The following is a 115,343-nucleotide window of genomic DNA, read 5'->3' on the forward strand; positions in this document are numbered from 1 at the left end:
ATATTCTACCTGTTCGAAAGCATTAAAAGCCATCCTTTTCCTTCTCTCTTTTCTCTAGGTAATTCCTCTCGCATGTAAAATCCTTCTGGCGGTTTCATGGGAAACAGGAACTTAGAAATCTCTAACCAATACCTTTATTGACATTTTACCCTTCTCTTTGCGTTTTTCTAAAGATCCTCTATGTGTTTGGGTGTCTTATTATGGACTCCCTGATGAGCTCTGGAAGGGTTATATAAGCCTTCTATGCCATATTTATCAAATTTTAAGCCATTTGTAAACGGTAGGTCTTCCTGTATTAAAAATACGGGCTACATCTCTATAGAGTCTTCTTTCGCATTTTTACCATCTCAAAACGAATTTTTACCTTATCAAAGGGTTGCATATTTTTATAACCTCGTCCTTATTGATAATAAGAACGTGTTTCCTCCTTTTTTTGTTTGTCTTTAAAAGGAAGAGATTTATTTTAACAATCATTGCAACTCCTTAATTCTTCTAACCAACAATTTTTAGGTTTATATTTAAATCTACCCTCTTTATTCCCAGAACCTCCACAAAGTGTCCCCCTGCTTTGGATTTAACAAGAGAGGAGAAAAAGCAACTTGACATAGAAAGTTTTTGATGTAGATTTTTTTACTTCATTACAAAATATTAGGAGGTGGAAAAATGATTGAGAAGAGTATGAGGTTTTTAATGCTTGTCGGATTCTTTTTTTGGGCATGCTCCTCTAATATAAGGCAGGATGAAGCGAAAGAAGAATTTTCAATCAGAGCCGGGGTTAATGTCAGCCACTGGCTATCGCAAAGTGATAAAAGAGGTGAAGAGAGAAAAAGTTATATTACAAAAGCTGATTTCGAGAAAATTGCATCTTTAGGATTTGACCATGTAAGGATCCCTATAGACGAGGTTCAGCTTTGGGATGAAGAAGGAAATAAGGAAAAAGAAGCTTTTGAATTACTTCATAGTGCAATTAAATGGGCGATTGAAAATAATTTGAGAGTCATTGTAGATTTACACATTATTCGTTCCCATCATTTCATTACAGAAAGAAACCTTTTATGGACCGAACCAAAGGAGCAGGAAAAATTAGTAGGTTTGTGGAGAGAGCTTTCAGAAGAACTCTCGGGATACCCAACAAGTATGGTGGCTTATGAAATTTTAAATGAAGCTGTGGCAGAAGACCCTGGGGATTGGAACAATCTCCTTAGAAAGGTGATATCAGCAATTAGAGTCAAAGAGCCAGAAAGAAAAATAGTGGTGGGGTCAAATAAATGGCAGATCCCTTCAACTTTTCCTGACTTAGAAATTCCTGAGAACGATAAAAATATTATTTTAAGCTTCCATTTCTACACTCCAATGGCTCTTACCCATCACTTAGCTCCATGGTCCCCTATTGCCGAATATAAGGGGGAGGTAAATTATCCAGGACAAATTGTAGATACATTACATTATAAAGATCTTTCTGAACCTACAGTTAAGGCAATGAGAGAATATGCAAATGGATATTTCACAAAAGACTCTTTGGAAAAAGAAATGGCTCCTGCGATAAAGGTGGCAAAAGATAAAAATTTGCCTTTATACTGTGGAGAATTTGGAATTTATCCAACAATTCCCGAGGAGATTGCTCTTCGCTGGTATAAGGATATTTGTGATATTTTTAAAGCAAATGGCATTGCATATTCCCACTGGTGCTATAAAGGAGATTTCCCAATCTTCGAGAAAGATGGTTCTCCTAAGAAAAGGCTTATTTCAATTTTAACGGCTAAATGATGGAGAAATTTTTAAAAAATGAAGAGGAGGTAGAGGATATGAAAAGATTTATTTTTTTATCCGTGGTGCTCTTCCTTAGCGTTTTTGCATCAATAGGTTGTGGGAAGAAAAAAGAAAAAACAAAGGGAACCGAAGAAACACGGATATACGAGAAAAAAGGACAAAAAGCTGAGACTAAAGACTTGCTATTAACCGAAAAGGAAGTGGAGTTATTTATTAAAGCTTGTCCAACCTTTATTGAGATTTGTAAAAGGCATGGAAAAAAGATTGAGAATTGGGCAGAAGCAGGAGATAAAAACTTATTTGCTGATATGAGAATTCTTGAAGAATGGAGGGAATATAAGGATGAGATTGATAGAGAGTTAAAAGGATATGGTTTCACTTTTGAGAGTTTCTTTGAAACTTATTCTAAAATTATAAGTTCCTTCTTTTATGGACAGATGGGGCAGTCTATGGGAATGGTAAGAGAAGAGATGAAGAAAATGCTTGAAAATCCTAATATACCGGAAGAACAGAAACAAGAGATAAGAGAAAGCCTAAAAAATTTGGAAAAAGAGGAAGAGACAGAGGAAACAAAAGCCTTAAGAAAGAACTGGGAAGTGGTGAAGAAATATGAGAAAGAGATAAAGAAGATATTTGAGCAAGAATAAAAGAGGTGATATTTGAAAGTTTTTCTATATCAAAATATACTTCCTGATAAATTTTGGTAAACTCAGCAAACATTACAATATAGGATCCATGAGGAATAATCTCCAAAAATTTATAAGGTAAAGGCTAAAAAAAAACAAGTTTTTTATCAAGATTTAAAATCCCGCCATTAAACCTTTGATGTATTTTTTACTAAGTTCATTAAGAGGATTATTAAAAAACTTTTCGCTAGGAGAAGCTTCTATTACTTCTCCAAGATACATAAAAACAACGTAATCTGCCAATCTCTTCGCTTGCCTTAAAACATGGGTTACCATAATAACTGTATATCTTTCTTTCAAAGAAAGCAACAAATTTTCTACTTTTTCAGAAGATATTGGGTCAAGAGCAGAGGTAATTTCGTCACAAAGGATAATTTCTGGCTCAACCGAAAGTGTCCTTGCGAGACATAAACGTTGCTGCTGGCCTATCGAAAGACTAGCTGCAGGAAAATCAAGTCTATCTTTTACTTCTTCCCATAGATGAACAACTCTTAAATATTTTTCTACAATTCGATCAAGTTCTGCTTTTTTTAACCTCCGATGAAGCCTAGGCCCATAAGCTACATTATCATAAATAGAAGCAGGAAGAGGGAAGGGTTTCTGATCTACCAATCCTATATTTTTCCTTATTTCATAAACTGGCTTTTTGCTATCATATATGTTTTCTCCTCCGATATAAACCGCACCTTTTATCTCTATATCAGCTCTTTCTTCAAGAAGTCTATTAAGGGCTTTTAAAAGAGTGCTTTTACCACATCCTGAAGGACCTATTATTGCTGTTAACTCATTCTCAGGAATATCAAGATTTATATTTTTTAATGCAACAATTCCTTTATCTAAACCAAGATTCATTGTGTCTTTATAAGATATACTCAAATTTCTTACCTTAATACCAATTTTAGATTTTTGCATCTTACTTTCCTTTTGGAATATATTTAGAGAAATGTTTTGTAAGAAAACGAGAGGTTAGATTTAATATTCCCACAATAACCACAAGAATGAAAGCTGCAGCATAAGCGTGCTCTCTCACAGAAGGATAGCAGGAGCTAGCTTGTTGAAAAATTATTATTGGTAAAGCTGTTACAGAATCAAAAAGTCCTTTAGGTATTGTATTGCTTGTTCCTGAAGTAAATATAATAGAAGCAGCATCTCCTATTCCTCTTCCCATCCCAATTAAAATTCCTGCGACAATCCCAGAGAGAGCATACTTACTTACCATTAGCAAAGTTTCAAACTTATTGGCACCTATTGAATAAGTAGCGTTTTTCAACTCTACAGGAACTGCTATTAGAGCCTCATCTATATATCTTGTTATAATGGGTAATTCAAGTAAAGTAAGGGCTGGAATTCCGGCAAAAAGACAACCTTTACCTTGGATGAATATTAAAATTGTCAAGACAAACACCCCATATACAATAGAAGGAATTCCCCACAAAATATCTAAAATCATTCTTATGAGTTCCGAGATTTTAGGAGTTGAGTAATCAGGCTGTAGAAAAACTGCAATCCCAAGCCCAATTACGCTTGCAATTAAGGTGGCAGGTATAACAAGATATAGACTCCCAAGGATTGCATGAACGAAGCCTCCTTTTCCCCCTAATAAATATTTTGGACCTGGAGTTGTTATTAAAATCTTAGGGTCACTAATTAGAACCTTTCCTCCTTTTAATAGAACAATGCTTATTATACTTAAAAGAGGGAAAATAACTAATAAAACGGAAGCCCTAATTAGAATCTTAAAGAAAAGTTCTTCTAATTTTCTTAACTTCATACCCCCCACCTTTTCTTCAGTTTTATTTTTATCCATCTTGCAAGAAAGTTGAAAATAGTGACAACAAAGAAAAGTTGTAATGCAGCAAAAGCAAGAGCTGATTGCTCTATTGGGATTGACATCATCTCACCAAAACTGCTTACAATAAGACTTGGCAGTGTCTGTCCTGCAGAAAAAGGAGAAGAAGGAATTTGATTTTTACCTCCAATCACCATTGCCACAGCCATTGTTTCGCCAAAAGCTCTTCCAAACCCTAAAAGAATTGCAGAAAATATTCCAGGAGCAGCCCCTTTTAAAAGGACTTTTTTTATCGTCTCCCACTTTGTTGCTCCTAAAGAGAGAGAAGCTTCTCTTAACTCCACAGGCAAAGATTTAAGACTTTCAGTGGATAGAGAAATGATCACAGGTAAAACCATTACAGAAAGAACTAAACTTGCCGTAAAAATACACATTCCTGTGGTTTCAACACCTATTAAAGGTCCAATATAATTAGAAACCAAAGGAACAAGAACTAAAAGAGCACAAACACCAAAAACAACAGAAGGAATACCTGCAAGGATATCTATAAAGGAAGAGATAAGAATTCTCTTCTGAGAAGAAGCAAATTCAGAGATGTATATTGCAGATAAAACCGCTATAGGGGTAGCTAAAACCATTGAAAGAATAGTTACATAAATGGTCCCAATAATGGCAGGCAAAAATCCAAAAGAGTATTTTTCGGGATTCCATTTAGAAGAAAAAAGAAGCTCTTTTAAGGAATATTTAGAAAGTAATAAAGTTGACTCAACTAGCAAACTTAAAAATATTAAGAGAAACAAGATACATACAAGGAAAGTAAAGGTAGACATCCATCTTCTTGTTGTTTTTTCTTTTAATAGCCTTAAAATTATTCTTCTTTTTTCTAAATTCATTATTTTCTTCTTCCACGATTTAAAGTCTCGATCTCTTCTTGAAGTTTTTCTGGAGAAAGCTTAATATAACCACTTTCTTCAATAAATTTCTGCCCTTCATTTAATATCCACTCCACAAATTTTTTCGCCTCCCCCTTAAAAGGGCCCTTAGAGACCAGATATTCGAATCTGGCTGGAGGAGAAGGATACTTTCCAATTGACACGTTATAAACGAATTTTTCTCTATTACTATAAAAATCTTCATCGGGGTCTAAAGTTCCGTTTTCGTTCAGGTCTATTGGCACAGGGCGAATTCCTTCTGCAAAAGAGCCAGTCTCTATATTGTATGCATAATTCAAATTGTTAAAACCTATAGAGTTTTTCTCTCTACTCACTGCAAGTGCAACAGCTTGATCTCCATCAAAATTTGCATGAGCTTTCTCTTTACAATCTCCCTGAGTATAATTCCCTAAAAATTCTGCCCACACCTGAGCCGCGCCTGAAGCATCAGATCTTCCATAAATAATTATTTTATCATCCTTAAGTTCCTTTCCCACAATTTCTCCCCATTCTTTGATCTCTCCCATAAATATTTTTCTTAATTCTTCTTTAGTTAAACCCCTTTTATATATCTCTTTTATAATTGGATTTTTCGAATTTATTGTCGCAACAACAGCATCTTTTGTCACGGCTACATAAAAAGCTCCTTCTTTTATTTCTTCTTCTCTTATAGGCCTTGATACCATACCTATATCCACCTGCCCACTCAAAACATCCGAAACTCCTTTTCCTGCTCCTCCTCCCGCGACTTCGACTTTAACACCGGAAACTTTCCCGTATTCTTCTGCCCAAACAAGCATCATTGGATATAAAGCCCAAGCCCCAGAAACCCTAATTTCTCTTCTTTCTTCTCTACCACTTTTACAACCACTTAAGAAAAGCAAAATAAGAATAAATCTAACCCACTTGTTGTTCATAAAACCTCCCTTTATACTACAATTTTACTATAATTATAGTAAAATTTAATTTTTGTCAAGGGTAAAATTTTTAATCTTTTCGAATTTAGGATCAAAATTCCTTCCTTTTTACAGGTATCCCAGTTTTTCTAATCGTTTCCTTATAATTTTAATTTCTTCACTTGAAAGTTCTTCTTTATTCCCTTCTGTAGAGGCCAGATCTCGGAGGACATATACCACAAACTCATTAACGCTACTAAATCCGGATTTCTGGATTATTTTCTTCAGCTTATTATATAAAGGTCTCGGTATCTTTAAGGTAACCTTATCTGTTTTCATAAGATATTTTAGCCATAAATAGCTTCAAAGTCAAGTTTTCTTCTTTTTGTCCTTGACTTTTTCTTCTATTTTATGATTATAAAAATAATGAATGTTGCAATATTGAGTAATTCCTATGGAGAAGATAGAAGTGGAGCCTTAATTGGAAGGAACTTAAAGAAATTCAATAAAAATATAAACATTATAGGTTTTCCGCTAATCTCTCTTGGAGAAGAATACAAAAAGAGAAATATTAAAGTGATTGGAGGACATCCACCTCCTCCTTCAGGAGGGTTTTTTTTAAAAAGTTTAAAAGGACTTTTGTTGGATTTAATAAGAAACTTTTATATTCCTATCTCTTATATTACCAAGCTCCATAAATTAAAAAAAGATATCAATGTTGTGGTTGTAGTGGGAGATACCCCTCTACTTTTTCTCGGATATATAGCACTCCATAAGAAAGCTTACTTTCTTGACCAGTGTAAGTCCAATCTTAAAGCTCCTCATCTTCCGATTGAGAGGTTCTTTATAAAGAGGTTAACAAAAGCTATTTTTGTTCACGACCAAATTACCTCAGAGTTCCTGAAAAAATTTGGAATCAATGCTCAATTTTTAGGCAATCCAATGATGGATGAGCTCTTAGAAGAAAGGAAATATAACCCCCCAAGAGGAAAAATTTTAATAGGGTTACTTCCGGGTTCAAGAAAAGAAGCGTATAAAAATATGGAGTTGATTTTGAAAGTTGTGTTGGAGCTCTTAAAAGAAGATGAAAAACTCCACTTCGCTGTTGCGCTATCTGAAACTATAGAGAAGGAGAAACTCCCAAAACTTTCAAAAGAACTAAAAGGGAAAATAGACTTTTGTTATGGAAGTTTTGTTGATATTGTAAAAAAGTCAAAAATTGTTATAAGTCTTGCAGGAACAGCAAGTGAACAAGCTCTTTATCTCGGAACCCCTGTGGTTTCATTCAAAGGAGGGGGGGCACAAAATTCAAGAAGAAGGATTAAAGCGCAGAAGAAATTACTTGGAGAGGCTTTTTTGGTTTTTAAATATAACCCCAAAAAAATTGCTAAGAAAATTTTAGAAATAATTCAAGACAAAGAGTTATTAGATAGCCTGATTTTAAAAGGAAGAAAGAGAGCTGGTCCAGAAGGAGGAGCAAGAAATATAGCCAAATTTATATATTTAATGGAATCAGCTTAAGACTTTATCTTGACTTAATCTTTCTTTAAGTTAAATTTAGATTTATGAAAAGGTTAGTGTTAATTGATGGTTCCTCTCTTTCGTATCGTTCTTACTATGCTTTCATTAACAATCCCCTAAAAACTTCTAAAGGAGAACCGACCTCAGCCATTTTCGGTTTTGCAAGAGCTATAAAAAAAATATCAAGGGAATTAAAGCCAGACTATGCTGCAGTTTGTTTTGATCTTCCTCATCCAACATTTAGAAAAGAAGAATTTAGTGCTTATAAGGCTCATAGAAAGAAAACCCCAGAAGATCTTGTTGTTCAACTTCCTTATATAAAAGAACTCTGCGAAGCGGCTGGTTTTCCAGTAATAACTAAAGAAGGATATGAAGCAGATGACATAATAGCAACCCTTGTAGAACAGGTTAAAGGGGAAGACTTAGAAACAATTATATTTACTTTAGATAAAGATTTAACACAACTTGTTTCAGATAAAGTTAAAGTTCTTAATATGCATAAGTCAGAAGAAGAACTTTATGATAGGAATAAGGTAGAAGAAAAATTTGGGGTTCCTCCAGAGAAAATAAAGGACCTCCTTGCCCTTTCTGGGGATTCTTCCGACAATATTCCTGGCATAAAAGGAATTGGAGAAAAAACAGCAGCTTCTTTATTGAAAAAATTTGGAAGTCTTGAGAATATTTTTTTAAATATAGAAGAGATAGAAAACTCTGCCATCCGGAATAAATTAAAAGGAAAAGAGGAAGAGGCAAAAAAATGGAAGAGTTTAATAGAACTTAATAAAAATGTGCCAATACAGAAGGAGATTTCAGAACTTAAATATAGAGGAGAAAATGTAGAAAAGCTTAGAAGTCTTTTACAGTCTCTTGAATTTTATTCTTTGATAAAAGAATGGGTTGGAGAAATAAAAGGAAGAACAAATTATCAGATAGTGAGCTCTCTAAAAATAAAGAAGGAATATCCTTTATGCGTTTACTTAGAGCCTATTAAAAATCAAATTTTTGTTTCCTCAGGTGAAGAAGTAGAAATTATGAATAAAAATAGATTAAGAGAATCCATTAAAGAAGGAAAGGAAACAATCCTTGTTACTGAAGATGTGAAAAGGCTTGCGCATTTAATTGGTTTTTACCCTAAAAATGAAGTTTTTGATCTCTCCATAGCTCATTATTTACTTTATCCTAATAGAAGAGACCACTCTCTTCCAAGAATTATGATTGAGGAAGGATTAAATATTGGACCTTCTGAAGAGATTTCTGTTTCAATTTATGAAGTTTACGTAAAGCTAAAAAACAGATTGGAAGAAAATGAACTTTTAGAAATCTACAAAGAAATAGAAAAACCTCTAATACCCGTCCTTTTTAAGATGGAAGAAAATGGAATTCTTGTTGACAAAAATTTATTAGAAGAACTTAAAGAATCTATGGAGAAAGAATTAAAAGAAATTGAACAATCTATTTACAGGCTTGCTGGAGTTGAATTTAACATCCGTTCTCCAAAACAACTTAGAGAAATATTATTTGGAAGGCTTGGGTTGCCTCCTTTAAAGAAAATAAAAACAGGTTTTTCTACAGATTTAGAGGTTCTTTCCCTTCTCTCTTCTTACCATTCAATAGTTCCCGAATTGATAAATTTTAGAGAACTTGATAAGCTTATAACGGCTTACATAATTCCTCTTATAAATTCAATAAACAAGGAAAATGGGCGAATTCATCCTGAATTTCAACAGACAGTTGCTGCAACCGGAAGGCTGACAACAATAAATCCAAATCTCCAAACCTTACCTATAAGAACAGAAAAAGGTAAGAAAATAAGGGAAGCGGTTATAGCACCGAAGGAATGTCAAATCCTTTCCTGTGATTATTCCCAGATTGAACTTAGAATTCTTGCTTATCTTTCAAAAGACGAAAAATTAATAGAAGATTTTGAAAATAATCTTGACATCCATCTACAAACCGCATCAAGAATATTTGGAATAGAAGGAGAGAAAGTTTCAGAAGAACTAAGAAGAAGGGCAAAAGCGGTAAATTTTGGAATCATTTATGGTATAAGCCCATTTGGTCTTTCAAAGCAGCTTGGGATTACGAATCTTGAGGCAAGTGCGATAATAGAGAAATACTATGCTTCCCATCCTGGAGTTGCAAAATGGCAAAAGGAAATTGTAGAGAAAGCAATGGAAAGAGGTTTTGTTAAGACAATTTTTGGTAGAAAGAGACTAATTCCTGAACTTAAAAATCCAAAAGAGGTAGAGTACGGAAAGAGGATAGCAATAAACACTCCGATTCAAGGAAGCGCGGCTGACATAATAAAAAAAGCAATGATAGAGATAAACAAAGAATTAGAAAAAAGAGAATTAAAAACAAAAATGATTCTTCAGATCCATGATGAACTCCTTTTTGAAGTCCCAAGCTTTGAGAAGGAAGAGGTGAAAGAACTTGTAATATCCGCAATGGAAAATGCAGGTAAAGTTGTTGGAATTCCTCTAAAAGTAGATTATTCTTTTGGAAAGAATTGGAATGAGGCGCATTGAGAGTAATTAAAAAGAAAAAAAGGTTTCTATACCCCAGAACTGTTTATTATAATTCCCATCATATTTAAGTCCGGTAAGTTCATAAAAAAATCTTACTTCGAGAATCTTTAACCCTATTTTAAGATCAAGATCTTCTTTACAAAAAGTTATCTGAGCTTCAGGGGTAATTCTTCTATTATATAAAGGATATCTAAGATTCAGAAGTAAAGCACCCTCAAATGAATAATCTTTAAACGAATAATTAATAAATGCTTTTAGGAAATCGTTATTTATCGCCAAAAGACAGTTATTCTTACTAAATTCAAAATCTCCATACTTTGACTTAAAACCTATTGCAGGGTCTCTTTGAAAAAGGAAATAAATTGAATTATTAAGAGAAAAAATGTAAATAGGAGCAATGGAGAAACTTTTCACTTTAACCCTCCCCTCTTTAAAAAAGCCTTCTCCTACAAAATTAATCATGACTAAAAATATTGGGTCTTTTACTCGAACCAAATAAGAAAAGAACGCCCTATCGTCATAGGTTAATCCTAATCTTCCATCTCCAATTTTCAAATATCCCCACCAATTTTCTTTAGTTGTTTCAAAATACAGATAATCAGAGGAAAGAGAGAAATTTAACACATCCCCATATATAGAAGTAACTATTTGAGTTTTACATAAAAAGGGAAATGAAATAGAGCCAAAACCTCTAAGAATTTCTCCAGAACCAAATATTCCTCCAGAATATCCTATCTTGGTTAATTTTCTCTCAAAATAAAACTGAAGCAATTTATAATCACCATTTACAATTCTAAGACAGGAATAAGGAATTGTATCATATTCTTCTTTAAGAGAAATTAGGAAAATATCATCTTCTCCAAGGATTGTTCGATTAATGTATCTTTGAACAGGAAACTGAGATATAAAATCACTTTTGTAAGAATATAAACCAATGGAAGGGGTGTTGTTAACCCAACTAAATTCTCTTAAATCTTTTTGAGGAAATTCAAAAATAATTAAAGGGATCTGAACATATAAAAGATGATAAGCTAAAAATCCCATCCTTTTAACAAAATTGTAAGATTTTGGGGATCAGAGTGTTCTTTCATTATTAATAGATTTTTTATAAGAAGACTCAATTAATACAAAATAAATAATGAGTAAAATTAAACCAATAGTTACAAAAGAATCCGCAACATTAAAGGTCGGCCAGCGCCAATTTCCAACCCCTACATCTATAAAATCTATCACCTCCATATAAAGGAATCTATCAGTAAGGTTACCAAGGGCCCCTCCTATTATAAAAGATAAACTGGTAAGAGAAAATTTTGAATCGCTTTTCCAGAAGAGGAATAATACAAATATAAATGCAATTATAGTAAGTGTTGTAGAGACAACAGCTCCTCCAAAATTAAGACCAAAAACAGAATTTGGATTTCTTATATAGGTAAATTTAACCACATTTCCAATTACCATCTTTGAATCTCCATATAACATAGATTTAATAATCAATTTCTTTGTAACCTGATCTAATAGAAGAACAGAAATAAAAATTGGTGAAAAAAACAATTTGTGCTTAAAACTTATAGAATTTCTTCCTCTTTCCAACTTATTCTTTCCTTATTTTCTGCGCAGGTTTTACAATATCTTGTGTAAGGGATGGCTTTTAATCTTTCCTTTTTTATTTGAATCCCACAATTTTCACAAAATCCATATTCTTTATCTGCAATTTTTTGTAAGGCAATATCAATGTCTTTCAATTTCTGTGTTAGTTGACTCATTATGTAAGAATCTCTATCAATCCTGCTTTCTACATCAGCAATATCTGCTATATGGGTAGGGAAAGGAGTATTTTCTTCTCCGTCCTCCAAGGGATTAATTTCTACCTTAGCTTCTAAGGCTTTAATCTCTTCAATAACCTCTTTTCTCTCTTTTCTCAACTTTCTCTCAAAATATTCATAATCAATCTTCCAGCTCAAAATTTCCTCCTTTTATTATATTGACACATCTTTCACAAAGGTTCTCAAATTCTTTATCTCTACCTACACTTGTAGAGAACATCCAACATCTTGCACATTTTTTTCCTTCTGCTTTATCTATCCCATATACTCCAAGTTTTCCTTCATATATATATTTTGAATTCACCAGAGTTGTAAGCTCCACATCGGAAACAATAAAAATCTCCTTTAAATATTCCTTCATCTCTTCAAGCTCATTTATATTACTTTTTATAAAAACTTTTGCTTCAAGAGAATTTCCAATAAAACCATCTTCTTGAGTCTTCTCTAAAATTTTGTGAAATTCTTCTCTTACTTCCAGAATCTTCTCAAACTTCTCTAAGAGTTCTTTATCTTCTTCTGTCTCTTCTCCGGGTTCTGGAAAATCAGCGAGGAATATTGAATCTTCTCCATATAAATTCTGCCAGACTTCCTCTGCGGTAAAAGATAAAATAGGGGCAATAATTATAGCAAGGTCTTTAGCTAATTTAAATAGAACAGTCTGAGCACTTCTTCTTTTTTTACTATCCTTTGCTTCTACATACAATCGATCTTTAATAATGTCCATATAAAAAGAAGAAAGAGTTGTAACCACAAAATCGTAAAATTTCCTATAAACTTTATAGTAATGAAGAGATTCGTAATTCTTTGTGACTTCTTTTATCAATCTATTTAGTTTTATTAAAATAAAACGGTCTACAGGTAACAAATCTTCTTTCTTAAGGGAATAAGATTCCTTAAAATCATAAGTATTACCCAACATAAATCTAAAAGTATTTCTTATCTTCCTATAAGCGTCAACAGTTCTCTGTATTATTTCTCTTCCATATCTAACATCTAACGTCCAGTTGACAGAGGCAATCCATAATCTTAAGACATCCGCTCCAAATTCCTCTATGATTTCAGAGGGAGTTGTAACATTCCCAAGAGACTTATGCATAGATTGTCCTTCACTATCCAACATCCAGCCATGCGTCACTACTTTTCTGTAAGGAGGAGCGTCTTTTATAGCAAGAGAAAGAACTAAGGAAGAATTAAACCAACCTCTATGTTGATCCGGCCCTTCAAGATACACATCGGCTGGCCAAAATTCTTCCTCTAAAGCCCCAAAAGAAGAAATTCCCGAATCAAACCAAACGTCCAAAATGTCCGTTCCTTTCTCCCATTCCAATCCCCCACATTTCTCGCATTTATAACCCTTACCCAAAATCTCCTCAGGTGTTAATTGGAACCAGAAGTCTGCGGAATTCTTTTTGAATAGTTCGGCAACTTTTAAGATAAAGTCTTTTTTAAGAAGTGCTTCTTTACACTTCTTACAAAAGAAAGCAGGAATATTCACCCCCCATTTTCTTTGTCTTGAAATACACCAATCAGGTCTATCACTAACTGCAGCAAACATTCGCTCTTCACTTTGAGGAGGATACCATTCTGTGTTTCTCACAACTTCTAATGCTTTTTTTCTTAGGTCTCTGTGTTCAATTGAAATGAACCATTGTTCTGTGGCACGAAAAATGAGTGGAGTTTTACATCTCCAACAAATTGGATAATTATGTTCTATTTTATTAAAGTGAATTAAACTTCCTTTTTCTTTTAATATATCTAAAACTTTAATTGAAGCTTCTTCCGTTGATAACCCCTTGAATATTCCAGCTTCTTCTGTAAATCGCCCTTTTTCATCTAAAGGAGAATAAATAGGAAGGCCGACTTCTCTTCCGAGGACATAATCTTCTCTTCCATGCCCTGGAGCTATATGAACTATTCCTGTCCCTTCGTTCATCGTGACAAATTTTGCAGGATGAATAGAAGATTTTCTATCAAGAAAAGGATGTTTAAAAGCAATTCCTTTTAATTCTTCCCCTTTAAACTCTTTAATAATTTCATAATTACTCCATATTCCCTTTTCAACATTTTCTTTAAGAAGTTCTTTGGCAAGCAGAAACTTTTTCTTATTAACCTCAATGACAACATAGGAGTATTCAGGATGAACAGCCAAAGCAAGATTGGAAATAATGGTCCAAGGTGTTGTAGTCCATATTAGAGCATCAAACTCCTCTCCTTCCATTTTAAAAGTTAAAGAAGGAGACTCCATCATTTTATATTCAATCTCAGAGATCGCCAAAGCTGTTTCACAGATTGGACACCAATGAACTGGCATATAACCACGATAGACATAACCCTTTTCTACAACCTTTGCTAAAAGTTCTAATTCAAGTCCTTCATATTCTTTACTCATAGTTATATAGGGATTCTCCCAATCTCCTAAAACCCCAAGACGCTTAAAATCTTTCTTCTGTTCTTCAATCCACTTTGAGGCGAATTCCCTACAAGCCTTTCTTATAGTAAGAATATCTTCATCTTCTTTGAAGTCTTTTATAACAATGTTTTCAATAGGCATCCCATGAGCATCCCAACCTGGCCTAAAGGGAGTGTAGAAACCCTTTAGCATTTTGTATTTAACAGTAATATCTTTAACAATTTTATTCATTGCTTGCCCAAGATGAATGTGTCCATTAGCATAAGGAGGCCCATCATGGAGAATGAAAAATTTCCCATTCTTTCTCTTTTGGATTGCTCTTTCGTAGACCTTCCTTTCTTCCCAAAATTGAACAAATAAAGGTTCTCTTTTGGGAAGATCCCCTTTCATTGAAAAATTTGTTTCTGGTAGATTTATGGTGTCTTTAAGCTTCACTGTCTCTTAAAAATTCCTAAGGCAAGTCAAGATACATCTTAAGGCTCTTGTTATCAGGGTCTAATTCTAAGGCCTTTGCCCATATCTCTCTTGCCATTTCTTTATCGTTTTCTTTATAATAGCAAAAACCAAGCTTTACAGCGGCAGGGACAAAATCTCCACTCCTTCTTAAGACTTCTTTTAACTCTTTTTTTGCATTTTCATAATCTTTTTTCTTTATATAAATATCTCCCAACATTGTTCTTATATCGTGAAAATTAGGTGCAAACCGAAGGGCTTTTTTTAGTTCCTCTATCGCCTCATCATATCTTTCTATGCTCGCATACAAAACAGCAGCTTCTTTGTGGACATTTGCGATTCTCGCTCTAATTGAAAATTCAACCTTTTCCTCTTCTAAGTCTCGTTCTTTTTCCAGCCTTTCAGCTATTTCAAATTCTTTATTTGCTTCTTCAATTTCTCCTAATTGATTAAGAGTTAACGCATAATTTATATGTCCTTCAATATATTCAGGGTTACTTTCAACTGCTCTTTTAAAATATGTCACTGCATCTTTATATCTGCCTGAAAGAGATAGGGCCACCCCCATTAGGTTATTTATATCAGGGTAATCTGGGTTTTTCTCAAGAGCCTTTTGTAGAAAAAATGTGGCTTTTTGATAACTCCCTATTTCTATTAATCTCTTGCCTTCTTCCAAAAAATCTTTTTCTTCAGACATAATATCTCCTATTTTTAATTTTAATATATATAAACTTCTCATATGTCAAGGGCAAAAAGTAAAAATATTTAGAGAGTTTATTCATCCATAATATGAAAGTTTAATCTTCCTCCCCTTGCAAGTGGATTTTTTTTTAGTATATTCAAGTATACCGGGGCGTAGCGCAGCCTGGTTAGCGCGCCAGCTTGGGGTGCTGGAGGTCGGTGGTTCAAATCCACTCGCCCCGAATAAAATATGTTCTTTAATTTTTGAATGAATTTCTTTTTTCTGCTTTTTAAGTTTTTGGCATTTTCTTTACCTAAGGGGTTAGGAGACCTTCTTGCGAGAGGGTTCGCTCGTTTTTCTTATACTTTTATATATAGAAAAGGTATAAAAAATCACCTTTCTAATCTTAAGGAGATTTTTAAGGATAAAACCGAAAAAGAATTACTATATATATCAAAGAAAGCAGGAATTAACCTCTCTCTCTGTTTATATGAACAACTTTTAATGGGAGGTTTTTTAAACAAAAGAAATTTCAGAAAATTTTTGAAAGGAGAAAATATTTACAACCTTTATAAAGCATTTAAAGAAAGGAAAGGAGTGGTAATATTAACAGGCCATTTGGGAAACTACGAATGGGGTGCGGCTCTTATGTGTTATCTTGGCTTTCCTGTTGCAGGGATTTCCATAGAATATAGAACAGAACTTATAAAAAATATTTATGAAAAAAATAGAAAAAAAGTTGGGATGAAGGTTTTCTATGTAAAAAAAAGTTTTGCTAATCTCGTTAGATTTTTAAAAGAAGGAGGTGTTCTCGCCTTAGCAGGTGATAGAAGATTTAATGGTTCTCCTATTAAGGTTAAAATGTTTGGTAAAGAAATTGAGATTCCAAAAGGAGCTTTCTTCTTAGCTTCAAAATTAGGATCCCCAATAATACCTGCTTTCTCTGTAAGAGAAAAGGACAAGCTTTATCATGTTTATTTTGAAGAACCTTATAAAATTAAGGAAGGAGAAATCGAAGAGGGGGCAAAAAGATATGTTGAGATTTTTGAAAAGTATATAAGAAAATATCCAGACCAATGGTTTCTTTTTGAAAAATTATGAGCCAAAAAATACTAATAGTTATTCCGGCTTATAATGAAGAAAAAAATATTGGAAATTTACTAAAGAAAATAAAAAAAATTTCCCCCTTAAAAGATGTGTTAGTCGTAGATGATGGTTCAAAAGATAATACGAGTCTTATTGCAAAAAAAATAGGATGTAAAGTTTTAAGTTTTGAAAGAAATCAAGGTAAAGGAGCCGCTCTTAAAAGAGGCTTTGATTTTGCTATCCGTAATGGGTATGATTTGGTTATTACAATGGATGGAGATGGACAACACGATCCTTCTGAGATACCAAAATTCCTTAAAACGTATGAGTTAACAAGAGCTGATTTAATCATTGGAACAAGAGAACACAATCTTGCTGAAATGCCTTTTTTACGTTTTATGGTTAATAACCTTACTTCTTTTATAACTTCTATTCTGTGTAGAATTAGGGTACACGATAGCCAGTCAGGGTTTCGTCTTATAAGTAAAAAAGTCCTTACAACGGTTACTTTAAAAACAGGTAAATTTCAGATGGAAACTGAAATAATAATTGAAGCTGCGAGAAGAGGGTTTTTAATAAAAGAAATCCCAATTAAAATTATATATTTTGAAAAGTTTAAAAGTCATATAAATCCTTTAATTGATACATTGAGATTTATTAAACTTGCTATAGGAATGTTATGGCGTTAATACTTATTTCTAATGATGATGGAATAGATGCATTGGGATTGAAAATTCTAAGGGCAGCAGTGAAAGATTTAGGGAGGACGATTGTCTTTGCTCCTATTGGAGAAAGAAGCGGAGCAAGTCATTCCTTAACTATTCATAAAAGTATAAAAGTAAAAAAAATTGAAGAAGACACTTATGTTACTGATGGAACTCCTACGGATTGCATTCTTTATAGTGTTCGAGGGATTTTGGAGGAGAAACCCGCTCTTGTTCTTGGGGGAATTAATCATGGTGCTAATCTTGGCTGTGATGTTTCTTACTCAGGAACTGTGGCAATAGCGATGGAAGGAACACTCCTTGGGATTCCTTCAATTGCTTTTTCTCAAGTGGACTTTCAAAACTCATTTAATCCACAGTTTGCGGAAAAAGTGGTCCGTTGGATAGCAAGAAAAATACTTAAAAATAAATTGCCTGAGGGGGTTTTTTTAAATATTAACCTCCCTCCAAAACCGAATGGAAAGATAAAGATTACGAGTTTAGGCAATAGAGTTTATAGAGATAAGGTTATAAAATGTATGGAGAATGAAAATGAATTTGTCTATTCTCTTAAAGGAGAAGAACCAACCTGGATTCCAAGTTCAAACTCTGATTTTGATGCAATAGAAAATGGATTTGTATCTATAACACCTATTCATATGGAATATACTGATTTTGATATGATAAAAAAACTTAAGGATTGGGAAGATGAGTGTCAATTATAAACATCAAAGAGAAAGAATGGTGGAAGAACAAATAATAAGTAGAGGAATTAGTGACGAAAGGGTTCTTAAGGCAATGAGAGAAGTTCCAAGACATAAATTTGTAGAGGAAGGATTAAGAAGCGCAGCTTATCAAGATAATCCCCTTCCTATTGGATGGGAACAGACTATCTCTCAACCTTATATTGTAGCTCTTATGACAGAGCTTCTTGATGTGGATAAAACTCATAAGGTTCTTGAAGTAGGAACAGGAAGTGGTTATCAGGCTGCTATTCTTTCTTTACTTGCAATGAGCGTTATAACAATTGAAAGGATACCAGAACTTTATAAAAGAGCAAAAGAGACCTTGCGTAAATTAGGTTACAATAATATAACTGTTGTGTTAGGAGACGGAAGTATCGGCTATAAAGAATATGCTCCTTATGACAGAATTATGGTAACTGCTGCTGCTCCTTCAGTGCCTGAAGAATTAATTCAACAGTTAAAAGAGAATGGAAAGATTGTTATCCCTGTAGGTAATATTATTACTCAGGAACTTATTGTTTTAAGAAAAGAAAAAGATAAAATAGTTACAACTAAAAGTATAGGAGTAAGATTCGTTCCTCTTAAAGGGAAAGGAGGTTGGCAAAACGGGGCGTAGCGCAGCCTGGTTAGCGCGCCTGCTTCGGGAGCAGGAGGTCGGTGGTTCAAATCCACTCGCCCCGAGATTATAAGAAGGATAATTTTCTATAGGAAGAGGAGGACATTATGTCTGAGTTTTCTCTAAATCTTTCTACTAAAATTTTTTTTGGGAAAGGCAAGGTAAAAGAACTTGGAGAAGCAATCAAGCCATTTGGGAAAAAGGTGATGGTTGTGACTGGAGGCGGTTCGATTAAGAAATATGGAATTTTTAATGAGGTTGCTAATGAACTCAATAGATCCGGATTTGAATGGTTTGAGTATTCGGGAGTTGTTCCAAATCCTAGACTTAGCCATTGTATCTCTGGTGCGAAAATAGCAATTGAGGAAAAGGTAGATTTCCTTCTTGCTGTTGGTGGTGGTTCTGTTTTAGACGCAACCAAAGCTATATCTTTTCTTGGTTTTACAAAAGGAAATGTTTGGGAAGATTATTTTGTAAATAATAAGGATATAGAAAAAGCTTTACCAATCGGAGTCGTTCTTACACTATCTGCCACAGGCTCAGAGATGAATGGAAATGCTGTGATAACCAATGAAGAGAAAAAACAAAAAATAGCTGCTCGTTCTGAAAATCTCAAACCAAAATTTGCCATTCTTGATCCGACTTATACCTTTTCTGTTCCAAAGGAACATACTGCAAATGGTATTGCAGATATCTTCTCCCATCTCTTCGAGCAATATTTTTCTCCAGAAGAAATAGATTGGTGGGTTCCTGATAGAATGGCGGAAGGTGTAATGAAAACGTTGATTAAATGGGGCCCTGTGGCTTGTGAAGAAGGAAATAATTATTTTGCAAGGGCAAACATAATGTGGGCATCTACAGTAGGGCTAAATGGACTTCTTGGGGTAGGAAAATCTGGGGATTGGGCAACCCATAAGATAGAACACGAGCTTTCAGCTTATTATGACATTCCTCATGGGGCCGGTCTTGCTGTTTTACATCCTACTTGGATGGAGTATGTTCTGGATGAAAACACAAAGGAAAGATTTGCGAATTATGGAAGAAATGTTTGGGGAATAGAAGGGAAAAGCGAAATGGAAGTGGCTAAAAAAGCAATTGAGAAAACAAGGTTTTTTTTCAAATCCTTAGGATTACCCTCAAAACTGAGAGAGCTTAAAATAGATGATAAATATTTCTCTAATATGGCGGAAGAGGTAATAAGTATATATAAAGGAGAAGTTGGAAGATTGAAAAAGCTAACAAAAGAAGATATTGAGAATATTCTTAAATTGGCAGAATGAAGTTAAAAAAGATTGGTGGATTTAGCATAGGGACTTTAATCTCAAGAGTCACCGGAATGGGTAGAGAAATTGTGTATGCTTATCTTTTCGGCTCCTCTTTATGGATGGATGCTTTCCAAGTGGCTTTCAATATTCCAAATCTCCTTAGAGATTTCTTCGGTGAAGGTGGAATGAATGCTGCGTTTGTTCCTGTGTTTTCAGAGTTTTATACAAAGGAAGGTAAAGAAGGTGCTAACAAATATTTATCTTCTTTCTTCCTTCCTTTAATTTTAGTTCTTTTTTTTATAGTCTTCTTAGGGATCATTTTTTCCCCTCATATAATTTCTATTCTTGCAAAAGGTTTTACTAAAAATCCCTTACAATTTGAAGTTGCAGTTAAACTTACAAGAATGATGTTTCCTTTTTTAATTCTAATTTCTCTTGCCTCTGTAGTTATGGGAATTTTGATTTATTTTGATCTTTTTTTTGTAACGGGTTTTTATACAGTCTTTTTTAATATTTCAGTTGTTATGTGTTCCTTTTTGCTTTACAAATCTTTGGGTATTTTTGGTGTAGCGGTTGGCGTTTTAATTGGAGGAATTCTTCAACTTCTTTTTCTTCTTTTTTTTCTACCAAAGGTTGGAGTAAAATTAAGGAAACCAGAATGGGGTCATCCTGGGGTAAAGCAGTCTTTTAAACTATTAATCCCTGTCTTCTTTTCTTTTGCCGCGGGTAAGATAAATGTAAGTGTAACTCTTTTTCTCGCTTCTCTACTCCCAACAGGAAACATTTCTCATCTTACCTATGCTTATAGAATAATGCAACTACCTTTAGGAATGTTTGGTGTTGCTGTTGCAGCAGTATCTCTTCCCGAGTTTTCAAGAAAAGCAGCTGAGAATGTTGAGCAATATCCTTATATATTATCCGCTCTAAGAGCAGTTTTCTTCCTTTCTGTCCCTGCTGTTTTTCTATCGATTTCTCTTCGTGTCCCTATTGTCCGTATTTTATATGAACGTGGCGCTTTTCTTTTCGAAGACTCCCTTAAAACCGCCTCTCTTCTATTATCTTATCTTCTTGGTATGCCTTTTCTTGCAGGAAGTAAAGTTATAGGAAATGTATATTTTTCAAAAAAGGATACAAAAACCCCTATGGTAATGAGTTATATTTCAATGATATTTAATGTAATTTTATCAATAATTATGATGGGAGCCTTTGGAGCTATGGGATTGGCCCTTGCGGTTTCTATATCAGCTTTGATTCAATTCTTTCTTCTAATGAAACCTTATTTGAAAATATTTAAAGATTTAAAATCATTCTTTATAAAGATAATTATTGCCTCTTGTTTAGGAGGAGTTCCTTCAATATTCCTAGGGAGAGATTTTAACTATCTTTTTGCTTTCTTTTTTGGTCTTATCTCTTTCACCTTGATTTTTATATTAATAGGTTATATATTAAAAATTGAGGAAATATGGAAATTGATAAAAGTATTAAAAAGGCAATAGAGGCCTTATTATTTGCTTCGGCAGAACCTTTAAGCACGAAAAGAATTGCAGGTGTTTTAGGATGTTCAAATAGTGTTGTAGAGCAAGCCCTTGTTCTTTTAGAGAGAGAATATGAAGAAACAGAAAGAGCTTTTACTGTAAAAAAAGTAAATAAGGGTTATAAACTTTTCACAAGACCAGAATTTTCTGAAATTATAAAGGAGGTTACGGGAAGAAAGGAATTATATCTCTCAAGGGCAGCTCTTACCACTCTTGCAATAATTGCATATGAGCAACCCATAACAAGAAGAGAGATAGATAGAATAAGAGGGGTTGATAGCTCAGGGGTTATAAACACTCTAATGGATGCAGGTCTTGTGAAAGTTGTTGGGAAAGAAGAAAGTTTTGGGCATCCATTTTTATATGGAACTACCAATAAATTTCTGGAAACTTTTCATCTAAATTCTATTAAGGATCTTCCTCCATTAGAAGATGAGGATTCAGCTTTTTCTATCAAGAGCGGGAGTGAGTTCTAGAAGAAAAGCAGCTGAACTCATTAAAAAGGGTCTTGTAAAAGTTAACGGTAAAACAATTTATGAACCTTTTTATAATGTTCAGGAAAATAAAGACGTTGTTGAGGTTAAAGGGAAGGAGGTTAAGTTACCAGAGGAATTTACTTATATAATTTTGTATAAACCTAAAGGTGTTATTACAACTGTTTCTGACGAGTTGGGGAGAAAGACGGTTATGGATCTTATTTCTATAAAGAAAAGGGGACTATTCCCTATTGGAAGACTGGATGCAAACTCAGAGGGTCTTCTTATTATCACAAATGATGGAATTTTGGCAAACAGATTAACACATCCATCCTTCCAAATAGAAAAGGAATATGAGGTAATTCTCTCGAATGAAATAAGAGAGGATATTAAAAAATTAGAAGAAGGGATAAGAGTAGGGAAAGATTTCCTCAAGGTGAGTAAACTCGCTATTAAAAGCAAAAAGAGCATTTTTGTGGTTCTAAAAGAAGGGAAAAATAGAGAGATAAGAAGAATGCTTGGAGCTTTAGGATATGGAATAGAAAAACTTAAGAGAATAAGAATTGGGAGTCTTAAACTTTCTGGTCTTTCTCCTGGAGAATGGAGAGAGCTTAAAGAGGAAGAAATTCGTAAATTGAAAGAGGATGCCTTTGGAGCAATTTGAATCTTTTGTGAGTTTGGATCTTGAAACAACGGGGTTAGATTTTAATCATGAAAAAATAATGGAGATCGGATTGGTTCTCTTTGAGAAAGGGGATATTTCTTATAAGTTTTCCAAAACAATAAATCCCGGAAAAACAGTTTCTGATAATGTTTTAATTCTTACCGGGATAACTCAAGAAGAACTTAATGGAAGCGAGCCCTTGGAAGAGTTAATCCCTACAATAAAAGATTTTATTAAAGATAAGCCTATAGTTGGCCATAATATAGATTTTGATATTAATTTTCTGAGAAAACATATACCAATAGAAAATCCAATTTACGATACGCTTGTCTTAAGCAAAATTTACCTACCTTTTGCTCCTAGCCATAAGCTATTAAATCTTGCCGAATATCTAAATATTCCCTATGAAGAAGGGCACAGAGCTTTGGCAGATGCAGAAATTGCAGGAAATGTTTTCTTGAGAATTTTTGAGTTAATGACAGAACTTGATCCATATCTTTTAAAAACTCAATTGGATTTACTGAGCTATAAATATCCTGAATCAGAAATTATAAAAAAGGCTCTCGAGATTTCTTTACATAAAGGGTTAAATAGAAAGCCCTATCCTTATAACATTCCTGTTAATTTTCGTGAGAATAGAAAAAAAGGGGAGGTGAAAAAACTTCCTTCCGTTAAAGATTATTTTAATTATGAAGGTTTAGAAACAAGACCTTCACAAGTTAAAATGGCTGAGTTGGTAGATGCTACCCTCAGGGGAAACGAATTTCTCTTAATTGAATCATCCTCAGGAACGGGTAAATCTTTGGCTTATTTAATACCTAGCATATTAATTTCCAGAATGGAAAAGAAGCCTATCTATATTTCAAGTTATACAAAGACTCTTCAAGATCAGCTCTTTACTAAAGACATCCCTTTTGCGGAAAAAATCACAGGTTGTGGAGTCAACACTGTTTTAAGAAAGGGACGTTCAAATTATCTTTGTTTAAAGAAACTAAAAGAATTACCTAAGAATCTTGACCCTGTATCTCTTTGTTCTCTTTTTTTCTGGAGTTCTATCACAAAAACTGGGGATCTATCAGAAATCTCATACCTTTTTAGAGATATAAATAAGGCTTTAATCTCGATGGATGAGAGTTGTAATAAAGAGTCTTGTCCTTACTATGATGTTTGTTTTTACTATAAAATGAAAAATAGGTTGGGTAATGCTGATCTTATTCTTGTTAATCATGCATTGTTTTTTACCGGAAAACCAGATGCAAAAAAAGTAATTTTTGATGAAGCTCATGAACTTGAAAGTGCTGCTACCTCGGGTTTCTCTACAACAATAAGTTTTGGAGAAATTCAAGGAGTTTTGAGTAATATAATAAGAGGAACAAAAGACAGAAAAATTTCTAAAAAGATTGTTGAGATAATTGATAAGACAAAAGAAATCTTTCAGAGCATATCTGCGAAAGTCCCAGATAGAGATTCTCAAGAGGGCTTCTATAATAGAGAACAAATTTCCTCGTTATTGTTTATATGCGAAGAGCTTGAAGAAGTTTATAAACTGTTTGAAGCTATAGAAGAGGAGGAAAAATATCTGGGTGACCAATTACAGGAAATCATTCGGAAACTTAAGATTATAATTGAACAAGATGAAGAAGATAGGGTCTTTTATTATAGACTTCCAAATAAAGATCGACCATTATCTATAGAATTGATAGCAGCTCCTCTTGATATTTCTTCTTATCTTAGAGAAGCTCTTTATCCGGAATTGGATTCTTTTGTTATGACTTCAGCTACCCTTACAGTGGGAGAGTCTTTTGATTTTATAAAAGAAGTTTTGGGGCTTAGAAATCTCGGAGAACGACTTAAGGAAATCTCGCTTCCCGAAACTTATAGATATAAAGAACAAGCTCTAACAATTATTCCTACCTATCTCTCGGACCCAGGAGAAGAGATTTTCATAGAAGAAGTGGGACAATTTTTAGTGGATGTCATTCTTCCTTCAGAGAGAGGAACTTTAGTTTTATTTACTTCTTATAAACATATGAAAGGAGTTTATCAAAAAGTTTTAGGAGAATTTGACAAAGCTGGAAGAGAGCTTCTAATCCAAACCCCTGGAAAGTCAAGGAAAAAATTACTTAAACTTTTTGAAGAAAATCGTTCTTCTGTTCTTTTGGGGACAGGTTCCTTCTGGCAAGGTATTGATGTGCCGGGAGAGTCTCTTGAAATAGTAATTATAGAGAAACTCCCCTTTCCTAATCCTTCCGAGCCAATTATTGGTGCCAGAGCAGAATATTTTGAAAAAAGAGGTTTGGGAGGTTTTTCTTCTTATATCTTACCTCTTTCGGTTTTAAGACTTAAACAGGGATTTGGTAGACTGATTCGTTCTACGAAAGACACAGGCGTTGTTTTTATTCTTGATAAAAGAGTGCTTGATAAATTTTATGGTTCAATTTTTTTGGAGTCACTCCCAACAGAAATTTCCATTGTTCATTCAAGTCTTGAAGCTAAAAATGCTCTTAGATTATGGTTTGAGGAAGGAAAGATTTATAGAAATTTTTCTGAGGAATTTGGATGGGAGTCTTTTTAAGAAAAAAAATTAAAAATATACTTTTTGTTACTGTGGGCTATACCTTTGGCGGAACAGAAAAGATGATCGCAAGAATTTCTCCAATTTTAAGAGATAGAGGTTATGAAATTAAGGTTCTTGCTTTTAAAGGATGGGGGCCTATGGTAGAAGAATTAAAAAAAGAAAAGATTAAATGTATATCTCTTTTTGGAAAAGGTAAGTTTGACTTAAGAGTTCTGTGGAGATATTTTTTTTATTTATTAGAATTCCGGCCTGATCTAGTAATTGCGTTTCTTTATAGAGCTTATATCCCAACAAGGATTTTCTGTTTTCTCTTAGGAATTCCAAACATTTCTTCTGTTCAAGGAGTTCCAGGAAGGGTAAGCCTAATTCAGAAAGTCATTGAGAGAATAACAGCTCCTTTAAGTTGCGGTTTATATTCTTGTTCTAATGCTGTTACAGAATTTTTAATCAAAGTTATTGGTATCAGAAAAGAATTTATTACAACCATCAATAACGGAGTTGACATAAAATTCTTTTCCCGGAAAATTAATAGAGAGAAGAAGATTAAAGAACTGGGGTTAAACCCTGATTCTAAAGTTGTAGGGACTATTAGCAGATTAGAGGAACCGACTAAAGGAATAAAGATTTTGTTAGAAGCATTTAGAGTAGTCCAAGAGAAAATAAATTCTCAACTGCTTATTGTCGGTAGCGGAAAGGATGAATTTTGGCTTAAAGAAATGGCTAAAGATTTAAAAATTAAAGCTATATTTTTAGGAGAACGAAGTGACGTTCCTGAAATCCTTCAAGTAATGGATGTTTTTGTCCTTTCTTCTTTTTACGAAGGATTACCCATTGCTATTCTAGAAGCAATGGCCTCTCAACTTCCTATCGTTACTACAAGTGCAGGAAGTTGTGGAGAAGTAGTTTTAGATGGAAAAACAGGCTTTGTTGTAGAACCGGGAAATCCTTCGGAGTTAGCTAAAAGAATTGAAATGCTTCTTAAAGATGATAAAAAACGGAGGAAATTTGGAGAGGAAGGATTTAAAAGAGTGAGAGAGAATTTTACAATAGATAAAACCGTAAGTGGAATTGAAGGTTTATGGAAAAAACATTTGGGATCAAGTCTTCTTTTTTGAAGTTTATCAAATTTTACCATTTCTAGCCTTAAACCTACTTAATAGAGAAAGTACCCTTTTCTTTAATTCAATTTAAAAACCAAAAATTCAAAGAAGCCCTGCCCCCAATTTTTAACTTATCTTGTGGAGCTACCTAAACAGAAATCACAATTATCGTATCCAACATATGCGCATGGGAAAGAGTGGGGAACCCCACCATATTGGCTTTAGACATTTTGTTTATCCATTTGCATCCTTTTTTATGAACCTCTTTAGATTTTGAAGGTATTTTCAGGTAAAGAACTATTTCTGACTTATCTTGATTCTGAAAAGGTATCCCTCTCATATAACAAACTCTTCCAGGAGTTAGTTTGTAGTAAGAATATCGAGTATTCACTTTTTCAAATTGCATTTCAATTAATTCTGCTCCTTCGGCAAGACGGCGAAGAATTCTAACATATACTTCAGTATCTTTAGGGAGTTTTTCTAGTTCAAATCTCACTTCTGAATATTCGTTGGCATTACCTCCAATAAAAAATTCCATATCTATTAACCCTTCTGGTAGGACATCAACAACATTGATATTCTTCCAGGCAAAGTTATTGCTTTCCGAAATGAATTTACTATAAAGAGTGCCTGAGGTAATTAAGGTTTTGTCAGGAGCAGGATCTATTGGATGATCGCGTTCACAAACCGGGCAAAAATGTCCAAGAGGTGGAAGAGCATCTTCGGGCCAGATAATCTCTCCAAAAGAAACAGAACCAGGCTGAACGTTATAAACCATTTTTGTTCTTACTAAATGCCAAGAAGAAGGATTTGCAAAAGTGCTTGGTTCTGCCCAATAAACACTCACTTTTACATCACCTGGGACTGCTCCTCTATTCTGAAGACGCACATAAATATAATTATCTTATCCCAACTCCACATTCTCTGAGAGATTCTCATCATTCATATCTCCTAAAGTTAAAGGAGGATTAGTGACCTTTCCCGTGCGAGTTATAATATCAGGACTCATCCAAAGATGACCAATTGAAGGGATCGTTCCAACATCTGTCAAACTATCCCGCACATAGATATCCGGTCCAATACCCACAGCCGTAAATGCATTTTTTACAGAATCTAAAATTAGGAGATAGTTTGGATCTGTCTTAAAAAGAGCATTTACTGCATTTAGAGCTGCCTCACGGCATTCAAGAAATGGGGCGTTAGAGTTTCCAAGTAATCCGATAGACTGAATGTGCCAGAATATCTCCTATGTTTTGGTGTAACCGATACCAGTTACAGAAATACCACTGTTTGGATGGATGCCGCCCATTAACATAAAATATGCGGCATAAATAACCGGACCACAGTTTACATGAGGGGCTCCTTCTTTTATTGTTCCGTCAAGATTACAGGTTGTGTCCTTATAACCAATACTCATAGTATCTAAAAGCTGCAGCAACATGGTTTGGAATTCTGAAATTTGCACCAAGAGCAGGATCCAAAGGATTGTTCATTCTTCTTAGACAATCTCCCGGAATAGATGGTTGGTCATCAGGATACCCAAGATTTGAAGTATGGTCAGTAACCGCATGGGTGAATTCGTGGGCCACTACATCCCTTGTTGTAAGGTAACTAAAGAGAACATTATTTCCATCACCAAAGTAAAATTTTTTTGAGATGGAGAATAAAAGACATTATTTTAGTCAGTGCCTCTGTGTGCTCCTGCATAAATGGTCGCTCCTCCACCGTCAAAACTATTCCACCCAAACCTGGTTCTGTAATAATCTACAATTTCTCCAAAATACCGATGAATATCAACTTCTGCTTCTTGATTGTCTTTCCTTGGGGTTGTTGTGCTATTAATTCCAGTTATTGTCACTGTCTTCGCTGATATTGGCATCACTGCAATTATTAGTGGTGCCGTCTAAATCACAAGTTCTTATTTCTGGTCCTCCAGAAGACATTCGGATATTGTGAATTAACTTATAGATAGTCCCATCTAGAACAGTACTTAGAGAACCACTTCCTGAATATACACCGACCCCACTTCCAATGTTTCTCAACGCATTTTTATGGATAATTTTACCATTGTGAGTATCTATATAGTAGTGAAGCTCTCTTTCATGCTCTAAGTCATCAATATGAACATTATAAGCGAGATAAGTTTTATCTTTTCGTTGATAAATACAAAGTTTTGGAGAGTACCCTTCTTCGGGCTTCCCATCCTTAGCATCTTTTAGAGCAATTTGAATTGCATCTTCAACTTCGATCTTGGGTTTGGTATCTATCTCAATCTCAGGCTGATACTTATTGGTAAGTAAATTGATTGCACGGTTAGGATCAAATTGGACTCGAGCTATGCCTCCTTCTACTGGTATTCCATTATGCATCTGTTGCATAACAACGCAGGTATTTCCTTTAGAGTCTCTCACCTTTTTTATAAGCTTGAGCTCTTCTTTGGGATCTTTCATTCTTAAGAGCGATTTGTTTTCATCAAGGAATTCAAGGGCTGCTCCTATAATCATTCGTTCGGGCTTTCCTTCAAAAGGCTCGGCAATTTTCCTAGAGATAAAAGCAGATGCTTTTAACTTGTGATCCCATCTCATTCGCAATTTAGAATCCAACTGTCTAAACTTCTTCATAATAAACTCTTACCTTGGGGTCATAACTTTCTCTTTTTCTTCTTTTTTCATTTTTCCCTCCTTTTGTTTTTAATTAAAATAACCTTATACCCACTTAGAGAGATTAAATACACAACACTTATTCACTTAGAGGCAAACCAACATTGGTTATATTCCTAAAAAGCTCCAGTGTTTTTCCATGTCAATTTTTTAAGCCTAAAATCACTTTTTACCCCCTTATTAAACAAAACCCCCTCCCAAAATGAACAATTTCTGGAGCCCATTTCTTAAACATCAAAAAAATCCTACTTCACAGAAAATTCAGAGATGAATGTTAAAAATTGAACATCTTAAAGATAACCTCCAAGAAGTATTGATGTAGCATAAATAACAAGTTGTATTTGCCAAGTTTTTTATTTAATATTTAAAAAATATTGAATTATAAGAATTTTTATCGAATTTTTAAATAATAAAATTTTTAATTTTGATAAATTCTATTAAATTTGGAATAGGGATTAGGTATAGAGATTAATTGTCAAGGGTTTAGGAGTTCTTTAATAAAGAAAAATTTACCTCTTGACATTTATCTTATGATTTTTATTTTGGTTAAGGATGACTGATAAGCAGTGGGAAATATTATTAAGGGTTATAGAAGGAGAAGAGATAAGGCCTTTACCTATTGGATTTATAATAGATAGTCCTTGGTTGCCAAATTGGTATGGAATCTCTATCCTTGATTATTACTCTTCGCCTGAACTCTGGTTTAAAGCGAATATGAAGGCAATAAATGATTTCCCCTCTGTGATTTTTTTTCCTGGTTTTTGGGCAGAATATGGAATGTGTAGTGAACCCTCGGCTTTTGGAGCAAAATGCTCTTTTCCTGAAAATGCTTTTCCAAATCCTAAAAAAATTATTCTTTCTTCTTCTGAAATTGAAGATTTAGAAATACCTGATCCAAAGGAAGATGGATTTCTTCCCTTTATACTAAATCGTTTAAAACTTTTCCAAACGAAGATAGAGAAAGAGGGTCATAAGATAAAATTTTCTGTTTCAAGAGGCCCTTTGAATATAGCAAGCTTCCTAATGGGAATTACGGAGTTTTTAATCCTTATAAAAACAGAGCCTGAGAAAGCTCATTCTTTGCTGAGAAAAGTGACAGATTTCTTAAAGAAATGGCATTACATTCAAAAGGAGACTTTTCCGACAATTGAAGGGATATTCATTTTGGACGATATTATAGGTTTTATGGGGGAAGAAGATTTTAAAACTTTCGGGTTACCTTACTTTAAAGAATTATATGATATTGAAGCAAAGGTGAAATTCCTTCATAATGATGCCTCTTGTAAGGCTTCAATTAAATTCTTGCCCGAGTTGGGGGTTAATCTTTTCAATATGGGTTTTGATACAGACATTAACGAGTTGAAAAACCAAACAAGTAACCAAGTAGTAATGCTTGGGAATATTCCTCCAAGGGATGTTCTTGCAAAAGGAACTCCTTGTGATGTAAAAAATGCTGTTATAGAATTAATAGATTCACTTCAAGATAAGAAAAGAGTGATTCTTTCCTGTGGTGGTGGTATGCCTCCCGGTGTTTCTTCGGAAAATATTAAAGCTTTTATTGATACTGTTAATTATTATTAAATTTTTTTAAATGAAAATATAAACTGTTTTTAAGAAGACTTGACTTAATATTTTGTTTTGGTATTATAAAAGTATGAACTTGATCTTATGGTTGTTGGGAAGCTTTGTCATTTTAGGAAAGGTGGAAGGGGTTATTGGTCCGGCCACAGCAAGTTATGTTCATAGGGTAATAGAACTTTCGGAGAAAGAAGAAGCAGAGGCTCTTATCCTTTTACTTGATACCCCGGGTGGTTTAGATGAAGCCATGAGAGAAATAGTCAAAGATGAGTTAAATTCCAAAATTCCAATTGTGGTTTACGTGCATCCCTCAGGGGCAAGAGATGCTTCAGCTGGAGTCTTCATTACTCTTGCTGCCCATATAGCAGCGATGACTCCAGGAACAAATATAGGAGCCGCTCATCCTGTAGCTATTTCTCCTGGAAGGGAGGATAGAGAAGGGAAAACAGAAGAAACAATGATAAAAAAAGCACGAGAAGATGCAGCAGCTTATATTCGCTCAATAGCAGAGAAGAGAAATAGAAATGCAAGATGGGCAGAGAAAGCCGTAAGAGAATCCGCTTCTGTTACCGCAGAAGAAGCCTTAAGACTAAAAATAATTGATCTTGTAGTTCCAACGGTAGATGAATTATTAGAGAAAATCCATGGCAAAGAGGTAAGTTTACCTATGGGAACAAAAAAATTAAACACAAAAAATGCAGAGAAGAAAAACGTTCCGATGAGCCCAAGAGAAGAATTCTTAAAAATAATTTCAAATCCAAATGTTGCTTATATTCTATTCATCGTTGGTTTATATGGACTTATTTTTGAAATAAGGAGTCCTGGAGGTATATTTCCGGGACTTTTAGGAGCTCTTTGTCTTATTCTTGCTTTTTATTCTTTTCAAACTCTTCCAATAAATTATGCGGGTGTTGCTCTTATAATCCTTGGAATTGCCATGTTTGTAATGGAGGTTTTAACCCCAACGTATGGACCTTTAACAATAGGAGGTATAGTTTCAATGTCATTAGGATCAATGATGTTAATAAAATCAGAAGCAAATTTTCTTCAGATCTCAAAACCAATAATCTTTGCGGTTGTTGGAACAACAGCTTTATTTCTTCTTTTCGCTCTGGGAGCGGTTGCTAAGGTAATGAGGAAGAAACCAACAACAGGAAAAGAAGGACTTATTGGAGGAATAGGAAAAGCTTTAAGTGACATAACCCAAGAAGAAGGGAAAGTTTTTATAAGGGGAGAATATTGGAATGCTGTTGCAGAAGAGAAAATAAAGAAAGGAAGTTTAGTAGAGGTTATAGAAGTGAAAGGTCTTACCCTAAAAGTCAAAAAAAAGGAGGTATAAATGCCAATTGGTGTTATTATAGCAATATTTGTTGTTCTTCTAATTCTTCTCGCGAATGCAATAAACATCCTTCAGGAATATGAGAGAGCTGTTACTTTTCGTCTTGGAAGGTTCGTTGGAGTTAGAGGTCCGGGGCTTGTTCTTATAATCCCATTTTTCGAGAAAATCATTAGAGTAAGCCTACGAGTTGTGACCTTAGATGTTCCGGCACAAGATGTGATTACTAAGGACAACGTCTCCGTTAAAGTTAATGCTGTGGTTTATTTCAGAGTTATGGAGCCAGAAAAAGCTATAATTGAGGTGGAGGATTACAAATTTGCAACTTCACAAATTTCTCAAACAACTTTAAGAAGTGTGGTTGGAAGCGCCGAATTGGATGAACTTTTGTCCCAAAGAGAAAAACTAAATAAAGAACTCCAAACCGTTATTGACAAAGAGACTGATCCTTGGGGGATAAAAGTTACAACCGTGGAGATAAAGCACGTAGACCTTCCTCAGGAAATGCAAAGAGCAATGGCTCGTCAGGCTGAATCAGAAAGAGATAGAAGGGCAAAGATAATAAACGCAATGGGTGAATATCAAGCTGCAGAAAAACTTGTCTCGGCAGCAAAATTAATGGAACAATCCCCAATTACAATACAACTTAGGTATTTACAGACCTTAAGAGAAATTGCTACAGAAAACAACTCTACAACCATATTCCCTCTTCCAATAGAATTATTTAAACCCTTCTTAGAATTAGCGAAAGTTATAGGAGAGAAAGGTAAAGTTACTCCGGAAGATTTTATGGAGTAAAAAAATAGAATAGGAGTTGTAAAGTAAAGCGAAGAGTTTCGTGGATCACTTATTACTTTCCCCCGATGGGAATGGGGGGAATAGGAAGAGTATATAATATCCCGAAAGTTTTAAAAGAACTTGGGTGGGAAGTAGATATTTATACACCTTATCCTCCAAGAAATTACCCAAAGGATGAAGAAAGCTTTAATACAAAAAACTTAAACATTATAAGAACCCCTTCCTTAGATCCATTTCACATTTTACCAAGCAAAATACTTAAGTCTGGGAGTGGGAAAAGAGATTATCTATCTTTCCCAGATAATAAAGTTTTGTGGTTGCCTTTTCTTTTAAAAAAGATAAAAAAAACAAATGTTATAGTAATCTCCTGTCCTCCTTTTTCCCTAATGTTATTGCTTTTTTTTGTTAAAAATACTCCTTGTGTAATTGATTATAGGGACTTATGGGTAGGAAGTTACCTTGGAGAATATCTGTTTAAGTGGGAAGAAGCCCTTGCAAAGAGAATAGAAAAATATTGCATTCAAAAAGCCTCTCTTATTATCACTGTAACAGATGGAATCCGAAAAATTCTAATTTCAGAGTATCCTGAGGCTAAAAATAAAATTCACTTAATAAGAAACGGCTTTGATAAGAACTATCCATTTACAACTAAAAAGAAAAAAAAAGAGAAACTCATTTTTACTTATATGGGTTCATTTAGTGATATCTTTAATCCGGAAATTGTTTTTGAGGGATTTGAGGAGCTATTTGCCTTAAACCCTGAATTGAAAGAAAGAATTGCTTTTAAATATATAGGACCCTCTATGAGAGAGGGTTTAGTAAAAAGGGCAAGAGAAATTGGCTTAAGCCTTATTTCCAAAGGATACTTGCCTTACAAAAGGGCTTTTTATGAACTAAGAAATTCAGATATACTCATTTTAATAGGAGGAGGGAAAGAAGATTCTTGGCTAATTCCTTCAAAACTATACCAATATATTGCGGCTGGACAGCCAATTATTGCAATAACCAGAAATGAAGAAATAAAAGATTTAATAGGCTCTTCTGGTGTAATTTGTGAGCCAACACCTCTTAGTATTGCAACCTCTATTGTTGAGGTTCTTAAGAATTTGAGTAAATTTAAACCTACTTCTAATTACTTAAAATACTCTTGGGAAAATCTTGGAAAGGAATATTCTGAGCTTCTTATGAAGATTTTATAGAAGAAATGGAACATATAACAAAACCCTAACGTCTTTAAAGATGGATAACATAAATATAGAACAGATATTTTTGGATTATAATGAGTATATTTATAAATATATATATGGGATGGTTCAAAATCGAGCGGAAGCCGAAGATCTATTGCAAGATACTTTTATAAAAGTGATAAAGGCTCAGAATACGGATGTAAAAAATTGGAAAAATTATTTACTTACGATTGCGAGAAACACAGTTTATGATCATTGGAGAAAAAAGAAAAATAAAATAAGCTTGGATTTTCTAAAATTAAAGGAGAGGAAAAAAGATATTGAATTACGGCTTGATATTGAGAAGGGAATAAGAAAATTATCTCCAAAATTAAAGGAGGTCCTTGTTTTAAGAGAAATAAACCAATTAGAGTATAAAGAAATTGCAGAGATTTTAGGAATTGAAAAGGGTACTGTAAAATCACGCTTAAATAGGGCAAGAGAAGAATTAAAAAACTTTTTGGAGGGCAAATGAGTTGTGAATCTATTAAAGAGTTAATCTCAGCTTATATTGATGCAGAGTTAGAGAGAATTGATATAACTAAAGTAGAGAATCACATTAAGAAATGTGATGAATGTAATAAACTACTCCACAGTTATCAAAGTATAAGATATAGCATTCGTAGTATTGAAATTCCAAAGCCTTCTGATGAAATTCTTAAACGAATTGTGAGATTTCCAAGAAGAAATCTATACAGACTTAGAAAAGTTGCTTTGAGTTTTTCTTTTTTAAGCTTACTGGCTATCTCTCTTTTACCGTTCCTTAAAAATGAGGAAAGATATATCTCCGAAGAAGTGAGAGAGGAATATAAAAATTATTATATTATTAGAGAAGAAAAAAATCCATATGTAGAAGTTTATTATGAAAAAGAAGGTAATTTTCTTCTCACAAATTATTCTGGAGGGAGTTTTTAAGGTTAAATGATTTCCTTATTTATTTTGCTTTCTTCTTATCTTTCTCAAATAGAAAAAGAAGTGATGCAACTTGAGAACAGTATTTCTTCTTTTGTCGTTTCTATTGGAGTCGAAAAGAGTGAACTTTCTATGACCGGAACAGTGGTAGGAAAGAATCACATTGTAACTGTAGGTTTCATTGAAGTGGGAGAGAAAGTAAGTATAGAAGATAGATTTGGAAATATAACAAAAGGGGAAGTTATTGGAAGAGATCCAAGCACAGGAATTCACTTAATAAAAACGGAAAAAGATTTCTCTCCCCCCTCCTTTCAAACAAAAATAAATAAAGGGCAACTCTGTTATATTTATGGAAACTCATTTGGATGTTTGGGAATGATTGGTATGGGTTTCCTTCAGAGCCCAGAAGGAATTTCTTTTAACGTGTCCGTTCCCCTCTCTCCGGGCAATAATGGGTCTGGAGTTTTTGATTCTGAAGGCAAACTTTTGGGCATCTTAGGAGGGAAAGTTCATTCTCCAATTTCTCTTCTATATTCTCTAAGAACCAGCAATAATTTTGCAGAGGTAATTAAAGTTAATTATATTTTAAATACGGTTGAACAAATAAAGAAAACAGGGGTTGTAAAAAAAGCATGGCTTGGGGTTAAAATAGAAAAGAATGTTCCCTTAGACAGAATGGGAGTAATTGTGAAGGAAGTAATAAAAGGGTCTCCAGCAGCTTCGGTTGGTATAAAGGAAGGAGATATTATCCTGGCCCTTAATGGTAATAATATATCTAATATAGAAAGACTTAAAGAATTAATCCTCATTGAAGAGCCTGGAAATACAGTTGTTCTTACTATTATAAGAGGAGAAAAAAGAATGGAAGTTCCTGTAAAACTTGGAGAAGAGAAAGAGAAAAGGTTGGAGATTCCTTTAGATTTAAAAATAGAAAAAATTATTCCAAAAGAACTTATTGAAGAAAATAAAGAAGATTTAAAAGAAATCTTGAATGAAAAAATCTTACGACTTTCTGAAGAATTAGAAGAGTTGAAAAAAGAATTAGAAGAATTAAAATAAATTTAATTTTTATAAATCTTACTAAAAAACTAACCAAAATTTCTCCTATTCTATAAAATAGTCTTGACTATTTTATCTTTTGACTCTATGTTTTTTTTATGCATAAAAAACGAAAAGAGAGAAACATTAAATATGAGGGGAGATGGGGTTTTAGTTTATTTTTCCTCAGTTTGATGTTTTTATTCTTTGGGCTCTGGTTCTCTAACTTTCTTCCAAAAAATTTAAATCCAGAGAATTTAGGAAGGATATTTTTTTATATTGGGATTTTAGAAGGGATAGGGGTTCTTTCTATTGGTTATTTTTCTTATCCAAGATTTCACAATTCAAAAGTGTTTCTCTGCTCTCATCTTACAGGTATCTCTGTTTTAGCCTTTTCTTTTTCAGGGCTAGGCCTTTTTTCTTTTAAGGACTCCCAATTTTTCATTTCAGGACTTTATTTATTAGCCCTTTTCGGAATTTTTATAAGCACTTTAACCCCAACATTTTTAAAATATCGTTTGGCAAAGAGAATCACAATCACTGCTGTTATTCTTGAATTATTTCTTCTTTCTCTTTTTTTGGAGAAATCTCACAAAATTCTTTATATATTCGAAGGGAAATATGACATTATATTTTGGGTAAACTTTATCCCAGGCTTAATTACGCTTCTCAATTTAGTTTTTTCTCTCCTAATGTTAAAACACCAGTTCTTTTTAGGAGGAATTTTTGGAGGCATGGGATTACTTTTGGGAGGAGGATGGTATCTCAATAGGTTAGAAGTAAATACATTTCTTCTAAACTCTTATATATTCACTGTAGCTCCTTTTTTCTTCTTAATTGGAATTTTTATTCATTGGGTGGCAAGATTAGAACATCGCTCTTTTTATGATCCTCTGCTTTTGGTGTATAACCGAAGTTATTGTGAGCAAATCCTTAAAGAACAAACAAAAATTGATACCTCTCCCCCTTTTGTAATCGCAATTGTTGATGTTGACCGATTCAAAGATATTAATGATAAATATGGGCATAGAATAGGAGACCAGGTCCTAATTCACACAATTAGAATCTTAAGAAACGAAGTCGGAGGAGGTGTTGTTTGCCGTTATGGAGGAGAAGAATTCGTGGTGTTATTCCCCCAAAACACTCTGAAAAAGGTAAAGGCAATTATGGAAGCTGCACGAAGAGCAATTCAAAAATCTAAAATAAAAATAGGAAATAAGGAGATAAAAGTGACAGTATCTATTGGTATTTCACAAAGAGAAGAGATAAAACAAGATCTTTATAAGGTTTTAAGTTTTGCAGATAAAGCCCTTTATAGAGCGAAAAAAAGCGGTAGGAATCAAATAAGGTTTTCTAAGACAGAATAATTATTCTATATATTTTCTAAGCTCTTTTACAATCCGATTGGTAAAATTTTTGTTTTTTACAACAGCAAAAATTGTGTCATCTCCCGCTATAGTTCCTACAATTCCTTCAATTCTTGCCTTATCTAAAGCTGTGCATACAGCTGGGGCATTACCAGATTTTGTCTTAATTACAATAATATTGTTTACAGGGGTGATCTCAACAAGACCAAGTTTAAAAAGCAAGTCAAGCCTCTCCTCCCCACTTTCTTCTATCTTTATAAGTCTGTAAGAACCATCTCCGATTGGAGCCCTAATATATCCAAGTTCTTTGAGATCCCTTGAAAGTGTTGATTGAGAAGTTTTTATTCCCCTTTGTTTTAGTTTTTCTTTAAGTTCAATTTGTGTGTGTATTTTTTCTTCTTCCAGAATCTTTTTAATAAACTCTATCCGGCGGGTTTTATTTTTAGACATATTTAAATATTAAAAACAAAAGTTATTTGTCAACCACATTTCATAAATTTATGTGAGAGCTTCTTATGATTTTTTCTGCTTGCTTTATTTGTTCTTTTACCGAACTCTTAGCTGTTCCTCCTTTTATACTTCTACGCTGAATAGCTCTTTCAAAATCAAGCCATTTATATATATCCTTCTCAAAAAATGGAGAAAATTCTTTAAGTTTATCTAAGGGGATTTCTTTTATAGAAAGATTATTTTTGTTTGACCATTTTAGGATTTCTCCTGTAATTTCATGAGCTTCCCTGAAAGGCACTCCTTTAATCGTTAGATAATCTGCAATCTCTGTGGCAAGTAAATCTGGTAAAAGAGCTTTTTTTATCCTATCGGAATTAAGAATCAGAGTTTTTAGAATCCCTGTGAATATATCAAGAGATCCATCTACTATCTCAATAATCTGGAAGAGGTGTTTTTTATCCTCCTGGAGGTCTCTATTGTATCCATGGGGGAGACCATGACAAAGAGAAAAAAGAGCGGTAAGGTGTCCAATAGCAGAAGCTGACTTACCTCTTATAAGCTCTAACCCATCAGGATTCCTCTTTTGAGGCATAATACTGCTACCAGTTGCATATTCCTCGTCTATTTCAACGAATCCAAATTCACTCGTTGCCCAATTTATAAAATCTGAAGCGTAACGACCCAGATGTAATGCAATCATTGTAAGACCAAAAGCGAAAGAAATTGGTATATCCCTATGAGATGTAATATCAAGGCTATTCCAACTAATTTCTTTAAAACCCAAATCCTGAGCGAGAGACTTTCTTTCAATTTTAAAACCACTTCCTCCCAAAGCTCCAGAACCTAACGGCATTATATCACAATTTTTTAGACACAAAAGCAAGAGATTTTTATCTCTTTCTATAACCCAGAATAGAGATAATAAATAATGGGAGAAAAGAATTGGCTGAGCTTGCTGGAGATGAGTGTAACCAGGGATTATCAAATCTAACTCCTCTTTTGCTTTCTCAATGATGACTATCTGAAGTTTCAGAATTTTTTTGATTATATCCCCACCTTTTTTCTTTAAATAAAGAAAGAGGTCTGTTATAACCTGATCGTTCCTACTCCGTCCAGTATGAATCTTCTTTCCGGTTTCTCCTATAAGCTCAGTTAGCCTTCTTTCTATTGCGGAATGAATATCTTCGTCCTCTTCAGAAATCTTGAAACTTCCTTCTTTAAATTCTTCCTTAATTTTCTCTAGCCCGGTAAGGATTTTCTTGAGTTCCTCTTTATTTAAAATTCCTATTTTCTTTAAGCTTTTAGCCCAGGCTCTATTGACAGCAATGTCTTCTTCGTAGAGAATTCTATCAAAATCTATAGAATGACTAAACTTCTCCATTTCTCGGGCGGTTTCTTTAGAAAAACGCCCTTTCCAAATTTTCCCTTTTCCCATTTTTCATCTAAGATTTGTTTTTTCTTTTAATCTATTTAATCCTTTAATTGTCAATTGTAATCCAAATAAATTAATAAACCCTTCAGCATCTTTTTGGTTATAAATTTTGTCTTCTCCAAAAGTAGCAAAGTCTTTTCTATAGATTGAGTATGGAGATTTTCTACCCAGGGTAATTATATTACCTTTATAAAGTTTTAATCGGACAACGCCTGTGACCTTATCTTGAGTTTTATCTATAAAGGCATCTAAAGCTTCTTTCAATTCTGAAAACCACAATCCGTAATAAACCAACCGAGCGTAGAGATTAGCCACCTCCATCTTAAAATGTAATGTATTAGCCTCCAGAACTAAACTCTCAAGCTGTCTATGTGCTTCATAAAGGATTGTTCCTCCAGGAGTTTCATAAACTCCTCTTGATTTTATTCCTACTAGGCGATCCTCAACTATATCTACCATTCCTATTCCATGTTTTTTCCCCAATTTATTGAGATAAAGAATTAAATTTACAGGAGAAAGTTTCTTCCCATCCACCGCTATAGGTATTCCTTTCCTAAATTCTATTTCCACAAAACCTGGTTCATCAGAAGCCTTTTCAGGTGGAGTAGTATAAGAGTAAGCATCTTCTGGAAAACTCTGCCAAGGATCTTCAAGAATTCCGCCTTCAATACTTCTATGCCAAAGGTTTGTATCCGTGCTATAAATTTTTTCTTTTGTGCTTGTTACAGGTATTCCGTGAGCTTTTGCATACTCAATTTCGTCTTCTCTTGATTTTAGATCCCATTCTCTCCAAGGGGCTATTATCTTTAGTTTTGGATTTAAGGCCTTATAGGTCAACTCAAACCGAACCTGATCGTTTCCCTTTCCTGTGCACCCATGAGCGACCGCATCCGCTTTTTCTTTTTCTGCAATTTCAACTTGTTTTTTGGCAGCTATTGGTCTTGCGAAAGATGTCCCTAAAAGGTATTTCCCTTCATACATTGCTCCAGATTTAAGAACAGGAAAGACATACTCCTTAACAAATTCCTCTTTTAGATCCACAACATAAGCCTTATCAGCTCCAGAAGCAAGAGCTTTTTCTTTAATTCCTTTTAAATCCTCCTCCTGTCCAAGATCTGCAGTGAAAGTTATAACCTTACATCCATAATTTTTTTTAATCCAATGTAAAATCACAGAAGTATCCAATCCTCCAGAATATGCAAGGACAACTTTTTTAATTTTGTGTTTCATCTTTTTGCCCTCCCTCTTAAATATAAAAATAATAACCTTTTTACTTTTCTTGTCAAGTTTAAAATTTTTAAGTTAAGCTTGACAAAATTAATATTTTTCTTTAATATGAAAAAAGGGAGGTTAAATGAAACTTGATGATCTAGAGATATCAAAAGGAATTATTGATAGTTTTTTTAATAAATTTCTTGGAGCCTTAGAATTAGATGTAGCGCTTGTGGGAGCTGGTCCTTCTAATCTAACAGCAGGAATAATTTTTGGAGAAAATGGTGTTAAAGCAGCTATCTTTGAATCTAAACTTGCTCCAGGAGGAGGGATTTGGGGAGGAGGAATGATGTTTAATGAAGTGGTGTTCCAAGAAAAGGCATTGCATCTTTTAGATAAATTCGAAATAAAATATAAAGAGAAAGGAAAAGGTTATTATCTTGTAGATAGTATTGAACTAGCTTCCACATTAATCTCAAAGTGTGTTAAAAGTGGAGTAAAAATATTTAATTTAATTAAGGTGGTGGATGTTCTCTTCAAAGAAGAAAAGAAAAGAAAAAGAGTTAATGGTCTTGTTTTACAATGGTCACCAGTAGAAAATTTGAATTTACATGTAGATCCTTTAGCAATAAGAGCTAAGTTTGTTGTGGATGGAACAGGACATCCAGCAGAGGTTTGTTCTCTTGTTTCACAAAAAATGAATGTGAGATTAAAAACAAGAACTGGAAAAGTTGTTGGAGAAATGTCTATGTGGGCTCTAAAAGGAGAAGAGATGACTGTAGAAAATACTTCTGAGGTTTTCCCAGGGTTATTTGTAGCAGGGATGGCTGCAAATGCGGTAAAGGGAGCTCCAAGAATGGGACCTATTTTTGGAGGAATGCTCCTTTCGGGGGAAAAATTAGCAAAAGAAATTCTAAAAAAATTGAATGGTAGAAGTGAATTTTAATTTTGGTGCCTATGTTATAACAAGTGGAAACCATCTTAAAGTAGCCCAAGAGGCTTGCGAGGGTGGCGTTAGAATTGTTCAATATAGGGATAAAGAATCCTCAAGGAAAAATATGCTTACTATTGCGGAAGAGATAAGAAAAATAACTAGAAAGTATAATTCTTTATTTATTGTTAATGATTTTATTGATATTGCTCTTTTGTCTAAAGCTGATGGAGTCCATCTTGGACAGGACGATATTCCTATTACCCGCGCAAGAGAAATAACTCCATCTCACTTCATAATTGGGATCTCCACTCATTCTTTAGAAGAAGCTCTTCAAGCGGAAAAAGAGGGAGCTTCCTATATTGGGATAGGACCTGTCTTTTCTACCCCAACTAAAAATTATTTACCTATTGGACTTTCAGTGGTTAAGAAGGTGATAGAAAAAGTTAATATCCCTGTTGTTGCAATCGGTGGAATAAATCTTGAAAACATTAATACTCTTATAAGAATTGGTGTAAAAAACGTTGCAATGTTAAGAGCTTTTCAGGAAAACACAAGGGAGAAAGTAAAAAAAGTTAATTCCTTACTAAATAATTAAGAAGAAAACCCTTGACTTTAGGGAAATCCTGTATAGATTTTTTGTAAGAAAGGAGAAAAAATGGGTAAGGAATTGGTTGAGATTAGGTGGCATGGGAGAGGAGGACAGGGGGCAAAAACTGCTGCGTTACTCTTTGGGGAAGCTGCAATTGACACAGGAATGTATATTCAGGCTTTTCCGGAATATGGACCTGAAAGAACAGGGGCTCCTGTTAGAGCTTTTAATCGTTTAAGTAAAAAGCCAATTAGACTCCATAGTGGGATTAATAATCCCGATATAGTTTTAGTCCTTGATCCAAGCTTGCTTAATTCTCCGGATATTCTTGAAGGACTTATGGATGGTGGAATTATTATCATAAACACCTCAGAAACTCCTGAAAAAATAAGAGAAAGGCTTTCTATAAGCTCGAAAATCAAAGTTTATACTGTTAATGCATCAAAAATTGCAATGGATACAATAGGGCTAAACAAACCAAACACTCCAATGCTTGGAGCTTTAGCAAGGGTGACAGACATTTTAGATTATAAAAAAATGTTAAAAAGTATTGAACATAAACTGAGAGAAAAGTTTAGAGGAAAGCAGGAAGAAATCATTCTGAAGAATATGGAAGCAATAAAAAAAGCTTACGAAGAAACAAAAGGAGAAGAGTAAATGCAAAAAAAAGAGAGTTGGAAGGAGCTTCCAATAGGTGCTATTATTGTGGAGCCTGGTTCAAGTAAAAAGTTCAAAACAGGTGACTGGAGAGAAGGGAAAAAACCAGTTGTAAATAAAGAGAAATGCACAAATTGTTTAATTTGTTGGATTTATTGTCCAGATTCATCAATTATTGTAGAAAATGGGGAAATGAAAGGAATTGATTTAGATTATTGTAAGGGTTGTGGAATTTGTGCAAATCAATGTCCTATAAAAGCAATAGAAATGGTGGAGGAGGAAAAATGAAGGTTGTAGCCAAGACTGCAAATGAAGCAATGGCTGAAGCAATGAGACAGATAAACCCTGATGTTGTTGCAGCTTATCCAATAACTCCTTCAACGGAAATTGTTCAGATTTTTTCTCAATTTGTTGCTGATGGACTCGTTCACACAGAATTTATTCCTGTTGAATCAGAACATTCAGCTATAAGTGCTTGTATTGGAGCTTGTGCGGCTGGAGCAAGGGTTATGACTGCAACTTCTTCCCAAGGTCTTGCTCTAATGAATGAAGCTCTTTTTGTGGCTGCAGGTCTAAGACTCCCAATTGTTATCTGTGAAATAAATAGAGCTTTATCTGCTCCTATTAATATACATTGCGATCATTCCGATACGATGAATGAAAGAGATTCGGGATGGCTCCAATTTTATGCCGAGAATTCTCAAGAAGCTTATGACCTTGTAATCCAAGCAATGAAGATTGCAGAAGGAGTTTTTCTGCCAGTTATGGTAACTGCTGATGGTTTTATTTTATCACATTCTCTTGAAAGAATTGAAATTTTAGAGGACAAAGAAGTTCAGGGTTTTATTGGGGAAAACAAGACACCTTATTTCCTTTTAGATACAGAAAATCCAATAACAGTGGGCCCCCTTGATTTACAAGATTACTATTTTGAACATAAAAGAGGAGAGGCTGAGGCAATGAGAGAGTCTTATGGAGTGATAAAAAAAGTGTTTAAAGAATTTGGAGAAAAGTTTGGAAGGAATTATGATTTTGTAGAAGAGTATAAGATGGAAGATGCAGAGAGAGCTATTGTTTTAATGGGTTCTACTGCTGGAACCGCAAAGGAAGTTGTGGATGAACTTAGAGAGAATGGCGAAAAAGTTGGTCTTGTAAAGGTTAGAGTTTTTAGACCCTGGCCAGTTGAGGAAATTAATAAAACCTTAAGTAAAGCTCGTTTCGTCGCAATAATGGATAGAGCGGAAGGAATGAGTGGTTTTGGAGCTCCTCTTTTTACAGAGGTTAGATCTTCTCTTTATGATGAAAATAAAAAACCCGATGTATATGGATATGTTTATGGTCTGGGAGGAAGAGAAGTGACTCCTATTGACATTAAAAATGTTTTTGATGATCTTAAGAGAATAGAAGAAGGAGAAAAGTTAGAAAGAATCAAATATTTAGGAGTAAGAGAATAATGGGTATTAATTTGAAAGAACTTTCAAAACAAGAGGATTTATTTACATCAGGACATCGTGCATGTGCGGGTTGTGGTCCTGCAATAGCAATAAGGCAGGCTCTTTTAGTTTCAGGAAAAGACACTGTTGTAGGTTTTGCAACTGGTTGTATGGAAGTTGTCTCTACAATATTCCCTTATACTGCATGGAAAGTTCCTTATATCCATTCACTCTTTGAGAATGTAGCTGCTACAATTAGTGGAGTAGAAAGGGCTTATGAGGCTTTAAAGAAAAAAGGGAAAATAAAAAAAGAGATAAATTTCATTGCCTTTGGGGGAGATGGTGGAACCTATGATATAGGGTTACAATCCCTCTCTGGAGCGATGGAAAGAGGACACAATATGCTCTATATTTGTTATGATAACGAGGCTTATATGAATACAGGAATACAACGTTCAGGGGCAACCCCTTATGGAGCAAGCACAACAACATCTCCAAATGGAAAGAAAATACCCGGGAAAATTCAATGGAGAAAAGATATCACAGAAATTATGGCTGCACACAATATCCCATATGTAGCTCAGGCTTCTATTTCCGAATGGAAAGATTATATGGAAAAAGTCCAGAAGGCTCTTTCTATAAAAGGACCAAAGTTCATTGTTGTGTTTGCCCCTTGTCAACTTGGTTGGTATTATCCAAAAGAAGATACGATTAAAATTGCAGATCTTGCAGTAAGGTCTAAGTTTTGGCCTCTTTATGAGGTGGAAAATGGAGTTCATAGAATAACAAAAGAACCTAAGAAAGTTGTCCCTATTGAGGAATGGTTGAAATTACAAGGTAGATTCAGGCATTTATTTAAAGAAGAAAATAGAGGAATAATAGAAGAGATTCAAAGAGAAGTTGATAAAAGATGGGAAAAACTCAAAAAATTAGAGGAGGCAGGAGTTTAAATGCCAAATGGAAAAGGAGCATCATTTGAAAAAGAGTTTCAAGCTATAAAAGAGTGTTTAGAAGAACTCTGTAGAGAGACAAAAGCTGTGACTGTTTTACTTATAGATAAAGCGGGGCAACTTATTACTTCTGCCGGAAATGTCTCTTCAATTGATGTTCCTTCCTTTGCAACTCTTTCTGCTGCGGATTTTGCTGCTACTTCTAATCTTGCAGATCTTATAGGAGAACACGATTTTTCTACTCTCTTTCATCAGGGTGTTCATAAGAGTATCTATGTTTCGTTAATAGCTGATAGGGTAATTCTTGCCGTGATCTTTACAAAAGAAACGACCTTAGGCTTAGTTCGTATTAAGGTAAAGAAAACAGCAGAAAAACTCTCGGAATTGTTTGGAAAAATTTTTGAGACTCTTGAAAGCGAATATGCTGGGACTGTAGATGATGAATTCATTAGTGAGGCAGAAACAGAAATAGATAGTCTTTTTGAATAAGGAGAAAGAATATGGCTCTTATAAATTATTCCTCAAAAGAGATAAACTGTAAGATTGTTTATTATGGACCGGGTTTGGGCGGGAAGACCACGAACATAAAACACATATATTCAAAAGTCAATCCTGAAAATAGAGGGAAATTGATGAGTTTAGATACGGAATTGGATAGAACACTATTCTTTGATTTTTTGCCTGTGGATCTTGGAAAAGTCAAAGGATTCTCTGTACATTTTCATCTTTATACGGTTCCAGGTCAGGTTTACTATAACGCTTCCAGAAGGCTAATTTTAAAAGGTGTGGATGGAATTATATTTGTTGCAGATTCTCAAATAGAAAGATTTGAAGATAACATTGAGTCTATGGAAAATCTAATTGATAATCTGAGAGAATACAATAGAAAGCTTGAAGAAATACCTTTAGCCATTCAGTATAACAAAAGAGATCTACCAAACATTGTTTCTATTAGCGAGTTAGAAGAAGCTTTGAATCCTCGGGGAGTTTTCTCCTGTGAAGGTGTAGCTGTAGAAGGGATAGGAGTTTTTGAACCTCTTAAAGAAGTCTCTAAGAAGGTTTTAAGAAATCTTAGGTAGAAAGAACTCTTTTAAAAATCTTCTCTTCGTTTTTTATATAACCTTTGGGATCAAATAGAGTTTCTAACTCTTTCTTGTTTATATATTTTTTAACTGTTTTATCGTTTTCTATTCTCTCTTTAAAACTCCCGCCATTTTTCCAAGTTTCCATTGCATGTTCTTGGACAATATTATAAGCTTCCATTCTGTTTAACCCTTTATTAAGCAAAGCAATAAGAACCTTTTGGGAAAAGACAAGGCCATTTGTTAGCCAGATATTTTTTTCTATGTTTTCTTTGTATATATTTAAATTTTTTATCACAAAAATTAGTTTTCTTAACATATATACCGTAAGAGTAATAGCATCAGGGAAATATATCCTTTCGGTAGAAGAATGAGATATGTCCCTTTCATTCCAAAGATTTATGTTTTCTATCGCTGTTATTAAGTATGAACGCAAAAGGCGACTCATCCCAGAAAGACGTTCGCAAAGGATTGGATTTCTTTTGTGAGGCATAGCTGAAGAACCCTTTTGCCCTTCTCTAAAAGGTTCTTCTAATTCTCTGATTTCTGTTCGCTGGAGGTGACGAATTTCGGTTGCTATATGCTCTATAGTAGTGCCAATAGTTGCAAGTGAAAAAACATACTCTGCATATCTATCACGTGGGACAATTTGAGTTGATATTGGTTCTGGCTTTAATTTCAATTTTTTTAAAGCAAGTTCTTCCACTTCAGGATCAAGATGAGCAAAATTACCCATTGCTCCTGAAATTTTCCCGTAATTAATTTCTTTAAGAGCTCTATTAAATCGATCCCTTGCTCTTTTCATTTCTGAATACCAGGAAAGAATCTTAAGACCCAGAGAGGTTGGTTCTCCATGGACTCCATGGGTTCTCCCTATTATTGGAATTCCCTTACACTGTAGGGCTTTCTCTCTTAAAACTCTTAGAATGTTTTCTAATTCTTTTTTTATAATTAAAGAAGATTCTTTAAGTTGGAGAGCAAACGCAGTATCCACAATATCTGAAGATGTAAGCCCTTCATGGAAAAAACGAGCTGCATCCCCTCCTTTTTCTACAACAGAGGTAATAAAAGCTACTACATCATGATGGGTTTCTTTTTCAATTTCTCTTATTCTTTCTGGAGATATTTCTATTTTCAAAAGAGATTTAGTCACCCCTTTAGGTATTTGATTTAGTTCTTCCCTTGCAGATAATACAGCTAACTCCACCTCAAACCACTTACGGAATTTGTTTTCTTCGGACCAGATTTTTTCAATTTCTTCAACTCTATATCTTGGGATCATAAAAATCTCAAGTGAATTATAAGTTTATCTTTTAAAATGTCAAGATAAGATAATCTTTTGCTTGACTTTTAAAAATTTTCTTATATTATTAAAGAAGATTTAAAAAGGAAGAAAAATGGTCAAAAATAAATCATTTATCAAAAAGATCTTTATTGTTTTTTTTCTTATATTCCATTTATTAGCTCGTTATCCAAAATACTTAGACTCTACAGCAACAATTGAAGAAAGAGTAGAAGATTTATTAAATCAAATGACATTAGAAGAAAAAATAGGCCAAATGATTCAAGCAGAGAGATCAAGTTCTACAATTCTAAGCGATATAAAAAAATACTATTTAGGTTCTGTTTTAAGTGGGGGTGGCTCTGTTCCTTCTCCAAACACTCCGGAGAAATGGGCAGATATGTATGATACTCTCCAAGGGAGAGCTCTCTCCACCCGTCTTGGTATTCCGATAATTTATGGGATTGACGCAGTTCATGGACACAACAATGTTTATGGTGCAGTTATATTTCCACACAATATTGGCTTAGGTTGTACTAGAGATTCTATTCTTGCTGAAAAAATAGGTAGAATCACTGCAATTGAAGTAAATGCTACAGGTTTAGATTGGACGTTTGCTCCCTGCATTGCAGTTGCAAGAAACGAACGTTGGGGAAGAACCTATGAAAGTTTTGGAGAAACTCCCGAATTGGTGAAGATGATGGGAGCAGCTCTTGTGAGAGGTTTTCAAGGTGATTCCCTTTCAAGCCCTTGTAGTATCTTAGCTTGTGCTAAGCATTTTATCGCAGATGGTGGAACCAAAGACGGTAAAGATAGAGGAAATGCAGAAATAGACGAAGAAACCTTAAGGGCTATCCATTTACCAGGTTATATTGAAGCGATTAAAAACAAGGTCGGTTCCATAATGATTTCCTACAGCAGTTGGAATGGAATCAAATGCCATGAGAATGCTTATTTGATAGACACTCTACTAAAAGGAGAATTAGGTTTTGAAGGTTTTGTTATCTCTGACTGGGATGGAATTGAGCAATTGGGAGGCTCTTATGGGCAGAAAATTAGAAAAGCAATAAATGCTGGAATAGATATGGCAATGGTTCCTTTTAATTATGCTAAATTTTATGATACTCTAAAAAGCTGCGTTGAAAAAGGCTATATTAGTGAGGAAAGAATTAACGATGCAGTAAAACGAATTTTAAGGATTAAATTTAAAATGGGTTTATTTGAAAGACCTTATGCAAACAGAGACTTTTTAGATTCTCTTGGAACAATTGCCCATAGGGAGGTAGCCAGAGAAGCTGTTCGTAAATCTTTAGTTTTACTGAAGAAAAAAGATGGAATATTACCCTTACCGAAAGAAAACATTCACATTTTTGTTGCAGGAGAACACGCTGATAATCTTGGTTATCAATGTGGAGGATGGACAATTAGTTGGCAGGGAGGAAGTGGTGATATTACGATTGGGACCACAATTTTGGAAGCCTTAAAGGAAGCAGCACCTGAAGCAGAAATTACTTATTCAAAAGATGGAATTCTAAGTGATTCTTCAATGGATGTTTCTATTGTGGTGATAGGCGAAAAGCCTTACGCTGAATTTTTTGGAGATAGAAATGATTTAAGCTTGCCAAGTTCATCAATTAACTTAATCAGAAATATCAAAAATGCAGGAATCCCTGTTATTGGTATCTTAATTTCAGGAAGACCTTTGATAATTGAGCCTATTATTCCATTCACAGATGTCCTTATAGCAGCTTGGCTCCCAGGAACGGAAGGACGAGGAATAACAGATATATTATTTGGAGACTATAACCCAATAGGGCTTCTCTCTCATAGCTGGCCAAGAACAATGAGCGACATACCTATTAATTTTGGGGATAGCCTATATGAACCATTGTTTGCATATGGATACGGAATTACAGATCTTTCTGATTCTCCTTCTGGGTCTCCTCCTATTTTTTATTCTGCAGCGGTCAATTTTGATGGAACTCAAGTTTGTGTGGCTTTCAATAAAAAGATGGAGAAACCGGAAGGTGCCGATTTGGGATTTCTTTTAACAAGAAATGGTATAAGTGATATTCCAATAAGCAATATAGAAGTTGCTTCTTACGACTCTACAACACTTATATTGGAACTCTCAGAAACTATCCAGCCTTTAGATGAGATTACAATTTCTTATGAAGGAGAATCAGTTTTTTCAAAAGATGGAGGCAAATTAGAGCCATTCGGCCCAGAAATAGTTTATAATACTTTGAATGAAAACTTTGGTGTTCCCGAAAAAGAAAAAGTAGCCTTAGAAATTCAGCATTCTACCCTTTTTAATAAAATAGCCTATATTGAATTTCGTTTATTTGAAAGGGGAAAAGTTTCTCTGCGTATTTATAATATACAAGGTCAAGAAATAGAAACCATTATTAATAATGAACTTTCTCCAGGAAAGTATAAGTATAAGTGGGACGGAAGTAAATATCCCAATGGTATTTATTTTTATGAGTTTATAGGAGGAAGTTCCAAATTCTATGGGAAAATGGTATTGCTTAAATAGCCTCAATCCTACTTTTATTTTTAATCTCTCTTATTAAACAAAGTAAAATTTACCCCTTGACAACCTATAATTTTTGTTTTTATTAGTTAATTAAATTAACTAAAAACGTAAAGGGTATATGATATATTTATTAAATTTATATTTTTTTATTTTTTCTTTGGATTCCACTAATTGGAGTCCGAATTCAGGAGAAGTTCTTGTAATAAATTTACCTTATTTAAAGGTTCCTCCCAAAATTGATGGGGTAATAGATGAACATGAATACCTTGAAGCAGAAATATTAACAAATTTCACAGAATTTGACCCTATAGAGAACGCAAAGCCACCTGTTGAAACAGAAGTCCTAATTGGTTGTGATGAAGATAATCTTTATGTTGCTTTTAAATGTTATGATGATATAAGAGGACTTAGGGCCAATTTAATGCAACGAGACAAATGCTATGGTGATGACCTCGTTGGATTGTTGATAGATCCTTATGGAGACTTAAAGGATGCTTATGAGGTTTTATCAAATCCTATGGGAGTCCAGGTGGATGCAATTATGAAGACAGACGAAGGTGGTGATGATCTTTCATACGATGCTGATTGGAATGTTTCTACAAAGATATTTGATAAATTCTGGATAGCAGAGTTTGCGATTCCCTTTTCTTCTTTGAAATTTGAGGGAGAGGGAGAAAAGAAATGGAGAATTAATTTTTTCAGAATTAGACCCCGTGAAAGTATGGCTAAATACGCTTGGGCTCCCATTTCTCGGGATAAACCGGGATTTATCTCTCAGAGTGGAATATTGATTATTGGTGAAGATATTTTATTGAAAAGTAAAAATCTAACTTTTCTTCCATATCTCTCCTCTGCTCAGAGAGGAAGTAGAATAGAAAAATATGAACAGGATAAAGTTAATTATAAAGGTGGGGCTTCCCTAAGATATACTCCTTCTTCCAATATTAATATTGACCTCGCCTTAAATCCAGATTTCGCGGAAATTGAAGCAGATGCTCCACAGCTCCAAACCAACAATCCTTTTGCCCTTTATTATTCTGAAAAAAGGCCTTTTTTCTATGAGGGGAAATCTCTTCTTGAGAGTAAAATTGAAATTATTTACACAAGAAGTATTAACAATCCTCTTTATGCTGCAAAAGCAATGGGAAACTTAGGCGGGAATGATTTCATCTTTCTCTCGGCAAGAGACGAAAACACCCCCTGGATAATTCCTTTTAAAGATTATAGCAAGGAGATTCCTTCCTCAAAAAGTTCTATATCAAATATTTTTAAAGTAGAGAGGAGTATATTCGATAACACCAAACTCGCGGCTTCTTTAAGTGACAGAAGAGTAGAGGAAGGATTTAACACTGTTTACAATTTAGAGGGGAGTTCACGTTTTCTTGATCACTATATAATTCTCTATCAGGGAGCTTATTCCAACACAAAGGAACCTTCTGATACATTGTTAAGTAGAAATATAAATAAAGATAATTTTGGAGATTATACTGGTGCTTTTGATGGAGAAGAGTTCAGGGGATATACTCAATTGTTTAGTGGAGGCTTATACTTTCGAAATTTTGGAGGTGGCGGAAGATATGAAGTTTGCTCTCCTACTTTCCGAAGCGATCTTGGATTTATTCAAAAAAATGATTTCAAGAAAGGATATATATGGTTTCAGCCAAGAATATATCCAAATAAATTTGGTTTTGAACAAGTGGATTTTCAATTTTCAACTGGTAAAGCTTTTGATTTTGATGGCTTTAGGGAAGAAAAGTATTATATAGCTAAGTTATTTATTACACTTATGAAACAAACCGAACTTAACATTTATCATTGTGGCTGGGATGAGAGATTCCTTGGTCAAGATTTTTATAGATTATGGTTTTACCAACTTGAGTTCTCAACCTCCCCTATTAAGACTCTTAACTTCTATGGTAATTTGTTTATCAGTAGAACTGTTAATCATCGGGAATCTAACTATGGATATGAGAGAAATTTCTATATATCTACAACACTTAAGCCTTTCCCTTTCTTACAAATGGAGGGTTCTTACGGAAGATACCGCCTTTTCCGGGAAAAGTGGTTTGATGAAGTATACGATGAATCGGTTCTATACACAAAAATTGAGTACTTTTTCTCATCTGCTTTTTCTTTAAGATTAACTGTTGATTACAATGGAGAGTCAAAGAATTTAAGAATAATGCCTTTGTTAAAATATCAACCTTCTCCTTTTACGATATTCTTTATTGGAGCAAATTCATCCACTCTTTATAATAGTTACCGCGATTTTGAGCTTATGAGCCATCAGATTTTTATGAAAGTTCAATATGAATTTAATTTATAGAAAGAGAAAATTATCGCCCTTAAACTTCTAATCCCAAATATCTTTTAAAAATAACTCTTGACAATTGGCTTTATAAACACAATTATTACTATTTCTTCTTTATATGGAAGTAAATAATAAAGTTAATAAGGTTATAAAGGCCCTTTTTAGATCTTATAAAAGAGATAAAGAACCTTTTATTATCTCACCTAATAAAAATTTCTCAAGCAGAATTTATCCTTTTGAAGAAATAAATTTAATAAAACAACTCCTTTTCCCAAAATACTGGAATTGTGGTTATCTTACCAAGGAAGAGAATAAGAATGAGCTTGCTTTAAAAATTAAAGAATTAGCGCATTTATTTTTCGAAGGGATAATGCCTTATTTTGAAAGGGAAAGAGAGGTAGAGAAAATTGTTTGGGAAGTTTTAAATAATTTTGGTAGAGTGAGAGAGCAGCTAAAAAAGGATGTGGAAGCTGCTTATGTAGGAGATCCAGCTGCAAGAACATATACCGAAATCATTCGGTCCTATCCAGGTTTTCTTGCAATAGAAATTCATCGTGTTTCCCATCTCTTTTATTCTTTAGGGGCAAGTGGATATGCAAGAGAGCTTTCAGAGGTTGTTCATTCGGAAACAGGGATTGACATCCACCCGGGAGCAAAAATTGGAGATTATTTCTTTATTGATCATGGAACAGGAGTGGTTATTGGAGAAACTTCAGTAATAGGGAATTGGGTAAGGATATACCAGAATGTGACTCTTGGCGTCCTCCATTTTGAAAAAGAAGATGATGGAAAGATCAGAAAGGGATATAAAAGGCATCCAGACATTGGAAATCATGTGGTTATAGGAGCTGGAGCTAAGATTCTAGGTCCCGTGAAAATTGGAGACTATGTGAATATTGGAGCCAATTCCTGGATCACTGAGGATATTCCAAGTTACACCTCTGTTTTTGTAGCTGAACACCCTCGCTTAGAAAAAAGAAAGAAAAAGAGATAATATGGAGAGAATAGGTAAAGTAATAAAAACAGATAAAAATATAGCAATTGTTTTTATAGAAACACCCGAAGAGTGTGAATCTTGCGAATTTGCAAGATTTTGCCATATAGGTGAAAGTGGAAGAGAGATTATTTGTAAAAATAATGTGGGGGCAAAAGTGGGTGATATTGTAAGCCTGGAGATAAGAGAGAGTAATTTTATTTTCGCCATTAGCTTAAACTTTCTTATTCCTCTTATTTTTCTTATATCTGGGATTTTATTTGGGATTAAAATTTGGAAAAGCGAACTTTTCGGTTTTCTAACTGGGATAATTTTTATATCTTTTTACTTCCTTATATTTATTGTTATAGAGAAAAAGAGAAAAATTAATTCACTTCTTCCAGAAATAGGAAAGATAGAAAAAAGATAAAGTTCTAATCCCTTACTTCTACTATTATAGCACAATCTTTAAGGAAGGAAGAAGCTTCCCATAGATATTCCTTAGGATAAGGTATAATTTTTGAAAATTCGGGAGAAACTGTTTTTACATTTTTAAAACCTTGTAAAACATACTTTTTTACTTTACCAATCTTTTTGCATATCTCTTTAATGTCTTCTTTTTCTACAATACCAGGAACCATCGTGGTTCTAAATTCATAATTTTCCGTAGACTTAATTATATCAATACTTTCTTCAACATCTTTGAAATTTGCCTTTTGCCCTGTGGCAAGGAAATATTTTTGAGGAGAACTTTTTATATCCATAGAAATATAATCAACAAAAGGGAGAGCTTCTCTAAGTTTATTGGGTAAAGTTCCATTTGTGTCAACTTTTATATAAATTCCAACTTCTTCTTTAATTCTTTTTAAAAAAGGAATTATGCGATCGGGAAGTAAAGGTTCTCCCCCTGTAAAAGAAACTCCATCAATAAAACCTTTTCTTTCCTTCAATCTTTTTATGATTTCATCTTCTGGTATTTCAGGCAAATTTCTTAAAAGGTCTGGTAAAACAAGATCAGGATTATAACAAAAGGGACACCTTAAATTACACCCCCCAATAAAAACAACAGATGAGATTTTTTCTGGATATTCTATTAGGCTTGTCCCTAAGAAGGATTTAACCACCTATTTTCAAATACTTTCTTTCTTTGAATTCTTCTCTCTTTCCTTCGTTCCAATCTTGAACAGGTCTATAATAACCAACCACTCGAGAGTAAACTTCTGTTTTTACAGCTACAATCTTTCTTTTATTTTCTTTTTTTTCTTTTTTACCTAATTCTTCAATCACAGAAGCCTCCTTCTATTATTTTTTATTTAAAAAACTTTTAACCCTTCCTCTTCTATTTTCTCTTTCTCTTCAAATTCTCTGTAAGAACCTTCTTCCATCTTCAATAACTCTTCTTCATCTACTTCACAAACTTCCCCAAACGTCTCTATCTCTTCATCTGTGTGAGGATAGGGACAGTAAAATTTTTCACCCTTTATGTATCCATGAATAGGACATACAGAAAAGGTTGGAGTAAAACTGAAGTAGGGAAGAGAAAATCTATTTACAATTTTCCTTGTAAGTTCCCTAACCATCCTCCAATCACTAATTGCTTCTCCTAAAAAAAGATGAACAACAGTCCCACCTGTGAATAGAACCTGTAGGGGTTCTTGATGTTCGAGGAGAGTGAATATATCATCCACCTCATCTACAGGAGGATGGACAGAATTTGTATAATATGGATAGTCTTTCCCTTTTGTGTAAATATCTGTGAATCTTTCCTTATCAGCCTTTGCCAAACGATACGAAGCACTCTCTGCAGGAGATGCTTCAAGATTATAGAGATTCCCTGTCTCTTCCTGGAATTCGGAGATTTTATCTCTCATAAATTTAAGCACTTTTAGAGCCCATTCTCTTCCTTCTTTACTCATAATTCCTACCCCTAACATATTTATACAAGCTTCGTTCATTCCAATTAGACCTATTGTAGAAAAATGATTTGCCCAGTAACGACCAAAGTTCTTTTTTATCTCCCTTAAATAGTATTTCGTATACGGATATAAACCTTCCTTTGTAAAATCTTCTATAATTTTTCTCTTAAGTTCTAAAGACTCTTTAGCAATTTCCATAATAGTGGCAAGTCGCTCGAAGAATTCTTCTTCGTCGCTTGAAAGATAACCAATTCTTGGGAGATTTATTGTTACAACACCAATGCTTCCTGTTAGAGGATTGGATCCAAAAAGGCCTCCTCCTCTTTTCCTTAATTCCCTTTTGTCAAGACGAAGCCTACAGCACATACTTCTTGCATCTTCAGGGTCCATATCTGAAGAGACAAAATTGCTGAAATAAGGAATTCCATATTTTCCTGTCATTTTCCAAATTGGTATAAGATCTTCATTTTCCCAATCAAAATCTTTTGTTATATTATAAGTTGGAATAGGGAAAGTAAAGATTCTTCCTTTTGCATCTCCTTCCATCATCAATTCTGCAAAGGCCTTATTTATCATATTCATTTCTTCTTGAAAATCTCCATAAACTTCTTCTCTTTCTACTCCACCCAAAATTACCTTTCTATTAACTAGAGTCTTTGGAGGTTTTAGATCCATTGTTATATTTGAAAAAGGTGTTTGAAATCCAACTCTTGTAGGAACATTTATATTAAATAAAAATTCTTGTAAGGCTTGTTTTACCTCTTTATAAGATAAGTTGTCATATCTAACAAAAGGAGCTAAAAGTGTATCGAAGTTAGAAAAAGCTTGAGCTCCTGCCGCTTCTCCTTGAAGGGTGTATATGAAATTCACAACTTGACCAAGGGCGCTTCTTAAGTGTCTTGGAGGCGAAGATTCAACTTTCCCGCTCATACCTTTGAAGCCCTCTTTTAATAGGTCCAACAAATCCCATCCAACACAATAAGGCCCAAGAATCCCAAGATCATGAATATGGAAATCGCCACTGCTATGAGCTTCTCTAATTCTTGGGCTATAAATCTTTCCAAGCCAATACCGAGCAGTAATTGAAGAAGAAACATAAAAATTTAATCCTTGAAGAGAAAAATTCATATTTGAATTTTCTTGAACTCTCCAATCTTCTTTCTTTAAATATTTACCCATAATTGTTTCAACATCCTTAAAGAGATCTTCAACTTTGCGAGCTTCGTTTCTTTTTTCTCTGTAAAGAATATATGCTCTTGCTACTTCGGGAAGTCTCCGAAACATTAGGGTCTCTTCTACATAGTTTTGAATCTCTTCTACGGTAGGAATATTCCCAACCCTAAAGAAGTGCATATAAAGGGAAGTTTCAACCTGATTTGTGATAGAATCTGCATCTTCTTTCACTCCTGTGGCTTTTAAAGCCTTGGAAATAGCATCTTTAATTTTCTTTTTGTTATAAGGAACTATCTTTCCCGATCTTTTCCTAATAAGCCATTCCATTTAATTACCCCCTTTACTTTGTTCTTTTATTAGAAAACTTTCTCGTTCTATCCTAAAGAAGAAACTCTTATATTATCGGAGAACTTTAAAATATATATTTTTTATATATTAAAAAAGCTTATTAAAAAGTCAAGGGTTTTAAAATTTATAATTAACTTTTAATCAGCTAATGGTAATCCATCTAAGTTCTCTATCACTTCTTTATAGTGAGCCCATCCTACCAAACCTAATGCAGATTTTATCAAAAATATGTAATTATCCCATTCTCTATTTTTTGTATCACATAACAATATTTCGATCTCTGAGTTATTCGTAAGCCAGGCAACTTCCTCTTTTAAATCTTTATCTCTGAATATAGGGAAACTCTTTTTAACAGTAGCTTTAACCCCTACGTAATACGCAAATTGGGGAACAAGTTCTAATTTCCTTAACGAATTATTAAGAATATATTTGTCTATTTTTGTCCAGAATCCTTCCCAGTTTTTTACATAGACAATCCCATTACCAGGAAACTCCGGCCATCTTGAAAGATGAGCCATTTCTTTAATACTCTTCCCATCATACCAATAAATAAAATACTCATCATCATCACTTGGACCTGGAGAATGAACAGCAATTTCTTTATATTTATCATTTGTATTAATATCAACAATTTTAAACCCATCAGGGGACTCCTCGTTGGAAAATTTCCCTTTTATCTTTTGTCCGGAGATCTCTAAATAAAATTCCCCAACATCATTAATATTTATTAAGATTATATTTTCTATTTCGTTATCACCATTAAGGTCAATAGAGGATCTAGAAACAAAATCTATAGCTCTTAAGGAAAGAGCCAAAAGAAAAATTAATAATAAATTTTTAAAAAGTTTTCTCATTTACAAAAATATAATTTTTTATTCTTTTCTGTCAAGAAGAGAGAATTTTTAAGAATTATTATCTCATTTTATCTATTTCTAAAAGAACCAATAATCTTATTTTCTTTTTATACACTTAAATACAAAGACTTTATTATCTGGTTCTATATAAACAAGCTTCCAATTATATTCTTCTTTAAGTCCATTCATTCCTTTTACAACAATAGGATAAGATTTGAAGAGGGGTGAAAGAACAATATAATCCACTTTTTTTGTTTCTATAATATTTTTCAATTCCTCTGGATTTTCTGTCTGGGGAACAGGAGCTGTAGGAAAATCAGTAAAATAGTGGAAAGCTGTTTGTTTTCTTACCATAAAGACAGAATTCTCTTGAATCTTCTCTCTTAGTGCCCAATTTTTAATATTTATATAATCTTTGAAATAAAAGGCTCTTCCCGAGGGAATTTTCTCCTTTATCCATTTCATATTATTTTTCCACAACTCATTAGAACTAGTTAAAGCAATGAAAACACAATTAGCCACCAACAATCCTGTAATAAAAAAAGGAAACTTCTTCGCTATCCCTTTTTGGAAAAGCCTTGTAATTCTAACTGAACCTTTAGCTAAACAAAAAGCAAGCCATGGTAGAATTGGAAGATAAAGCCTTTTATCTACAGTCCATATAACTGGCCAAGACCAAACTGTTAAAAGATATAAAAACATATAAGTATTTATGAGATTTAAAGTTGAAAAAGAGGATTTTTTCTCTTCGTCGGTTTTTTTAAAAAATATTTTCTCTGAAACTACACCGAAAGATAAAAGAGAAAGAAGTATAATACTAATAGATAAGGAAATTAGAAGAATTTTAATTTCTCCAAAGAAGATATTGGGTAAAATTTTGAGGAACATCCTCAAGATATTTTTACCTATTCTAAATATTAAATTCAGAATACCAATATTACCCATGGAAGGATTATAAGGATCTTTTGAAATAAGTTGTTGGAAATATGATCGCTGAAACTGGGAACCAAACACTTTTCCATAAATTATCCAAATGGGTATAAATAGTAGAGCGAGTAAAGGAATTATTGTTTTCTTTCTCTCTATCTTTGATTTCAAGATATAAAAACCAATCACAGCGATTAGTAAACTGATACCAGCGGTTCTCGTAAAAAAACCTATAATTGAAAAAAACAATGCGAGATTATATCTTTTTTTACTCCAGGATAGCAAAGATAAAACAGAGAATAGTAGATAAGGAATATCAGAAAGAACCCAATGGCTATATTCAAGGAGCCCTGGCGAAAAAGCAAGAAAAGCTAAAGCTACTATAGATATCATCTTTGAATTTGAGTAATCCAATTCCAGAAACAGGAGGTAAGAAAAGAACAATAAAAAAATGAAGCATAAAAAAACAATTAACTTAGCGAGTAAATAAGAATTTAGAAAAGCTGCTGGGATAAGGAGGATCGGAAATATAGGAGGATATTGGGTATGGAGTGGATGGCTTGGGTCCCACAACTCAATATATCCTTTCCCTTTAGCAAGTGCTCTTCCGAGAAGAAAATAAGTGAAATTATCTCCACCACTAAAGGGAACAAGAGAAAAAGTAACCAAAGCAAGGATAATTGAAAAAATTATGAGTATTATTGGAACTTTTTCTTTTTTAATTTTTATACCAACCATCTTTAAACCGCAAAACAAATAAGGTTCTGACTCTCCTAAACCAATCTTTCCATGTAATCTTTTTGCCTTCTTTTTGAGAGCGTGGATAAATAATTTATAGGTATTTCTTTTATTTTCTTCTTTGAAAGAAGCAATTTAGCAGTGAGTTCGGCTTCAAGTTCAAAACCGGTTGAGGTTATTTTTAGGTTCTTAACAAAATCTCGTGGAAGAACTTTATAGCAAGTATAAGCATCGGTTAAATTATTTTTAAATAGAGAATTTGCTACCCAGGTAATTAAAACTCTTCCAAAATAAAATAAACCATCTCTTTTATTAATTCTTTTAAGAAGTCTCGAGCCGAAAACAACCTCAGCTTCTTTATTCGGCAAAGGTTCAAGTAACTTTGGATATTCACCTGGATCGTATTCAAGATCCGCATTCTGAATTATTACACCCTTAACCAATGAAAAACTTTCTTTAATCGCCTGTCCCTTTCCTACATTCTTATTAAGGTGTATAATTTTTATGTTGTTCTCTTTTTTGGCAAGCTCGTCTAATAAACTACTTGTTCCATCATTATAACCGTCATCAACAATAATTATTTCCTTCTCCACGGGAGAGAGTTTTACTTTTTCTATAACCTTTTTTATTGTTTTTCTTTCGTTATAAACAGGTATTACAACCGAAAGTTTCACTTTTTATTATTTTGATTTAAATTATAAATAAATGGAGAAAATAATCAAGTGTGTGAATAGCCTAAATATTAAAGAGTTAAGGCAGGTAGTTATATAAATATTTCTATTTTGAAGCTAGTTAAGGAAATTTATCTTCTTGACAAGTTAATTTATCAAAGTATAATTAGAAGCATAAAATCCAAATAAAAAGAGAGGGGAAAATGGAAGAATTATACAAGGTGGATCCTGAAGTTTATAAAGCTATTATAGGGGAGGCGGAGAGAGAGCACGAGAACCTTGAATTAATAGCTTCAGAAAATTTTGTATCTCAAGCTGTTCTTGAAGCAATGGGCTCTGTATTGACAAATAAATACGCTGAGGGATATCCAGGAAGAAGATATTACGGTGGTTGTAAATGGATGGATGTTATTGAGAATCTTGCAATAGAAAGGGCAAAAAAATTATTTGGAGCCGAGCATGTAAATGTTCAGCCTTTGTCAGGAGTTCCTGCAAATATGGCTGTTTATTCAGCTCTAATGGAGCCAGGAGACTTATTTTTTGGACTTTCTTTGTCTCACGGAGGACACCTCTCCCATGGATATAAAGTGAGCTCCACAGGGATTTTCTGGAGAACTTTTCAATATACGGTTGATCCTGAAACAGAACAAATAAATTACGATACCCTTTTGAGTCTTGCAAGAGAGAAGAAACCAAAGTTAATAATGGCAGGAGGCTCTGCCTATCCAAGGACTCTTCACTGGGATAAGTTTAAGGAGATTTGCGATGAGGTAGGTGCATATTTTGTTACTGATATTGCTCACATTGCAGGGCTTATCGTTGCAGGAGAGCATCCTTCACCTATCCCTTATGCAGATGCGGTCACAACAACAACTCATAAAACTTTAAGAGGTCCAAGAAGCGCAATAATATTATGCAAAGAAAAATGGGCTCAATTAATAGATAAAGCTGTTTTCCCTGGATTGCAAGGCGGTCCTCATATGCATACAATCGCAGCAAAAGCTGTGGCTTTCAAAGAAGCTCTTTCTCCTGAATTCAAAGAATACCAACATCAAATCGTATTAAACGCAAAAGCCTTAGAGGAAGAATTTAAGAAACTTGGATGGAGACTTGTTGCAGGGGGAACGGATACACACTTGCTTCTTATTGATGTCAAAAGTAAAGGAATTACAGGAAAGCTGGCAGAAGAGGCTCTTGATAAAGCGAAAATTACTGTGAATAAAAACACAATTCCTTTTGATAAAGAAAAACCTTTTATAGCGAGTGGAATAAGAATTGGTACCCCCGCTGTAACAACGAGAGGAATGAAAGAAGAGGAAATGAAAAGGATTGCTCGTTTAATTGACAGGGTTCTTACAAATATTGATAATGATAAAGTGATTGAGGAGGTAAAAGGAGAAGTTAAAGAACTTACAGAAGCATTTCCTCTTTATTCTGATATAAGGAAGAAAAAGGAGGTTTTTTAATGCATAAAAAACTTTTTATCCCAGGCCCAACCGAGGTTAGAGAAGACGTTCGTAAGGCAATGGATATACCAATGTTTGGACACAGAATGCCAGAAACAACCATACTTATGGATGAAACTGTGTCAAAGCTTAAAAAGCTTCTCTTTACAGATAATTTTATAATAATTGGAACCTGCTCAGGAACAGGATTAATGGAAGCGGCTGTTCGTAATTGTGTAAAAAAAGGAGCTCTTCACACAGTCTGCGGAGCTTTTAGTCAAAGATGGGCTGGAATATCGAAAAGTTGTAATAAAAATTTTGAAGTCTTAGAATACGAATGGGGAAAGGGAATCTCTGTAGAAGACATAGAAGAAAAACTTAAAACAAATAAGTTTGATGCTCTCTTTTTGACCCATAATGAAACTTCCACAGGAGTAATGAATCCTTTAAAAGAAGTAGGAGAGATGCTAAGAGGTTATCCTGATGTAATTCTATGCGTTGATGCTGTATCTTCCATGGGTGGAGTGGAAATAAAGGTGGATGATTGGAATATCGATGTGCTTATAACTTCGTCTCAGAAATGCCTTGCTCTTCCTCCAGGACTTGCAATTGCTTCTGTGAGTGAGAAAGCGATGAATAGATCTACTGAAGTGGAAGATAAGGGATATTATTTTGATTTTCTTGAGTATAAGAAATACTGGGATAAGGCAAAACAACCTCCTACAACAGCAGCTCTTAATCTCATAAACGCTCTCAATTACCAGCTTGGTAAAATTATAAATGAAGAAGGAATAGAAAATCGTTTTAAGAGACATAAGGAAATGGCAGAAATTGTTCAGAACTGGGGAAGAGAAAATTTTGAACTTTTTGCGGATGAGAGATTCCTTTCTCTAACTGTAACCTGTATCAAAAATACAAAAGGGATCTCAATTAAAGGATTGAACGAAGAATTATCCAAAAGAGGAGCTTATATCTCTAACGGATACGGAAAACTGAAAGAGCTGACCTTTAGAATCGCCCATATGGGAGACCTAACCGTTGAAGAAATTAAATGGGTTTTGGGAGAAATTGAGGATATAATAGGACTTTAATTACTTTTTTTAATTACAGGGAAGAGATCGAATCTAACAATACCAATAAAAATAGAGGTTAAAACAAAGGCTTCCGCAAGAACTCCTGGATAGGAATTATATATTATATTGTAAGTAAGCCATAGAGGTCTTGGGGAGAGAAGTCCAATTCTTATCTTCTTCGGTTCTTTCATCCATAAGGCGATTGTCTCAAAAGTCATACCAATAACGGGTAAAATGCTAATCCATTTGTCCCAACATAAAATACCGGTAGCCCAGAATAACGCGATGAATAAAAACATTAAGATATTTTTCTCTAAATATTTTTTTCTTTCTCGTAAGATAAAAGAAAAGGTTCTAATAGCTCCTATCAAATTCATCCCGGAAGCAGTTTTTGCTCCTAAAAGGGCAAAATGAATCGCAAAAAATATCTGGCCTATTCCTAAAAATACAAGAATTTTAATTCGCTTATTACTCTGAAAAGAAATTATAGCTGAGATGAGTCCTAAAACACCTATCCCTTGGACAAAAATGGCTTTTTTATAATAAATAAGCTGAAGGAAATTCAAAAACATTTCGTTGGTTAAAATATGATAAAAAGATAAAAAAACAACCCTGAAAATTATAGATTCTAACTACCTATACCAGTGCCCCGGAACATATTTAAAATTAAGACTCTTATAATACTCAAGGGATTTGGATGGTTTTTCTAAACCTTCAGGGATTGGCTTTTTGGAGAAAGTCTGAAAATACAAAACACAAGCGTCTCGCCACCATTTCGCTTCTTTTTCCTGAATTTTTAGAAATTCTTCAACTTTATTATATCTTTCTTCGTCAATTAACCCTTTGAGTTTTGCCCAAGTCTTTCGCATATTCTCTACAGATTTAACTCCTTCATAGTATCTATAACACAACTCTTCCCAAAGAGTCCTTCCATTTTTCATTTTGTAATCCCAAGGAAGATGGTGAAACCATAAAAGATATTCGTCGGGGCAGCTTTCTAAGTTAGAAAAAAAATTAGCCACAGGAGGATAATACTGACTTACAGCATTACTCCCTTTGGAAGTTCTATCAAAACCGATTCCCACTGAATCTGCTTTATGGTAATAAACAGAAGTCCAGTCAGGTCTTCCTTCACTAATCCATGGAGCAGGTCCGTAATGATGCCCCCATCCCATTATGTGATGTAATCCCAAAGGGGTCATGTAATTAACTGCTACTTCCCTGGAGGTAAGCATCATCTCTTTTACTGATTTAACAAATTCAGGGTTGTTAGTAAAGGTCATCCTGATCCACTCTTCAGCTATCTCTTCGGAGCTTAGTCTATGATTCCAGCTAAGTCGTCCAAAAGCATACCAGTTAGCCTGATCAAAAGGACTTCCACACCAGTCTCTATCGGTTCCGATATTAGAAACTCCTGCGATTCCACTTATTGAGTGTCCAAAGAGAGAGCCGTCTACTACTTTAGAAACGTAAGAGCCTTTCCCTTTAGCATAGGTGTCAAAATCTAAGACTTCTTTATATAAAGGAGCAAGATAGACCAAGTGAGTAGAGAATCCTAAATACTCCTTAGTAATTTGAAATTCCATCATTAAAGGTGTCTTTTTCATTGCGCCAAATAAGGGATGGAAGGGTTCTCTCGGTTGAAAATCTATTGGCCCATTTTTCACCTGAATTAATACATTTTTAAGAAAGTAACCATCAAGAGGTTTGAACTCATTATACGCTTGTTTAGCTCTATCTTCTGGGATCTTAGAATCATAAACAAAAGCTCTCCACATTACAATTCCCCCATAAGGGACAAGAGCTTTTGCCAACATATTCGCTCCATCTGCATGTGTTCTTCCAAAATCTTGTGGACCTGGTTGACCTTCTGAATTGGCTTTAACAAGGAATCCTCCAAAATCAGGAATATACCTGTAGATTTCTGCAACTTTATCTTTCCACCATTTTATAACTTCTTTATTAAGAGGATCTGCGGTCCCTAGCCCTCCTATTTCCATTGGAGCATTAAAACGGGCAGTTAAATAAACTTTTATTCCATAAGGCCGAAAAACATTACTAAGAGCAGCTACTTTTTCAAGATAAAATGGCCTCAACACCTCTGCATTAGCATTTACATTCGTAAGCACAACTCCATTAATCCCAATTGAAGCATTGGCTCTTGCATAGTCTTTATAACGAGGATCTATATAATCTGGTAATTTGTGCCAGTCCCATATAGAGAATCCTGCATAACCCCTCTCAACCGTTCTATCAAGATTATCCCAGTGATTTAAAATGCGATACTTAATAATTGGAGATTCAATTATTGAAAGATTCTCAATACTTTTTTGAGTTTGAAGAATTCTAAGAAAATTAAAAACCCCATAAAGTAAACCAATATCTGTCCGTGCAGAAATTAGTGTGCATTTCTTACCTTTAACGATGATGCTTTTTATTATGAAACCTTCTTCATTTACTTTATTTAAAATCTCTTCTATCCCTAACTCAGAAACGAGGTTAGAAGATTTTAAGCTTCCTACAATGAGAACTCCATCTTTATTCACCTTATCTGTAATTCTTATAGATTTTCCTAGTAAACCCCTTAACCCAAGCATTAATTCTTCTCTTGCTGCTTTTAAAGTTGGAGTATTTCCAGGAAAATAAACTACTTTTAAGTTTTCTTTGTATTCTTTCAACCTTTCTTCGTTATCTATTTTATCATAACGTAACCACAATCTATAACCATCTTCAGAGAAAATCTTAAAAGGAGCGGAGATGGTCAGTAAAAGTAGTGAGAGTCTCAAAATTATTGACATATCTTCCTCCTTATAATTTAAAGCTTACCAAAATTTCTCCTTAAATACTAAAAGAAGCCTTTAGAGGTAGGGTAAAATCATTATCTGGATCAAATGTCGCTTTTCTTCTTCCACAGCTATAAGTGTAAGTTTCTCTTTATAATTCTCTTCGTAAGGAATCAAAACAAATATTACTTTTTTCATTTTCTCCTTCTTAGAATAATTAACAAAAATTTAACCCATTTATCCAAATAATCAAGATTTGAATATCTTAAGCACTAAGTTCCTAATCAATAAAAATCTCTTAAAAATTAATTATTTTCTCCAAAACCACACTGCCATTTCTCCGGGAGTGCGATTGGACCATGCATAATAAGGTATAGCGAATAATTCTCTTTCCCTCCCTTTTTTATCTAATACTTTACCTTTAATTACAACTAAACCTTTTAATAAATCTTCGCAGTATACAGGGTTAAGCTTAGCATCATTTGGTATTACTAAGTCAAAGACTCCTTCCTCGTTGTCAACCTCTTCGGCACAGTAAACAATAGGACCACGAACAAGTGCAACTTTGTTTACATCATCTTTAACTTTTTCGTTTGCCAAAACTCGCCGAACAGACATTGGTAGAACTAATTCAATTACATCTCCTTTTGACCACTTTCGAGTAATCCCGGCAAATCCTTTATTAATCTTAAAATCGTAAAAATTATCATTTACTTTTAAGGTTATTACCTCTTTATTCTCTTCTAAATATCTATAGAGGTCGCTTGGGACCACTTCTCCAATAGCCCATCCTGGGATACGAATATTTAAGGTAAAAACCCTTTCACTTTCCGGATTCAATATTATTTTTATTTTCCCATCCCATGGATATTCGGTTTCCTGCTGAAGGAAAACTCTAATACCATTCATATTTACATTAGCCTTGTTTGCAACGAAAAGGTTGATATATAATGTATCACCTTTATATGCATAAATATAATTGGGGATTGAAGGCATAAAGCGAATAATATTCGTTGGGCAGCAAGAACAGTCAAACCATTCCTTTCTCGTTAAAGAACCTTGATTAAACTTAAATTTTCCATCAGATTCAAGAGGATTCGGATAAAAAAAAGAATTTCCTTCCAGAGAAACTCCAGAGAGCATCCCATTATAAAGACTCCTCTCTAAAACATCTATGTATTTCGCTTCGCCATGAAGTAAAAACATTTTGTGAGTCCAATAAATAAAACCAATTGCAGCACAGGTCTCATTATAAGCAGTTAGATTGGGTAATTCGTAAGCTTCACCGAAAGACTCTCCTTCATGGCGAGACCCTATTCCTCCTGTTATATATAATTTTTTAGAAACCACATCTTCCCACAGCCTCCTAACTGCTTTTAGATAAGAGGAGTCTTTCATAATTGCTGCAATATCCGTCATTCCTGAATACATATAAACAGCTCTGACTGCGTGACCAACAGCTTCATTTTGTTCAATTACTGGTTTATGATCTTGACTGTATGAACCGTAAAGTTCGTGGCCCTTTGCATTACCTCTTTGGTCTAAAAAGAATTTTGCCATCTTAAGATATTTTTCTTTTTTTGTTAAGAGATATAATTTTACTAGACCTGTTTCAATAATCTGATGGCCTGGCACATCGAGTCTTTTTCCGGGACCAAAGGTTTTGCAAATCAAATCTGCATTCTTTAAAGCAATATTCAAAAGATTTTTCTTTCCGGTTGCTTTATAATGAGCAAAAGCTGCCTCATACAAATGACCCATGTTATACAATTCGTGGCTTGCTCCAAGATTAAACCAGCGAGGGCCCGGTTTTACCCACCAGGCCGGAGTCTTCTCAGGATTTATTGTCTTCCAAGTGCAAAGATATCCGTCTTCTTCTTGAGCTATGGCAATCTTTTCGATAATCCCATCAATATATTTTTCTAACTTTAAGTCAGGATGGCAAGCTAATGAATATGAAGCTCCTTCAATTACCTTATAAACATCAGAATCATCGAAAGGCATTTTGCCCTCATATTCTCCCCCCAATAGTCCACCAGCTCTGGCAAAATTTCTAATTCTTCCTTCCTTTTCGCATTTTTCAAATCCAAAGGGGATTGTAACAGTTCTATTGGTCTCAATTCGTTTTGACCAAAAATTATCAGTTAATGTTATATCTGTAAAAGAAACGGGTGTAAGTGGATAGAGACTTTCTTTTCTTTTGTAATTCGTTGCACAGGAGACCAAAAAGATCTCAAAAAAGAAACCTAATATTTTAATAAGGGATTTAATACTCATATTCCCTCCTAATTTTTTATTTGTTCTCGCTTCTAATATAAACAATTTACCGGACTCAGGTAAATTATTTTTTAATATAACATCAATTACCAAAATAGGCAACATCAAAATCTCAAAGATAAATTATCTTCCTTATTTTTATTGATTTTTTAAACATTTCTAAGAGGAATTAAATCAAACCTTGACATTAGGGATTAAAATATTTAATATATCTTGCAAATTAGAGGAAGAAATGGACCATTTAAACATCCTAGAAAACAATAGCATTTATATTATAAGAGAAGCCTATCAACAGTTCCAAAAAGTGGCTCTTTTATGGTCTATTGGTAAAGATTCTACAACGTTATTATATCTTATAAGGAAAGCTTTTTTTGGTGAAGTTCCTTTTCCTGTGCTTCATATTGATACAGGATATAAATTTGAAGAAATTTATAATTTTAGAGATGAATATGTAAAGAAATGGAATCTTAATCTTATAATCCATCGTAATGATGAAGCAATATTAAAGAAGATGGGGCCAGAAAAAGGAAAATTGGAATGCTGCACTGCGTTAAAAACGAATGCTTTAAAAGACGCTATCAGCAAATACAGATTTCGAGCTTTATATCTTGGGATAAGAAGAGATGAGCACGGTATAAGAGCTAAAGAAAGGGTATTTTCTCCTAGGGATGAAGACTTTGAATGGGATTATAGAAATCAACCTCCAGAGCTCTGGGATCAATATAAATCAAAGGCAAGAGAAGAAGAGCATATAAGGGTTCATCCTCTTCTCGGATGGACAGAGATGGATATATGGGAGTATATTAAAAGAGAAAACATTCCTGTTGTAACTCTTTATTTCGCAAAAGATGGGAAAAGATATAGAAGTATCGGTTGTAAACCTTGTGTTATGCCTATCGAGTCAAACGCTCAAAATGTTGATGAGATAATTAAAGAGTTAAGAGAAACAAAAATATCAGAGCGAAGTGGTAGAGCACAGGATAAAGAATCTGATTATATTATGGAAAAACTTCGTGCTCTTGGCTATATGTAGAATAAGAATTTTTATGAGAGCTGAAACCCCTTTGAAATTTGTCCTAATAGGACATATTGACCACGGTAAATCTACTCTTATTGGAAGACTTCTTTACGACACCAATTCTCTTCCTCCAGATAAAGTTGAAGAAGTGAGAAAGGCTTCAAAAGATGTTGGGGATAGTGAAATAGAATTCGCTTTTGTTATGGATCACTTAAGAGAAGAAAGAGAACAAGGAATTACCATAGATATAGCTTATTCATTTTTTAGAAGTAAAAAAAGAGAATATGTAATTATAGACGCTCCTGGCCATGTGGAATTTGTAAAAAATATGCTTACAGGAGCTTCTCAAGCAGAAGCTGCTTTGCTTATTGTTGATGCTGTAGAAGGGGTGGAAGAACAAACCAAAAGACATGCTAATTTGATCTCAATGCTTGGCATTAAACAAGTTATTGTTGTTATAAATAAAATGGATCTTGTTAATTTTAAAGAGGATTTGTTTTCTTCCCTAAAAAATGAGATTGAGGATTTTCTCTTATCTCTCAATTTAAAACCATCTTATTATATTCCAATTTCTGCACTAAAGGGCGATAATATTGTCAAAGAGTCTGAATCTATGAGATGGTATAAAGGGCCTACTATATTAGGAGCTCTTGATTCTTTAAAAAGTGATCCTCTGCCTGTAGATAAAGAACTCATTTTCCCAATTCAGGATGTTTATAAGATAAGAGGAAAAAGAATTGCTGTGGGAAGAATTGAAACTGGAAGTTTATCTATTGGAGAAGAAGTGGAAATACTCCCAAATGGAGAGAAAACCTTTATAAAATCCATTGAGAAATTTGAAGGAGAAATAGAAAAGGCAGAAGCTGGGGAATCAATAGGAATTACAACAGAAACTCCTGTTTTTTTAGAAAGAGGCTTTGTGTTGGTAAGAAAAGGAGAAGAACCTTTAGTAGGAGAAAGCCTTAATGCAAATCTTATATGGTTCTCAAAAGAGCCTTTAAAGAAAGAAGAAAGATTAACGATTCGCCTTGCCACTCAAGAAACCAAGGGTAGTATTTTAAAAATAAGAAGAAGGATAGATTCTTCTTCTCTTAAGATATTAGAAGAAAATGGTTCCTCTTTAAACAATTTGGAAATAGGAGAAGTTGAAATAAGGACAAAAAAACCAATTGTTTTTACAAAATTTAACAAAGTTAAAGAAATGGGGAGGTTCGTTCTCATTAGAGAGAATGATCTTGTAGCAGGTGGAATTATCAACTAATTAAAAAGGGGGGGCTTATTCTCTTTAAAAAAAGAAAAAGAAGAATAATTATCCTTGGGATTGATGGAGTTCCTTATAGTTTTTTAGAGAAAGGCATAGAAAGTGGTAAGTTTGAAAATATAAAGAGAATTTCTAAGGAAAGCGGTGGATTAAAAAGATATAATTCGGTTTATCCAACAGTCTCTTCTGTGGCTTGGAGCTCTTATATGACGGGGAAGAATCCTGGGGAGCATTCAATTTTTGGATTCGTGGATCGCATCGCAAACCCTTTTAAATTGAAAATTCCTCTTGCAACAGACAGAACTGCTGAGACTTTTTGGAAAAAGCTTTCTCTGGAAGGGAAAAAAGTCCTTGTGATGAATGTTCCTCTAACTTATCCTCCGGAAAAAGTAAATGGTATTTTAATTTCTTGTTTTCTTACTCCATCTATAGACAAAGCAGTAAATCCACCTTCTTATGTTGGATATTTAAAAGAAAAAAAATATGTGATAGATGTAGATCCAAATTTGGGGCATAAAGATAAAAGGCAGTTTATGAAAGAATTGTTTCAAGCTCTTGATAGGAGGATGGAGGTTTTCTTTGATTTGTTAAATAAAGAAGATTATTACCTGGCTCAATGTCATATAATGGAAACAGACCGATTAAATCACTTTTTTTGGGGAGATTATGAGGAAGGAGGAGAATTCAAGGAAGATTTTGAGAGATTTTATTATAAACTTGATAAATGGATAGGGGAGACTTTCAAACTGCTAAGCGAGAATGATACCTTTATTGTTTTATCGGATCACGGTTTTTGTAGAATTAAATATAATGTTCAAATAAACCATTTCTTGGAAGAGGAAGGGTATCTTTCTTGGGAAAAAGAGCTTCCAGAAAATATCACAGAAATTTCAAAAGATTCTCTAGCCTATTCTCTTATTCCAGGAAGAATATATTTAAACTTAAAAGGTAGAGAAGAGAAAGGAAATGTCCCATTAGAGAAATATGATAAAATAAGAGAAGAATTAAAAGAAAAATTGTTGAATCTTAGAAGCCCAGAAGGAGAAAAAATAATTGAAAAGGTATTTTTTAGAGAAGAAATATATAAAGGAAAATACCTTGAAAATGCGGCGGATATAATAGCTCATCCTTCTTGGGGGTTTGATTTAAAAGCAAATGTTAATACCTTCTCTATTTGTGAGAAACCAAAGGCAATAGAAGGAATGCACACTTATGAAGACGCTGTAATCTTTGGAGTAGGAATAAATCTAAATAGAGTAAATTCTATAGAGGATCCTCTTAAAGTTTTACTAGAAAATAGTTATTAACAAAGAACTTACTTAGAGGAAGAGAATAGAATTTTTAAACTCTTGACAATTAAAAGATTTATTGGTAATTTAATAAAAATAAATATTATGGAAGCCAATGATACGGTTAAAGAATTCTTAGAAAAAGTAGAGGATTTATCTAAAAATAGCTCTTTTTTGTGGAGCGACCTCTTGGAAAAGGAATTAACTTCTTTACAAGAAGTAGAAAAAGTAAGGGAAGAGCTAAGAAATCTTTATGCTTCAATGGCTGTAATTTATGAAGGATCTGATTCTTTCAGAGCTATTGTAAGAAAGAGTGAAGAATTATTATCTTTCGGTCTTAGTCTTGTTAATGAAGCTCTTAATAAAATTTATTCCTTTAATGATATTACACTTTCCTTAAGTAGCAAGATGGAAGAATTAATAAGTAAAAAGGAAGAGATAAATACAATTATGGAAGAACTTGAATCTCTTAATGAAATATCCGCTAATACAGCTAGAAATGCTGAAATTAAGGCTTATCAAGCAGGCTCTTCTGGGAAAGGTTTTGAAGTGGTGGCTGAGGAATTGGGGAGGATGACGGGAAGAGCTTTAGACTCTGTTAGAGAGATGGTAGAGAAGTTGGAGGATCTTAAGATTCGTTCAAAAGAGGCGAGAGAGAGGTTTGAAAAAATAAGAGAAAACTTATCTGGATTTATCGAAAAGGCTAATGAGCTAAAGGGAACTTCTGATAAAGCAAAAGATAAAATTTCTTTTATTATAGAGACTTCGGAAAGGTTATTTACTCTTCTCGAAGAGCTTACAAGAAGAAGAAAAAATATTGAGGATGCGACGAATTCTTTTTTCTCTTTCTTGAAAAATAGAATAGCAAGATTCTTAGAGATAGATTCTCTTTTCTCTCAAGGTGAAGCATTAAAGGAAATTTTTAAAAATCATATAGAACTTTTTATGCATTTGCTTGAGAAAAATTCTGATTTTTTGCCTATTGTTATTTCACAGTTAAATTCTTTTCTAAAAAAAATGAGCATTATAGGACAAGATAGCTCCCTTGGTGTTTCAGGCATTAGTCTAACAAAGTTCACAGATAATCTTGAACTTTCAGCTATTTTTGAAATGAGAAATTTATTTGGAGTAATTGGGAGGGAAATTGAGAATTCAAAAGAGATTATTAAAGAAATGAAAAACCAGGCAAAGAATAGCTTTGGTAGTATTTTGAATGTGGAGTCTTTTATACAAAAAAACTTAGAAGTTGTAGGAGAGGTGGCAAATATTGAGATAAATTTATCCAGGATATCTTCGTCTCTTATAAGATTGGTAGAAAATATAGAAGAATTTATAGGGCATTTGAGGGGGGTTGCTTTATACGGTAAAATAGAAGCTTCAAGAATTCAGGAAGATATTGGGGGTCTTTCTGTAATTGTGGAAGAAATGTATTCTCTTTCTGAGAATTATACAAAATTGGGAGATAAATTAAACAGATTTTTTTACCCAATAAAAGAAAAGATTGAAGATATAAAAACAACAACTATCACACTTGAAAGAATAGTCCACAGGCTTAAAGATATTGTTGAGGAAAGTAAAAGAGCTTTTAAAGAGAATGAAGAGCAAATTGAGTCTCTTGGGGAAGTTGCTGAGAGTATTCGACCTTTTATTGATGATCAGGAAGATGTGGTTACCGAAATAGAGGCCACTCTTAAAAATGCGACTAAGGAATTTAAAGAAAGCTCAAATAAAATCAAAGAGCTTGAAAGTAACTTGAATGAGGAAAAAGCCTTAACCGAGGCTTTCATCCAAGACGAAAACTGGAAATCATTATCTTTTGGAATTGGAGAAAAGGGGAAACGTTCAACTTTGAAAGTCCACTTAAAGGTTGAGCCTCTAAGTTTGGATCCTCTTTACGAGGATTGTCCTTATGTAATGCAAGTTTTATATCTTCTCCATAGAGGCTTGTTCGATTGTGGTTTTTCTGGAAAAATTTATCCATTTCTTGTGGATAAATGGGAACTCTCTGAGGATTTCAAAAAATTTTATTTTGTGATAAGAAACGATGTTATTTCTTCAAAAGGGAAAAATATTGACTCTGAAGATGTAAAGTATTCCATCGAAAGAATAATGGGAACAGATAATATATTTTTCCCGATAAACAAAGTAGAAATTAGTGGAAAATATTCTTTTTCTGTTTTTTTGGAAGAAGTTAACCCCTCTTTTCTTTACAATTTATCTCTTTTAGAAAGTTCTGTGCTTTCGAAGGGGAATAAAAATGGAATAGATGGGATTGGTCCTTTTAAATTGGCGGAATGGAGAAAGGGAGAAGAAATAATCTTAGAATCAAATCCAAATTATTTCTTTGGAGTTCCTTATCTTTCAAATTTAATATTCAGGATAGCAGAAAATCCTATAGAAGAATTTAAAAGTGGAAAAATAGATATCATAATGATTGATTATGAAGATTTTATTAAAGTTAAGACCAAAGATATAGTTGCAGGAAATATTTTTCCTTCTTCTTATTCTATAAATTATCTTGGTTTTAATTTTAGTATAAAGGATCTACCTTTTAGTAACAGTAAGGTCCGTCAGGCTTTAAACTATGCGATAAACAGAAGGACTTTGATAGAGGAATACTCTTATGGTCTTACTCAACCAATAGATAAGACCTTTTCTTCAGAGTTATGTAATTATGATTTGAAAATAGATCTTTACAATTATGATGAAGATAAAGCAAAAAGGCTCCTACAGGAAGCGGGGTTTCCAGGGGGCTTGCCAGAAACTTATACTTTGTCAGTTTGTGATTTCCCGACTTTTGTGAAAAGGGCTGAGTTTTTACAGGAATCTTTTTCTCGCATTGGTATTAAATTAAAAATTGAAAAAAGTTCTTGGAGAAAATTCTTAAAAAAAATTCAAGAAAAGAAGACTCAGCTCTTTTTGCACAGTTATACCCTTGAGACTAAAAATCCGATTAATTTTTTGATTAATCTTTTCTACTCTTCTTCGAAGTGGAACTTTTCTTTTTACTCTAATAAAATTTTAGACAATAAAATAAAAGAGATACAAAGGGAAGTAAGTCCAATTAAAAGAATTAAACTGTATGAAGAGGCGGAGAGAATGATCTTAGAGGAAACCCCTTTAGTTTTTTTGGATAAGGCCGTAAATTTTATATTAGTAAGAGAAAATGTATTTGGATTCCACTCCGGTTGTGGAAACCGTATCCATTATGAATGGGTTGGAGTTGAATGATGGAATTTTTAAGTTTTAAATTAGAAGAAAAGTTTTTTGGAATACCCTTAGAAAACGTGAAAGAGATTGTTGAAGAAAGAGAGATAACCCCTGTTCCCTTATCAAGTGATTATATTGAAGGGGTGATGAATTTTAGAGGGGAACCTGTTACAGTTATTAATTTAAGGAGAAGATTGGGAATAAAAGGAAATTCTACATCCAAAGAGATTATACTTTGCACAATTGGAAATAAATCAGTAGGGATTAGACCAGATATGGTTCTTGAGATCCATAAGATTCAGACTGATAAGTTGAAGGGTGTTCCTTCCGCCTTAAAGAAAGAAATAGAGTCTAAATATATAAAAGGAATTGTAAAATTAAAGGAAGAATATATAATTCTTGATGTAGAAGAATTAATATGATAAGGAGGAAAAATGAGTGCAAGGATTTTAGTAGTAGATGATGCAATGTTTATGAGAAAAATGCTGGCAGACATTCTTCAAAAGGGTGGCTACGAAATTTGCGATGAGGCTTCAAATGGTGCAGAAGCAGTTGAGAAATACAAAAAGGTAAAACCAGATCTTGTGACAATGGATATAATAATGCCAGATATGAGTGGGATAGATGCGATAAAGAAAATAAAAGAATTGGATCCAGAAGCGAAGATTGTGGTTGTTAGCGCTATGGGTCACCAAAGTTTAGTCGTTGAGGCAATTCAAGCGGGGGCTAAGGACTATGTTGTAAAACCTTTTCAGCCTTCAAGAGTTATAGAAGCTGTCCAAAGGGTTTTGAAATTATAAAAAATATGAAAGAAGAATTTAAAGAATATATAAAATTATTTAAAGAGGAAACAAGTGAATATTTAGAGAAGCTCACCAAAATAATGGTAGAGCTTGAAAAGAATCCTAAAAATGAAAATTTGGTAGAGGAAGCATATAGGATTTTTCATACACTAAAAGGGATGGCTGCTTCTATTGGTTATAACGAAATTGAGACAATTTCTCATAATCTTGAAGAAAAATTAGAACTATTTAAAGGGAAAGAGAAACTCCCTACGGAGATTATAGACGAGATTTTCCGAGGAATGGATAAAATAGAAAATTTTCTCCTAACCATTGATAGTCCTATTTTAAATAAAACCGAAGAAAAAGAAGGGCCTTTTCTTGAAATTCTGTTTAAAGAAGACATAGACCTTCCTGCTGCAAGAGCAGCTGTTATTATTCAAAGAATAGAAGAAAAAACGGAAATTGAAGAGACCATTCCTTCTTATAATGAAATAAAAGCTGGAAAGATAGGAAGAATTTTAAAGGTTCGTTGTAAAGACCCTGAAAAAGTTATAGATATTGTGGCTTCTTTTTCCGAAGTTGAAGAAGTTAAATTAAGAGAGAAAAAAGAAATAGAGAAAATTCCAAAAGGAGAAATTGAAGGAATAAGAGTTAATGTGAATACTTTGGATAGAATGCAAAATTTAATAGGAGAGTTACTTGTATCAAGTTCTCAAATCTCCGAGATCGTAAGAGGGTTGGAAGAAGAAAGCTTCCAAGAGATTGTGGATCTTCATAATAGGAGCATAAAAGAGTTAAAGGAAATTGTTACAAGTTTAAGGCTTGTTCCTCTTTCTTTGATTTTTAATAAAATCCCAAGATATGTTAGAGATTTGAGTAAGAAGTTAGGGAAAGAAGTAGAAATTGAAATTTTTGGTTCAGAGATTGAGGTGGATCGGTCTCTTCTTGAAAGTATTGGAGATCCTATGATTCATCTTATTAGAAATGCAATTTATCATGGGATTGAGCTTCCGGAGGAAAGAGAAGCCTTAGGAAAATCCAGAGTAGGAAAGATCACTCTTCTATCAAGAAATATAAAAGGAAATTTGTTACTGCAGATAAGCGATGATGGGAAGGGAATAGATGAAGAAGAAGTTTTACTTACTGCACTTAGAAAGGGATTAATTAAAGAAGAAGAATTAGAAAAGATATCTAAACCTGAAATCTTAAGATTTTTGTTTCTCCCTGGCTTTACTACCAAAGAAGAAGCAGACAAAATTTCTGGGAGAGGAATTGGTTTGGATGTGGTTAGAAAGATGGTTCGTTCTATGGGGGGTAGTGTTAACATTTATACGGAGAAAAATAAAGGGACCACAATATCAATAAAATTACCTCTTTCAATGGCAGTAATTAAAGTTTACCTTATAGGTGTAGATGAGCTAATGGTTGGGTTACCAATGACCTTTGTGGATGAAACAATTACAATTTCAAAAGATTCTATTTCTAAAATAATGGGAAAAGAACTAATATTACATAGAAAAGAAATCCTTCCTGTTTATAGAATTTCTCAAATGCTTAACTGTGGTCCTTCAACAAATGGTAGTTCACAACTTCCTTGTGTGATAATAGAAATAGAAAATGAACGTTTTGCAATTGTGGGAGGAGTGTTTAGAGGAAGTATGGAAGCGGTCGTTAAGCCTTTACCTCCTCCTCTGGACAAAATTAAAGAATATTTAGGAATAACAATGATGGGAAACGGTAAGCCTTGTTTAATTCTTGACTTACCAACTTTAAGATATAGGAGGGACTATGAAAATACAGGATCTTAAAGAATTACAATTAGATGGCATAAAAGAGGCTGCTAATATTGGTGGTGGGCATGCTGCTACAGCTTTAAGTCAAATGTTAAATAAAGAAGTGGAAGTGAAAGTCCCCGAAATTGAAATCTTTCCTATTGAGAAGACTTCGGAGATACTAAATCTTAAGGGAAATATTGCGGTGGCAGCTCTTACAAAATTCTTTGGAGACGCTACTGGGAGGAATATTGTTGTTTTGGACGATAAGGATGCAAAAACTCTTATTGGAATTTTGCTGGGAAGAGAAATCTCTGATTATTCTGAGATTGATGAAATGGGGATTTCTTCAATAAAAGAAGTCGCCAATATTCTTTGTAGTTCTTATCTTAGCGCTATCTCCGAATTCTTAGGACTCCTTTTGCTCCCTTCTGTTCCTGTAATTGTATGGGACGATTTTAAAGCTATAATCTCAAGCGCTTATCTTGAATTCACTTTAGGAGAAGAATTTGTTTTCTGTGTAAAGAGTATCTTTTTCTTTAAGGATACAGAAACCCAGTTTGAAGCTTATCTTTTGCTCATTCCGGATTCTGAGAGTTTGAGTAATATTTTAAAGGCAATGAACTTATTATAAAAATGGAAATTTCGGAACAAGAAAAAAAGCTTTTAAAACTATTCTCGAAGAAAATTGGACCTGCGGATTCGGGTTCTCATAATAATCTTGCTGTTGTTTATTATAATAAAGGGCTTATAAAGGAAGCTGTTGAAGAATTGAAAAAAGCTCTTTCAATAGATCCTCACTTTACTTTGGCAAAGAATAACCTTGATTACATTTACAGAACCACAGGTTACTATGATGAGCAAATCGAACAATTAAAAAAGAAACTTGAGGAAAATCCAGATGACTATACCTCGAGACTTGAATTGGCAAGAGCATACAAAAGTATAGGTAATTATTATGAAGCTATTGATCAATATGGTAAATATTTAAGGCACAAACCTGCAGATGTTGAAGCACTTCTTGAAATGGGAATAAGTTGTAAGGCAAGTGGTTTTTACGAACCAGCGATTGAACAATTTAAAAAAATTTTAAGAATAGATAAGGGAAATGCTGCTGCGCATAAACATTTAGGCGAAGTATATTATAATTTGGGTATGTTCTCGGGAGCAATAGAAGAGCTTAAAAAGGCAATTCAGATTAATCCCAACGATGCAGAAGCTTATTACTTACTCTCTTTTACTTATGGAGAAGAAGGAAAATTTGACGAAGCCACAAAAGCTGCTAAGAAAGCAATCAAGTTGAATCCATATCTTGCTAAAACAGAAGCAAATTTGAGCCTTGGTCTTTATAAAAGGAAAGGTTACGAAGATTTCCTATCTGTGCCAAAGGAAAAAATTGAAACGAAACCTTCCTTTGGATACTATGCTATGGGGCTTGCTTATAAAAATAAAGGTCTGTTTAAAGAAGCTCTTCAAGAACTTAAAAAAGCTGTAGAAGTAGATCCGGGAAATTTTCTCGCAAAAGAGCAGATAGGAGAAGTATATCTATTTATGGGAGATAATGAAGAGGCAATAAAGTACTACCTTGAGGTCCTAAAACAAGAGCCTGATATGCCAAAGCTCGCCAATAATATTGGGATTGCTTACCATAGACTTGGAAGGCTTGAAGAAGCTATTTCTTGGTATAAAAGAGCAATTTCAAAGGATCTTAATTATGCAGTTTCGTGGAACAATCTTGGAGTTGCATATTATCACTCAGGGGCTCCAAAGGAGGCTTTTAATTGCTTAAAAAGAGCAAGAGAAATAAATCCTGAATACCCTGATCCTTATTTGAATATAGGCCTTATTTATATGACAAGAGGGAATTACGAAACTGCAGAAAGATTTTTTAAAAAAGTTATTGAGATGAAAGGTGAAAATCCTCTTGCTTTTAATTATCTTGGTTCTGTTTATCTAACTTTGGAAAGATTTGAAGATGCAATATATTTCTTCAAAATGGCAATAGAAAGAGACAGCGAATTCGCAGAAGCCCTTTATAATCTTGGTTTTGCTCTTTCCAGAATAGGGAAATATGACGAAGCCTTAGAAGTAACAAAGAAGGCTATGGAAATAGATCCTTATTACTCAAGCAATAGATTTAAATTAGGGGTGGATATTTACTCTGAGCAGCTTGGGATTCTTGTGGCGAGAGAATTAACAAAGGATATGGAAATTGGAAGAGTGGCAAAAGAAACTCCTGAGGAATTTTTCGAAGAACTTTTTGAAGCTCCCAAAGAAGTAGAGATCAAAAAAACAGAGAAAATCGAAGAGAAAATTCAGGAAGCTCACAATTTATTTAATGAAAACAAATTGGATAAAGCTTTAGAGTTGCTAAATAGCATAAGAAATTTGGATCCAATGAATGAGAGTGTATTACTCCTTTTGGGTAAAATATATGATAAGAAAGGTCTTTTTGGAGAGGCAAAGGATGTTTTAAAGCTCTTGGCCTTGAAGAATTTTGAGGCTTCAAAACTTTTAGTAAAAGTTTACCAAAAAAATGGAGAATGGGAAGAGGCTTTAAATCTCGCTAAAGAATTAAATAAAAAATATCCCAAAGACTCTTTTCCTTATATTGCAGTTGCTCAATCTTTAAGGAGAAAGAAAAAGTATAAAGAAGCAATTGAGTTTATAAAAGGATTTTCTAATTGGGAGAAAGACCCAGAAATTCTTCTTGAGCTTGCCTCTTTATATGAAAAGTTAGGAAAGAGAAAAACAGCTTTAAATTTGATAAAAAATAGTATTTCAATTTCTCCTTCTGCAGAGGGATATTATAAACTTTCTATGATTAGAATTAAAAGGGGGGATTTCAAGAAGGCCTTGGACTCTTTAATCGAAGCAAAGAAGTTAGCTCCTAAAGAGAAAAGGATTTTAAAATGGCTTGTTAAGCTTTATCTCATTACAAAAGATTACGAAGCGGTTATAAATAGTGCAAAAGAAGTGAAAGAGATTATAAAAGGGGATAGTGATTTAGCTTTATGGGAAGGGAAAGCTTATTATTATAAAGGAGACCTTGAGGCAGCTACGAAAAGTTTAAGGCAAGCTATAAACTTTAACGAAAAGAATTTTGAGGCTTATCATTTACTTGCTTCTATATACTTTAGAGAAGGGAAGTATATAGAAGCGGAAAAACTATGGTCTAACATAATAGAAAAAGGAGAAGATAAAGAGATTACTGGAAAGGCAAGAGAAGCGATAGAAAGCTTATTCCGTCTTAGAAAAATTACAGGAGAAATGTAATGCCTATTGAAGGACAGATAAAAGAACTTGGCCTTTTTGAACTTTTACAATTGATTTCTTTGGCAGAAAAAAAGGGGATATTGACCATTACAACAGAAGAAACTGTTAAGCCATATCTTCTTTACTTTGAAAAAGGAAACCTTGTTTCAATTGAAATCTCCCAGAGATTAAAAAAAGAGATGATAAAAAGAGGATTTTTGAATGAAGAAGAAGTAATTAAAATAGAGGATGAAGAGTTCGTGAAATATTTAATTGAAAAGGAAGTGCTCCCCTTAAGCACTTTTAGAAGTATTTATATTCAGGCTGCAACTGATGTTCTTTATTCTTTATTCTTACTCAAAAATGGCCATTTTGTTTTTGAAGATGTAGATTTTGAAATTCCAGAATATCTTGTCTTAAATATGAAGATTGAAAATATAATAATGGAAGCTGCAAGAAGAATAGACGAAATATCTAAAATGGAGGAGATTTTACCAAATACTGATATCGTCCTTGAGGTCTCGATGGATTTAGTAGAGAAGAAACAAGTAGACCTATCTCCTATGGATTGGAAATTGCTTTCTCTCATAAATGGGAATCTTACTATAAGCGACCTTATAAATAAGGTAGGGGACAAATTCGCTGTTATGAAGTCTTTATACGGAATGGTTATGGCAGGAATAATAACAGAAAAAAAAATCCCTATAAATGAGATGGTGAAAGAAATAGAACCATCTAAAGATAAATTCTTAGAGAAGATGAATTTTATAAGAAGGTTATGGAATAAAGGAGAATACGATGAGGGTGTAAAAGAACTAATTAATCTTAAAGAGATTTATCCTGAAAATCCATTGATTTCCTACAATTTGGGTTATTTCTACTTGGCGAAAGGTAATTACAAAGAGGCTATTTCCGAATGGAATTCTTTCTTGGTTTTATCTTCTGAGGAGAAGAGAAAAGAAGAAATTAGAGAACTCCTTGATTTAATAGAAAAAATTAATAAAAATATTATAAATTGGGAGGTTTTAATTGAATAAAGAAGGGCTTCGTCCCGACCTTAATTCTTTGGATGTTCTTATCTCTTTGGCTGATCTTTATGTGGAAAATGGCCTTTTAGAAGAAGCTAAAGATTTATTGAAAACTGCCATTGAGGAAAATAATGAAGCAATTAAGCCTTACATAAGTTTGAGCAAAATTTATATAAGCCAAGGCAAAAAAAAGGAAGCAATTGAAATTTTAAAAAGAGCTTTCAAAATAGATTCAGAAAATAAAGAAATTAAAGAGCTTCTCAATTCATTAAAAGAAGAGACCATAAAAGAGGTAAAAGAAGCGAAAAAGGAAAAGGCTCCAAAACCAAAAATTGGCGGGGAATCCCTTACGGAAATCTTGGATAAATTGACAAAAATAAAAGGAATTATAGGAGTTTTAGTTGTAGATGATATTGGAGCATTGATAGAAGGGAAAGTGGAATTGCCAATAGATAAAGAATCTGCAGGAGCAATAATTTCTTCTATATTTGATAAAATACAGTATTCGGCTTTTGATCTTAAAATTGGGGAGGTTAGTAAAGTCCTTCTTGAACTGCCGGGCGGGAATATTATGGTTTTTGGATCAAAGAACTTGAGATTTATCATTATGACGAACAAAAATGTTTTGCTTGGAGAACTTGAGAATATATTAATAGAGGCTTTTGATAAGACACTTAGATTTTTAGGGGTTGAATGATGAAAGAAACGCTGAAAAAAATTGCTACAATAGAAGGTGTTTTTTCTTGTTTCTTGGTAGATAAAGAAGGAGAAGTTATAGACTATTATGGTAATGAAGGGTTAGACCCATCTATTGTAGCTGCGGCAGTTGCAAGTGTATCAGTGGATCTTTCTACTCAAATGAATATTCCAGAGGATTTTTCCATAACTGTTCTTGCAGAAGAAAAAAACCTTTTTATAATTACACAGAAGAACTTTATCTTAGCTGTTTTTACAAAGCCAAGTGTTGACACAGGTAAAATTAGATTCGAAATAAAAAGAGGCGCAAAGGTTATTTCAAAAGAACTTTAAATGGGTAATATTATACTTCTAACGGAAAGTGAAAAAAGAATTGAAAATTATCTCGAAGAAATACTAATTAAAACAGGAGCACAACAAATCTTTCTTGCAGCGAAAAGTGGAGAAGTTCTTGTTTTTTCTGGAGCCAAACCAAAGAAAAAATTGGATTCAATAACAGCTCTTCTTGTTGGAGCTTTTAATGCAACGGAGAAATTAGCCGAGCTTATTAATGAAACCTATTTCACCCAATTCTTTATAAAAGGGAAAAAATGGAATGTTTTGTATCATAATATTGAATCTCAGTTTTTATTGGTGGCTTTATTTAAAGAAGAAACGCTTTTAGGACCAGTAAGAGTGCTTTTAGAGGAACTTGTTCCTAAATTAAAAGAAGAATTGGCTATCTCTAAAAAAGAAAAACCTTTTAAATTTGAGAAATTAGATGGGGAAAAGTTGATGGAAGAGTTATTCAAAAAATGAGAAAAAAATTTCTTATTATATTTTTTATATTCATCTTTTTTATATCTATTTTTATTATTCCAAAGATTATAATAGTGAGAATAGAAGAATTTATAAAAACCCGAACCATTTCTTCACTTCCTAAGGGAAGTTTTATAAAAGAAATAAAGCTGAATAAGTTAAATGGAATAACAGTTGATTCAGTATATATAAAGGATTTTGGTATTATTCCTAAGATAAAAATAAAATATTCTCTTTTAAATATTCCTCGCAGAAGAATAGAAAAAGCGGAGGTCTTTTCTCCTTATTTTTATTTAAAAGAACGCAAAAGAGAAGAAATAAAAAAAATAGAAATTCCAGTTTTTTTTATTAAAAAAATTGAAATAAAAGACGCTAATTTATTTTTTAAAAATCATAAGATTTTGATTAATGGAACAGGAAAAATTCGTTCAAGCTGGAAAAGTAAAGTTGCTTTTGACTTCGAAGAACTATGGGGTAATATTGATGGAACAGCTTTCAGCCTTAAAGGAACTCATTTGTCCTTCGCTGGATATATATCAAATTTAGAAGTTCAAAATTTGAAATTTGGAGACTCGGAATTTCTGATAACCACAGATAAAAAAGGAATAAGAGGAGAAGGGAAACTATACCCAGAAGATTTAAAAGGTTTTTTTGATTTAAAAACCAAAGGGTTTCTGAGAATCTATTTTGGATACGATTCCACAATTACTTTTAATGGGGAATCTTACTTAGAAAGTTTTATGGGATTTAAGTTACCGAAGTTTGTATTTCAAGGGGAGAAAAATTCTATAAATTTAAAAGGAGAAAACTTCTCTGGACATATAAAAATTGAAGAAAATATTTATGGAGTTTTCTTTTTAGAAAATTTTAATCTAGGGGAAATAAACGAGAAATATCCAGAGTCTAAATTATCAGGCTTAATTAATTTTTATTTTTCTGCTAAGGAAAATTTAAAGGTTTCTTCTTCTCTTAAAGGAGAAATAGTTGGAAAACCTCTACAATTTTTTGATCTTATTTTGTTAAAAAAGGGAAATAAAGTTTTTGTAGATAGTTGCATTGGTAGATTTAATGATGGAACATTTTCCCTTTCGGGAAGCTATGGAGACAAAATAGAGGGAGAGGTAAAATTGAGCAAGTTAGACATTTCTCCTATAGCCAAATATTTAGGAGTAAAACTCTCTGGGATTTTAAGTGGTGAAGCATCAATTAATGAGAAAATATATGGAGCGTTTTCTCTGAAAGAACTTGATTACAAGTCTTTATATTTCAAAACCATAGAAGGGAATTTGAATTTAACCCAGAAGAATAAAAAATTCCCAGGGTTAATAAATTTTGTGTTTAAAGATATTTGCTTTAAAGAGGGCAAATTCTTTGAAGTTGGAGAGTCAATCTTAAAGATTGAAGAAAATAGTTTAGATATAAAAGGAACATTTAAGAGCAAAGAGAAAAACCTTGAATTTAAAATTGTCTCAACTCCTTCAATGGTAAGGGTTGAGAGTTTTAATTTTGAATATAGAGACAAATACCTTTTATTAACAGAACCTTTTTTCTTTAATAAGAATACTCCTTTTCTCCTTGAAGATATTAATTTTATAGGGAATAGAGGAGAAGATTTGAGAATTAAAAGAATGTTGATCTCAAAATCAGAGATTGAAGGAGAGGCCTCTTTAAAAAGATTCAGACCGGAAATTCTTAGAGAGTTTGGAATACTTATACATCCTTTTTTTGGATATGTTTCAAGCGAAATTTCTATAAAGGGTCCTTTAAGTTCTCCTACATTTGAATTTAAGGGGAACGGAAAATTAGGGTTTGATGAATTAAGTATAGGAGATTCGTTAATTTTTTCCTTAATCTTTAAAAAAAATGCCTTGTATTTTAAAGATTTTTTGGTTGTGGAAGGTGGAAATTATTCCACATTTGAAGGAGAGTTTAATCTCAAAAATTATTCTATAAATATGAACATTAAACTAAAGGAAGCTGGAGGCTGGGTTTTTTATCCGTGGAGGAATTTCTTAATTTCAAAAAAGGCAAAAGTTAATGGAGAATTGAAGGTAAAAAACAATTTTAAGGGACCGTCCCTTTATGGAGAATTAGAAGTTTGGGATTCAGAAATTATTACAAAGAAAATGGGAATTACAATTGGGAATCTTACTGCTAAGGCATCTTTTAATGGTGAAGAGGGAGAAGTTAAAGATCTTTCTGGGTATTTAGGGGGAGGGAGTATAAAAGCAAAAGGGAATTTTATGTTGAAAGATAAGAAATTTGAATTTGATGTTAGACTAAGAGACACCCCTTTTAACTGGCAATACATAAATGCAATAATAGATGGAAGATTGCTGATAACCAAATTTGATAAAGGATTAAGAATAGAAGGGGATCTCGAACCTCAACGAGCTACAATAACTATGCAATTTAAAGAAGAAGAAAAGGGAATGAGACCATCGAATCTTTTTCTAAATTTAAAATTTGATGCAACAAAAGGAAATGTCTGGTTTAGAAATGATCTCGCTAATATAGAGCTTGTAGGAAAGGTTGGTATAAATTATGAAGGAGGTCCTTTGTTAGTATCAGGAAATTTGGAAGTGAAGCAAGGAAGATTTTATTATCTTTATAAAAATTTTGAAGTTATAGAAGGGAAATTTAATTTTAACGAATCTCCGGAGATAAATCCGAATATAGATGTTAAAGCAATAACTCTTATTTCTAATAAGGAAAACGGAATTTCCTATAAGGATACAGTATTCCTTGAGGTTACAGGAACAATGAAAGCTCCTATTTTTGACCTCTATTCTAAGTCTTCTTTATCTAAAGCAGAAATAATGGCTCTTCTTTCTTTAAATCTTAGCTGGGAAGAATTATCTTCTGTTAAGGCCATTGAACAATCAGTTACTGAAACAGTTTTTAATTATTGGGTTAGACAGACATTAAGCGAAAGATTAAAAAATGAATTTGGTATTGATGTTTTAGAATTGCAAGGTGTTAGCGGTCATTACGAATTTGTTTTGGGTAAATATGTAACAGATAAACTCTTTGTCAAAGCTAAAACAGATATTCAGTCTTATGGGATTTCTGAATTTCAGGCAGAATACAGAATAAAGAAATGGGGATATATAACTGCCGAAAGAGACTTTATTGGGAAAAGTAGATTTCTATTCAATCTTGAGTGGAGATATTAGTTTTACTTGAATACTTCTCCTGTTTCTTTTGCCCAGAGTAAAAGGTCAAGAAAATCTAAAGGAATTTCTAATCTCTTTGCCAGCTTCTTCATTTTTCCTTCAATCTCCTTATATTTTTTCTCCCCTAGGGATTTTGGGTATTCTTTTATAACCCCAAACTCTTTAAGATTTTTAAGAATGTGTCTGTCAAGAATAGCCACCTCTTTCCCAAAACCTATATTACGTAAAAAATGGCTTGCCTCCTTAAAACCCATACCTTTCACATTTCTTACAAGATATTCTCTTAATTCTAAGGGAGAGTTTATCTTTTTTATGTTTTCGTATAGGGAGTTATTTTTTTTAAAAAATTTTTCTCTAAGTTCTAATAAATATTCTGTCTTTTTGTTCTTAAATCTAACTTTCCTGAGTGCTTTATTTATTTCTTCTTTTGTTCCTTCAAAAAGGACTTTTTTTTCCTTCATTTTTAAAATGGCTTCCCAACATTCTTTTGCTTTAGACTGAGGGGTTAAGATACAAAAAGCTAATTCTGTGAATATATCAAGAGGAAGGAATCTTCTTCCAATTTCTCTGAACTCTTTCAATCTCTCCTTAATTATTCTCTTATGAGTTAAATAAAAGCTTTCAATTTCCTTTCGAACTTCATTATTAATGTTCATTTTGAACTTATCATATTGTTTTCTTCGATTGATGTCAAGACTTTACCCTTGACAAAGAGCTTTATAATTATAAAACTATTAATTCAGAGAATAATATGAAAGATTTTTATAATTTTTTGCAGAAAGGAGTTTTAAGAATCGAAGAAGAGTTTTCTCTAGTTAAGTTCTTTAAAAAAGGCAATTGAGATTAGAAGAATGATTATAGGAATTACAGGTAATACAGGGGTAGGAAAAACAGAAGTCTCTAAGTTTTTTAAAAACTGGGGTGCAACTATTATTTCTTGCGATGAGATCGGTTGGGAGGTTTTAAAAGAATCTTTTGTCGTTGAGAAGATAAAGAGTAAATTTGAAGGAGTTACTACAGAAGATGGTAAAATAAATAGAGAAAAGCTTGCCTCAATTGTTTTTAAAGACAAAAAAAAATTGCAAGAGCTGAATAAAATTGTTCATCCTGAGTTACTGAGAAGGCTAAAAGAAGCAATCGAGAAAGAAAGGAACAAAATAATAGTGGTAGATGCAGCTTTAATATTCGAATGGAAAATAAAGGATTGGTTTGATTTTATTATTTTAGTTATTTCTACAACCAAGAATAAATATAAAAGACTTCTTGCTCAAGGAATAGAAAAAGGGATTATAAAAGGGAGACTAAATTCCCAATTGGAAAGTAGATTTTTAACTAAGCTTTCGGATTTTGTTATTGAAAATAATGGAACACTAAAAGAGTTAGAAAAAAAAGCAAGAGAAGTCTGGAATAAGATATTAGAGAAAAAGAAAAATTAACTCTTTTTAAGATGGACATCCAATTGAGGATAAGGAATTTCTATTTTGTTTTCTTTTAAAGTCTTCCAGATTACAAATCTTGCTTCACTTTCAATTTTTTTTCTCTTGAAGGGATCATCTATCCAGATAGAAATTTCAAATTTTAAAGAATTTTCTCCAAACTCAGTGAAAAACACTTCAATAGGATGATCTTTTAAAATACCATTGAGTTTTGATAGACTTTTTGTAAGAATTTCTTTAACCAAAAAAGGATCAGAAGAATAAGAGATACCAATAGGAATTACTATCCTTATGATGGAATCCGAATGGGTGTGGTTTATTAATTCATTATTCACAAGCTCTGTATTAGGAATAATTACTTCAAAATTGTTAAATGTTCTTATCGTGGTTGTTCTAATTCCAATTTTCTCAACCCTTCCAATAAGTCCTTTCACCTCAATAAGATCATTTTTCACTACAGTTTTATCAGAAAGTAGGATAATCCCACTTATAAGATTATTAACTATTTCTCTTAAGCCAAAACCAATTCCAACTCCAAGAGCTCCTATTAGCACTTTAAGGGATGTAAGATCAATATTGAGAAACTCAAGAGAAATGAAGAATCCTATAACTATTATTGTGTAACGTATAATAATAGGAATAAGTCCACTTCTTGTTGATTCTAATAAAGAAGTCTTTTCAATTTTAGCTTTTATCCTATCTTCTATGAACTTAGAGAATTTAAAGAACGAAAAGAAAATAAGTCCAGATATAATAATTCCACTCAAACTGATTTTCTTATCTTCTATTTGAATTCTTGGAGTCCTTAGGAAAATAATTATATAATTAAGATATTTTGAGTGGTGCAGATAGGCTAACAAAGTGACAAGAAAGAAAATAGTCGCTCCACACTTAAGATTTATTCTTCTTTTATAGATTTTTAAAAGAGCGAGTGAGAATAAAAATAGAAATAAATAAAAGGAAAAGAAAATTAATAAATCAATATAGTTAATGGATAATATATTTATTCTTTTTATTAAAATTGCAGAAATAAAAAAACAAAAAGGAAAACCAGAATAAATGATTATCTTTTTTATTGACTGTTTTTTTGCAAGAAATAAAATAATTAAAAAGAAAAAAAGACTTAATCCTAGGAGATATATTAATTCTCTCATTTATTCAGCTTGTAATTTCATGGAGAGTTTCAGCGATTTCTGCTGTCTCTTGAGAAGCAGTGGATAATTCCTCTATAGAAGCTGAGAGCTCTTGAATAGCAGCTGATAATTCTTCAGAAGAAGCAGCATTCTCTTCTGCTATTGTTGCTATATTTCCAAGAGCTTCTGTTATTGCATTAACTTCTTCTTCTCCTCTTTTATTCACTTCAACAATTTGTCTTATCCTCTTTGTTATGTGATTTATCTCTGCAGCAATATCTCTTAGGAAGTCTGCAGACTTTAAAGAGGTTTCTTTTCCTTTGTTTACTTCTTCTATTGTTTCTTGAGTTTTTTGTATAACGGAGTTTATAACTTCAGATATTTCATTCGCTATCTCAGAGATTATTCTTGTAGCTTCTGAAGATTGATTTGCGAGTTTCCTTATTTCTTCTGCGACAACTGCAAACCCTTTCCCTGCCTCTCCGGCCTTCGTTGCTTCTATTGTTGCGTTCAGAGAAAGGATATTGGTTCTTTTACTTATTTCACGCACTTTTTCTGTTATTCCTGAGATTTCTTCAGAATATCTTTGTATCCCTTGAATAACCTCTTCTAACTCATGGATTGTATTTGTGACATTATCCATTGCAACTCTAACATCTTCAGAAGCTTTTTTCCCTTTCGCAGAGAGATCGGAGATGTTCTCTGATGAATTTAGGGTTTCTTGGGCAGAATCTAAGGATTGTCGGACTACTGTTAAAGCTTTTTGAGACATTAATGATGCATTTTGAGACTCTTCTGCCTGTTTTTCAGAAGCACGAGCTATTTGCTCCATAACTGTAGAAACTTCCTCAGAAGAAGCTGCCATTTGTTCTGCTGAAGCTGAAAGCTCTTCTGCTTGGGAAGACAATCTTTCTGCAACTTGATGCATTGTTTCTTTATCCTTTTGCAATTTCTTAATAAATTCGTTGAAAGAGGTGGCAAGTTCTTTAATTTCTGCTGTTAGAAATTTCTCGGATATTCTAACATTCATATCAACCTTACCATAGGATATTCTTTTTAAGTTCTCTCTGAGAATATTCAAAGGTCGAAAAATAGGATTTAATAATATGATTGTAAAAACTAAAGTAATAATAGTGGAGATAAAAGCAATCTTAACAAGAGTTTTTTCTAACTTCTTTGTAGCAATAAGAGATTCTTGAAGAGAAATCCCCACCCTCAATATTCCAAGAGGACCCTCTCTCTCAGGAGAAAAAATAGGAAAAAAACAATCAAGAAACTTCTCTTTTTTTATCTCTCTCGTAATCGAGAAACCTTTCCCCATTATCACATTATTCATTATTTTCCTTGGGAGAGTATCTTCTATTTGGATTTTTTCATCTTTTGCGAAAATATCACCAAAAGAATTATATACTTTTAAAAACAAAATATCTTTCCTCTTCATTATTTCAGAAAGAGTTGAGCTAAAAATAGTTGTATCTTGAGAAGATAAACTAAGTTCTACTATAGAGTTAATAGAACTCAATAAATTTTCTCCTTTTTCTTTTATAAGTGTCTCAAATTCTGTCTTGATGATAAAGCGAGAAGAGTAAAGAGTGAGCAGGTTTATAAATAAAATAATAAAAACTAATAAAATAGAAATCTGAACTTTTAGTGAATTGAACTTTATCATTATACCTCCTAAACGATAAAGTTATAATAATAAAAATGAAAGTCAAGATTTAAATATTTGATGTTAAAGAAAGTGCCCTCCTTTTTGTTTCTATAATAAATCTTCCTCCTCTTCGTCCTCGTCTTCCTCCTCTTCTTCCATCTCTTCCTCTATCAAGTTTTTATATTCTGATGGGCTGAGAAGGGTTTCTAATTCTGAAGGATCTGACATTTCTATCTTTACTATCCATCCTGTATCATAAGGATCCTTATTTATAAGCTCTGGTTTTGATTCAAGCTCTTCGTTCACTTCTATTATTTTACCTGAAACAGCAGCATAAAGATCTGTCACTGTCTTTACCGCTTCAATTGTAGCGATGGAATCACCTTGATTTACTTCCATCCCCACTTCAGGGAGGTCAATATAAACAATATCTTGAAGTTCAGCTTGGGCGAAGTCTGTTATACCCTGAGTAATTTCACCGTTTTCCCTTCTTACCCATTCATGATCTTCAGTGTATAAAAGGTCTTTCGGTATCTCCATAACTCCTCCTTTTTATTTCTTAATTCTCAATTGTGAAATTAGTATTGTTAAGAAAGAGAATTTGTCAAGCCCTTTTTAAAAACTTTTTATAAAGAAGCTTATTTTTTCAAAAAGATGAGTTTTCCTTCCTTTTTAAAGGAACCTATACTAAGTCTATAAATATAAATTCCACTAGGAAGTAGCTTACCTTTTATATCTTTTCCATCCCAGGAAAAAGTATAGGTTCCTGGAGAAAGGTTTTTATCAATAAATGTCTTCACTAAGTTCCCATAAATATTATAAATTTTTAACTCTATTTTATCTATCCTCTCAGGTATCCAAAATCTAATGTTTGTAAATTCGTTAAAGGGATTTGGAGTGGCAAGTACCCAAGGAGAGTTCTTTTTAAGTTCTTGCTCTTTTTCCGCAGAATATTGGGTCTTTACACAGAAAAGATAAGAAGAGATTTCACCGGAGAAGCTCTCTGTCTTATTTATCGTTCCTGATGTTGCATCTAAGGCAACCACATAAATAAAATGGAACCCAAAGGTTAAAGAATCACTCAATCCTATTTCCCAACTTACAGATGGGGTTCCTTCTCCAGAAGTTACCGCTGCTTCTTGCCAATAACCCTGAGTGGTCTCTAATTGATAAAAGATTTTTGTTATATTAGAATTAATAGGAGCTTTATTGTTTATAGAACTTCCAGTAAATATAGGAAGATTAGTAATTACCTCATCATTAGGGAAAGGATCGATTGTGGTAACAAGAGGAGAGGATTCTATCTTTTCTTCTTCTATAACTGTTAAATTATTACTCCCATAATTAGCAACATAAATTCTATTATTTTTAGAATTTATTTCTATTGCAATAGGACCTACCCAGGAAGGGCAGGTTGTTGTAGAGTTTGTTACCCCATCCACAACTGTTAAATTATCACTCCCAAAGTTTGCAACATATATTTTATTTGTTTTTAGATTTACTTTTACATCTATAGGTAGATTCCCTACATTAATAGTGGTTGTGCTTTTTGTTTCTCCATCAATGATTGTTAAGTCATCGCTTCCAGAATTTGCAACATAAATTTTGTTTGTGTTTGAATTCAGAGCTATTGCAGAGGGATTAACTCCCACTTGGACAGATGTTTTTTCAAAGGTTTCTCCGTCAATTATTGTTACATCATTACTTCCGGAATTTGCAACATAAATTTTGTTTGTAAGAACATTAAGAGCAATTCCTGTAGGATAAATCCCCACATTTATAATCGAAGTTTCTTCTGTCTCTCCATCTATAATAGTTAAATTATCGCTTTCTCTATTTATAACATAAATTTTATTTGTATTTGGATTTATGGCTATCCCTCTAGGCTCATCTCCAACATTAATTGTGCTTGTATTATATGTTTCCCCATCAATCACTGTTAAGTTATCACTACCTCTATTTACCACATAAATTTTATTTGTATTTGGATTTATAGCTATTAGAGAAGGGTTATCACCAACATTAATAGTGCTTGTATTATTTGTCTTCCCATCAATAACTGTTAAGTTGTCGCTCCCACTATTTGCCACATAAATTTTATTTGTATTTGGATTTACTGCAATTGCTATTGGTTTTTCTCCTACCTGAATACTTACTTTCTCATTTGTTTTCTCATCTATAACTATGACATTATTACTGAATATATTTGCAATATAGATCTTTTCTGTCTTGGGATTTATTCCTATAGCCACAGGATTATTTCCTGCCTCAACTGTTTTTGTAATTAAGTCTATGCCATCTATAATGCTTAAATCATCACTACTTGAATTTGCAATATAAATTTTATTCGTTAAAGGATTTATTCCAACCGCCCAGGGGTTGTCTCCCACGTTTAATATATCTATTTCGTTTGTTTCCCCATTTATAACGGTCACTTCATCGCTTCCTGAGTTCACCACATAAATTTTGTTCGTAATTGGATTTACCCCAACCGCAGTAGGAGTCTTACCAACTTTTAAATTGATCGAGTTATTTGTCTCTCCATCAATTATTGTTAAATCGTTGCTTCCTTCATTTGTAACGTAAATCTTATTTGTGTTTGGATTTATTGCTATTGCAAAAGGATTAATCCCAGAGCTTATAGTGCTTGTGTGATTCGTTTCTCCATCAATTATTGTTATGTTATGACTATAGTAATTCGCAACATAAATTTTATTTGTTACTGGATTTACACAAATTGATATAGGAGCTATCCCAACATTAATGGAAGTTGTATCATTTGTCTCTCCATCTATGACAGTTACATTATTGCTATAATAATTTGCAACGTAGATTTTATCCGTATTTGGATTCACTGCAATCGCACAAGGTTTTTCTCCAACCCCGATATTTATCTTATCATTTGTCTCTCCATCTATAATGGTTAGATCGTTACTATTTGAATTCGCAACATAGATTTTATTTGTTATTGGATTTATAGCAATTGCTTCCGGAGCGTCTCCGACTTTAATATTAGTTATAGAATGAGTTTCTCCATCTACAACAGTTAAATTGTCACTCCCTTTATTTACCACATAAATTTTGTTAGACCTTAAATTCACTCCAATTGCAATAGGTCCATCTCCTGCATTTAGGGTTGTAGTCTTTCCACTTACTCCATCAAGAACCGTTATATTATCACTGTTATAGTTTGCTATATAAATTCTATTTGTCTTGTAATTCACACCTATTGCACAAGGTCTATCTCTTACTGGAATTACACCACTTACCCAATCGCAATAAACACTCAAGGATAAAAGGAATAAAAAACAAAATAAAAAATTTTTAATATTTTTATAATTCATAAATAAACCTCCTTTTATCTTAGGATTTTCTTAACCCATTCCTTTTCTTCTTGAAAATCATTTTCTTCATAAAAATCATACAATTTTTCATATCTCTTTTTTATGTCAAAGCCAATAACGTAATGTAATTTTCTAAGGTCTACAGGGCAAAGATGAAGAGGTCTAGCATCACTTTCTTCAAGATGATTGGAACCATTCATAACACAATGGTAAAAAATACAATGGGAGATTCCAAAAATATGGCAAAGTTCATGGGAAAGGACCTTACAACTTCTTTTAAGGAGAATCTTTTTATAATCTTTTCTTCTTTCTTCCCCATAGAAAGATGGATCATAACGAGCAAAACTATATAAAGCTACTCTTTCTAAGATAGAAGCTTGTCCAAATACAAAATTCCATGAAGGCTCAGGATATAAATCTTCCATTGTGATTCCAACTAAACAAAATGCATTTCTTGGGAGGTTCTTTTTTAGGTAAGCGAGAATATCTAAGGTTAAGAATTGCTCTTTATTTGTGTAAGGATTCTTTCTTTTTGTTAATTTTAAATTTTTTATTTCAATATGGTTAAGATCAATCACATCCATCATAAAAAAAGCCTCAGTATATTTTTTAAGTTTCAAAATAGAAGGTGCATCAGGAGGGAATTCTCCAAGAGGTTGGAGATAAATTCTATTTCTATTTTTATCTGGAATATTAAAATAAGAATGAAGAAAGTCATCAAAAGTTTGTCCTTCTTCTATATGGTTAGAAAGCCAGTCATAAGGTCTAGGAGAAGGAATTGGATTAAAAAATTGAGAAGAGAAAAATTTTTGTAAATTTTTAGGTAAGTCTTTTAGGGAACCAATAGCTTCTCTTTTTTCCTTTTCCTTAGGCGGAGTAAACTTCATCTTTTATTCTTTTTTACCTCTATATCGCAATAATAAACCGAAGTTTCATCTACTTCTCTTACATTTCCTATAATTGTAAAAGAATCTCTTAACCTGATATCTTCTGAAGAGCTTCCAATCATGAGCTCTATTACTCCTGGTTCTACCACTTTTTTCATGTCTATATTATAAAAAGAAAGAAGTTTAACAGGAAGTTTTATTTTAATTTCTACTTCTTCCCCAGCTTCCAGATAAACTCTTTTGAATCCCTTTAGTTTCTTTACAGGTTGGGCTACACTTGCCACAGGATCTCTTACATACAATTGAATAACTTCGCTTCCGAAAAGTTTCCCTGTATTTTTAAGCAAGAAACTTATTTGTAAAGAATCATCTATTCCAACCTTTTTGTTTTTTATTTTCAATTTTGAATATTTAAAACTTGTATAACTTAGACCATGCCCAAATGGATATAGAGGAGTAATGGGTAAATCAAAATACCGAGAAGAGTGAACTATTTCCGAAGAAGCTGGTCTACCCGTATTTTTATGATAATAAAAACAAGGGACCTGTCCCGTGCTCCTTGGGATACTAACGGCTAATTTACCTCCAGGATTATAGTCTCCAAATAGAACATCCGCAATAGCATTCCCTCCCTGTATTCCTAAAAACCATGTTTCAAGTATTGCAGGAACTCTTTCGGAAAGAGAAGAAATAGCAAGGGGCCTTCCGTTAGAGAGAACCAATATAACTCTTTTTCCTATCTCTATTATTCTTTCGGCAAGTTTTCTTTGAATTTCCGGCAAGGTTATTTCTGAGCGACTTCTTGCCTCCCCGCTCATATCACGAGATTCTCCCAAAACAAGAATAACCACATCTGAATTCTTTGCTATTGAGATTGCTTCTTCAAAACCACTTTCACTATCACCGATTATTTCACATCCAGGGGCATAAAAGACTTCTGTCCCTTTAGAAACTTTCCCTTTTATTCCTTCCAAAATGGTCACAACATCTTTTTCCTCTCCCAAAGCACTCCAAGGACCAAGAGGAGAAGAAGCATCATTCGCAAGAGGCCCAATCACTGCAATTCTCTTAATATCTTTTCTTAAAGGAAGAAGATTCCCTTCGTTCTTTAATAAAACAATTGATTTACAAGCCAATTCTCTTGCTTTTTCAATATGTTCTTTATTTAGAGGAACCAATTTTTCTCTTTCTAAATTACAATATTTAAAAGGATCATCAAAAAGACCAAGTTTATATTTTGCTTTTAAAACCCTCCTTACAGCTTTATCCACAACGTCTTCTGAAAGTTTTCCTTCTCTTACCGCTTCAAAAAGTTCATTTCCAAAAACTCCTCCTTCCATATCCATATCTACTCCACTATATAGAGCTTTTATTCCTGCCTCCATTCTTGATTCTGCAATTCCATGGTTCAAAAGCTCTGGAATAGCTCTCCAGTCGCTAACAACAAATCCGTCAAAATTCCATTTTTCCCTTAAGAGATTTGTTAAAAGTTCCTTATTGGCACTCATAGGAATACCACTAATATCGTTAAAAGCGCTCATAATAGAACCTACACCAGCTTTAATTGCATAAAGAAAAGGAGGCAAGTAAACTTCATAAAGGGTTCTTATTGAAACTTCTGCGCTATTATAATCTCTTCCTCCTTCGCAAGCTCCATAAGCAACGAAATGCTTTGCGCAAGCGAGGAGAGTTGTAGAATCTTTTAGATCTTCACCCTGGTAACCTTCAACTTGAGCTTTTGCCATAACACTTCCAAGATAAGGATCCTCTCCAGCCCCTTCCACTATTCTCCCCCATCTTGGATCAAGGGCAATGTCAATCATAGGAGCAAATGTCCAATTGATTCCGAAAGCAGTCGCTTCAATAGCACTAATTCTTGATGCTTCTTTTACCGCATCTGGATCAAAACTACAAGCCCAGGCAATAGGAACAGGGAAGATGGTTTTACATCCATGAATAACATCAAGTCCAAAGATAAGAGGTATTCCGATTCGAGATTCCTCCACAGCAACTTCTTGGAATTTCTTAATAAACTCAACACCCCAAATGTTTAAAAAAGAACCAACTTTCCCCTTTCTTACTAACTCTAACTGTTCTTCTAACTTCTCCTTATCTGTTATTTTCCCAGAATATTGAGTAAGTTGCCCCAATTTTTCTTCCAAAGTCATTTCTTTTATTAAAGAATCTATAAATTCATCCATAGGGGCTCTAAATAAACTCTTCTCTTTCCCATATAACATAATGGGAACACTTAAACTCAAAAAGAAAAAAATCTTTATTATAGACAAAAGGCCTCTCCTTTTTAAAAAGAATAATTTCTTTATTCATTAACTCATTATATTAACAAATAAAAATAATTCAAGATACGAAATTTTTTCGAGATTAGATTTTAGTATAGAGAAAAGGTTATTTAAAGAGAATAAGAAGTTGTAGAGGAGGAGTTGCCCATTAAAGATAATTTACTTCTGGAATAGTCTTACAAGTTGGAGAATCAGGAGATCTCAAGAAAAGATATGTCTTAGATTTAAAATACAAAAATTCATGGTTACTTGACTTTTTCTATAAATTTTTTAATTTTTGTCTTAGAAATTTTAAAGAGGATCTATGAAAGGTATAATTTTGGCAGGCGGAGAAGGAACTAGGCTTTATCCAGTAACCCAGGTTATAACAAAACAACTTCTCCCAATTTATGATAAACCAATGATATATTATCCTTTATCTGTTTTAATGCTCACAGGAATTAGGGATATTTTAATTATCTCAACACCAAAAGATTTACCTCGTTTTAGGGAACTCTTTGGGGATGGTTCGCAATTTGGGTTAAGATTTCAATACAAAGAACAACCAAAGCCAAATGGTATTGCAGAGGCTTTTATAATTGGCGAGGAGTTTATTGGTTCAGATAATGTCTCTTTAATTCTTGGGGATAATATTTTTTATGGTCATGGGTTTTCGAAAATTTTGAGAGAATCGCTGCAAAAGGTCGAAAGAGAAAGTGGAGGAGTTATATTTGGGTATTATGTTAATGAGCCGGAACGCTACGGAGTTATTGAGTTCGATAAAAACGGAAAAGTTTTATCAATAGAAGAAAAACCAAAAAAACCAAAGTCCAATTATGTAGTGACAGGGCTTTATTTTTACGATAACGATGTAGTTAATATAGCAAAATCACTAAAGCCTTCCAAAAGAGGAGAATTAGAAATCACAGATGTAAACAACGAATATCTTAAAAGGAATAAGTTGAATGTTAAGCTTTTAGGAAGAGGTTTTGCCTGGCTTGATACAGGAACTCATGAAAACTTATTAGAAGCCGGAGAATATATCTCTATGATAGAAACTCGTCAGGGTTTAAAAATAGGCTGTATTGAAGAGATTGCATACAGAATGGGTTTTATAGATAAAAAACAATTACTAAAATTCTCTGAAAAATACAGGAATAATTATGGGAAATATCTAAGGAAGATTGCAGAAGAATAGATCATATAAATTCTTCGAATAAAATTGTTTTGTTTAGGGATTAATATTTGTTGTTGAGATGGGAAATTCCGATTTTGAAATTGAGTATTTGACAAAGCAAATAGCAAGAGGTGGAGGTGTTGCCCTCTTCGGTCAGGGATTGAGTAAGGGGATAAAATTCATCCTTCAAGTTGTCTTAACCAGAGTTCTTGGATCTGCTTCTTACGGACTTTATACTCTTGGACTTTCTGCAATAGGAATAATTCAAGGGATTTCAATGTTAGGGTTACCGCAAGGAACTTTAAGGTTTGGTTCTTTATACCTCAGCGAGGGCAAAAAATCCAGAGTAAAAGGAACAATAATTTCTTCCTTTCTAATTAGCCTTATTTCCAGTGCAATAATAGGTATTGTAATATTTTTCTGGTCTAGTACCATTGCAGGTAAGATATTTAACGAGCCTGAATTGGGCAAAGTTTTAAAGATTCTTTCTTTGACTCTACCTTTCTTCTCTCTTTTTAGCGTATGTATGCAAGCTTTTCTTATATTTAAAAAAATAGAATACTCTGTCGGTATAGAACTCGTTTTTATTCCTTTGGTTAGTCTCCTTATAGTAATTCCTTTATTTGCATTAGGGCTTCGTTTAAATGGAGCTATTTATGCCTATATTCTCTCAATCGTTTCTTCACTATTTTTAGGATTTTTTTTATTACGCAAAATATTCCCGGAACTATTCTCAGAGTTAAAACCAGAATACGAAATAAAACCTCTTTTTTTATATTCATTGAGTGTCCTTCTTGTGGGATTATCAGGTTTTCTGATTAACAAAGTTGACAAAATAATGATTGGAATTTTTATGACATCTCAAAATGTTGGAATCTACAATGCCGCATCTGTGGTAGCGTTCCAGGGCTCCTTAATTATTTATTCATTTCACGGCATATTCGCCCCTATTATCACCGACTTACACAACAAAAAGAAATTTTCTGAATTGGGCTTGCTTCTTAAATCAAGCACAAAATGGGCATTTGGGCTGGTTATGCCTCTTGTATTTATATTTATTCTGTTTTCAAAAGAGATAATGTTACTATTTGGGAACGAATTTTTACCGGGGTGGTCTATTCTTATCACTTTTAGTTTTATACAACTCGTTAATGTTGGTGTCGGTTCTGTAGGCTATATACTGATAATGACAGGGAAAGAAAAGATAGAATTAACAAATGTTACTGTTCTCGGTCTTTTAAATGTTGTTCTAAATTATTTTCTAATACCAAAATTTGGAATCCTTGGGGCAGCAATTGCAACTGGAATTTCTTATGCTCTTATAGATTTTGCCCGGGTTATAGAAATTTATTATTTCTATAAAATTCATCCCTATAAATTTTCTTATTTGAAGATAATCTTTGCGGGTTTGGTGGCAATAGGGTTAGTAATTTTTTTGAGAAATTTAATAGAATTCCAGGGATGGCTAAAATTATTAGAGGTTGCTATAATGTGTGTAGTTTATGGTATTATGGTATTTATAATGAGATTGGATAAGGAGGATATAATTGTATTAAAAGCCGTGAGAAATAAAATTTTTAAGGAGGAATAATTTGTTATATGCCTTACTAAAAGAAGTATCAACTAATCCTTTGTTATTAAAGATAATCAGATTTTTAAAATTAAATCAAATTATGAAAAAAATTTACTTTATGCTAAATACAATTCCCTTTAGAGAGAAAAAAGTAAATTTTATGGGAATAAGTGCAATTTTGCAAATATCTAATTACGATGAATTAAAAACTTTTGAGCAATTTTTTCGTGAAAACTATGGTGCCGAATTTCTTATGTTAAAAGCTCTACTTGAATTTCTAAATGAAGGTGATGTTGCCTATGATGTTGGGGCTAATATAGGATTATATACCATTTTAATGGCAAAGGAGGTTGGAAGTATAGGAAAAATTATTGCCTTTGAACCTGATAGTAAAAACTTTGAAGCTTTAAGGAGAAATTTAGAGGTAAACAGTCTAAATAATGTAAAACCAATCAAAGTCGCTTTAGGCGATAAAGTTAGCGAAGGTTCTTTATACATTAAAAAGAGAGTTGGCATAGGAGCTGTGAGTTTACTTCAAAATGAAGAAAGTGATTTTCGGAACACCACAAAAATTTTCCCAGGAGATTTTATTGTTGAAAGAAAAAAAATACCTTTACCGAAAGCAATAAAAATTGATGTGGAGGGTTATGAATATTTGGTTCTTAAAGGGCTCAAAAAAACGCTTTCAAATAATTCTTGTAAGTTGGTTTGCTGTGAGATTCATTCTAATTTAACTCCCGCTGGTATTACAAAAGAAAATATATTAAATTTAATCAAAAGCTACGGTTTCAATAAAATAAATACATACAAAAGAGGAAGTGAAATCCATGCTATTTGTTACAAATAAAAATTCTGCAAAAAGAGAGATGGAAGATTGAAAAAAATAGCTATAATTCATCCACAATTAATTGAAGGTGGTGGGTCTGAAGCGAAAGCTTTATATTTAGCAGAAGCATTAAAAGACGAATATGAAGTAACTTTGCTGACTCTTTATTCTTCTAGTTTGAACAGACTCAACGAATGTTTTGGAACAAATCTCACTTCCAGCGAGATTAGAATAATTGAACATCCTTTAGCCAATTTCTTTAGAAATTTTCGTTATTTTGATGCAATTCGTGGGGCAATTTTCGCAAGATTCTGTCGTAATTTTATAGATTCTTTTGACCTAATAATTTCTACCTACAACATAATGAATTTTAACAAAGGAGGGATTCAATTTATTGCAGATTTCTCCTTTAGCGACGAACTTAGGAGAAATTTAGCCCCCCAAAAACAAGGTTTAAAGAAAATATTTTATAACAAAAACATTCTTCGTGAGTTCTATCTTTCTTTTTGTAAATTTTTAAGTGGCTCTTCATCTAATGATTTTAGAGAGAATTTGACGGTTGCAAATTCAAATTGGGGTGCTAAGATATTAAGAAAAGAATTCGGTATAGAAAGTAAGGTGATTTATCCGCCAGTCGCCGAAGAGTTTATGCATATTCCCTGGGATAAAAAAGAAGATGGTTTTATTTATATTGGAAGAATTGTTCCTGAAAAAAGAATAGACTTTATAATTGAAGTTCTGGATAGAGTTAGAAGAGAAGGGTTTGATTTGCATTTTCATATAATAGGACCTCTCTATAATTCAACTTATGCTGAGTATCTTAAGAAGTTATCGAAAACAAAAGGAGACTGGATTAAATTAGAAGGAGCCAAATTTGGAGAAGAAAAGCAAGAATTCCTCTCTGGTCACAAATATGGTATTTCAGCTCATCCTAATGAATCTTTCGGGATTTCAGTAGCTGAGATGATAAAAGCAGGAGAAATTGTCTGGGTTCCTCGTGGTGGTGGGCAAACCGAGATTGTTAATAATGAGGATTTATTGTATAACAACTTTGAAGATGCGGTATCTAAAATAATTGCGGTTTTGAAGGACGATAAGAAACAAAAGATTTTGAGAATACATCTTGCAAAACAGGCAAAGAAATTTTCGGCTGAGAGGTTTAAAAAAGAAGTAAAAGAATTGGTGGAGGATTATTTTAGAAATGAATAAAATAGTTATCTCTTTATACGAAACCTATCCTCCTGCAAGCGGATGTGCTAATGTAACTTTTAATTTTACGAGATATTTAACTGGTAAAAAATATCTGTTTCAGTTCAGCACAAAGAAAGGAGAAGAAACCTTATCAAAAGATTTCATAATAAAAAACTTTTATTTGCCCTCTCACAAGAGAATAAAAAAAATTATTACTTTAATAAAAGAATTACCAGGATTAATTATAGAAATTAAGAAGATAAAACCCGGTTATATATTTCTTGAAGGTGCCTCAGGGGCAATTTTATTGTGGTATTTATTTCTCTATTTAAAACACTCAGATATAAAAATCCCTCTTGTATATCATTCGCATAATGTTGAATATGAACTGAGAAAACAGAAAGAAAGAGGAATAATAACTTTTTTAAGCCGGCTTGCGGAAAGAAATCTGGTAAACAAAGCTCACCTGACAACAGCAGTGTCCAGAGAAGACGCAGTAAAATTCAAAAAATTGTATGGTGTTAATCCTTATATCTTGCCAAATGGTGTAGATATTGAAAAATTTGAGAATATCAGTAATGATGAAGTGGAAAAAATAAAGGAGAAGTATAATCTTAAAGGAACCATTTTGTTTTTTATGGGGTTAACAGATTATAAACCAAATAAAGAAGCAATAGATTTTCTTATTAAAAATATAATGCCTGATATTATAAAAAAATACCCTGATGTAAAATTGGCTTTGATTGGTGGGGAGGTTAATTTTAATATAGAATGGCTAATAAATCCGGGGAGTATTCCTTTTAAGGAAGTCCCTCCTTTCATAAAAGCCTGTGATATATGCGTCGCTCCAATATTTTCGGGTTCCGGGACGAGATTAAAGATTTTAGAATACCTGGCAGCAGGGAAACCCGTCGTGGCAACCGGTAAATCAGCGGAAGGGTTAGAATTAGAAAAAGGAAGGCATTTCCTGCAAGCGGAGACCGTAGAAGAGTTCATAGAAAAGTTAGAATATCTATTGAAAAATCCTGAAAAAGGTAGAAAATTAGGAAGAGAAGGAGAGAAGATTGTTGAGGAAAGATATTCGTGGAAGAAGATAATGGCTGACTTTAATTGTTTTATCGAGGAGAGATTTTAATTTTTCTAAGGAGGAAAAGAGAAGTGAAGAATAGAATTTATTTTGTGAGGAAAAATAATAAAGAGTTGTCTGTTTTTCTATGCGTTCTTGGAATAATAATAAGAATGGTAATATCGTCAATTTGTGTTTTTAAAGAAAAAGAAGCGAAGTATTATTTCGGGAGAATACTTGGTAATCTTGTAGGTCTTCTTGAGTGTTTCTAAATTATGCTAATCTATATGATTTTACTATTTCACGGAATAAATGGTAGACGGAATGAAAGATGAAAATTTTAATTTCCGCTTATGCCTGTAATCCCCTTGCTCCAGCAGATTCACACCCTGGAGAAGATGTAATTGGCTGGAATTTAATTAAAAAGATTAGCCATTCTTTTGAACTTGTAATAATAACTCGTGAATATAATAAGAAAAATTTAATAGAAGCAATTAAAAAAGAAAATCTTAATAATGTTGTATTTTATTATATAGACTTACCATCTTTACCTCAAATCATAAAAAACAATTATTTCGGCTACAGAGTCTGTTACTGGCTCTGGCAGATTAAGGCATTCCTACTTGCAAAAAAATTACATAAGAAATACAATTTTGATGCTTTTCATCAACTCACTTTTAATAACGACTGGATGCCGAGTTACATCGGAGCATATCTCGGTTCACCTTTTATCTGGGGCCCTGTCGGCGGAGGACAGAAAGTTCCGAAAGTTTTTGGAAACCAATTGTGCCTAACGGATAGATTTAAAGAAATAACACGGAGTATTTTTCAGGAATTCTGGAGACATACACCAACAAGAATAATCGGAATGAAAAAAGCAAAAGCAGTTCTTGTCTGTAATGAAGAAACAAGAAAAAAAGTAGAAAAGTTTAACAAAAATATCTATCAATTCCCGGTGAACGGCATCTCCCAGGAAGACCTGAAACCAGGGGTTAAGATTGGAAATTTGAGGATTAGGGAGGAAGGTATTGCTAAATCCCAAACCTTAAATCCTAAATCCTTCAAAATATTATTCGCTGGTCGTTTCGACCCGATTAAGGCAATTCCTCTTGGCTTACGAGCTTTTGCTCGTTTTAATAAAAAATATCCCGATTCTATTTTTGAAATTGTAGGAGACGGTCCAGAGAAAATAAGAATTGAAAAAGAAATAGATAAACTTGGAATTCGAAATAGTGTTAAGATAATTTCCTGGTTACCAAGAGAAGAATTGATTAAAAAAATGAGAGAATCGGATGTTTTTCTCTTTCCTTCTTTGCGTGACGGAGGTGGGGCTGTTGTTGTTGAGGCAATGGCGGTAGGGATTCCGGTTGTCTGCCTTGACCTTGCAGGACCCGGATTTCATATTAAAGATGAATGGGGAATAAAAATTGAGGCTCGTAACCCGGAATATGTAGTAGAAGAAATGGCAAAAGCCCTTGAGAAACTGTATCTTGACCCTGAATTAAGAATACAGATGGGAATTAACGCCCGAAAACGAGCGGAAGAATACTACTTGTGGGACAAACTGGGAGGGAGGCTTCAAAAGATATACGAAGAAGCACTACATCTTAGGGATTAGGATTTGGGGGGTAGGATTTAGGAGAAAAAGATATAAGATTAGAATCTGGAGATTAGGAAAAGAAAAAAGAGGTAAAAATGGAGAATTTTGAAGAACTTAAAGTATGGCAAGAAGCTCACAAGTTAGTTTTAGAAATCTATGAGATAACAAAAGATTTTCCTAAGGAGGAACGGTTCAGACTAACAGATCAGCTTTGTCGTGCGGCTATTTCAATTCCATCTAATATTGTTGAAGGTCAATCGAAAAATACCACTAAAGAATACCTACAATCATTATATATTGCCAGAGGCTCTGTCGCTGAAACTAAATATCATTTATTATTAGCAAAAGACTTAAAGTTTTTGAAATTTGAAGATTACCGAGAAATTATTGAAGGTTATAATAAAGTCGGAAAAATGTTAAATGGTTTGATATCAGCTTTAAAAAGGAAGGAAAAAAATGGCTAAATCCCAATCCCCAAATTCCGAATCCCAACCTCTAAATCCTAAATCCCAAATCCTAAATCCTGATTTATCTCCTTTATATAACGTGGTCATCGGAGCAATCTGGGTTCTCATCTGGGGGGCTTTTTCTTCTTACGGCCCAGGGTTTGTGTTGAGTGATATTTTTACGCAGAGTCTTTTTAACTTTTTTAATGGCATTAGGGCTTATTTCCCTTTTCTTGCGGTATTTTTAGCCCTTATTATATTCGCAGGAAAAAAGGAAAGGGCTGATTTAAAATTTAAAAAACCGACGTTGTTTCTTTTATTGTATGGTATTATTGGTCTTGTTTCCTCCCTTCTATCTACAAGGGGAATTAATGCGGTTTACTGGGCTCTTCTTTATATTTCAGTTGTTGTTACAGGTTTACTACTAACCGGCTATGGAGAATCTACCAGAGAAGCAAAAATTTTAGTGAATACCAACTGGATTATCGCATTTTTGTTCGTTTTTTATCTCTCTTTTGGACCTCTCCGTTCTTATATTATCGGTCGACCTCTGCCGCAGTTTTATATGTTCCCAGGTAAGGTTGCACGTATTACTCAGAATGGCGTGGGCCGCTTTGCTGGTGTTGCAGTTCTTGTTGCCTTTTCGCGTTTCAGGCAACTTCGAAGCAAAAGAAATCGAATTTTATGGTTTCTTTTGCTCGGCTTTTCTCTCAATCTTCTATCTTTATGCCAGTCGAGAAGTGCTCTTTTGGGGTTCGCTGGAGGTGCTGCGATTATTCTTTTTTCCCTTCAGTTTCACTGGATTGCATTTTTTGCCCCTGTTTTTGCTCTTGTGATTTATCTTTCAGGATATTTGTGGGGGTCGAGAGGTTCCCTGGATGAACTTTTTTCTCTTTCCGGGAGAGTCAAAGGACAGTGGTTGCCGGGTCTTCATTTATTCAAGAAATCTCCTTTTGTAGGTTACGGATTCCACGCAGACCGTTTTATGTTGGAGGGAATCCATATGCATAACGCTTTCTTCCATTCGCTTGTTCAAAGTGGAATTCTCGGAACAATATTTTTTGTTTCCGCAATCTACGGAATATGGTTTATTGTTTTTAAGAAAAAATTAATTAGAAAATCCGCATATATAAAGAATCCCGAGAATATAATTCTTTCAGAATCTCTCGCAATTCTTACATTTTTTACCCTACGAAGTTTCTTTGAATCTACAGGAGCTTTTTACGGTGCGGACTTGTTTTTCCTTGTCCCTGCAATTATTTATATATACGCTTATTCGGAAAGGGAGGAGAATAAGAAATGAAAATCGCAATTTTTCCGATGTTCTATCCCCCAAGTTACGGAAGTGGACCAATCCTGATGGAGGAACTCGCAAAGTCTCTCGCCCTCAGAGGACATAAGGTAACCGTAATTACTACCCAGCCAGAGAAAGGGAAATGGAGAAGAGGCTTTGTTAGCACAGAATTGAAGGATAATTTGAAAATTAAAAGGACACGGACTTATCTATCTAAAGAAGGCCCGAAGAGATTTCTTTCCTGGTTGCATTATTCTCTCTATTCACTTTTTTTAAGCCTTGGAGAAAAATATGATGTTGCTTTCTTTCGTTCTCCTCCCCCTACACTTGCAATTACAGGATATATTTTGAAAAAGTTAAAAGGCGCCCACTTTGTTTTAAATGTTCAGGATATACATCCTGATCTTGCAATAAATAGCGGTATTTTAAGAAATCCATTTTTGATAAAATTGGCTAAGGAATTTGAGAAGTGGGCTTATAAGAAATCGGATGTGATTGTTGTAATAAGTGAGGGCTTTAAAGAAAATTTGATTGCGAAAGGTGTTCCGAAAGAAAAAATAAAAGTTATCCCGAACTGGGTGGATACGGATTTTATAACTCCCTTACCCAAAAATAACCCTTTAAGCCAACAGTTGAATCTCAATAAATCTTTCGTTATTATGCATGCGGGAACTCTTACGGTTACAAATTTTAAAGCTTTAAGTGCCTTACTTGAAGTAGCTCAAGAACTAAAAGATGAGGATCTTATTTTTGCCCTTGTCGGAGGGGGGTTATGCAAGGCAGATTTAAAAGAAAAAGCAAATGAACTTGCTCTTAAAAATGTTCGCTTTTATCCATTCCAACCCTTAGAAGATTTGCCATTACTTATGGCATCTGCAGATGTCCTTGTCGTTGCTCTTGATCCTGATAAATCTGTATCATCAGTTCCCTCAAAGCTCTACAATATTATGGCAGCAGGAAGACCTGCGCTTGGGCTTGTCCATCCAGATTCGGAAACCGCCTCTATAATAAGAGATACAAATTGTGGGGTTATTGCAGATCCAAGAAATAAAAAAGAAATTTTGAAAGCAATTTTAGAGTTAATGAGGAATAAAAAACTTAGAGAAAAATTAGGTGAAAATGGAAGGTTAGAAGCAATAGAAGAGTATTCTAAAGAGGTTGTTTTGAAAAAATATAAGCAATTTTTAGAGAATATATAGAAAGATTGCCCCTTGACTTCTTATTTATTCATCAATAAAATATAAATAACTCGGTCGCACAAAAGCGGGGCGGTAGCGGTGCCCCAAACCTGAAAGCCGCTATATGCAGGGCTATTGGCTTGGATGCGTCTATGTTCTTTTATTATGGGCTTCTTAAGAGGGGCGTTGAAGTTTGGGCCCTTCATAGAAAAGAGCTTCGAACCCCGTCAGGTCCGGAAGGAAGCAGCGGTAAGAAGTCTCTATTTCTGATGAAGGAAAGCCTAAATGGAGCTTTTTCTTAGGAGGCACCGATAAAAAACATAGGCAAAGCAAGCTGTGCGACTGAGGATAATTTATTTTTATGAGATATTTGGTTTTAACTCGAAAGTATAGACCACAAAATTTTGATGAAGTGATTGGGCAACCCCACGTCACAAGAACTCTTAAATCGGCATTAAGAAGTAAAAAATTGGGGCATTCTTATCTATTTTCAGGTCCAAGAGGCGTAGGAAAGACTTCGGTTGCTCGAATATTTGCAAAGGCTCTCAATTGTGAAAAGGGAATAATGGAAAATCCATGCAATCAATGTGATAGTTGCAGATCGGTAACTAATTGCAACTCCCTTGATGTTATAGAAATAGACGGGGCTTCTAATAGAGGCATTGATGAAATTAGGGCTCTTAGAGAAGCAGTAGCCTATACACCAACTCATTCTCGTTATAAAGTTTACATAATAGATGAAGTTCATATGCTTACAAAAGAGGCTTTCAATGCTTTATTAAAAACTCTTGAAGAACCTCCTTCCCATGTAATTTTTATTTTTGCGACTACAGATCCTCAAAAAGTTCCGAAGACAGTTTTGTCAAGATGTCAGAGATTTGATTTTAGAATTTTAAGTGAAGAAGAAATCTTTCGGAAACTCAAAGAAGTTGTGAGTGTTGAGAAAGTAAAAGCGAGTGACGAAGCGTTACATCTTATTGCATCTAGAGCAGAAGGAGCGATAAGGGATGCAGAAGGAATGCTTGAGCAACTAATTTGTTATTCTGAGGGTGAAATTACAGCAGAAGACGTTAGAGAAGTGTTTGGATTCATTGGGGATTCTTTATATCTAGATTTGTTTAATAATATAAAGAAAAAAGAAGAGAATGAGATTATTCGGCGTTTAGAAGAGATTGTTCAAAAGGGGTATGACCTTAAAGAATTTATCTCAGGATGGTTAAAATTCCTTAGAAGGATTATTCTTTTTAAGATGGAGATAAGGAAAACTTCCCTTCCTTTTGAAGAGGAGATGAAGATTGCGGGAGAAGATGTTTCAATGGATTTTTTGACAGCTCTTCTTAATTTATCGGTAGAATTAGAGAAAGACCTCAGGCTAATGAATCATTCTCCTATCTATCTTGAACTTGCGATGCTCAGAATGGCTAAACTTCCTCTTTTGGAGGACTTAAACACAGTAATGGAAAAGCTTTCTAAAAGTTCTTCTTTAGAGAATAACCCTAAGGTGGAAAAAGAGACTTTTATCGCTAAGGATGAATTAGAATTTTCGAATGTAGAAACACTATGGAATGAAATTATGAAAAGAATAAATGGAATTTATGGAAAGAATTTTTTAAAAACTTTTCTAAGAGACGCCAAACCTATTTCTTTTGAGGATAATATTTTGAGGATAAAAGTCCCGTCGACCCATAAAGAACATTTAAAAGAAGATCTGAGCTTTTTGAGAGAAGCAATAAAAGAATTGACAGGTAAGAATGTAGATATAGAGATATTGACTTATGAGCAGAAAATAGAGCCTAAATTAAGTAATGACCCTTTGGTTAAAAAAATAAAGGAGATATTCAATGCTGAAGAACATTTTTGATTTTGTTAATTTGCAGAAAAAGGCTGAGGAACTTAAGGAAGAGCTAAAAAAAGAAAGAGTAACTGCTGAAAGTGGTGGTGGAATGGTGAAAGTTCAAGTAAATGGATTTGGGGATGTTATAGATCTTGAGATTGAGGAAAAACTTATTACAATAAAAGATAAGGAGTTATTGGAAGATCTAGTCGTTTCCGCTATAAACAAAGGCAGAGAAAAAGCAAAAGAAATTTTCCAAGAAAAGCTTCAAGAGGTAATTGGTTTACCTCCTTTAGAAGGAATAAAAGATTTAATATCTTGAAAGTCCCATCTACTTTTGCCCGTTTTATACAAATGCTTCAATTACTACCTGGAATTGGAAAGAAGTCTGCGGAAAGGATTGCATTTTATCTTTTAAGTAACCATAGTGTTGGAGAAAAAATTCTTGATTCTTTAGAAAAAACGCTTAAGGAAATAAAATTTTGTAATAAATGTGGAAATATAGCGGAAGGAAATTTATGTGAGATTTGTGCTTCTCCTAATAGAGACAGGACAACAATATGTGTGGTTGAGAAATCAATGGATGTTTTTGTAATAGAACGTTCCAATTCCTTTAAAGGATTGTATCATGTTCTTGGAGGGGTCCTTTCTCCTCTTGATAATGTAGGGCCTCAGGATTTGAATATCTCTTCTCTTTTCGATAGAGTTAAAGCAGAAGGGATTAAAGAAGTAATTATTGCCACAAATCCTACAACTGAAGGAGAGGCGACAGCTTTGTATATAGAGCAAAACTTAAGAGTTCTTGGAATAAAGATCACTCGTATAGCAAGAGGAATACCTTTTGGGACAGATATTGATTTTGCTGATGAGCTTACTTTAAGTAGGGCTATAAAGGATAGAAAGGAATATAAAGAATAAAACTCTAAAGATGAACTGTAAAAGGACTCTTTCCGAATAAGTTTAAATAATCTCAATGTGGGAGAAGGAATTAGAAAAATTTGTTGATAAACAAACTGTAATAATGGGTATAGGTTCTGAGTTAAAATCTGATGATGGAATTGGTGTTTTTGTGGCAAAAACCTTAAAAGAAAGAGGTTTTAATAACGTGATTGTTGCAGGTTCTACGCCTGAACACTGGATTGGTTTTCTTCTGAAGAAAAAATTTAAGAAACTCTTAATTATAGATGCGGTTATTTTTGAAGGAAAAGAAGGAGAAATAAAAATTTTTGATTTACAAGATATAAATGGAAATTTTGGTCTTACTCATGCCTCATCCTTAAATATTTTTTATGAATTCCTTTCAAAAGAAAGTTCCATTAAGGAACTTAAAATTCTTGCTGTTATGCCTAAGAGTCTTAATTTGGAAGAGGGATTATCTAAGGAAGTAGAGGAAAGTGCTCTAAAAATTATTAAATTTTTTAATAATTTTTTATCGAGAATTAATTATTCTTAGTAAGTCCCTTATCTTGCTAATATTGTAAGTGGCTTTTTCAAGTTTCCTTCCGGAAGGGTCAAAGAAGCAAGCCTTTATTCCAGCTCCAAGTGCAGCTTCTATATCCAAAATTCTATCTCCCACTCCAAGAGTTTCTTCTTTTATAAGTTTATACTTCTCTATCAGATGATTGAAACTTGTGGGATCGGGTTTTAATGGAAAATTAGAATCAGCAGTGACAATTTCTACAAAATATTTATGGAATTTGTTTCTTTTTAAAAATTCATTTAAACTTTCAAAGCTCCTATGAGTTATTAGAAAATTCTTACCGAATTTTTTTACATATTTAAGAACCTCTTCGGCACCTTCAAATGGCTTGTCTTCAAACGTTAACTCTCCAAAATACCTCTCTTTAAATTTTTCGGAAAATTCTTCTTTATCTATTCCAAATTCTTTTGCAAGACTTTCAATGCAGAAATTTATAGAAGTTTTTGCAAAAGAGAAAATTTTCTCATAACTATATTCAATAGAATAATTTTTTCTTAAAACATCAGCGAAAGCCCTTGTAATTTCAGGATATGTATCAAAGAGTGTTCCATCAAAGTCCCAAATAATATTTTTAAAAATAAGGGAATTTATTTTTCTCATTTACAATTTGGGTGGAGTTCCAAGTTCTTTCTCGAGTTCCTCAAGTAGAGCTCTTGCCCTTTCTGTAATTCTATTAGGAGTCCAGATGTAAACCTCGGCGAGAAGATCTCCTTTGCCCATTCCATAAAGATTTCCCATTCCTTGTCCTCGTAAGATGAAAACTCTCCCAGATTCGGTTCCTGGAGGTATTGTAAGACTTACTCTTCCATTTAATGTAGGAATTTCCACTTTTCCACCCTCAATAGCTGTTTTGTAACTTATTGGGACTCTAATTCTTAAGTTACTCCCTTCCCTTTGAAATCTTGGGTCTTCTTTTACTTTTATATAAACTATTATTGCACCTTTTGGGCCGCCTCTAATCCCTATGTTTCCTTCCCCTTTTAGAGAGATGTAATGTCCTGTTTCAACGCCCTGAGGAATTCTTACTGAAATTTGTTTTTCTTTTTTTACCCTTCCTTCTCCGTGACAATCAGGGCAAGGATCTCTTACAATTTCCCCACTTCCTCTACAGGTAGAACAGGTGGAAATGGAAACCATTTGCCCAAAGAAACTTGATCTTGTAACTTTTATTTCTCCAGAGCCATCACATCTTGGGCAGGTTCCCACCCCACCTCCTTTTCCACCACACCTTCCACATTTGTCAAACAAACGGACTCTTATCTTCTTTATAGTCCCTTCTGAAGCTTCCTTTAAGGTTATTTCAAGAGGGATTCTAATATCTTCTCCAGCTACTCTATAAGTCTCTCCCCTTCTTTTTACCCTAGTGGTTGAACTACCAAATAGATCCTCAAAGAAACTCCCTCCGCCAAAGCCGAAGTTTTCAAAAAGATCGCTAAATATGTCCCGTAAATCATCCTGATGGGTGAAATCTCTCCAGGTGAAGTGTCCGCTTTCAAAATGAACGCCCTCTTTTCCAAAACGGTCATATTGAGCTCTTTTTTCTGGGTCTGCAAGAACTTCATAGGCTTCGGAGATCTCTTTAAATTTTTGTTCTGCTTCTTTTGGGTTATCTTTATTCATATCAGGATGATACTTCCTCGCAAGCCTTTTATAGGCTTTTTTTATTTCTTCTGTAGTTGCATCTCTTGAAACCCCTAAGATTTCGTAGTAATCCTTATCTGCCATAACTAAATATTATTTTCCTTTTTCCTCCTCTTCATCAATTACCTCGTAATCAGCCTCAACCTCACCTTTTCCTTCTTCTTTCTTTTCTTTATGTCCTGTTTCTTTAGTGGTTTCTTTCTCTGGTTCTGCCCCGCGCTCTTGAGCTCTCTTATAAAGTTTTTCTGAGATGGTATAGGAAGCCTGCTGGAGGTTCTCTATTTTCTTTCTAATGTTATTTGCATCTTCAGTCTTAAGAGCCTCTTTTAAGTCTGAAATTGCATTTTCAATTTTGCCTCGTTCTTCATTCGAAATTATATTACCATGTTCTTTAAGTGTTTTTTCTGTTGTGTAAATTATAGAATCAGCCTGATTTCTTAAGTTAACTAATTCTTGTTTCCTCTTATCCTCTTCCGCATGAATTTCTGCTTCTTTTTTCATTCTTTCGATCTCTTCTTCTGTAAGTCCAGAAGAGGATTCTATTCTTATAGATTGTTCTTTATTCGTTCCAAGATCTTTTGCAGAAACATTTAAGATTCCATTAGCATCTATATCAAAACTAACTTCTATTTGAGGGACACCTCTTGGGGCAGGGGGTATACCAGTTAGTTCAAATCTACCTAAGGTTCTATTGTCAGCAGCCATTGGTCTTTCTCCCTGAAGCACGTGAATTGAGACAGCAGGTTGGTTGTCTTCAGCAGTAGTGAAAACTTTGCTTTTTCGTGTTGGAATTGTGGTGTTTCTCGGTATGATTACAGTCATCACCCCACCTAAGGTTTCTATTCCAAGAGATAGAGGTGTAACATCAAGGAGTAAGACGTCTTTTACATCACCCGCCAGAACTCCTCCTTGAATTGCAGCCCCAATAGCTACAACTTCGTCCGGATTTATTCCTTTATGAGGCTCTTTTCCAAATAGTTGTCTCACTTTTTCTTGAACAGCCGGCATTCTAGTCATACCGCCAACTAAGATTACTTCATCAATGTCTTTCGGAGTTAATCCGGCGTCCTTAAGAGCAAGTCTTACAGGCTCTTCAAGTCTATTTAGTAAATGCTCTGTTAGAGATTCTAATTTAGCTCTTGTTAATTTTATTTCAAGATGTTTTGGTCCTGTGTCATCTACTGCAAGATAAGGGAGATTAATTGTTGTTTCTTTCATTGTAGAAAGTTCACACTTTGCTTTTTCCGCAGCATCTCTAACTCTCTGAACAGCACTCCTATCATTTGTAATATCAATTCCTGTTTGTTTTTTGAATTCCTCTATTAGCCAATCCATTATAGCATGATCAAAGTCATCCCCTCCAAGATGAGTATCTCCGTTTGTAGAAAGAACTTCAAAAACCCCTTCACTTATCTCAAGAATAGAGATGTCAAAAGTTCCTCCTCCAAGGTCAAAAACAGCTATTTTTTCTTCCTTTTTCTCTCCAAGCCCATATGCAAGAGAAGCTGCCGTAGGCTCATTTATAATCCTTACAACCTCAAGGCCCGCAATTTCTCCGGCATCTTTTGTGGCTTTTCTTTGAGCATCATTAAAATAAGCAGGAACTGTAATTACAGCCTTCTTTACCTCTCTTCCAAGATGGTCCTCCGCTGCTTTTTTAAGATATTGAAGAATCTTAGCGGAAATCTCAGGAGGAGAATAAATCTTACCCTCCACTCTCACTCTTGCATCGTTATGAGGGCCTTCTACAACTTCAAAGGGGACTCTCTTCCTTTCTTCTTCTACCTCCGAATATCTTCTTCCCATAAATCTTTTTATTGAATAGATTGTATTTTTGGGATTGATTAACTGCTGTCTTTTTGCTTGGAGTCCAACAATTTCCTCTCCTCCTTTAAAACCCACAACAGAAGGGGTTGTTCTTTGCCCTTCCGGATTTGGAATCACTTCAGGAGTGGTTTGTTCAACAATGGCAACAACAGAGTTGGTTGTGCCAAGATCTATTCCAATTATAGGTTCCTTCATTCTCCATCACCTCCTTCTTTTCTACCTTCCTCCCCATTTTTTTCTTCTTTAATTTCTAACTTCTTGGCCACTATTACCTTAGCTGGCCTTAAAATTTTATCTCCAATTTTATATCCAGTTTCTATTTCTTCTAAAATTTTATCATCTTCTTCTAAAGCGGTCTCTATAACTTGAATTGCTTCGTGTTTTGAATAGTCAAATTTCTCTCCCACTGATTTAAAGGCCTCAATATTGTAGTTCCTTAATAGGGCTTCAATATTAGCTTTAATAAGCCGTACACCTTGGACGAAAGACTTATAGTCTTTTCTTTTACCTTTGCTATCTTCAAGATGCTTAAAAGCCCTATTAAAATCGTCAAGAATTGGCAAAACTTTTCTGAAAACCTCTTCTATAGCAAAACTGTAAATTTTTTCTTTTTCTTCAATAGCTCTTTTCCTTAAATTTTCATAATTCGCTAATGCTCTTAGATATTTATCTTTTAGCTCTTCTTTTTCTTTCTGTAATTTTGTAACGAGATCCTCTTCTTTTACCTCTTCCTTTGGTTTTTCTTCTTCACTATTCATAATCTCTTTTTTTTCCTCCATCTCACACCTCCTTCCCCATTATGATAAATTTACTATAATGAGTTTTAAAGTCAAGCCTAAAACAACTGTAAATCTTGTAAACAATCTTAATAATAATAAAAATAAGAAATTTCGCAAGGGAGTGGATTAAATTTTTATTCATTTTTTACTTTTCAGAAATGAACTTAGAAATAGCTAAGACTCCTATAATTATTCCAAGATAAGCATTAAAGAATCTCCATAAGACTATAAATACCCCTAAGATAGAAGTTGGTTTAACAATAGGGTAAAAAATTGCCGCTGCGCTTCCTTCTGCAAGGCCACTAGCTCCAGGGGTCGGCATAAAATTCATTGCATATGTCATTACTATTTGAACTATAGTTGCCTCAAAAAATGGTGTTTTTAGCCCCATTCCTTTAATTATGAAGGGTGTTGTAAGGAAGTAGAAAGAAAGAGAAAGAAAAGTTGTTAAGTAAGCTTTAAAAAAAGATTTTTTTCTTTTTTTAAATTTATTGGTAAAGATTTCTTTAAAAAGGACAATTCCTTTCACTTTATTTCCAAATCTACGCTGTATTCGAGGAGATTGGGTTAATAGAAGGAGAAAGAATAATCCAGTTATTCCATAGAACCAAATAAGATATTTTATGAGAGCACTCATTACACCAATACTCATATATCTTCTATAGTAATAAATGAAAGGGATAAGAATTGGTAGAATAAGAGCAGAGAGAAAGCCTCTCGTGAATATAGCAGCACTCCCTTCAGGAATAGAAATTCCCTCTCTTTTACATACATAAATTTGAAAAGGGATTCCGCCAATTTGCATTGGAGTAATAGCGCCAATTGCAAGCCCTCCCATTGTGAAATAAAAAGCTCCTTTCCAAGATATCTTTTCCCCCATTGCTTCTACGATGTATCTGAGTCTCCAAATATCAAAGAAAAATCGTAGTCCAGTGGATAAAAAAGGTAGAACCAAGAGGAAAGGAGAAATTGTTTTTAAGTGGTGAATTGTTTCTTTTTTTAGAGTAAGGGAAAGAATAATAGTTATAGACACTATTGAAAGGAAGAGAAATATTTTAATTCCTCTCCAGAAATCCTTTTTACTAAATTCGTTTTCTGTCAATTTCTAAATCTCCCAATTTTAAAACATCAAGAACCAGGATACCTCCGATAAGAGCGCTTAAATAAAAAGTAAAGAATCTCCATAATA

General features: G+C 33.6%; 108 protein-coding genes, 2 tRNA genes and 1 other RNA gene (1 of these 111 running past the window's edge). 68 read left to right on the forward strand and 43 right to left on the reverse strand.

Annotated elements, in window-relative coordinates:
- Positions 1-663: 663 nt before the first annotated feature.
- Positions 664-1,767, forward strand: coding sequence for a cellulase family glycosylhydrolase (locus ABIN61_01060; GenBank protein MEO0292796.1), 1,104 nt, complete (start codon positions 664-666; stop codon positions 1,765-1,767).
- 38 nt (positions 1,768-1,805) lie between these two features.
- Complete coding sequence (locus tag ABIN61_01065; protein MEO0292797.1) at positions 1,806-2,417, forward strand: hypothetical protein; 612 nt, start codon at positions 1,806-1,808, stop codon at positions 2,415-2,417.
- A gap of 153 nt (positions 2,418-2,570) precedes the next feature.
- Here the strand turns inward: ABIN61_01065 and ABIN61_01070 are convergent, their stop codons facing one another.
- The 5 genes from ABIN61_01070 to ABIN61_01090 all read right to left on the reverse strand — a co-directional run bounded on the left by ABIN61_01070 (position 2,571) and on the right by ABIN61_01090 (position 6,412).
- Complete coding sequence (locus ABIN61_01070; GenBank protein ID MEO0292798.1) at positions 2,571-3,368, reverse strand: phosphate ABC transporter ATP-binding protein; 798 nt, start codon at positions 3,366-3,368, stop codon at positions 2,571-2,573.
- 1 nt (position 3,369) lies between these two features.
- A complete protein-coding gene (locus ABIN61_01075; GenBank protein ID MEO0292799.1) occupies positions 3,370-4,227 on the reverse strand; it encodes an ABC transporter permease subunit in 858 nt (285 codons plus the stop codon).
- Complete coding sequence (gene pstC, locus ABIN61_01080) at positions 4,224-5,138, reverse strand: phosphate ABC transporter permease subunit PstC (protein ID MEO0292800.1); 915 nt, start codon at positions 5,136-5,138, stop codon at positions 4,224-4,226. The genes ABIN61_01075 and pstC overlap by 4 nt, the downstream gene beginning before the upstream one ends.
- On the reverse strand, positions 5,138-6,094 hold the full coding sequence (locus tag ABIN61_01085; GenBank protein ID MEO0292801.1) for a substrate-binding domain-containing protein: 957 nt from the start codon (positions 6,092-6,094) through the stop codon (positions 5,138-5,140). The genes pstC and ABIN61_01085 overlap by 1 nt, the downstream gene beginning before the upstream one ends.
- 108 nt (positions 6,095-6,202) lie before the next feature.
- A complete protein-coding gene (locus ABIN61_01090; GenBank protein MEO0292802.1) occupies positions 6,203-6,412 on the reverse strand; it encodes a CopG family transcriptional regulator in 210 nt (69 codons plus the stop codon).
- Positions 6,413-6,484: 72 nt separating this feature from the next.
- Here ABIN61_01090 and ABIN61_01095 point away from each other — a divergent pair, with 72 nt between their 5' ends.
- Positions 6,485-7,594, forward strand: coding sequence for a lipid-A-disaccharide synthase-related protein (locus ABIN61_01095; protein MEO0292803.1), 1,110 nt, complete (start codon positions 6,485-6,487; stop codon positions 7,592-7,594).
- Positions 7,595-7,638: 44 nt separating this feature from the next.
- Positions 7,639-10,122 carry a DNA polymerase I gene (locus ABIN61_01100; GenBank protein MEO0292804.1) on the forward strand — a complete coding sequence of 828 codons (2,484 nt, stop codon included), beginning with the start codon at positions 7,639-7,641 and terminating at the stop codon, positions 10,120-10,122.
- Between the two features lie 6 nt (positions 10,123-10,128).
- On the opposite strand, the gene ABIN61_01105 is transcribed toward ABIN61_01100, so the two are convergent.
- The 5 genes from ABIN61_01105 to ABIN61_01125 are packed head-to-tail and all read right to left on the reverse strand — an operon-like array spanning position 10,129 to position 15,505.
- Positions 10,129-11,166, reverse strand: a complete 1,038-nt coding sequence (locus ABIN61_01105; protein ID MEO0292805.1) for a hypothetical protein — start codon at positions 11,164-11,166, stop codon at positions 10,129-10,131.
- A gap of 30 nt (positions 11,167-11,196) precedes the next feature.
- The gene (gene lspA / locus ABIN61_01110) at positions 11,197-11,712 is read right to left on the reverse strand and encodes a signal peptidase II (GenBank protein ID MEO0292806.1); all 516 of its coding nucleotides are present in this window, start codon (positions 11,710-11,712) and stop codon (positions 11,197-11,199) included.
- On the reverse strand, positions 11,688-12,083 hold the full coding sequence (locus ABIN61_01115) for a TraR/DksA C4-type zinc finger protein (protein ID MEO0292807.1): 396 nt from the start codon (positions 12,081-12,083) through the stop codon (positions 11,688-11,690). Before ABIN61_01115 ends, lspA begins: the two co-directional genes overlap by 25 nt.
- Entirely contained in the window at positions 12,067-14,790 is a 2,724-nt protein-coding gene (ileS, locus tag ABIN61_01120) for an isoleucine--tRNA ligase (protein MEO0292808.1), read from the reverse strand. The genes ABIN61_01115 and ileS overlap by 17 nt, the downstream gene beginning before the upstream one ends.
- Before the next feature lie 16 nt (positions 14,791-14,806).
- On the reverse strand, positions 14,807-15,505 hold the full coding sequence (locus tag ABIN61_01125; GenBank protein ID MEO0292809.1) for a tetratricopeptide repeat protein: 699 nt from the start codon (positions 15,503-15,505) through the stop codon (positions 14,807-14,809).
- Between the two features lie 152 nt (positions 15,506-15,657).
- Here ABIN61_01125 and ABIN61_01130 point away from each other — a divergent pair.
- The 12 genes from ABIN61_01130 to ABIN61_01185 all read left to right on the forward strand — a co-directional run bounded on the left by ABIN61_01130 (position 15,658) and on the right by ABIN61_01185 (position 26,275).
- A tRNA-Pro gene (locus ABIN61_01130) sits at positions 15,658-15,732 on the forward strand.
- A 25-nt stretch (positions 15,733-15,757) separates the two neighbouring features.
- On the forward strand, positions 15,758-16,591 hold the full coding sequence (locus ABIN61_01135; protein MEO0292810.1) for a lysophospholipid acyltransferase family protein: 834 nt from the start codon (positions 15,758-15,760) through the stop codon (positions 16,589-16,591).
- Entirely contained in the window at positions 16,588-17,265 is a 678-nt protein-coding gene (locus ABIN61_01140) for a glycosyltransferase family 2 protein (protein MEO0292811.1), read from the forward strand. The genes ABIN61_01135 and ABIN61_01140 overlap by 4 nt, the downstream gene beginning before the upstream one ends.
- Positions 17,256-18,005 (forward strand): 5'/3'-nucleotidase SurE, encoded by a 750-nt coding sequence (surE, locus tag ABIN61_01145; GenBank protein ID MEO0292812.1) that lies wholly within the window; start codon positions 17,256-17,258, stop codon positions 18,003-18,005. Before ABIN61_01140 ends, surE begins: the two co-directional genes overlap by 10 nt.
- On the forward strand, positions 17,989-18,642 hold the full coding sequence (locus ABIN61_01150) for a protein-L-isoaspartate(D-aspartate) O-methyltransferase (GenBank protein ID MEO0292813.1): 654 nt from the start codon (positions 17,989-17,991) through the stop codon (positions 18,640-18,642). The genes surE and ABIN61_01150 overlap by 17 nt, the downstream gene beginning before the upstream one ends.
- Positions 18,633-18,707, forward strand: a tRNA-Pro gene (locus ABIN61_01155). The genes ABIN61_01150 and ABIN61_01155 overlap by 10 nt, the downstream gene beginning before the upstream one ends.
- Before the next feature lie 42 nt (positions 18,708-18,749).
- Positions 18,750-19,922 carry an iron-containing alcohol dehydrogenase gene (locus tag ABIN61_01160; GenBank protein ID MEO0292814.1) on the forward strand — a complete coding sequence of 391 codons (1,173 nt, stop codon included), beginning with the start codon at positions 18,750-18,752 and terminating at the stop codon, positions 19,920-19,922.
- Positions 19,919-21,403: a murein biosynthesis integral membrane protein MurJ gene (gene murJ / locus ABIN61_01165; protein ID MEO0292815.1), complete on the forward strand. Its 1,485-nt coding sequence runs from the start codon at positions 19,919-19,921 to the stop codon at positions 21,401-21,403. The genes ABIN61_01160 and murJ overlap by 4 nt, the downstream gene beginning before the upstream one ends.
- On the forward strand, positions 21,370-21,918 hold the full coding sequence (gene scpB, locus ABIN61_01170; GenBank protein ID MEO0292816.1) for an SMC-Scp complex subunit ScpB: 549 nt from the start codon (positions 21,370-21,372) through the stop codon (positions 21,916-21,918). Before murJ ends, scpB begins: the two co-directional genes overlap by 34 nt.
- Positions 21,908-22,582 carry a pseudouridine synthase gene (locus tag ABIN61_01175; protein MEO0292817.1) on the forward strand — a complete coding sequence of 225 codons (675 nt, stop codon included), beginning with the start codon at positions 21,908-21,910 and terminating at the stop codon, positions 22,580-22,582. The genes scpB and ABIN61_01175 overlap by 11 nt, the downstream gene beginning before the upstream one ends.
- Positions 22,569-25,157 (forward strand): helicase C-terminal domain-containing protein, encoded by a 2,589-nt coding sequence (locus ABIN61_01180; protein MEO0292818.1) that lies wholly within the window; start codon positions 22,569-22,571, stop codon positions 25,155-25,157. The genes ABIN61_01175 and ABIN61_01180 overlap by 14 nt, the downstream gene beginning before the upstream one ends.
- Positions 25,142-26,275, forward strand: a complete 1,134-nt coding sequence (locus ABIN61_01185) for a glycosyltransferase (protein ID MEO0292819.1) — start codon at positions 25,142-25,144, stop codon at positions 26,273-26,275. The genes ABIN61_01180 and ABIN61_01185 overlap by 16 nt, the downstream gene beginning before the upstream one ends.
- Positions 26,276-26,408: 133 nt before the next feature.
- On the opposite strand, the gene ABIN61_01190 is transcribed toward ABIN61_01185, so the two are convergent.
- The 6 genes from ABIN61_01190 to ABIN61_01215 all read right to left on the reverse strand — a co-directional run bounded on the left by ABIN61_01190 (position 26,409) and on the right by ABIN61_01215 (position 28,881).
- Positions 26,409-27,149, reverse strand: coding sequence for a hypothetical protein (locus tag ABIN61_01190; GenBank protein ID MEO0292820.1), 741 nt, complete (start codon positions 27,147-27,149; stop codon positions 26,409-26,411).
- Positions 27,150-27,164: 15 nt separating this feature from the next.
- On the reverse strand, positions 27,165-27,347 hold the full coding sequence (locus ABIN61_01195) for a hypothetical protein (GenBank protein ID MEO0292821.1): 183 nt from the start codon (positions 27,345-27,347) through the stop codon (positions 27,165-27,167).
- 159 nt (positions 27,348-27,506) lie between these two features.
- Complete coding sequence (locus ABIN61_01200; protein MEO0292822.1) at positions 27,507-27,701, reverse strand: hypothetical protein; 195 nt, start codon at positions 27,699-27,701, stop codon at positions 27,507-27,509.
- Positions 27,661-27,918 (reverse strand): hypothetical protein, encoded by a 258-nt coding sequence (locus ABIN61_01205; GenBank protein MEO0292823.1) that lies wholly within the window; start codon positions 27,916-27,918, stop codon positions 27,661-27,663. Before ABIN61_01205 ends, ABIN61_01200 begins: the two co-directional genes overlap by 41 nt.
- A gap of 20 nt (positions 27,919-27,938) precedes the next feature.
- Positions 27,939-28,139 (reverse strand): hypothetical protein, encoded by a 201-nt coding sequence (locus ABIN61_01210; GenBank protein MEO0292824.1) that lies wholly within the window; start codon positions 28,137-28,139, stop codon positions 27,939-27,941.
- On the reverse strand, positions 28,099-28,881 hold the full coding sequence (locus ABIN61_01215; GenBank protein ID MEO0292825.1) for a PepSY domain-containing protein: 783 nt from the start codon (positions 28,879-28,881) through the stop codon (positions 28,099-28,101). Before ABIN61_01215 ends, ABIN61_01210 begins: the two co-directional genes overlap by 41 nt.
- Positions 28,882-29,472: 591 nt before the next feature.
- Between ABIN61_01215 and ABIN61_01220 the strand changes: the two genes are divergently transcribed.
- The 8 genes from ABIN61_01220 to ABIN61_01255 all read left to right on the forward strand — a co-directional run bounded on the left by ABIN61_01220 (position 29,473) and on the right by ABIN61_01255 (position 37,175).
- The gene (locus ABIN61_01220) at positions 29,473-30,501 is read left to right on the forward strand and encodes a uroporphyrinogen decarboxylase family protein (GenBank protein MEO0292826.1); all 1,029 of its coding nucleotides are present in this window, start codon (positions 29,473-29,475) and stop codon (positions 30,499-30,501) included.
- A 73-nt stretch (positions 30,502-30,574) separates the two neighbouring features.
- Positions 30,575-31,837 carry a nodulation protein NfeD gene (locus ABIN61_01225; protein ID MEO0292827.1) on the forward strand — a complete coding sequence of 421 codons (1,263 nt, stop codon included), beginning with the start codon at positions 30,575-30,577 and terminating at the stop codon, positions 31,835-31,837.
- On the forward strand, positions 31,838-32,632 hold the full coding sequence (locus ABIN61_01230) for a slipin family protein (GenBank protein ID MEO0292828.1): 795 nt from the start codon (positions 31,838-31,840) through the stop codon (positions 32,630-32,632).
- A 71-nt stretch (positions 32,633-32,703) separates the two neighbouring features.
- Positions 32,704-33,831 (forward strand): glycosyltransferase, encoded by a 1,128-nt coding sequence (locus ABIN61_01235; protein ID MEO0292829.1) that lies wholly within the window; start codon positions 32,704-32,706, stop codon positions 33,829-33,831.
- Between the two features lie 40 nt (positions 33,832-33,871).
- Complete coding sequence (locus ABIN61_01240) at positions 33,872-34,333, forward strand: RNA polymerase sigma factor (protein ID MEO0292830.1); 462 nt, start codon at positions 33,872-33,874, stop codon at positions 34,331-34,333.
- On the forward strand, positions 34,330-34,773 hold the full coding sequence (locus ABIN61_01245; protein MEO0292831.1) for a zf-HC2 domain-containing protein: 444 nt from the start codon (positions 34,330-34,332) through the stop codon (positions 34,771-34,773). The genes ABIN61_01240 and ABIN61_01245 overlap by 4 nt, the downstream gene beginning before the upstream one ends.
- Before the next feature lie 6 nt (positions 34,774-34,779).
- Positions 34,780-35,829 carry a S1C family serine protease gene (locus ABIN61_01250; protein MEO0292832.1) on the forward strand — a complete coding sequence of 350 codons (1,050 nt, stop codon included), beginning with the start codon at positions 34,780-34,782 and terminating at the stop codon, positions 35,827-35,829.
- A 98-nt stretch (positions 35,830-35,927) separates the two neighbouring features.
- The gene (locus tag ABIN61_01255; GenBank protein ID MEO0292833.1) at positions 35,928-37,175 is read left to right on the forward strand and encodes a GGDEF domain-containing protein; all 1,248 of its coding nucleotides are present in this window, start codon (positions 35,928-35,930) and stop codon (positions 37,173-37,175) included.
- Here the strand turns inward: ABIN61_01255 and argR are convergent, their stop codons facing one another.
- The 3 genes from argR to ABIN61_01270 are packed head-to-tail and all read right to left on the reverse strand — an operon-like array spanning position 37,176 to position 40,287.
- Positions 37,176-37,625: an arginine repressor gene (gene argR / locus ABIN61_01260; protein MEO0292834.1), complete on the reverse strand. Its 450-nt coding sequence runs from the start codon at positions 37,623-37,625 to the stop codon at positions 37,176-37,178.
- Positions 37,626-37,665: 40 nt separating this feature from the next.
- Positions 37,666-39,060 carry an argininosuccinate lyase gene (gene argH, locus ABIN61_01265; protein MEO0292835.1) on the reverse strand — a complete coding sequence of 465 codons (1,395 nt, stop codon included), beginning with the start codon at positions 39,058-39,060 and terminating at the stop codon, positions 37,666-37,668.
- A gap of 3 nt (positions 39,061-39,063) precedes the next feature.
- Positions 39,064-40,287 carry an argininosuccinate synthase gene (locus tag ABIN61_01270; GenBank protein ID MEO0292836.1) on the reverse strand — a complete coding sequence of 408 codons (1,224 nt, stop codon included), beginning with the start codon at positions 40,285-40,287 and terminating at the stop codon, positions 39,064-39,066.
- A gap of 124 nt (positions 40,288-40,411) precedes the next feature.
- On the opposite strand from ABIN61_01270, the gene ABIN61_01275 reads away from it, so the two are divergent.
- The 8 genes from ABIN61_01275 to ABIN61_01310 are packed head-to-tail and all read left to right on the forward strand — an operon-like array spanning position 40,412 to position 45,911.
- On the forward strand, positions 40,412-41,215 hold the full coding sequence (locus ABIN61_01275) for a sulfide-dependent adenosine diphosphate thiazole synthase (protein ID MEO0292837.1): 804 nt from the start codon (positions 40,412-40,414) through the stop codon (positions 41,213-41,215).
- Complete coding sequence (gene thiE / locus ABIN61_01280; protein MEO0292838.1) at positions 41,196-41,798, forward strand: thiamine phosphate synthase; 603 nt, start codon at positions 41,196-41,198, stop codon at positions 41,796-41,798. Before ABIN61_01275 ends, thiE begins: the two co-directional genes overlap by 20 nt.
- 60 nt (positions 41,799-41,858) lie before the next feature.
- Complete coding sequence (locus ABIN61_01285) at positions 41,859-42,449, forward strand: 2-oxoacid:acceptor oxidoreductase family protein (GenBank protein MEO0292839.1); 591 nt, start codon at positions 41,859-41,861, stop codon at positions 42,447-42,449.
- Complete coding sequence (gene porD / locus ABIN61_01290; protein MEO0292840.1) at positions 42,450-42,737, forward strand: pyruvate synthase subunit PorD; 288 nt, start codon at positions 42,450-42,452, stop codon at positions 42,735-42,737. It abuts the gene before it with no gap.
- Complete coding sequence (locus ABIN61_01295; GenBank protein MEO0292841.1) at positions 42,734-43,903, forward strand: transketolase C-terminal domain-containing protein; 1,170 nt, start codon at positions 42,734-42,736, stop codon at positions 43,901-43,903. The genes porD and ABIN61_01295 overlap by 4 nt, the downstream gene beginning before the upstream one ends.
- A complete protein-coding gene (gene porB, locus ABIN61_01300; GenBank protein ID MEO0292842.1) occupies positions 43,903-44,832 on the forward strand; it encodes a pyruvate synthase subunit PorB in 930 nt (309 codons plus the stop codon). The genes ABIN61_01295 and porB overlap by 1 nt, the downstream gene beginning before the upstream one ends.
- Positions 44,833-45,321: a roadblock/LC7 domain-containing protein gene (locus ABIN61_01305; GenBank protein ID MEO0292843.1), complete on the forward strand. Its 489-nt coding sequence runs from the start codon at positions 44,833-44,835 to the stop codon at positions 45,319-45,321.
- An 11-nt stretch (positions 45,322-45,332) separates the two neighbouring features.
- The gene (locus ABIN61_01310; protein ID MEO0292844.1) at positions 45,333-45,911 is read left to right on the forward strand and encodes an ADP-ribosylation factor-like protein; all 579 of its coding nucleotides are present in this window, start codon (positions 45,333-45,335) and stop codon (positions 45,909-45,911) included.
- Here the strand turns inward: ABIN61_01310 and purB are convergent.
- Positions 45,904-47,196 (reverse strand): adenylosuccinate lyase, encoded by a 1,293-nt coding sequence (gene purB / locus ABIN61_01315; GenBank protein ID MEO0292845.1) that lies wholly within the window; start codon positions 47,194-47,196, stop codon positions 45,904-45,906. The two genes, ABIN61_01310 and purB, sit on opposite strands and share 8 nt — an antisense overlap.
- Before the next feature lie 115 nt (positions 47,197-47,311).
- Here purB and ABIN61_01320 point away from each other — a divergent pair, with 115 nt between their 5' ends.
- The 4 genes from ABIN61_01320 (at position 47,312) to ABIN61_01335 (ending at position 53,449) form a co-directional block, all read left to right on the forward strand.
- Positions 47,312-49,735, forward strand: coding sequence for a glycoside hydrolase family 3 N-terminal domain-containing protein (locus ABIN61_01320; GenBank protein ID MEO0292846.1), 2,424 nt, complete (start codon positions 47,312-47,314; stop codon positions 49,733-49,735).
- A gap of 118 nt (positions 49,736-49,853) precedes the next feature.
- The gene (locus tag ABIN61_01325; GenBank protein MEO0292847.1) at positions 49,854-52,061 is read left to right on the forward strand and encodes a DUF5916 domain-containing protein; all 2,208 of its coding nucleotides are present in this window, start codon (positions 49,854-49,856) and stop codon (positions 52,059-52,061) included.
- A 103-nt stretch (positions 52,062-52,164) separates the two neighbouring features.
- Complete coding sequence (epsC, locus tag ABIN61_01330; GenBank protein ID MEO0292848.1) at positions 52,165-53,040, forward strand: serine O-acetyltransferase EpsC; 876 nt, start codon at positions 52,165-52,167, stop codon at positions 53,038-53,040.
- A 1-nt stretch (position 53,041) separates the two neighbouring features.
- Complete coding sequence (locus ABIN61_01335) at positions 53,042-53,449, forward strand: SoxR reducing system RseC family protein (GenBank protein ID MEO0292849.1); 408 nt, start codon at positions 53,042-53,044, stop codon at positions 53,447-53,449.
- A gap of 4 nt (positions 53,450-53,453) precedes the next feature.
- Here ABIN61_01335 and ABIN61_01340 read toward each other — a convergent pair whose 3' ends face one another.
- From ABIN61_01340 to ABIN61_01365, 6 genes are all read right to left on the reverse strand, one after another.
- Complete coding sequence (locus ABIN61_01340; GenBank protein ID MEO0292850.1) at positions 53,454-54,143, reverse strand: anaerobic ribonucleoside-triphosphate reductase activating protein; 690 nt, start codon at positions 54,141-54,143, stop codon at positions 53,454-53,456.
- Positions 54,136-54,306 (reverse strand): anaerobic ribonucleoside-triphosphate reductase, encoded by a 171-nt coding sequence (gene nrdD / locus ABIN61_01345; protein ID MEO0292851.1) that lies wholly within the window; start codon positions 54,304-54,306, stop codon positions 54,136-54,138. The genes ABIN61_01340 and nrdD overlap by 8 nt, the downstream gene beginning before the upstream one ends.
- Before the next feature lie 26 nt (positions 54,307-54,332).
- Positions 54,333-56,435, reverse strand: coding sequence for a ribonucleoside triphosphate reductase (locus tag ABIN61_01350; GenBank protein MEO0292852.1), 2,103 nt, complete (start codon positions 56,433-56,435; stop codon positions 54,333-54,335).
- A 158-nt stretch (positions 56,436-56,593) separates the two neighbouring features.
- Positions 56,594-57,310: a hypothetical protein gene (locus ABIN61_01355; protein ID MEO0292853.1), complete on the reverse strand. Its 717-nt coding sequence runs from the start codon at positions 57,308-57,310 to the stop codon at positions 56,594-56,596.
- 96 nt (positions 57,311-57,406) lie between these two features.
- On the reverse strand, positions 57,407-58,993 hold the full coding sequence (locus ABIN61_01360) for a hypothetical protein (GenBank protein MEO0292854.1): 1,587 nt from the start codon (positions 58,991-58,993) through the stop codon (positions 57,407-57,409).
- A gap of 17 nt (positions 58,994-59,010) precedes the next feature.
- Complete coding sequence (locus ABIN61_01365) at positions 59,011-59,649, reverse strand: glycosyltransferase family 2 protein (protein ID MEO0292855.1); 639 nt, start codon at positions 59,647-59,649, stop codon at positions 59,011-59,013.
- 200 nt (positions 59,650-59,849) lie between these two features.
- Between ABIN61_01365 and glyA the strand changes: the two genes are divergently transcribed.
- Both glyA and ABIN61_01375 read left to right on the forward strand, forming a co-directional pair.
- Positions 59,850-61,112: a serine hydroxymethyltransferase gene (gene glyA, locus ABIN61_01370; GenBank protein ID MEO0292856.1), complete on the forward strand. Its 1,263-nt coding sequence runs from the start codon at positions 59,850-59,852 to the stop codon at positions 61,110-61,112.
- A complete protein-coding gene (locus ABIN61_01375) occupies positions 61,112-62,182 on the forward strand; it encodes an alanine--glyoxylate aminotransferase family protein (protein ID MEO0292857.1) in 1,071 nt (356 codons plus the stop codon). Before glyA ends, ABIN61_01375 begins: the two co-directional genes overlap by 1 nt.
- Here the strand turns inward: ABIN61_01375 and ABIN61_01380 are convergent.
- The 4 genes from ABIN61_01380 to ABIN61_01395 form a co-directional block, all read right to left on the reverse strand.
- Positions 62,179-62,736 carry a YgjV family protein gene (locus ABIN61_01380; protein MEO0292858.1) on the reverse strand — a complete coding sequence of 186 codons (558 nt, stop codon included), beginning with the start codon at positions 62,734-62,736 and terminating at the stop codon, positions 62,179-62,181. The genes ABIN61_01375 and ABIN61_01380 overlap by 4 nt on opposite strands.
- A 60-nt stretch (positions 62,737-62,796) precedes the next feature.
- Positions 62,797-64,962: an alpha-glucuronidase family glycosyl hydrolase gene (locus ABIN61_01385; protein MEO0292859.1), complete on the reverse strand. Its 2,166-nt coding sequence runs from the start codon at positions 64,960-64,962 to the stop codon at positions 62,797-62,799.
- Between the two features lie 60 nt (positions 64,963-65,022).
- Positions 65,023-65,145: a hypothetical protein gene (locus ABIN61_01390; GenBank protein ID MEO0292860.1), complete on the reverse strand. Its 123-nt coding sequence runs from the start codon at positions 65,143-65,145 to the stop codon at positions 65,023-65,025.
- 111 nt (positions 65,146-65,256) lie between these two features.
- Positions 65,257-67,224: a glycoside hydrolase family 127 protein gene (locus tag ABIN61_01395; GenBank protein ID MEO0292861.1), complete on the reverse strand. Its 1,968-nt coding sequence runs from the start codon at positions 67,222-67,224 to the stop codon at positions 65,257-65,259.
- Positions 67,225-67,456: 232 nt separating this feature from the next.
- Between ABIN61_01395 and cysD the strand changes: the two genes are divergently transcribed.
- From cysD to ABIN61_01465, 14 genes are read left to right on the forward strand one after another with little or no spacing between them, the layout of a single operon-like run.
- Positions 67,457-68,257: a sulfate adenylyltransferase subunit CysD gene (cysD, locus tag ABIN61_01400; GenBank protein ID MEO0292862.1), complete on the forward strand. Its 801-nt coding sequence runs from the start codon at positions 67,457-67,459 to the stop codon at positions 68,255-68,257.
- A gap of 13 nt (positions 68,258-68,270) precedes the next feature.
- Positions 68,271-69,503, forward strand: a complete 1,233-nt coding sequence (locus ABIN61_01405) for a GTP-binding protein (GenBank protein ID MEO0292863.1) — start codon at positions 68,271-68,273, stop codon at positions 69,501-69,503.
- A gap of 59 nt (positions 69,504-69,562) precedes the next feature.
- Positions 69,563-70,810 (forward strand): alkaline phosphatase family protein, encoded by a 1,248-nt coding sequence (locus tag ABIN61_01410; GenBank protein ID MEO0292864.1) that lies wholly within the window; start codon positions 69,563-69,565, stop codon positions 70,808-70,810.
- 42 nt (positions 70,811-70,852) lie between these two features.
- Entirely contained in the window at positions 70,853-74,023 is a 3,171-nt protein-coding gene (locus ABIN61_01415) for an ABC transporter substrate-binding protein (GenBank protein MEO0292865.1), read from the forward strand.
- Positions 74,020-74,424, forward strand: coding sequence for a chemotaxis protein CheW (locus tag ABIN61_01420; protein ID MEO0292866.1), 405 nt, complete (start codon positions 74,020-74,022; stop codon positions 74,422-74,424). The genes ABIN61_01415 and ABIN61_01420 overlap by 4 nt, the downstream gene beginning before the upstream one ends.
- A 12-nt stretch (positions 74,425-74,436) precedes the next feature.
- On the forward strand, positions 74,437-74,802 hold the full coding sequence (locus ABIN61_01425; protein ID MEO0292867.1) for a response regulator: 366 nt from the start codon (positions 74,437-74,439) through the stop codon (positions 74,800-74,802).
- 5 nt (positions 74,803-74,807) lie between these two features.
- A complete protein-coding gene (locus tag ABIN61_01430) occupies positions 74,808-76,595 on the forward strand; it encodes a chemotaxis protein CheA (GenBank protein MEO0292868.1) in 1,788 nt (595 codons plus the stop codon).
- Positions 76,576-77,193: a chemotaxis protein CheC gene (locus ABIN61_01435; protein MEO0292869.1), complete on the forward strand. Its 618-nt coding sequence runs from the start codon at positions 76,576-76,578 to the stop codon at positions 77,191-77,193. Before ABIN61_01430 ends, ABIN61_01435 begins: the two co-directional genes overlap by 20 nt.
- A gap of 2 nt (positions 77,194-77,195) precedes the next feature.
- Positions 77,196-79,835 (forward strand): tetratricopeptide repeat protein, encoded by a 2,640-nt coding sequence (locus ABIN61_01440; GenBank protein MEO0292870.1) that lies wholly within the window; start codon positions 77,196-77,198, stop codon positions 79,833-79,835.
- The gene (locus tag ABIN61_01445) at positions 79,835-80,851 is read left to right on the forward strand and encodes a DUF4388 domain-containing protein (protein MEO0292871.1); all 1,017 of its coding nucleotides are present in this window, start codon (positions 79,835-79,837) and stop codon (positions 80,849-80,851) included. The genes ABIN61_01440 and ABIN61_01445 overlap by 1 nt, the downstream gene beginning before the upstream one ends.
- Positions 80,844-81,539: a tetratricopeptide repeat protein gene (locus tag ABIN61_01450; protein ID MEO0292872.1), complete on the forward strand. Its 696-nt coding sequence runs from the start codon at positions 80,844-80,846 to the stop codon at positions 81,537-81,539. Before ABIN61_01445 ends, ABIN61_01450 begins: the two co-directional genes overlap by 8 nt.
- Positions 81,536-81,871, forward strand: coding sequence for a hypothetical protein (locus tag ABIN61_01455; protein MEO0292873.1), 336 nt, complete (start codon positions 81,536-81,538; stop codon positions 81,869-81,871). The genes ABIN61_01450 and ABIN61_01455 overlap by 4 nt, the downstream gene beginning before the upstream one ends.
- Entirely contained in the window at positions 81,872-82,336 is a 465-nt protein-coding gene (locus ABIN61_01460; GenBank protein MEO0292874.1) for a roadblock/LC7 domain-containing protein, read from the forward strand.
- On the forward strand, positions 82,333-85,512 hold the full coding sequence (locus tag ABIN61_01465; GenBank protein ID MEO0292875.1) for a translocation/assembly module TamB domain-containing protein: 3,180 nt from the start codon (positions 82,333-82,335) through the stop codon (positions 85,510-85,512). Before ABIN61_01460 ends, ABIN61_01465 begins: the two co-directional genes overlap by 4 nt.
- Before the next feature lie 2 nt (positions 85,513-85,514).
- Here ABIN61_01465 and ABIN61_01470 read toward each other — a convergent pair whose 3' ends face one another.
- Complete coding sequence (locus ABIN61_01470; protein MEO0292876.1) at positions 85,515-86,168, reverse strand: N-glycosylase/DNA lyase; 654 nt, start codon at positions 86,166-86,168, stop codon at positions 85,515-85,517.
- Positions 86,169-86,363: 195 nt separating this feature from the next.
- Between ABIN61_01470 and coaE the strand changes: the two genes are divergently transcribed.
- Positions 86,364-86,948 (forward strand): dephospho-CoA kinase, encoded by a 585-nt coding sequence (gene coaE / locus ABIN61_01475; protein ID MEO0292877.1) that lies wholly within the window; start codon positions 86,364-86,366, stop codon positions 86,946-86,948.
- On the opposite strand, the gene ABIN61_01480 is transcribed toward coaE, so the two are convergent.
- The 6 genes from ABIN61_01480 to bglX all read right to left on the reverse strand — a co-directional run bounded on the left by ABIN61_01480 (position 86,945) and on the right by bglX (position 96,251).
- Positions 86,945-87,715, reverse strand: coding sequence for a mechanosensitive ion channel domain-containing protein (locus ABIN61_01480; GenBank protein ID MEO0292878.1), 771 nt, complete (start codon positions 87,713-87,715; stop codon positions 86,945-86,947). The two genes, coaE and ABIN61_01480, sit on opposite strands and share 4 nt — an antisense overlap.
- Before the next feature lie 391 nt (positions 87,716-88,106).
- On the reverse strand, positions 88,107-89,750 hold the full coding sequence (locus tag ABIN61_01485; protein ID MEO0292879.1) for a methyl-accepting chemotaxis protein: 1,644 nt from the start codon (positions 89,748-89,750) through the stop codon (positions 88,107-88,109).
- A 90-nt stretch (positions 89,751-89,840) separates the two neighbouring features.
- Positions 89,841-90,272 carry a glycine cleavage system protein GcvH gene (gene gcvH / locus ABIN61_01490; protein MEO0292880.1) on the reverse strand — a complete coding sequence of 144 codons (432 nt, stop codon included), beginning with the start codon at positions 90,270-90,272 and terminating at the stop codon, positions 89,841-89,843.
- 98 nt (positions 90,273-90,370) lie between these two features.
- A complete protein-coding gene (locus tag ABIN61_01495) occupies positions 90,371-93,076 on the reverse strand; it encodes a beta-propeller fold lactonase family protein (GenBank protein MEO0292881.1) in 2,706 nt (901 codons plus the stop codon).
- Between the two features lie 14 nt (positions 93,077-93,090).
- Positions 93,091-93,963 (reverse strand): archaemetzincin, encoded by an 873-nt coding sequence (locus ABIN61_01500; protein MEO0292882.1) that lies wholly within the window; start codon positions 93,961-93,963, stop codon positions 93,091-93,093.
- The gene (gene bglX, locus ABIN61_01505; protein MEO0292883.1) at positions 93,960-96,251 is read right to left on the reverse strand and encodes a beta-glucosidase BglX; all 2,292 of its coding nucleotides are present in this window, start codon (positions 96,249-96,251) and stop codon (positions 93,960-93,962) included. The genes ABIN61_01500 and bglX overlap by 4 nt, the downstream gene beginning before the upstream one ends.
- A 316-nt stretch (positions 96,252-96,567) precedes the next feature.
- Here bglX and rfbA point away from each other — a divergent pair, with 316 nt between their 5' ends.
- The 15 genes from rfbA to ABIN61_01580 all read left to right on the forward strand — a co-directional run bounded on the left by rfbA (position 96,568) and on the right by ABIN61_01580 (position 109,880).
- On the forward strand, positions 96,568-97,440 hold the full coding sequence (rfbA, locus tag ABIN61_01510) for a glucose-1-phosphate thymidylyltransferase RfbA (GenBank protein MEO0292884.1): 873 nt from the start codon (positions 96,568-96,570) through the stop codon (positions 97,438-97,440).
- A 58-nt stretch (positions 97,441-97,498) separates the two neighbouring features.
- A complete protein-coding gene (locus tag ABIN61_01515; GenBank protein MEO0292885.1) occupies positions 97,499-99,010 on the forward strand; it encodes an oligosaccharide flippase family protein in 1,512 nt (503 codons plus the stop codon).
- Between the two features lies 1 nt (position 99,011).
- Positions 99,012-99,839, forward strand: coding sequence for an FkbM family methyltransferase (locus ABIN61_01520; protein MEO0292886.1), 828 nt, complete (start codon positions 99,012-99,014; stop codon positions 99,837-99,839).
- Between the two features lie 27 nt (positions 99,840-99,866).
- Positions 99,867-101,027, forward strand: coding sequence for a glycosyltransferase family 4 protein (locus tag ABIN61_01525; GenBank protein ID MEO0292887.1), 1,161 nt, complete (start codon positions 99,867-99,869; stop codon positions 101,025-101,027).
- The gene (locus tag ABIN61_01530) at positions 101,020-102,144 is read left to right on the forward strand and encodes a glycosyltransferase family 4 protein (GenBank protein MEO0292888.1); all 1,125 of its coding nucleotides are present in this window, start codon (positions 101,020-101,022) and stop codon (positions 102,142-102,144) included. The genes ABIN61_01525 and ABIN61_01530 overlap by 8 nt, the downstream gene beginning before the upstream one ends.
- Before the next feature lie 23 nt (positions 102,145-102,167).
- Positions 102,168-102,347: a hypothetical protein gene (locus ABIN61_01535; protein ID MEO0292889.1), complete on the forward strand. Its 180-nt coding sequence runs from the start codon at positions 102,168-102,170 to the stop codon at positions 102,345-102,347.
- 59 nt (positions 102,348-102,406) lie between these two features.
- Complete coding sequence (locus tag ABIN61_01540) at positions 102,407-103,693, forward strand: glycosyltransferase family 4 protein (GenBank protein MEO0292890.1); 1,287 nt, start codon at positions 102,407-102,409, stop codon at positions 103,691-103,693.
- A gap of 77 nt (positions 103,694-103,770) precedes the next feature.
- Positions 103,771-104,139, forward strand: coding sequence for a four helix bundle protein (locus ABIN61_01545; GenBank protein ID MEO0292891.1), 369 nt, complete (start codon positions 103,771-103,773; stop codon positions 104,137-104,139).
- Complete coding sequence (locus tag ABIN61_01550; GenBank protein ID MEO0292892.1) at positions 104,132-105,424, forward strand: hypothetical protein; 1,293 nt, start codon at positions 104,132-104,134, stop codon at positions 105,422-105,424. Before ABIN61_01545 ends, ABIN61_01550 begins: the two co-directional genes overlap by 8 nt.
- Positions 105,421-106,614 (forward strand): glycosyltransferase family 4 protein, encoded by a 1,194-nt coding sequence (locus ABIN61_01555; protein ID MEO0292893.1) that lies wholly within the window; start codon positions 105,421-105,423, stop codon positions 106,612-106,614. The genes ABIN61_01550 and ABIN61_01555 overlap by 4 nt, the downstream gene beginning before the upstream one ends.
- Before the next feature lie 54 nt (positions 106,615-106,668).
- Positions 106,669-106,935: signal recognition particle sRNA large type (gene ffs / locus ABIN61_01560), an RNA gene on the forward strand.
- Between the two features lie 19 nt (positions 106,936-106,954).
- Positions 106,955-108,454, forward strand: coding sequence for a DNA polymerase III subunit gamma/tau (gene dnaX / locus ABIN61_01565; GenBank protein ID MEO0292894.1), 1,500 nt, complete (start codon positions 106,955-106,957; stop codon positions 108,452-108,454).
- Positions 108,435-108,749, forward strand: a complete 315-nt coding sequence (locus ABIN61_01570) for a YbaB/EbfC family nucleoid-associated protein (protein ID MEO0292895.1) — start codon at positions 108,435-108,437, stop codon at positions 108,747-108,749. The genes dnaX and ABIN61_01570 overlap by 20 nt, the downstream gene beginning before the upstream one ends.
- The gene (gene recR / locus ABIN61_01575) at positions 108,746-109,345 is read left to right on the forward strand and encodes a recombination mediator RecR (GenBank protein ID MEO0292896.1); all 600 of its coding nucleotides are present in this window, start codon (positions 108,746-108,748) and stop codon (positions 109,343-109,345) included. The genes ABIN61_01570 and recR overlap by 4 nt, the downstream gene beginning before the upstream one ends.
- A gap of 55 nt (positions 109,346-109,400) precedes the next feature.
- A complete protein-coding gene (locus ABIN61_01580; protein MEO0292897.1) occupies positions 109,401-109,880 on the forward strand; it encodes a hydrogenase maturation protease in 480 nt (159 codons plus the stop codon).
- Here ABIN61_01580 and ABIN61_01585 read toward each other — a convergent pair.
- From ABIN61_01585 to ABIN61_01610, 6 genes are all read right to left on the reverse strand, one after another.
- The gene (locus tag ABIN61_01585; protein ID MEO0292898.1) at positions 109,857-110,507 is read right to left on the reverse strand and encodes an HAD-IA family hydrolase; all 651 of its coding nucleotides are present in this window, start codon (positions 110,505-110,507) and stop codon (positions 109,857-109,859) included. The two genes, ABIN61_01580 and ABIN61_01585, sit on opposite strands and share 24 nt — an antisense overlap.
- Positions 110,508-111,632: a molecular chaperone DnaJ gene (dnaJ, locus tag ABIN61_01590; protein MEO0292899.1), complete on the reverse strand. Its 1,125-nt coding sequence runs from the start codon at positions 111,630-111,632 to the stop codon at positions 110,508-110,510.
- 9 nt (positions 111,633-111,641) lie between these two features.
- Positions 111,642-113,570, reverse strand: coding sequence for a molecular chaperone DnaK (gene dnaK / locus ABIN61_01595; protein MEO0292900.1), 1,929 nt, complete (start codon positions 113,568-113,570; stop codon positions 111,642-111,644).
- Positions 113,567-114,154: a nucleotide exchange factor GrpE gene (locus tag ABIN61_01600; protein ID MEO0292901.1), complete on the reverse strand. Its 588-nt coding sequence runs from the start codon at positions 114,152-114,154 to the stop codon at positions 113,567-113,569. Before ABIN61_01600 ends, dnaK begins: the two co-directional genes overlap by 4 nt.
- 145 nt (positions 114,155-114,299) lie before the next feature.
- Positions 114,300-115,187, reverse strand: a complete 888-nt coding sequence (locus ABIN61_01605; protein ID MEO0292902.1) for a lysylphosphatidylglycerol synthase transmembrane domain-containing protein — start codon at positions 115,185-115,187, stop codon at positions 114,300-114,302.
- Positions 115,188-115,236: 49 nt separating this feature from the next.
- A protein-coding gene (locus ABIN61_01610) for a flippase-like domain-containing protein (GenBank protein ID MEO0292903.1) crosses the window boundary here: on the reverse strand, positions 115,237-115,343 show its 3' portion. The gene runs 949 nt beyond the window's last position; the window shows 107 of its 1,056 coding nt (coding positions 950-1,056); its start codon lies off the right edge, out of view — the gene reads right to left on this strand; the stop codon is at positions 115,237-115,239.

The organism is candidate division WOR-3 bacterium (genome assembly GCA_039804165.1).
In the GTDB taxonomy this organism is placed as follows: Bacteria; Hydrothermota; UBA3072; order UBA3072; family UBA3072; genus JAFGHJ01.

What these genes read in the sequence shown, in the direction of transcription:
- ABIN61_01060 (MEO0292796.1), top strand. Translation starts at nt 664, where the DNA reads ATGATTGAGAAGAGTATGAGGTTTTTAATGCTTGTCGGATTCTTTTTT.
- ABIN61_01065 (MEO0292797.1), top strand. Translation starts at nt 1,806, where the DNA reads ATGAAAAGATTTATTTTTTTATCCGTGGTGCTCTTCCTTAGCGTTTTT.
- ABIN61_01070 (MEO0292798.1), bottom strand. Translation starts at nt 3,368, where the DNA reads ATGCAAAAATCTAAAATTGGTATTAAGGTAAGAAATTTGAGTATATCT.
- ABIN61_01075 (MEO0292799.1), bottom strand. Translation starts at nt 4,227, where the DNA reads ATGAAGTTAAGAAAATTAGAAGAACTTTTCTTTAAGATTCTAATTAGG.
- pstC (MEO0292800.1), bottom strand. Translation starts at nt 5,138, where the DNA reads ATGAATTTAGAAAAAAGAAGAATAATTTTAAGGCTATTAAAAGAAAAA.
- ABIN61_01085 (MEO0292801.1), bottom strand. Translation starts at nt 6,094, where the DNA reads ATGAACAACAAGTGGGTTAGATTTATTCTTATTTTGCTTTTCTTAAGT.
- ABIN61_01090 (MEO0292802.1), bottom strand. Translation starts at nt 6,412, where the DNA reads ATGAAAACAGATAAGGTTACCTTAAAGATACCGAGACCTTTATATAAT.
- ABIN61_01095 (MEO0292803.1), top strand. Translation starts at nt 6,485, where the DNA reads ATGATTATAAAAATAATGAATGTTGCAATATTGAGTAATTCCTATGGA.
- ABIN61_01100 (MEO0292804.1), top strand. Translation starts at nt 7,639, where the DNA reads ATGAAAAGGTTAGTGTTAATTGATGGTTCCTCTCTTTCGTATCGTTCT.
- ABIN61_01105 (MEO0292805.1), bottom strand. Translation starts at nt 11,166, where the DNA reads ATGGGATTTTTAGCTTATCATCTTTTATATGTTCAGATCCCTTTAATT.
- ABIN61_01125 (MEO0292809.1), bottom strand. Translation starts at nt 15,505, where the DNA reads ATGTCTGAAGAAAAAGATTTTTTGGAAGAAGGCAAGAGATTAATAGAA.
- ABIN61_01135 (MEO0292810.1), top strand. Translation starts at nt 15,758, where the DNA reads ATGAATTTCTTTTTTCTGCTTTTTAAGTTTTTGGCATTTTCTTTACCT.
- ABIN61_01140 (MEO0292811.1), top strand. Translation starts at nt 16,588, where the DNA reads ATGAGCCAAAAAATACTAATAGTTATTCCGGCTTATAATGAAGAAAAA.
- surE (MEO0292812.1), top strand. Translation starts at nt 17,256, where the DNA reads ATGGCGTTAATACTTATTTCTAATGATGATGGAATAGATGCATTGGGA.
- ABIN61_01150 (MEO0292813.1), top strand. Translation starts at nt 17,989, where the DNA reads ATGAGTGTCAATTATAAACATCAAAGAGAAAGAATGGTGGAAGAACAA.
- ABIN61_01160 (MEO0292814.1), top strand. Translation starts at nt 18,750, where the DNA reads ATGTCTGAGTTTTCTCTAAATCTTTCTACTAAAATTTTTTTTGGGAAA.
- murJ (MEO0292815.1), top strand. Translation starts at nt 19,919, where the DNA reads ATGAAGTTAAAAAAGATTGGTGGATTTAGCATAGGGACTTTAATCTCA.
- scpB (MEO0292816.1), top strand. Translation starts at nt 21,370, where the DNA reads ATGGAAATTGATAAAAGTATTAAAAAGGCAATAGAGGCCTTATTATTT.
- ABIN61_01185 (MEO0292819.1), top strand. Translation starts at nt 25,142, where the DNA reads ATGGGAGTCTTTTTAAGAAAAAAAATTAAAAATATACTTTTTGTTACT.
- ABIN61_01200 (MEO0292822.1), bottom strand. Translation starts at nt 27,701, where the DNA reads ATGTTGCTGCAGCTTTTAGATACTATGAGTATTGGTTATAAGGACACA.
- ABIN61_01210 (MEO0292824.1), bottom strand. Translation starts at nt 28,139, where the DNA reads ATGCCAATATCAGCGAAGACAGTGACAATAACTGGAATTAATAGCACA.
- ABIN61_01215 (MEO0292825.1), bottom strand. Translation starts at nt 28,881, where the DNA reads ATGAAGAAGTTTAGACAGTTGGATTCTAAATTGCGAATGAGATGGGAT.
- ABIN61_01220 (MEO0292826.1), top strand. Translation starts at nt 29,473, where the DNA reads ATGACTGATAAGCAGTGGGAAATATTATTAAGGGTTATAGAAGGAGAA.
- ABIN61_01225 (MEO0292827.1), top strand. Translation starts at nt 30,575, where the DNA reads ATGAACTTGATCTTATGGTTGTTGGGAAGCTTTGTCATTTTAGGAAAG.
- ABIN61_01230 (MEO0292828.1), top strand. Translation starts at nt 31,838, where the DNA reads ATGCCAATTGGTGTTATTATAGCAATATTTGTTGTTCTTCTAATTCTT.
- ABIN61_01235 (MEO0292829.1), top strand. Translation starts at nt 32,704, where the DNA reads ATGGGGGGAATAGGAAGAGTATATAATATCCCGAAAGTTTTAAAAGAA.
- ABIN61_01240 (MEO0292830.1), top strand. Translation starts at nt 33,872, where the DNA reads ATGGATAACATAAATATAGAACAGATATTTTTGGATTATAATGAGTAT.
- ABIN61_01245 (MEO0292831.1), top strand. Translation starts at nt 34,330, where the DNA reads ATGAGTTGTGAATCTATTAAAGAGTTAATCTCAGCTTATATTGATGCA.
- ABIN61_01250 (MEO0292832.1), top strand. Translation starts at nt 34,780, where the DNA reads ATGATTTCCTTATTTATTTTGCTTTCTTCTTATCTTTCTCAAATAGAA.
- ABIN61_01255 (MEO0292833.1), top strand. Translation starts at nt 35,928, where the DNA reads ATGCATAAAAAACGAAAAGAGAGAAACATTAAATATGAGGGGAGATGG.
- argR (MEO0292834.1), bottom strand. Translation starts at nt 37,625, where the DNA reads ATGTCTAAAAATAAAACCCGCCGGATAGAGTTTATTAAAAAGATTCTG.
- argH (MEO0292835.1), bottom strand. Translation starts at nt 39,060, where the DNA reads ATGGGAAAAGGGAAAATTTGGAAAGGGCGTTTTTCTAAAGAAACCGCC.
- ABIN61_01270 (MEO0292836.1), bottom strand. Translation starts at nt 40,287, where the DNA reads ATGAAACACAAAATTAAAAAAGTTGTCCTTGCATATTCTGGAGGATTG.
- ABIN61_01275 (MEO0292837.1), top strand. Translation starts at nt 40,412, where the DNA reads ATGAAACTTGATGATCTAGAGATATCAAAAGGAATTATTGATAGTTTT.
- thiE (MEO0292838.1), top strand. Translation starts at nt 41,196, where the DNA reads ATGGTAGAAGTGAATTTTAATTTTGGTGCCTATGTTATAACAAGTGGA.
- ABIN61_01285 (MEO0292839.1), top strand. Translation starts at nt 41,859, where the DNA reads ATGGGTAAGGAATTGGTTGAGATTAGGTGGCATGGGAGAGGAGGACAG.
- porD (MEO0292840.1), top strand. Translation starts at nt 42,450, where the DNA reads ATGCAAAAAAAAGAGAGTTGGAAGGAGCTTCCAATAGGTGCTATTATT.
- ABIN61_01295 (MEO0292841.1), top strand. Translation starts at nt 42,734, where the DNA reads ATGAAGGTTGTAGCCAAGACTGCAAATGAAGCAATGGCTGAAGCAATG.
- porB (MEO0292842.1), top strand. Translation starts at nt 43,903, where the DNA reads ATGGGTATTAATTTGAAAGAACTTTCAAAACAAGAGGATTTATTTACA.
- ABIN61_01305 (MEO0292843.1), top strand. Translation starts at nt 44,833, where the DNA reads ATGCCAAATGGAAAAGGAGCATCATTTGAAAAAGAGTTTCAAGCTATA.
- ABIN61_01310 (MEO0292844.1), top strand. Translation starts at nt 45,333, where the DNA reads ATGGCTCTTATAAATTATTCCTCAAAAGAGATAAACTGTAAGATTGTT.
- purB (MEO0292845.1), bottom strand. Translation starts at nt 47,196, where the DNA reads ATGATCCCAAGATATAGAGTTGAAGAAATTGAAAAAATCTGGTCCGAA.
- ABIN61_01320 (MEO0292846.1), top strand. Translation starts at nt 47,312, where the DNA reads ATGGTCAAAAATAAATCATTTATCAAAAAGATCTTTATTGTTTTTTTT.
- ABIN61_01325 (MEO0292847.1), top strand. Translation starts at nt 49,854, where the DNA reads ATGATATATTTATTAAATTTATATTTTTTTATTTTTTCTTTGGATTCC.
- epsC (MEO0292848.1), top strand. Translation starts at nt 52,165, where the DNA reads ATGGAAGTAAATAATAAAGTTAATAAGGTTATAAAGGCCCTTTTTAGA.
- ABIN61_01335 (MEO0292849.1), top strand. Translation starts at nt 53,042, where the DNA reads ATGGAGAGAATAGGTAAAGTAATAAAAACAGATAAAAATATAGCAATT.
- ABIN61_01350 (MEO0292852.1), bottom strand. Translation starts at nt 56,435, where the DNA reads ATGGAATGGCTTATTAGGAAAAGATCGGGAAAGATAGTTCCTTATAAC.
- ABIN61_01355 (MEO0292853.1), bottom strand. Translation starts at nt 57,310, where the DNA reads ATGAGAAAACTTTTTAAAAATTTATTATTAATTTTTCTTTTGGCTCTT.
- glyA (MEO0292856.1), top strand. Translation starts at nt 59,850, where the DNA reads ATGGAAGAATTATACAAGGTGGATCCTGAAGTTTATAAAGCTATTATA.
- ABIN61_01375 (MEO0292857.1), top strand. Translation starts at nt 61,112, where the DNA reads ATGCATAAAAAACTTTTTATCCCAGGCCCAACCGAGGTTAGAGAAGAC.
- ABIN61_01380 (MEO0292858.1), bottom strand. Translation starts at nt 62,736, where the DNA reads ATGTTTTTGAATTTCCTTCAGCTTATTTATTATAAAAAAGCCATTTTT.
- ABIN61_01385 (MEO0292859.1), bottom strand. Translation starts at nt 64,962, where the DNA reads ATGTCAATAATTTTGAGACTCTCACTACTTTTACTGACCATCTCCGCT.
- ABIN61_01390 (MEO0292860.1), bottom strand. Translation starts at nt 65,145, where the DNA reads ATGAAAAAAGTAATATTTGTTTTGATTCCTTACGAAGAGAATTATAAA.
- ABIN61_01395 (MEO0292861.1), bottom strand. Translation starts at nt 67,224, where the DNA reads ATGAGTATTAAATCCCTTATTAAAATATTAGGTTTCTTTTTTGAGATC.
- cysD (MEO0292862.1), top strand. Translation starts at nt 67,457, where the DNA reads ATGGACCATTTAAACATCCTAGAAAACAATAGCATTTATATTATAAGA.
- ABIN61_01405 (MEO0292863.1), top strand. Translation starts at nt 68,271, where the DNA reads ATGAGAGCTGAAACCCCTTTGAAATTTGTCCTAATAGGACATATTGAC.
- ABIN61_01420 (MEO0292866.1), top strand. Translation starts at nt 74,020, where the DNA reads ATGATGGAATTTTTAAGTTTTAAATTAGAAGAAAAGTTTTTTGGAATA.
- ABIN61_01425 (MEO0292867.1), top strand. Translation starts at nt 74,437, where the DNA reads ATGAGTGCAAGGATTTTAGTAGTAGATGATGCAATGTTTATGAGAAAA.
- ABIN61_01430 (MEO0292868.1), top strand. Translation starts at nt 74,808, where the DNA reads ATGAAAGAAGAATTTAAAGAATATATAAAATTATTTAAAGAGGAAACA.
- ABIN61_01435 (MEO0292869.1), top strand. Translation starts at nt 76,576, where the DNA reads ATGAAAATACAGGATCTTAAAGAATTACAATTAGATGGCATAAAAGAG.
- ABIN61_01440 (MEO0292870.1), top strand. Translation starts at nt 77,196, where the DNA reads ATGGAAATTTCGGAACAAGAAAAAAAGCTTTTAAAACTATTCTCGAAG.
- ABIN61_01445 (MEO0292871.1), top strand. Translation starts at nt 79,835, where the DNA reads ATGCCTATTGAAGGACAGATAAAAGAACTTGGCCTTTTTGAACTTTTA.
- ABIN61_01455 (MEO0292873.1), top strand. Translation starts at nt 81,536, where the DNA reads ATGATGAAAGAAACGCTGAAAAAAATTGCTACAATAGAAGGTGTTTTT.
- ABIN61_01460 (MEO0292874.1), top strand. Translation starts at nt 81,872, where the DNA reads ATGGGTAATATTATACTTCTAACGGAAAGTGAAAAAAGAATTGAAAAT.
- ABIN61_01465 (MEO0292875.1), top strand. Translation starts at nt 82,333, where the DNA reads ATGAGAAAAAAATTTCTTATTATATTTTTTATATTCATCTTTTTTATA.
- ABIN61_01470 (MEO0292876.1), bottom strand. Translation starts at nt 86,168, where the DNA reads ATGAACATTAATAATGAAGTTCGAAAGGAAATTGAAAGCTTTTATTTA.
- coaE (MEO0292877.1), top strand. Translation starts at nt 86,364, where the DNA reads ATGATTATAGGAATTACAGGTAATACAGGGGTAGGAAAAACAGAAGTC.
- ABIN61_01485 (MEO0292879.1), bottom strand. Translation starts at nt 89,750, where the DNA reads ATGATAAAGTTCAATTCACTAAAAGTTCAGATTTCTATTTTATTAGTT.
- gcvH (MEO0292880.1), bottom strand. Translation starts at nt 90,272, where the DNA reads ATGGAGATACCGAAAGACCTTTTATACACTGAAGATCATGAATGGGTA.
- ABIN61_01495 (MEO0292881.1), bottom strand. Translation starts at nt 93,076, where the DNA reads ATGAATTATAAAAATATTAAAAATTTTTTATTTTGTTTTTTATTCCTT.
- ABIN61_01500 (MEO0292882.1), bottom strand. Translation starts at nt 93,963, where the DNA reads ATGAAGTTTACTCCGCCTAAGGAAAAGGAAAAAAGAGAAGCTATTGGT.
- rfbA (MEO0292884.1), top strand. Translation starts at nt 96,568, where the DNA reads ATGAAAGGTATAATTTTGGCAGGCGGAGAAGGAACTAGGCTTTATCCA.
- ABIN61_01515 (MEO0292885.1), top strand. Translation starts at nt 97,499, where the DNA reads ATGGGAAATTCCGATTTTGAAATTGAGTATTTGACAAAGCAAATAGCA.
- ABIN61_01530 (MEO0292888.1), top strand. Translation starts at nt 101,020, where the DNA reads ATGAATAAAATAGTTATCTCTTTATACGAAACCTATCCTCCTGCAAGC.
- ABIN61_01540 (MEO0292890.1), top strand. Translation starts at nt 102,407, where the DNA reads ATGAAAATTTTAATTTCCGCTTATGCCTGTAATCCCCTTGCTCCAGCA.
- ABIN61_01545 (MEO0292891.1), top strand. Translation starts at nt 103,771, where the DNA reads ATGGAGAATTTTGAAGAACTTAAAGTATGGCAAGAAGCTCACAAGTTA.
- ABIN61_01550 (MEO0292892.1), top strand. Translation starts at nt 104,132, where the DNA reads ATGGCTAAATCCCAATCCCCAAATTCCGAATCCCAACCTCTAAATCCT.
- ABIN61_01555 (MEO0292893.1), top strand. Translation starts at nt 105,421, where the DNA reads ATGAAAATCGCAATTTTTCCGATGTTCTATCCCCCAAGTTACGGAAGT.
- dnaX (MEO0292894.1), top strand. Translation starts at nt 106,955, where the DNA reads ATGAGATATTTGGTTTTAACTCGAAAGTATAGACCACAAAATTTTGAT.
- ABIN61_01570 (MEO0292895.1), top strand. Translation starts at nt 108,435, where the DNA reads ATGCTGAAGAACATTTTTGATTTTGTTAATTTGCAGAAAAAGGCTGAG.
- ABIN61_01580 (MEO0292897.1), top strand. Translation starts at nt 109,401, where the DNA reads ATGTGGGAGAAGGAATTAGAAAAATTTGTTGATAAACAAACTGTAATA.
- ABIN61_01585 (MEO0292898.1), bottom strand. Translation starts at nt 110,507, where the DNA reads ATGAGAAAAATAAATTCCCTTATTTTTAAAAATATTATTTGGGACTTT.
- dnaJ (MEO0292899.1), bottom strand. Translation starts at nt 111,632, where the DNA reads ATGGCAGATAAGGATTACTACGAAATCTTAGGGGTTTCAAGAGATGCA.
- dnaK (MEO0292900.1), bottom strand. Translation starts at nt 113,570, where the DNA reads ATGAAGGAACCTATAATTGGAATAGATCTTGGCACAACCAACTCTGTT.
- ABIN61_01600 (MEO0292901.1), bottom strand. Translation starts at nt 114,154, where the DNA reads ATGGAGGAAAAAAAAGAGATTATGAATAGTGAAGAAGAAAAACCAAAG.